Below are 115343 nucleotides of genomic sequence, written 5' to 3'. Positions count from 1 at the left end.
TTCGTCGATCAACGCGTCCTTGTCAGACCCGGGCAGCATCAGCTTGCGCGCCGTGGCGACCACCTTGTCCTGGTCGGCCATCGCGGCGTACGCGCTGTAGGCGGCGTACAGAGCACCGGTCGGTGAATGGGCGAAGCATCGACGGAAACCGTCGGCGTCGGTCTTCGTCGGGCCGTAAGCCGATGAACGCGGTACGACGATGCGGCTGGTCACCTCCCAGCCGTCCACCGCGGGCGGCTGCTGCGGAACCGATTGATCGCCCGCAGCGCGGTTGCAGCCGGTCGAGGCACCAGAGCGTCCGGCGACCGGTGTCGCGGGCGCAGCAGGCTCCACGGCGCGCGGCTCGGCCTGCACAGCGGCTTGCTGCTGGCCCGGCGTCGCGGCAGACCCAGAGGACCTCAGGCTGCCGAACAGCAGCACCGCGCCGCAGAGCAGGACCGCGCCGATGACGATGCTCGCCGCGATGAACCCACGGCCGAACGGTGACTGTTCCTCGCTGGTGTCGCTCATCTGACTCCCCGATCCGTCGGTGGACAACCTCACGGGAGAAGCCTGGCAAAAATCGCCCGACCGCCGCGGAAGTTATCCACAGGCCCTTCGCGAGGGGTCAGCTGCCGGGGCTGGTGTATTTCGGGAGCATCCGGACGAAGAAGGCGTAGCCGAGCGCGAAAACGGCGAGGCCGGCCAGCGGGGAGGCGGCGATCAGCCAGGTCGGGAGGGGTACGTCGGCGGCGCGGCCGAGGAGCAGGGCGCCGGGGAGGAAGGCGATGAAGGCCATCGGGAAGACGGTGCAGAAGCCGTAGAAAACGCCGCGCCCGAACATGGTCAGGGGATAGCCGGAGAACCGGGTGATCGAGTCGTCGGCGAAGATCCGGAGCGAGAAGGTCGAGGTGGCCAGGAAGGACAGGCCGCAGAAGAAGGTCTGGATCCCGGTCTCGACCAGACTGCCGCCGAGGACGGCGACGACGAGGTACGCGAGCTTCGCCGCGGTCCAGTCCACCGGCGCGTGCCAGCTGAAGATGACCAACGCACCGATTCCGAGGATCCCGTCGCCGAGCGACATCAACCGGAACTCGCGCGTGAGCAGCTGCAGGAACGGGCTGACCGGACGGAGCAGGTACCGGTCGAAGTCACCCTCGCGAACGATGAAGTCGGTCATCATCAGCGAGCCGAACGGTACGACGTAGAACGCATGCGAGGCGAGCCGCATCGAGAACACGAACGCGATCTCCGGAAACCCCCAGCCCGCGATCAGATCGAACTTCGCCAGCAGAACGCCGAGGAACAGCAACTGCGTCCCCTGGTAGGCCACGCCGCCCAGCAACGTGGTCCAGAAGTTCACCCGGTACTGCAGCTGTGCCCGCATCGCGGCGCGTTCGAGGATCACGTACTGCCGGAACCAGGACGGCGCCTGATCAGCATGGTCAGCCACCCTGGACCACCACCTTGTGCCGGGCCCGTGCCCAGACCGCCTGCAGGAGCAGGGTGAGCACGACCAGCCAGAGCAACTGCACCCCCACCAGAGCCACGGCTTCGGCACCACGGGTCTGGCCGAGGTAGATCGACACCGGCGTGTACACCTGGGCCTGGAACGGCAACCACTCGATCGACGCCCGCAGCCAGTCAGGCATGAACCACAGCGGAATCAGGGATCCGGACAGGAACGAGCTGCCGAACCGGTAGACGATCAGCGGCCCGCTGATCTCGAGCGTCCAGAAGGCGACCATCGACACGATCAGGTTGCACAACATCGCGATCATCGCTCCGGCCACCGTGGCGATCACCGCGAGCAGGAGCGCCGACAGGCCCGGTGGCAGCAGCAGCGCGCCGAGAAGCCCGGCGGCCGCGAGTCCGATCGCACCCAACGGGAGCCGGGCGAGCAGGACGCCGAGGTTCTGCCCGAGGGCCTGCCACATCAGACCGAGCGGCCGGGTCAGGTCGGTCGCGATCTGCCCGGTCCGGATCCGCATCGGCAGCGACGAGAACTGCCACGGCAGCAGCGCCGACTGCAGGCACACCGCGATCGCCGCGTAGGCGACCGCGGTCGTGCCGTCCACACCGTTCACCGGCGGACGTCCGGAGTACACGATCCGCCAGACGGCGATCGCGAGCACGACCTGGATGACGAGCGTCACCGCGCCGGTGAACAGGTCGCCGCGGTAGATCAGGACGGAGCGGGTCCCGGCGCGCGTCATGCCGCGGAACGCGCGGACCTGCTCGGCAGCAATCACGTCAGCAGGCCGTCGTACAGCTGGGCGATCACGTCGGTGAGCCGCGGGTCGACGATCGACAACTCGTCGACCTGGTACACCTGCGACGCCCGCGCGATCAGCTCCGGCGTGGCGATCTCCCGCGGGTCGAATCGCAGTACGACGCTGCGGTCCGGGTATGGCACGGTGCCGACCGCGCTGGTCCCGACCTCGGTCGCGAACGGCATGTCGGTGACCTGGCGGATGCTGCGCTCGGCGAGGGTCAGCACGAGGAAGCGGTGCGGCATGAAGCGTTCCTTCAGCCGCGACAGATCGCCGTCGTACAGGACGGTGCCGGAATCGATCACGATGATCCGCTGGCAGAGCCGCTCGACGTCCTCCATGTCGTGGGTGGTCAGGACGACCGTCGTGCCGTCGGTGCGGTTGGTCTCCGCGATGAACTCGGTCAGGCGGGCCTTCGCGACCACGTCCAGGCCGACGGTCGGCTCGTCGAGGAAGAGGATCGACGGCTCGTGCAGCATCGCCGCGACCAGATCGCCGCGCATCCGCTGGCCCAGCGACAGTGAGCGGACCGGTGTGTCGAGGAAGTCCTCCAGATCGAGCAGCTCGGTGAAGAGCCCGACGCGCTTGAGGTACGCCGACCGGTCGAGGTTGTAGAGATCCGCGAGTACTTCGAACGAGTCGCGCAGGGGAAGGTCGTACCAGAGCTGGGTGCGCTGGCCGAAGACCACGCCGATGTTGCGGGCGTTGCGGGCGCGGTCGAGGGACGGCTCCAGCCCGGCCACCCGGCAGACGCCGGACGTCGGGGTGAGGATCCCGGTGAGCATCTTGATCGTGGTCGACTTGCCGGCGCCGTTCGGGCCGAGGTACCCGACGAGCTCGCCCGGCTCGATCTCGAAGTTCACGCCGCTGACGGCCCGGGTGATGTCCCGCTTGGTGCTGAACAGCGCGCGGAGCCGTGGCAAGCGTCCGGGCAGGACGGCGGGCCGGCTGAATTCCTTGACCAGCTCGGCCGCTTGAATAGCCGGCATACGCACCCTCCCCAGCGAGCGGAACGGTCATCCTCTCACCGATCCACACCTGGCGCAGGTGAAAAACTCCGCGCTAGTCCAGATGGTCCGTTACGCTCAAGGGTCTTACGATTGCGGATCGATCTGTAGCCGATAGGTCACCCCGTGTAGCGAAGTGAACTGGTCAGCTAATAGAGTCCGCGCATGACCATCGCGCCTTCGCTTTGCTCGCCCCTAGCGCTCGCCGATGCAGAACCCACTCGCGCCGCCGAACCCTGGGAAAGCGACGTGCTGACGGCCTACGGGCTGCTGCGAGAAGCAGCAGCTGAGCTGGATCACCTGATGCGCCATTCTCTGAAGCGCAGTGGACTGCAAATGGCAATGTTCGAACTGTTGCTGCGGCTTGCCCGCAGCCACGGGGAGAAGCAGCGTTTGACCTCCCTTGCCCGGGAGTTGACCGTCACCACCGGCGGCATCACCCGGTTGGTGGACCGAGCCGAGAACCTCGGCCTGGTCCGCCGGGAGCCCTGTCCCGACGACGCCCGCGGCTCGTTCGCCGTCCTGACCGAGGAGGGGAAGCGGCGGTTGCGCGAAGCACTGCCGGACCACCTGCTCGAGATCGACAGCCTCTGGATGTCCCAGTTGGCCGACGAACGGGACCTCGTCCTCGGCAGGCTCCGCAGGGTCCGGGACAACGCCCGCCGCTGGCCCAACGGCCGTCCGGGGCTCGGGCCCATTACCCCTGACCGCATCTGAACAAGCATTACCCGCGACTAACGAATGGAGCGCCCGGCTGGTACCGGGCGCTTCGTCGCGCAATGGTTGAGAAGTGAAGCAACAAGCTGACCCAAAGGCCCTCGGCGGAACCAGGTGGCGCGGAGCCGTCGGCGGCGTACTCGCGGCTCTCGCCGGACTCGCTGTCGGCAGCGTGGCGGCCGGGATCCTCGGCACCCCGCAGACGCCGGTGGTGGCGATCGGGTCGGCGTTCATCGACCGGGTGCCGCCGTGGCTCAAGGACCTCGCGATCTCCTGGTTCGGCACCCACGACAAGACCGCGCTCCGGGGCGGCATCCTGATCGTCGTGGCGGCTCTCGCCGCGGTCGGCGGGATGCTCGCCGTACGGCGCTACTGGGCCGGCGCTCTGATCGTCGTCGGGCTGAGCGTCGTGGCGGTCGCCGCGGCCCTGACCCGCGCGGACTCCGGGCAGACCGGATTCCTGCCGTCGGCGCTCGCCGGGGTCACCGCGCTCATCATCCTGCGCCTGTTCAGCCAACGACTCGAACCACTCCTGGATCATCCCGACGACGGCGTCAGCCGCCGCGGGTTCCTGCAGCTGTCGGGCGGGGTCGCGCTCGGGTCGGCGGCGCTCGGTCTGCTCGGCAAGGTCGTCGGCGGGAACCGGGCCGCGGTCGCCGACGCCCGCAAGCAGCTCCAGCTTCCGCAGCCGCCGTCCCTCACCCCGCCGGCCGGCGTCCAGGCCGACGGCGCGGTGCCGTGGGCCACGCCGAACGACGAGTTCTACCGCATCGACACCGCACTCTCCGTGCCGCAGATCGTGCCCGCGGACTGGAAGTTGCGGATCCACGGCATGGTCGACCGCGAGATCACGCTGACGTTCGACGATCTGCTGAAGCGCGACGTCATGCACAAGTGGGTGACGCTCACGTGTGTCAGCAACGAGGTAGGCGGCGACCTGATCGGAAACGCCATGTGGTCCGGCGTACTGCTGAAGGATCTGCTCGAGGAGGCCGGACCGTCCAAGGACGCGGACGCGATCCAGTCGAGGTCGAAGGACGGGTTCACCGCCGGTACGCCGCTCCCGACGCTGCTCGACGACCGGCAGGCGATGCTCGCGTACGCGATGAACGGGCAGCCGCTGCCGGTCGAGCACGGGTTCCCGGTGCGCATCGTCGTACCCGGGCTGTACGGCTACGTGTCGGCGACGAAGTGGCTGGTCGACATCGAGGTGACGCGGTTCGACCAGTTCGAGGGGTACTGGACGCCGCGCGGGTGGTCGGAGCTCGGACCGATCAAGTTGTCGTCGCGGATCGACGTACCCGGCGGCAAGAAGCTGGACCCGGGGCCGGTGACGGTGGCCGGGGTGGCGTGGGACCAGCACGTCGGGGTGTCGAAGGTCGAGGTCCGCGTCGATGGTGGCCAATGGCAACAAGCGACGCTGGCGACGGACGCGTCGATCGACACCTGGCGACAGTGGCACTGGACCTGGGACGCGCCGCGCGGCAACCACGTCCTGCAGGTCCGGGCGACCGACGACAACGGCAACGCGCAGATCGAGTCCTCGGCGCCGCCGGCCCCGAACGGCTCGACCGGGCTGCACACCGTCAGCGTGAAGGTCGGCTGACCGCTTCCAGGACCATCGGCAGGAAGGTGTGCTCGAGCTCGCCGGCCGGGACCTTGCGCGGCTCGAGGAGACTCTGCGAGCGGGCACCTTCGTGCACGGCGATGACGAGGCGGACGAACTGCTCGGCCGGGACGCTCAAGGTGATGCCGCTGGTCTCGGTGATCTGCTCGACCAGCTTCGTCAGGCTGTCGCGGAACATCGCTCGTTGCGTGTTCAGCGCCCGCGCCGCCTCCGGGTCGCGGAGCGCGTGCAGTGTGAACTCGGTCGAGATCAAATGCCACTGCCGCCGGTCCGGCGCGGTCTCGTCGAGTAGGCCCAGCACGGCGTCCAGGAGGGTGCCGGGCTGATTCGCCAGCTCGGGGAGCAGCGCCTCGATCTGCTCGAGGATGCCGTCGGTCGTGGCCTGGAACAGCGCCAGGACCAACTCGTCCTTGGAGCCGAAGTTCGAGTAGAAGGCGCCGCGGGTGAAGCCGGCCCGCTCGCAGATGTCCTCGACCGACGCGCCGTGGAACCCACGCTCGGCGAACACCTCCAGCGCACCTTCGAGCAGGCGGGCCCGGGTGTTGGAGCGACGTCGCTTGGGCGTTTCCATACGGATAGGATACAGTTCTGGATTGAATACACAACCGTATTGAATCGGGGACGCAGGATGGAGCTCCAGGCCACCAGGATCAGCGTGCAGGGTCCGCACGCGACGATGCTGCACGCCACGTCGGTGTCGGTCGCAGATCATGAGGTGGTGCTCCTGACCGGGTATCCGGGCGCTGGGCACGTTGCGGTGTCTCTGGGGCTGTCCGGTCGCCTCAAGCCGGACACGGGGACGGTGCGGTTCGACGGTCTGGCTGACGCGACCGTACTTCGGCGCCGGGTCGCTGTGGTCGACACACCGGGCATTACCGAGCCTGACGACGCCCTGCCGGTCCAGACGGTTGTGGGTGAGGAGTTGGCGATAGCCGGCCGCAAGGCGGGGCGGAAGGCCGTTCTGAAGTGGCTGGACGAGCATGACGCCGCGGAGCATGCCGGCAAGCGGTTCGAGCACCTGCCCGTCGCCGTACGGACCAGACTGCTCGCGGAGCTCACCGTGGCGCGTCCCGACGTACAGGTGGTCATTCTGACCATGCCGGACCGACATGGTGGTGATCCGCACGGCTGGTACGAGCTGGGGCGCGGTTTGGCGGCGCAGGGGTACGGCGTGATCATCACCTGCGCTGACGCGTCGGCGCGGCTGCTGGATGTGAAGGCGGCGCAGCTGGGCGAGACAGACCAGCCGGACCCGGTGCAGGTCACTGCGGTGGCCCCGGTGGAGCCGGTTGTACCGATTGATGAAGTTGAGGAGACGGACGAGTGACCGCGCTGCGGATGGCCTTGAGTGAGTTGCGGCGTCTGACTGCTGGGCGGCTGCCCAAGCTGGCCGTGGTCGCGTTGCTGCTGGTCCCGGTGCTGTACGGCGGCCTGTACCTGTATGCGAACCACGATCCGTACGGCCGGTTGGACAAGATCCCGACCGCGGTCGTCGTCGAGGACGCAGGTACGACGCTGGCGACCGGCGAGAAGCTCAACGTCGGCCCGGAGGTCGCTGCGGAGCTGGTGAAGTCGAGGAGCTTCGGCTGGCACCAGGTGGACCGCGCGGACGCGACCTCTGGGGTCTCGGACGGGAAGTACGAGTTCGCGCTGGTGCTGCCGAAGTCGTTCTCGTCCGATCTCGCGTCGAGTGCGGAGTTCACGCCGCGGCAGGCGCAGCTGGAACTGCTGACCAATGACGCGAACAACTACATCGCGCACACGATCGCCAACCAGGTTGTTGCACAGGTGACGAAGACGGTGGCGTCACAGGTCAGCGAGACGGCGGCGTCGCAACTGCTGGCCGGGTACAACACCATTCACAAGGAGGTGAGCTCGGCCGCTGCTGGTGCTGCGCAGCTGCAGAGTGGGCTGACGTCTGCGGCCGCTGGGGTCGGGAAGTTGCAGACCGGTGCTACGCAGCTCAACACTGCGCAGAAGCAGCTGTCCGCTGGTGCGACTCAGCTGGCGACCGGTGCTACGCAGGCGTCGCAGGGTGCAACTTCGCTGGCCAATGGTGCATCCAAGCTGGACGGCGGCCTCGGCACGTTGCAGCGGAAGACGGCGTCGCTGCCGAAGCAGACGAAGACGTTGGCCGCCGGTGCGGATCAGGTTGCCGACGGCAACGAGAAGATCGCCGGCACCGGGCGGCAGGTTGCGACTGCGTCCAGCACGTTGGTCAAGGACCTTTCGACGTTCGACACCACCCTCGCTGCCCGGTTGAAGGCGCAGGGCTTCAGTCAGCACCAGATCCGCGAGGTCTTGCTGGAGACGGCCAAGCTGCGCGCTCCCGTCGTACGCGCGAACACCAAGATCCAGTCGACATCCAAGCAACTCAACCAGCTCGCTGCGGGCGCGCGGAAGGTGTCGAACGGCGCTGCGGCGCTGGCGGATGCGACACCGGCGTTGACGAAGGGGATCAGGACAGCGGCGGATGGGGCCGATCAGCTCAACAGTGGTGCTACTCGGCTGAAGACCGGGCTCGGCAGCCTGCAGACCGGGGCGCAGCAGCTCGCCGCTGGGGAGAAGCAGGCTGTGGTGGGCCAGGGGCAGCTGCTGACCGGCGTGAACGGTCTTGCGACCGGCGTGGGCCAGCTGAAGACGGGTGCCACGCAGCTGAACACCGGGCTGGCCAGCGGGGTCAAGCAGATCCCTAACCCGTCTGCGGACCAGCGCAAGGCGGTCGGCCAGACATTGGGCGCACCAGTCACCCTGCAGAACGTCTCGCAGGCCACGGCCGACAGCTACGGCGCCGGTCTGGCGCCGTTCTTCCTCAGTCTCGCGTGCTGGATCGGCGCGTACGTGCTGTTCCTGCTCGTCCGGCCGCTGTCACCGCGAGCGCTCGCGGCGCTGCAGTCGCCGTTCCGCGTCGCCCTCGGTGGTTGGTTGCCTCCGGCCCTTTTCGGCGCGATCCAGGCGACGCTGGTATTCGTCGCGGTGGTCCTCGGGCTGGGCATCCACGCCGCGCATCCCTGGTTGACGGTCGGCTTCCTGATCCTGACGTCGTTCACCTTCGTCGCGATCCTGCACGCGCTGTCGGCCTGGTTCGGCGCGGTGGGCAAGTTCCTCGGCCTGGTGCTGATGGTCGTCCAGCTGGTCAGCGCCGGCGGTACCTTCCCCTGGCAGACCATCCCGGCGCCGCTGTACTTCTTCCACCACACCCTCCCGATGAGCTACGCCATCGACGGCGTACGCCACCTCATGTACGGCGGTCCCGGCACATCCCTCGGCCGTGACCTCCTCGCGCTGGGAGCCTGGTTCGCCGTGGGGCTCGCCGCGTCATCCCTGGCGGCGCGAAAGCAACGCGTCTGGCCCGCCAAGAAACTCCAACCGGAACTGGTGCTTTAGGACATGGAAAACCTGGTTCGTACCGCGGGAGAACGCGAGGCCCTGGAGGCCTTCCTGGACTCACACCGCGAGGTCACCGCCGACAAACTCCGCGGCCTCTCCGAGGCGGACGCACGCCGCCGGCTGGTACCGTCCGCGACCACACCGATCGGCCTGGTCAAACACCTCACCGGCGTCGAACGCAACTGGTTCCACCACATCCTCGCCGGCCGCCCACGCGAGGAGATCCCCGGCGAGTCCCGCGGCGGCGACGAGAGCTGGCAGGTTGCCGACACCGAAACCGTCGATGCGATCCTCACCGCCTTCGAGGAGACCTGCGCCGAGTCCCGCCGAATCACCACCCACCTGTCGCCCGACCACCAGGTCCCCCACCCCGCCGGCGGCCGGGTCTCCCTCCGCTGGATCTACCTCCATCTGATCCGAGAACACGCCCGCCACAACGGCCACGCCGACATCCTCCGAGAACAAATCGACGGAACCACCGGCGCCTAACTTGCCGCAGGCAACGGCCTGCGGGCGTGGCGGGTCGCCAGAGGAGGCCCGCCTCTCGGCCGACTACATGTTTACGAAGGTGGCCGTGTCGGTGAGGAGTTTGTTGGTGGTGGGTTGGTCGAAGAAGGTGATGAGGGCTTCGTACGTGCCGGCTTCGGCGGCGGAGGGGTCTACCACGTAGCCGTAGTAGCCGTCGGTGTAGCCGATCACTCGGGTTATGGGGTGGGTGCTGTCGTGCTGGAGGCAGGCGCCGTGGACGGCAAAGAGTTCTACCGGGAGGTTGATCCAGCAGACGTCGCCCATGGTGACGGCGCTGACGGGGAGGTCGAGCGCTGGGGGAAGCGTGGCGGCGGCCATCAGGGCTTGGCCGCGGGCGCCGTCGAGGCGGGTCTGGGAGATGCGGCCGGAGGGGTCGTCGATGCCTGCCTCGGTGGTTCCGCGGGGTCCTGAGGCGGTCACCACCTTCTCGACGGCGCTGACGAGCTTCTCGGACTCGTCGGCCGGTGGGATGTTCCGGACGGGCAGGGTCAACGTCGTACGGCGGATGACGGGCGCGGACTGCGGCAGCTCCAGCCCGGGCGCGGCGAGCGCCTCCCGGACGCGCGACGCGAGCAACCCACCGAGCCGCGTGACCTCGCCTGCCCCCCGGCCCTGGCGGGTGAAGCGGGGGCTGACGTCCCCGGCGGCGCCTTGGAGGAAGCCGACGACCGCGGGGGCCAGCGCGGCGCGGGCGGCGCCGGGCCAGTCGGCGGAGTACTGCATGTTCTCGGGGCCGTACGTCGTCGGGTGGCAGGCGAAGTCCAGCAACACCGCCTCGAGCGAACCGGACCGCGAATGCAGCGCCAGGATGCCCGCCGTGTTGTCATGCGGTCCGTTGCGCCGATGCCGGTTGGTGCCGACGCCGATCACCTCGACCGAACGCCACGACGCCGTCACCGGCTGCCGCTCCAGCTGCGCCGAGCGCACCGAGGAGACCAGCGCGTCGACGAGATCCCGCTCCCGCGCGGCCGGAATGACCGGATGGATCTCGCCGGTCCACCCGGACGGTCCGGAGTGGGTGTGCGAGGCGGACACGACGACATGCGACGGCGGTATGCCGGCCGCGGCGCCGGCGGCGAGAGCGAGCTCGTGCGACAGCGCCGAGCCGGCCGCGATCGCGTCGAGCGTGAGCCACAGCACACCCGGGTCGTCCTCGGTCGACAGCCAGATCAGGGTGGCCCGCAGCGGGTCCGCCGTACCGGTGGAAACGCCCAGGCGAGCGGCGTACCCATCGAGTCGATGACCCGGCGGCGGGGTGACATCGAGGGACGTCGCGGCCAACAGGAGTTCGGTCACTTCAACGCTCCAGCTGTCATACCGGCACTGATCTGACGATGGAAGCCAAGATAAACGGCCAACACCGGAATTATCGAGATGGTCAGTCCGGCGAACAGTCCGGAGAAATCGCTGTGGTACCCCTGGGTCACCGCGATGTTAGCCAAGCCTTGGGTAACCAGGTACCGCTTCTCGTCGGTGTTCAGCACCAACGGCAGCAGGTACTCGTTCCACATCCCGAGGAACTGGAAGATCCCGATACTCACCAACCCGGGCCGCGCCAGCGGCAGCATGATCCGGAACAGCACACCCCAATGAGTACACCCGTCGACAAGCGCCGCCTCGGCCAGCTCCTTCGACTGCGTCCTGAAGAAAGCCGTCAGGAAGAACACCGAGAACGACATCCCGTGCGCCGCGTACACCAGGATCAGCCCGAGGTAGGAGTTCATCAGCCCGAGGTTCTGGACGACGAAGAACAACGGCACCAGCGCCAGGAACCCCGGAAACACCATTCCCGCCACGAACACGTAGTACAGCACCCGCGATCCCGGGAACTCGAACCGCGCGAGCACGTACGCGACCGCCGACGACAGCAGCAACGTCAGTACGACGCCGCCGCACACCACGATCACGCTGTTGAAGAAGTACGTGCCGATGTGCGACTCGTTCCACGCCCGGGAGAAGTTGTCCCACCGCCATCGCGACGGCAGGCTCCACGGGCTCGTGAAGATGTCCTGGTCGGACTTGAACGAGCTGAGCACCGCCCACAGCAGCGGGAACAGCACCATCGCGCCCCACACCAGCAGGAACCCCTGCGACACCCCGCCGAGCACCCGCGACCCGATCGCGACCCGGGCCGGCTCCGCGGACCGTACGGCGGAAGAGGTCAACGCAACCACAACGACCTCCTCAGTACTCGACCCGCTCGCGGCGGGTCAGCCGGAACGTCAGCAGCGTCAAAATCATGTTGATCAAGAACAGCGTGACCCCGATCGCGGATGCGTAACCGAACTTCCCGTACGTGAACGCGTTCGTGTACATGTACAGCGAGATGACCTGCGTCGCGTCGTCCGGCCCACCCGGTCCGACCGAAAGGATCTTCACCAGCGCGAACATGTCGAGCGCCCCGATCACCAGGAAGGCGAGCGCGGTCTGCACCGTGTTCCAGATCAACGGCAGCGTCACCCGCCAGAACGACTGCAGAGCGCCGGCACCGTCGAGCAGCGCCGCCTCGTACAGCTCCCGCGGGATCGCGGCCATCGCCGCCGTGAACAGGACGACGTAGAACCCGACACCGCCCCACACCACCACGGCCATGATCGAGCCCAGCGCCGTACGGCCGTCTCCCAGCCACAGGCGCGCCAGCCCGTCCAGCCCGACCGCGCGCAGGAACCCGTTCAGCAGCCCGTTCCGCGGCTCGAAGACGAACTGCCACAGCACGCCGACGATCGCGATCGACAGTACGCCGGGGAAGAAGTACACGACCTTGTAGATCCGCGACCCCGGTACGCCGCCCTGGTAGTTCAGCGCCGCCGAGAAGAACAGCGACAACGTGACGATGATGATCGGCAGCGACACCAGCAGGAACAGGTTGTGCCGCAGCGCTACCCAGAACACCGAGTCGTGGAACAGCGTCACGAAGTTCCCGAAGCCGATGTAGTGGTAGTCCGCGGACAGCCCCTCCCAGTTCGTGAACGCGATCGGGAAGGCCTGCACGTACGGCGACACCACGAACACCGCGTACACCAGGAGCGGGACCGCCAGCAGGCTGACGATGAACCGGTACTTGCCGTGGTGCATCAGACGTGGAACTTCTTGATCGACGGGTCCTTCGCGGTTTCGTCGGCGTACTTCTGCATCTGCTTGCTCCACCCGTCCGGCGTGAGCTCGCGGTTCATCAGCGCGGCCATCGCCTTGTCCGAGTTGTCGAGCAGCTTCTTGTACCAGAGCCGCCACGACCAGTCCGCGAACATGTTCGTCCCGGCCGCCTCGATCACCGCCTGCATCGACTTGTTCGCCGAGGACAGCTCGACGCCGTCGGTGGCGCCCTTCACGACGGTCAGCGACTTGGTCACCTTGGTGAAGTTCTGCATGCACTTCTTCGACACGATGATCCGCAGCAGCTCGAGCCCGCCCTGCGGGTTCTTCGCCTTGGCCGGCACGATCAGCGCGCCGCCGGGGCCACCGGTGACCGTCTCGTACGGCGCCTTGTCCGCCGCGGACATACCCGGCACCGGGACCATCGTCATCCCCAGGTCCTTCGGCGCGATGTCGCCGAGCTCGTTCTCGAGCCAGCCGCCGCACGGGATGAAGACCGCCTTGCCCTGCGCCCAGTACGTCTGCGACTGGGTGTGCGACAGCGCCTGCGAACCCTCCAGCAGGTAGCCCTTCGCGGCAAGCTCCTGGTAGCCCTCGGCGGCCGCGATCAGCGCGGGATCGCGCCACGCGTCCGGCTCGAGGTTGTCGACCTTCTTCCGCAGGTCCGGCCCTGCCGCCTTGTACGCCGTCATCAGCATCGGGTTGGTCAGGTACCCGGGGAACTTGCCCTGGTACGTCCACGGCGCGATCCCGGTCTTCTTGATCTCGGCGCAGAGCGCGAGCATCTCGTCCCAGTACTTCGGGTACGTCCAGCCGTGCTTGTCGAGCATCGGCTTGCTGTACCAGATGCCGCCGACTCCGAAGACGTACGGCATCTCGTACTTCACGCCGTCGTACCGTCCGGCCTCGGCGACGCCCGGGAGGAGTGTGTCGCGGACCTTCACGCCGGGCTGGTCGTAGGCGTCCATGTCGAGCAGCGCGCCGATGTCCATGACCTGCTTCTGCGCGGCCAGGGTGGCGCCGTCGAGGCCGACGTTCTCGATCAGGTCGGGCGGGTTGCCCTGGATGAACCGCGGTTGCAGCTGCTGCTGGAGTTGCTGGCCGCTGGTGAGCTTCACGTCCGCGTCCGGGAACTCCTTGCGGTACAGATCCAGCGGCATGGTGGTCCATTCCTTGCCGTAGCCGCCGTCGAAGTTGAAGAACTCCAGCGGCTTGGTGCCGTCCACAGAGCTCCCGGACGCCGCTGCGGTCTTGTCGGCGACCGGCTTCGCACACGAGGCGAGCGTGGCAACGGCGGAGCCGGCCAGGGCGGCACGGAGCAGGGTACGGCGGTCGACCTCGATCATGATGGGCGTCCTCTCATGGCGTTGGCCAGGGGGCCTCCCGGCCTGGACTGAGGAGCGCAGGGAGCGAAGCGACCGGAGCGACGAGGGAAGGCCGGGAGTTACAGCCCCCTGGCCCGCCGCGCCGGAGGCGTGGCATCCAGCACTGCTGCGTCATGGATACGCCTGGCGGACTGTCGTGCGGAAGGGGATTCGACCCCGGTCGACAAGATGGACTAGACCACTGGAGTGGGTCTATGCGGCCGGAATCGCGCCGGCCAGGCGGGCGGTGATGTCCATCGGATTCGTGATCGCGTGACCGACCACGACGGCGTACGCGCCCGCATCGCAGACGGCACGGACGTCTGCCGGCGTACGGATCCTGCCCTCGGCAACGATCGGGCAGTCCAGCTTGGCCGCGAGCTGCCGGACCAGTTCGACGTCAGGTCCGGTCGGCGTACGGCCATTGGTATAGCCCGACAGCGTGGTGGCGACGATCTCCGCGCCCGCTTCCCGGGCTGCGAGGCCGGCGTCGAGGCTGTCGACATCAGCCATCACGGGTACCCCGAGCTCGGCTCGGATCCGGGCGATCTGCTGCTCCAGCCGCTGCCCGTCGGGCCGCGGCCGGACGGTGCCGTCGAGCGCGACCAGGTCCGCTCCGGCAGCGACGACGCCCGCCGCGGACTCGTATGTCGGGGTGATGAAGACACCGGCCGGATCGCCGAGTTTGTGCAGCCCGATGATCGGCAGGTCGGTCACGGCGCGGATCGCGGCGATGTCCTCGGGTCCGTTGGCCCGGATCGCACCCGCCCCGCCCGCCTCGGCGGCCCGCGCCATCAACGCCATCGCGGCCGGTCCGTGGATCGGGTTCTCGGGGCCTGCCTGGCAGGACACCACGAGGGTGCCGGGGGCAATGGTTCTCATCGACGGTGCGTCACAATCAGGTCGGCGTACGTTCCGGCTGGTCCGGTGGCGAGGCGTTCGGCGCCGTCGAGCGAGTTGCCGGCCGCCGGGGTGAGCTGGGCGCGCGGCGGGAGAGCGTCGCGGACCGGGGCCAGCAGTTGCTCACCGGCGCCGTTGAAGAGCCCGCCGACGCAGGCGACCGGGACGGGTCCTTCGCCGGCCAGTTGCGCGACCGCGGCGCCGATCGTCTCGGCGATGTCCTCGGCGGCGCGGACGACGAGCTCGTGCGCGACCGGATCGCCTTCGGCCGCACATCGCAGTACCTCGGGAGCGAACCGGGCCACGTCGTCCACCAGGGTCGAGGAGCGGTAGAGCGTAACGGGGTCGAGCGCGGTGTCCGCGAGCTTGGTGACCGGACCGCGGCCGTCACGAGCACGTTGTACGGCGACGAGGCCGGCGCGGCCGATCGCGAACGCACTGCCGGCATCGCCGAACAGGTACCCGTGGCCGTCGAGCTTGCGCCAGGTGCCGTCGCGGTCGACCGCCAGACAGACCAGCCCGGTGCCGGCAGCAACCACCACGCCGTACCCCTCGAGCAAGGCGCCGGCGTGCGCCGTGACCATGTCCTGCGTCAGTCGGACCTCGTCGGCGTTCAGCAGCTCGCCGACATCCTGCGCGAACTTGCCGGCGGCACCAGGAGCCTGTGGATAACCCGTCAGACCGAGGGCAACGATCTCGACGCGTCCCGTCACCTCGGCCTCGGCTGCGGCGCTGCCGATCGCCTCGAGCATCCGCTGAAGCGCATCCGGTCCGTGCGTGTAGCCGGGTCCTTCGCCGGTGCGGCCGGACGGGAGAACACGGAGTCGCAGGGCGGACTGACCGCCGTCGATCGCAATGCGGGTCATGCGGTGATCCAGTGTGAGTAGTCCTGCCACGGAAGGTGCCAGCGGTTCACCTTGCGGGTACGGCGGTCCTGGCCGGCGGTGTCGTTCGCCACCAGGCGGACAGAGCCGAGCGTCTCGTCGTACATCACGGCGGGTGAGCCGGTGAAGTGCAGCGTACCTACAGGTTCCCACGGGGTGTGACCGCCGCGTACGTCGATCATCGAGCAGTGGTGGATGCGGCGATCGGCGCCGAGCACGTAGACCTCGATCGCGTCGGCGCCGGGGTTGAACGCGACGACCGGATCGTCGGCCGGCTCGAGGTCGCCGACCTGTCGCCAACGCCCTTGGCCGACGCGGTCGTCGAGGTAGGTGTGGTGCAGGTGGTTGTCGGCGCCACGGACGTAGATCTCGTAGGAGTTCGCGGGGTCGTTGCGGGCCCAGACCGGTTCGCCCGCGGCCAGCAGGTCCCCGAGGACAGCGCACACCCCGCCTTGGACGCGGATGATGCGTCCGTCCTCACGACGGTGGAAGGTAGGCGGCGCGGGTTCCCGCGCGAGGATGGATTCGAACTCTGCGCGGACAGCTGCGACCGGTCCGGGGTTGGCTCGTGGTTGCGGGAAGAAGGTGCCGCCTCGGAGGTACTGCATGGCCGCGATCAGGGTAGGGGCCACGGACCAGCCGGTTTCTACGCAGTACGGCCCCCAGCCGATGTCGGCGTTCGAGCCGTAGTACTCCCAGGCGTCGAAGTCGAAGGCGCGCTGCCAGGTGCCGTGGAGTTGTTCGTCCGCCGGGTCGTCGATCTGGATCCGGCCCAGGTAGTCGAGGACTCCGTGGGCGAGCTCCGCGAAGATCGGCTCGCCGGTGATCTGATGGACGATCGGCAGCGCCCACGCCGCGAACGGAGTGCCGTAGAGCTGGTCTGTCACCGGATCGCCGTTCGCCTGGAAGATCGACGCCTCGTCCACGCCGTACGCCTCGTTGCTCGGCGGGCACTTCCCGTCCCACTCCGCGAACCCGCCGTCCGGACCCTGGCGACTCTTCAGATACTCGGCGAGGGACAGCAATGTCTTCAAATACAGGGGTTTGCGCGTGTAGAAGTACCCGCCGGCGAGCGGCAGGAGGAACCGCCCGGCCTCACACGTGCGGCTCGTCTCCAACCGGGCCCGCGGGTGATGCGACGCCATGTGGTCCAGTCCGCGCTCGGCGATCTCGAGGTACGACGGTTCGCCCGTCACGCCGTACGCGTAGAGGTACGCGCACAGCGCAGAGCTCTGCCAGTGCGACGTGAGGTCGAGACCGTCCTCGATCGGGCTGCGGCCGAACTCGTCCCAGCCCTTCACCATCAGCGTCGACGGGGTGCGCCACGGGTCGACCTGGAGACCGAGCTCGGTGTTCGCGGTCCGGATCAGGGACTCGACGCCGCGCAGGCCGGGCTCGGTCTCGCCGGAGATCAGCGCGAACAGGGCGATCCAGCCGCCGTCGTCCGCGAACAGGTTGTTGGTCGCGGTCAGGTCGGTACGGGCCCCGCGTGGTTCGAACGCGCCGTACAGCGGGTTGCGGTCGGTGAGCTGCTCCTCCTCGACGACGTGGCGCATGAGGTTGGCGGCGATCGTCCGGCCGCGCGGGTCGCCGGCGAGGTCGGCGTACATCCGGAATGCGTGCGCCGTCTGCGTGTAGCAATCCCCGCGGGGCACCGGACGGAACGGCAGCTTCCCGTCGAACCCGACCTCGTTGGAGAACCCTTCGGCCACACCCTTCGAGCCGTCCGGCGCGTCGTAGAACATCCCGGCCCGGTCGAACCAGGAGATCCCTCGGTCAACCATCCTTCGGTAGCGCTCGGCGCGGGGTCCGACGGTGACGGTCGTGGTGTGATCGCCGACGGCGAACGTGTGTTCGCCGTCGGGCAGCACCGTTGGCCTGGACTCGTACCGTCCGGGTTGGGCTTCCAGCAACTGCAGGTCTGCGGTGGGTGGTTTGTCGGCTGACCGGACGACGAGCTTCACCGGCTCGCCCGAGGCGACCCACACGCGCGGCTCGGTGAAGAGCTCGATATCGGGCGGTGCGTCCGTCCGGGTGAGTTCCGCGACGATCAGCTCGATCAGGCGGGTCCAGCGGCGGGCAGGCTTGTAGCGGCCCTTCACGTGATGACTGAGTGCGGTGGTTGCGTAGAGCAAACGCCCGGCGCCGGCCGGGATGTCGAGGAGCGCGGGGAACGTGTGGTCCGGGGGACCGAAGACCGCCTTGTGCGTGCCTGCCACCGAGCCGTAGGTCAGCAGCTCGATCGCATCCGCCGGTTTGGCGACCTCCTGCGCGCGGGACAAGTGCTCGTCCAGGATGCTGAGCGGCTCCATCCCACCCAGTCCCTCGCGCGTGAAGATCCGCTCGATGTGCGCGTCCCGCACCTCGCCCGCGGGCAGGAACCCGTCGCCGAGCGCGAACTCGACGTACGCCGACCCGCCATCCCGCACGTACGACGCCAACCGGGTCGTGTCGATCCACGACGGCTCCGGATACCGCCCCGCGAGCACGATCACCGCGCGGTACGACGCGAGGTCGGCGGGCAGATCGTCGTACCGGTCGGCTTGCTCGAGGGCGGCGGCGAACGCGGCCGCCGGGCCCGGTGGACCGATCAGCGCGACAGACGATGCAGGCACCGGTTCACTGTTGCCGACGAATCGCGGCCGGTAAAGCACCCCGGGTAGACCACTCGCCATAGGGTCGACGGCTACGGGTGACTTCAACCGAGGGGTACTGGTACCAGACCGAGCCGCACGCGCCCTTCCCGACGCTGCCGGACAAGGACTACCTCGAGGTCGTCTAGTCCTCGATGTTCGACATGACGTGCTTGATACGGGTGTAGTCCTCGAGGCCGTACATCGACAGGTCCTTGCCGTAGCCGGAGTGCTTGAAGCCGCCGTGCGGCATCTCGGCGACGATCGGGATGTGGGTGTTGATCCACACGCAGCCGAAGTCGAGGCGGCGGCTCATCCGCATCGCGCGGGCGTGGTCGCGGGTGAACACGGACGACGCGAGGCCGTACTCGACGCCGTTCGCCCATCGCAGCGCCTCGTCCTCGTCGGTGAAACGCTGCACGGTGATGACGGGACCGAAGATCTCCTGCTGGATCGCGTCGTCGTTCTGCTGGAGACCTGACACGACGGTCGGCGCGTAGAAGTAGCCGCGCTCACCGACGATGGCGCCGCCGGTCCGGACGGCCGCGTGGTCGGGCAGGCCGCGGACGAACCCGTCGACCCGGTGCAACTGCGCCTCGTTGTTCAACGCGCCGTACGCCGCCTCCGGGTCGTCCGGCGCGCCGGTGTGCGTGTGGTTGGCCCGGTCGGTCAGCGCGTCGACGAAGTCGTCATGGATCCGCGGACCGGCCAGCACGCGCGTCGCCGCCGTACAGTCCTGACCAGCGTTGAAGTACCCGGCGTCCGCGATCGCCTGCGCCGCCTTCTCCAGGTCCGCGTCGTCGAAGACCACGACCGGCGCCTTGCCGCCCAGCTCGAGATGGGTCCGCTTCAGCTTCCGCGCCGCCGACGACGCGACCTCCATCCCGGCACGCACCGACCCGGTGATCGCGACCAGCTGCGGTACGTCGTGATCGACCAGCGCGCGCCCGGTGTCGCGATCGCCGCACACCACGTTGAGCACGCCCGGCGGCAGGAACTCCTGCGCCACCTCGGCCAGCAGCACCGTCGACATCGGCGTCGTGTCGCTCGGCTTGAGTACCACGGTGTTCCCGGCCGCGAGCGCCGGCGCGATCTTCCAGACCGCCATCATCAGCGGGTAGTTCCAGGGCGTCACCTGCCCGACCACGCCGATCGGCTCGCGCCGTACCCAGGACGTGTGGCCGACCATGTACTCACCCGCCGACCGCCCTTCCAGGAGGCGGGCCGCGCCCGCGAAGAACCGGAGCTGGTCGACGCACGGCGGGATCTCGTCGGTCACCGTGATCGCCAGCGGCTTGCCCGTATTGCGGCTCTCCACCGCGACGAACTCGTCCGCCCGCCGCTCCATCGCGTCCGCGATCCGCAGCAGCGCCAGCTGCCGCTCGGCCGGCGTCGTGTCCCGCCAGCTCTCGAACGCCCGCGCCGCCGCGTTCATCGCCTGGTCGACGTCCTCACGACCGGACAACGGCGCCCGCGCGTACGCCGTACCGGTGGCCGGCGCGATCACGTCGTACGTCGCGCCGCTGAGCGCACCCGCCGGCTTGCCGTCGACGATATTGGTGATGGTGTCCATGACGGTTCCTATCTGTTCGATTCGAACACGCACTCGCCCTCGATGTACGTCGCCCGCACCTGGGCTGCCGCAATCTCGTCCGGCAGACCGGTGAACGGGTCGCGGTCGAGGACGACCAGGTCCGCGAGCGCGCCCGGCTGGATCCGGCCGGTGTCGTCGGCGTGGTTCAGCCACGCGCTGGTTCTGGTGTACGCCGTGAGCGCGGTCGCGAGGTCGAGCGCCTGCTCGGGGAAGAACTGCTCGGCCGTGGACTCGTCGCGCCGGTTGACCGCGACGTGGATCGCGGCGAGCGGATCCGGGCTCGACACGGGCCAGTCCGACCCGGCGGCGAGTCGCGCGCCCGACCTGGCCAGCGCGCCGAACGGGTACTGCCACGCCGTCCGCTCCGGCCCGAGGTACGGCACGGTGAGGTCGACCATTTGCTGGTCGTACATCGCCCAGAGCGCCTGCATGTTCGCGGTCACGTTGAGCTGCGCGAAGCGTGCGATGTCGTCCGGATGGACCACCTGCAGGTGCGCGATGTGGTGCCGGCGATCGGTGTCGCCGTTGCGCTGCCGCGCCTGTTCGAACGCGTCGAGGGCTTCGCGGACGGCGCGGTCGCCGATCGCGTGCACGTGGACCTGGAACCCGGCCGCGTCGAGCCGGGTGATGCTGTCGCACAGCTCGACCGGATCGACGAACGACAGGCCGGCGTTCGCGGTACGGCAGCCGCAGCCGTCGAAGTACGGCTCGAGCATCCCGGCGGTGAAGTTCTCCGCGACACCGTCCTGCATGATCTTCACGGTCCCGGTCCGAAACCGGGAGTGGTCTACCGCGTTTCGGCGTACGACGAGGTCCGGGATCTGTTCGGCGCCGCGATCGCGCTGCCACCAGAGCGCGCCGTTGACGCGGGCGGTGAGGCGACCGGCGTTGGCGACCTCGAGGTACGCATCGGTCGCGTCGGGCATGTTCGCGTAGTCGCCGAGGATGGCGTCCTGCCAGCCGGTGACGCCGAGCGAGTGCAGGTACGCCTGTGCGTCTTCGAGCGCCGCGACGAGTTCGGCAGGCGTGGTCGGCGGGACGTGCCGCGCGACGAGGTCCATCGCGCCCTCGTGCAGGGTGCCCGTCGGGGTGCCGTCCGGTCCGCGTTCGATCCGGCCGTCGGGCGGGTCCGGCGTACTCCGGTCGATGCCGGCGTTTGCCAGTGCTTTCGAGTTGACCCAGGCGCCGTGGTGGTCGGCGTTCACGAGGAAGGCAGGCCTGTCGCCGGTGACTGCGTCGAGGTCGGTCGCTCGCGGTGCGGCGCCGGGGAAGTCGGGCTGGTGCCAGCCGCCGCCGAGGATCCAGGGGACGTCGGGATGCTGCGCGGCGTACCGCTGGATCGTCTCCTGGTACGCCGGGAGGCCGTGCGCCGGGGCGAGATCGCAGCGGCCGCGCTCGAGCCCGCCCTGCACCGGGTGGATGTGCGCGTCGACGAATCCGGGCAGCAGGAGCCCGCCCTGGAGATCGACGACCTGGGTCTTTGCCGTCCGCTCGCCGACCGCGATCCGGCCGTCGCGGACGCCGACGCTCAGCCCCGGTCGGTACGACGTCCCGTCGAAGACGGCGCCGTTCACGAACAAGGTGTCCACGAGGCTCCCTGCGGATTCCGCATTGGATGCGGTCTGAGACTGCTGACATCGACAGACTAACGGCTCTTGTGGAACGAAATCACTTGCTTGGATGCGCTTTTCCAGGCACGATGGCGGGACCGGCCAGCCTGGAGGAGAGGGAAGCCCTATGCCGTCCGAAACGCCCGACTTCGCCCACCTGCAGCAGTCGGCGCGAGACCACCTGTGGATGCATTTCACCCGGCTGTCGAGCTACCAGTCCGGCGAGGTGCCGGTGATCGTGCGCGGCGATGGTGTGTACATCTACGACGCTCGCGGCAAGCGATACCTGGACGGCCTCGCGGGCCTGTTCGTCAACCAGCTCGGTCACGGCCGGACGGAGCTCGCCGAGGCGGCTGCCAAGCAGGCGTCGGAGCTGGCGTTCTTCCCGCTGTGGTCGTACGCGCATCCCAAGTCGATCGAGCTGGCCGAGCGCGTCGCGTCGTACGCGCCCGGCGATCTGAACCGGGTGTTCTTCACCAGCGGCGGCGGCGAAGCGGTCGAGTCGGCGTGGAAGCTGGCCAAGCAGTACTTCAAGCTCACCGGCAAACCGGGCAAGCACAAGGTGATCAGCCGCGCGATCGCGTACCACGGTACGACGCAGGGGGCGCTGTCGATCACCGGACTGCCGGAGCTCAAGGAGCCGTTCGAGCCCCTCGTGCCGAGCACCTTCCGGGTGCCCAACACGAACATCTACCGCGCCCCGATCCACGGCGACGACCCGGAGGCCTTCGGCCGCTGGGCCGCCGACCAGATCGCGGTCGCGATCGAGAACGAAGGCGCGTCGACAGTCGCCGCCGTCTTCCTGGAACCGGTGCAGAACGCCGGTGGTTGCTTCCCGCCACCACCGGGGTACTTCGAACGCGTCCGCGAGATCTGCGACGAGTACGACGTACTGCTCGTCAGCGACGAGGTGATCTGCGCCTTCGGCCGGCTGGGCCACATGTTCGGAGCCGAGCGGTTCGGATACCAGCCGGACATCATTACGTGCGCGAAGGGCATCACGTCGGGCTACTCGCCGCTCGGCGCGATGATCGCGACGGACCGGCTGATCGAGCCGTTCCTGCACGGGGACACCACATTCGCCCATGGCTACACCTTCGGTGGCCATCCCGTTTCGGCCGCGGTCGCGCTGGCCAACCTGGACATCTTCGAGCGCGAAGGCATCAACGAGCACGTCCGGAGCCGGGAGGGGGACTTCCGGGCGACGCTCGAAAAGCTGCTCGACCTGCCCATGGTCGGCGACGTCCGCGGCGCGGGCTACTTCTACGGAATCGAGCTCGTCAAGGACAAGGCCACCAAGGAAACCTTCAACGACGAGGAATCCGAACGCCTACTCCGGGGCTTCCTCTCCAAGGCCCTCTTCGACGCCGGCCTCTACTGCCGAGCCGACGACCGAGGCGACCCCGTGATCCAACTCTCCCCACCCCTGATCTGCGACCAACCCCACTTCAACGAAATCGAGTCCATCCTCAGATCAGTCCTCAAAGAAGCCGAATCCCTCCTCTAGCCACCTCACGCCAGTCGCACCCTCAACCGAAATCCGTCGAGTCGTGGAGATTGGCCGCGCAAATCAGCCGATTCTCACGACTCGCGATGGGGAGCAACAGCCAATTGCCACGACTCGGCGGAGTCGCGGCGACGGCGTTCAGCATGGGCGGCCGAGGAAGGCGGCCAGGTGGTCGGCGGGGGATGCGGTCGGGGAAGGGGTGGTGGCGGGGCCGAAGATGGCTTCGCCGTCCGGGCCTCGGTAGGCGTCGACGATGTCCAGGTGGGCTTGGGTGAGGAGTTCGGCGGCCAGGTCGGGGTCCAGGTCGGTGGGGTGGTTGATGGCTCGGGCCAGGTCCCAGCCGTGGGTGAATTGGTCTCTGGTGAGCATGTTCAGGATGTCGGTGCCGGAGAACTCGCCGAACGGCAGCTGGATGGTCTGGTCCAGGACGCCGGGGGACTCGAAGGCTGCCAGTGCGATCTTGATGCTGTCGTCGTAGCCGGCCAGGAAGTCGCCGGACAGATGGTCCTCCTCGGTGTGCTCATATCCGCCGACGGCCGCCGCGCCCCAGCGGGCCGAGTTGATGAAGTGGTTGATCAGTGCGCGTACGTCCCACGACACACACGGGGTCCGGGCATCCAGGTGGTCCGCTTGCACTTCGGTCAGCACAGCGCGGGTGCTGGCGAAGGCTCGGCTCAGCTGCTGGGTCGCTGCAGAATCACTCTCCACCGTTCACATTCCTCTCTCGCAGTTGCCTTGTAGACCGGCGGCGATCGGAAAAGGAATCGGTGGGGCCGATCATCTGCCTCAGAAGTCGAAGCCCAGGCCGAGGCGGTCGAGGGTTCGGAGCCAGAGGTTTCGGTGGCCGGCGTGTTTGTCGGCTTGGTGCATGGACCAGCGGGTCAGGTGGATGCCGGCGGCGCGGAGGGGTTCGGGTGGGAAGGGGAGGGGGCGGTCACGGACCATCTGGAGGGTGGTGCGGGGAGTGGATTCGGCGTACAGGAGGTCGAGGATTACGTCGGCGCCGAAGCGGGTGGCAGCCACGCCCAGGCCGGTGTAGCCGAGGGCGTACGCCGTGTGGCCGGAGTGTGCCGTTCCGTAGAAGGCGCAGAATCTGGTGCTCGTGTCGATGACGCCGCCCCAGCGATGGGTGAAGTGCAGGCCCTCCAGTTGAGGGAACGTTTGGAAGAAGTGCCGGGCAAGCATCGTGTGGATGGAGTTCCGCTGCTCCAGGGACGGGTCGATGCGGCTGCCGAAGTAGTACAGCGGCAGGTAGCCGCCCCAGAGGATGCGGTTGTCCCGGGTGAGGCGGTAGTAGTGGAAGAGGTTGGAGGCGTCGCCGACACCCTGCCGGCGGTGCCAGCCGATCGACGCCATCTGTGCGGCAGACAGCGGCTCGGTGACCAGGACAAGGTCGTAGACCGGGACGGTGTAGAGCCGCAACCGGCGCAACAGCGAGGGGAAGGCGTTCGTCGCCAGTGCGATCCGGTCGGCTCGGACAGAACCGGTTGCCGTGTGCACCGACCTTGAGTGGAGCCGGGTGACAGCGCTGTGTTCATGGATGCGTACGCCGTGGTCGAGGCAGGCCTGTCGTAGTCCCCAAGCCAATCGCGCCGGCTCGACCAGCGCAGTACTGGAAGGGTCGAACAATGCGCCCAGGTAGGTCGGTGAGTTGACCTCTGCTCGTGCCGCTTCTTGATCCAGGAAGACAGCATCAGAGCGCTCAGCGGCTTCAGCAGATAACTCCTCGACGTGATGTGGAGCCGTGGCGACGGTGAGTTCGCCCGTGGCCTGCCAGTCGCAGTCGATGCCGTAGCGGGCGATCGTGGACTCGATCCCCTTCCAGTTCTCCAGCCCGAGGCGTTCCAGCGTAGAGATCTCCGACGGCCAGCGAGCCAGCCCGTTGGCGTATCCGTGGGTGAGGCTCGCGTCGCAGAAGCCGCCGTTGCGCCCGCTGGCAGCCGAGCCACAAAGGTCACCCTCGAGCAGTACGACGTCCAGCGACGGGTGCCGCTCCTTCGCCCGCAATGCCGTCCACAGACCCGTGTAGCCGCCCCCGACCACCGCGAGATCAGCCGTCAACGGCCCGAGCAAGGCAGGCAGCGGTTCCGGAGCCGACTTGTCCTCGAGCCAGAAGACTCGCGGTTCGGCCTCGGCGAGAGCTGCCAGTTTCATCGGGTACGCCGGCGTCGGGCCAGCTCACCACCCAGGACGAGGACGAGCGCCAGCAGGAACATCGCCGTACCGACGACGTTGATCTGCGGCGGGATGTCACGCTGCGCCGACCCCCACACGAACATCGGGAACGTCACCGTCGTGCCGGCGTTCAGGTTCGTGATGATGAAGTCGTCGAACGACAACGAGAAGCTCAGCAGCGCCGCGGCCAGGATGCCGGGGAACACCAACGGGAACGTGATCCGCCAGAACGTCTGCCACTCGTTGGCGTACAGATCCATCGCCGCCTGTTCCAGCCGCGAATCCATCCCGGTCAGTCGCGCCTTCACCGTCACGACCACGAACGACAGGCAGAACATCACGTGCGCGATCAGCACCGTCCAGAACCCGAGCTTGCCGCCGAAGCCGCTCGACACGAACAGAGCGAGCAGCGACGAGCCGAGCACGATCTCGGGCGAGGCCATCGGCAGGAAGATGAACAGGTTCGTGGCGGACCGCCCGCGGAACCGGTGCCGCACCATCGCGAAGGCCATCAACGTCCCGAGCGCCGTCGCGATCACCGTTGCCAGCAGCCCGATCCGCAACGACGTGCTGACCGCGTCGCACAGTCCGTACGGCCGGCACGGATGCTGCCAGTTCTGCCAGGTGAACCCGTCGAACGTGTACGACAGCTTGCTCTTCGGCTCGTTGAAGGACATCAGCATCACGACGACGATCGGCGCGAAGAGATAGAGCAGCACGAGCAGCGCAACGACCAGGATCAACCGCTGGCGGACCCACCGACCGACGCGCGTCATAGCAGCTCCTCCGTCCCGGCCCGCCGTACGTAGACCAGCACGAGCACGACGATGGCCGCCATCAACGTCACCGACAACGCCGCCGCCGTCGGATACGCGCCCGCCGAGAACAGTCGCTGGATGTCGTTGCCGATCATCCGCTGCCTCGGCGTACCCAGGAGTTGCGCGTTGATGTAGTCGCCGGCCGCCGGGATGAAGGTCAGCAGCGTGCCCGCGACCACGCCCGGCATCGACAACGGCAACGTCACCGTCCGGAACGTCGTGAACGGATTGGCGAACAGGTCACCACCCGCCTCGATCAGCCGTGGATCGATGCGCTCGAGCGACGCGTACAGCGGCAGCACCATGAACGGCAGGAAGTTGTACGTCAGGCCGGTCACCACCGCGGTCGTTGTCGCCAGCAACCGTCCGTCCGGGCCGAGGATGTGCAGCCACTTCAGGGCGTCGACGACGAACCCGTTGTCCGACAGCAGCAGCTTCCACGACAGCGTCCGGATCAGGAAGCTGGTGAAGAACGGCGCGATCACCAGTGCGAGCATCAGGTTCTTCCAGCGGCCGGCTTTCATCGCGATCGCGTACGCCAGCGGATACCCGAGCAGCAGACAGAACACCGTCGTCAGCAACGAGTACCACAACGACCGGCCGAAGGGCCGGGCATAGTCGGCCATCGTGTCGGCGAAGTTCTGGAAGTGCCAGGTCATCTTGAACCCGGACTCGATCGACCCGTTCGGGTCGTACAAGCTTGCCGCCAGCAACGAAACCAGCGGTACGACGAAGAACAGCAGCAGCCACAACCCGCCGGGCAGCAGCAACAGGTATCCCGTGAACCGCCGGCCGGAGCGCTCCACCTTCGCCGGCGGTGCGGCCGAAGCCGCCCCGAGCTGCCCGACCGCGCTCATCCGGCACCACCCGGATCGTCGATGTCCTCGACGCCGGCCCGGGCGTCCTGGTCGGCGTCGAGCACGAACGTGTGCGTCGGCAACCAGTGCAGGTCCACGGTCTCGCCGACGCCGAACGTGCCCCGCGCGCCGGTGTTCTGCTCGAAGATCGTCAGCTCCTGGTTCCACGGCAGCTTGACCAGGTACTGCGTGCTCACGCCGACGTAACTGACGTCCGTCACGACCGCGCCGCGCAACTGGTTCGACCCGTTGCTCTGCTCGGTCCCGGCCGCCGCGATGAACACCTTCTCGGGCCGGATCCCCATCCAGACATCGCCCTCGGTGACCCGGCAGCGGGGCAATGGCACGGTCACCTTGCGGCCGTGGACGTCGACCGTCACGTTCTCCTCGGCCTGTCCGATGATGGTGGCCCGGATCAGGTTCGACTGGCCGAGGAAGTTCGCCACGAAGGTCGTCGCGGGCAGGTCGTACAGCTCGGCCGGCGAACCCATCTGCTCGATCACGCCGCTGTTCATCACCGCGATGGTGTCGGCCATCGTCATGGCCTCTTCCTGGTCGTGGGTGACGTGCACGAACGTGATGCCGACCTCGGTCTGGATCCGCTTCAGCTCCAGCTGCATCTGCCGCCGCAGCTTCAGGTCCAGCGCGCCGAGCGGCTCGTCCAGCAGCAGCACCTGCGGCCGGTTGATCAGCGCCCGGGCCAGCGCGACCCGCTGCTGCTGACCGCCCGACAGCTGGGACGGCCGCCGTTTGCCGTACGTCGAGAGCTCGACCAGGCCGAGCATCTCCTCGACCTTCGGCTTGAAGTCCTTCACCCCGCGCCGCTTCAGCCCGAACGCGACATTCTCGAAGATGTCGAGGTGCGGGAACAGCGCATAGTTCTGGAAGACCGTGTTGACGGGCCGCTTGTACGGGCGCAGTCCGGTGATCTCCTGCTCGCCGAGCCGGATGCTGCCCGTGGTCGGCTCCTCGAGGCCGGCGATCATCCGCAGCGTCGTGGTCTTCCCGCAGCCGGACGGACCGAGCAGCGCGAAGAAGGACCCGGACGGGACCGTCAGGTCGAGGTTGTCGACCGCCCGCTGCCCGCTGAACTGCTTGCTGATTCCGTGGAGAACTAGGTCACTGGTCATGGGGCCTCCCGGCCTGGACTGAGGAGCGGAGGGAGCGCAGCGACCGGAGCGACGAGGGACGGCCGGGAGTTGCAGCCCCATGACCCGCTGCGCCGGAGGCGCGGCCATGACACGGTCATCTATCAGCCCCCGATCGCGAGGTTGAAGTCGGTTTCGTAGAGGGCTGCCTTGGCCGTGTCCAGCGGCATGAACGAGGCCGTCTTGGCCAGCGTGGCCTCGTCGGGGAAGATCAGCGGGTCGTCGACGACGTCTGGATCGACAGTCTCCATCGCCTTCTTGGCCCCTTGGACCGGGCAGATGTAGTTGACCCAGTCGGCCAGGGTCGCGGCCACTTCCGGCTCGTAGTAGTAGTTCATCAACGCCTCGGCGTTGATCTTGTGGGTCGCCTTGTTCGACACCAGCATGTTGTCCGACCACAGCATCAGGCCCTCTTCCGGCACCACGAACTTGATGTCGGGGTTGTCGGCCTGCATCGCGATCACGTCACCGGACCAGGCCTCGCAGGCGGCGATGTTGCCGGCGTTCAGGTCCTGTACGTAGTCGTTGCCGGTGAAGCGGCGGACCTGGCCGGAGCCGACGTACTCCTGGAGCTTGTCGAGCGCCTTGCTCCATTCGGCATCGTTGAATTTGCCCGGGTCGGCGCCGACCAGCTTGAGCATGAACGACATCGTGTCCGGCATCTCCGACAGGAGCGTGACGCGGCCCTTCAGGTCGCCGCGGCTGAGCAGGTCGGCCATGCTGCGGACCTCTTTGGTGACCTTGGCGTTGTACGCGATGCCGGTCAGGCCGCTCTGCCAGGGCACGCTGTAGTCGCGGTTCGGGTCCCAGCTGGGCGCCTTGAGCTGCTTCAGGAGCTGCTTGTCGACGTTCGGGATCTTGGCGTGGTCGAGCTTCTGCAGCCAGCCGAGCCCGACCATCCGGGCCGCCATCCAGTCGGTCAGTACGAAGATGTCCCGCCCGCAGGACTGGCAGCTGCCGAGCTGGTCGCGCACCTTGGCGTAGAACTCGGCGTTGTCGTTGACGTCGGCGGTATAGGTGACCGTGATCCCGGACTGCTTCTGGAAGTCCTCGAGCGTCGGCAGAACGGTCTTGCCGTTCACCTTCTCGTCGGACTCGTCCATGTAGCTCGGCCAGTTGGAGAAGTTCAGCGTTTTCTGTGCGGCAGACATATCGGTGCTGGTGCAGCTGTCCGCGCTCTGCTTGGCCGGCGGGATCCCGCAGCCCGCCAGCACCCCTCCGACCCCGAGCGCGGACAGCGACATCCCCTTCAGGACCGCGCGACGCCCCACGACGCGCTGGTGACGAGGACTCATGGAACCCCCTAGGAACCGTCTGTCGCGGGCGATACTGTCAAACCTTGGCGATCTGAACAAGGGATTCCGAAGCTAAACGGTCATTTCGCAACGAATTCCGCTTCCGTGACTTGCTGGCGGCCCGGACCCGGTGAAAAGATCCGGGGGTGGCAGTGCGAACGGGGAACCCCGACAAGAACCAGACCCTGCTGGACGACACCTCGAAGGCGATCATCGAGCAGCTGCAGGTCGACGGCCGGCGTTCGTACGCCGCGATCGGCAAGGCGGTCGGCCTGTCCGAGGCCGCCGTCCGGCAACGCGTGCAGCGACTGACCGAGGCCGGCGTGATGCAGGTGGTCGCGGTCACCGATCCGCTCGAGCTGGGGTTCGACCGGCAGGCGATGATCGGGATCAAGGCCGAGGGCGCGCTGGAGCCGATCGCCGACGAGCTGGCCAAGATGGACGAGGTCGAGTACGTCGTGGTGACGGCCGGCTCGTTCGACATCCTGGCCGAGGTGCTGTGCGAGAGCGACGAGCATCTGCTGCAGGTGCTGTCCGAGCGGGTCCGGCAGATCGAGGGCGTGAAGGCGACCGAGACGTTCGTCTACCTGAAGCTGGTGAAACAGACCTACTCGTGGGGTGTGCGCTGAACCTCTGGTCGGCTCCCGATCCGCTCCCGGAGCGCCCGCGGCCGGCGGGCGACCGGGACGCCGACGTGGTGATCGTCGGCGCCGGGTACACCGGGCTGTGGACGGCGTACTACCTGGCGAAAGCGGATCCGTCGCTGCGCATCGTCGTACTGGAGGCAGAGACCGCCGGCTTCGGGGCGTCGGGGCGGAACGGCGGCTGGTGCTCTGCGCTGTTCCCGGTGTCGTCGCGACGGTTGGCGGCGCTGCCGGGGTCGAGCCGGGAGGCGGCGATCGAGCTGCACCGGGCGATGCAGGCGAGCGTGAACGAGGTAGGCCTGGTGAGCGCGGCCGAGGGGATCGACTGCGACTACCACAAGGGCGGGACCGTGGTGCTGGCGCGGACGCGGGCGCAGCTCGCACGGGCGCGGACCGAGGTCGATGCGGCGACCGAGTGGGGACCGGGAGATCTGCGCTTCCTGACGCCGGACGAGGTCGCGGCGAAGGTACGGGCAACAAACGTGCTGGGGGCAACGTTCACGCCGCACTGCGCGGCGATCCACCCGGGGAAGCTGGTCCGCGGGCTGGCCGCGGTGGTCGAGCGGCTCGGGGTGACGATCCACGAGCGGACGCCGGTGAGCCGGATCCTGCCCGGGCGGGCGATGACGCCGTACGGCGTGGTGCGCGCGGACGTCGTCGTACGGGCGACCGAGGGGTTCACACCTGCGCTGGACGGTCAGTCGCGGGTCGTTGCGCCGGTGTATTCGTTGATGGTGGCAACGGAGCCGCTCGACCGGACGGTGTGGGACCGGATCGGGTTGGCGGATCGGCCGACGTTCAGCGATCACCGGCATCTGATCATCTACGGTCAGCGGACCGCGGACGGGCGGCTGGCCTTCGGCGGGCGCGGGGCGCCGTACCACTTCCGGTCGCGGATCAAGCCCGGGTTCGACGACGTACCGCGGGTGTTCAAGGGATTGCAGAAGACGCTGCGGGAGCTGTTCGACATCTCGCCCGAGTTCACGCATGCGTGGGGGGGTCCGTTGGGCGTGCCACGGGACTGGTGCGCGTCGGTCGGGCTGGAGCGCGGCGTCGCCTGGGCGGGTGGGTACGTCGGGGACGGCGTGAGTACGACGAACCTCGCGGGGCGCACGTTGCGGGACCTGATCCTCCAGCGGGACACCGCGTTGACGCGCCTGCCCTGGGTCGGGCACCGGTCGCGGGCGTGGGAGCCGGAACCGTTGCGCTGGCTGGGGATCAACGCGGGGTTGCGGGCGATGACGCTCGCGGATGTCGAGGAGCGGGTGACGCGGCGGGACAGCGTGATCGCGCGGCTGATGTCTCCGCTACTTGGTGGCTGAGACCGGCAGGCGGCCGGCCTCCATCAGCGGGACGCCGGTGAGCTCGATGCTCGGCCGGATCCAGTCGTTGAGGATCGGGTCCTCGGTGTCGAGGTGGCCCGAGAGCTCGGTGCGGCTGAGCTCGAAGACGTGGGCCGGGTTGCCGGTGAGGTCGACGACGGTCTGCATCAGCCGGCCGACCTGCTCCTCCCACAGCACGTCGACGAACTCGTGCCGGTCCGGGCGGATCAGCAGCAGGTCGACGTCGCTGTCCAGGTCACCGTCGCCGCGCGCGATCGCGCCGTACACACTCGCGTGCACCGGCGGGATCCGCCAGCTACTGATCTCGTCGGCGAGCTGGCTGATCAACGTACTGCGGAGGTCGGCCAGCTGCTCGACGATCGCGGCGACGAGGTGTTTGCGATTGAGGCGATAGAGCAACGAATTGCCGAGATCGTCGACGTGCACGAGCCCGGTCGCCGCCAGCCGCTGCAGGACGAGCCGCACGCCCGCGACGCTGCCCGATCCGGCCAGCTTGTGGATCTGCCGCCCGGACAGGCCTTCCTCGGCCCGCGCCAGGACCAGCAACACCGGGCCGTCCAGCGACGGGACGACTGTGCTGATCGGGCTTCTCAGATCCATGACCCGTACCACCCTAGTGATCACCCGACGGGTCAAGTAATCACCGTGACGCGTCAGAGACCCTTGGCGTTGGCACGAGGGCTCGGCGTGGTGGTGCGGAGCTCGGTCGTGAAGGCGTAGCGGTCGCCGCGGTAGACGGCCGACGTGTACTCGAAGACCCGGTCGCGGCTGTCGAAGCTGATGCCGTGCAGGGCGAGACAGGGCTGCGTGGTCGGGATGTCCAGCCAGCCGGCCGTCTTCGCGTCGGGCATGACGGGCTCGAGTCGCGACGTACCGCTGACGACGTCGATGCCGTACCGGCTGGTGAGGAGGTCGTAGAGGGAGCCGTTGAGGTCCTCGGCCTCCAGACCGGGCACGTACGACGCGGGCAGTGTGGTGCGCTCGACCACCATCGGATGGTCGTCCGCGCGCCGCAGCCGGGTGAACGCGATGATCGGATCGCCCACCGGGATCCGCAACCGTCGCGCCGCGGCCCGCTCGGCCTTCTGGTGCCGGAACTCGAGCATCGTGCTGCCGGGTCGCATCCCGCGCCGGCGGATGTCCTCGGAGAAGCCGATCATGCCGAGCCAGCGCGCCACCTTCGGCCGGGTCGTGTAGGTGCCGCTGCCGTGCCGCCGTACCAGCAGTTCCTCGATCACCAGCTCGTCGACGGCCCGCCGCAGCGTCATCCGCGCGACGTTCCACCGCGCCGCCAGTTCACGCTCGGGCGGCAGGGCGGCGCCCTCCGGCAGCGTGTCGATCAGACTCAGCAACAGCGCCCGGATCTCGGCGGCCTTCCCCGGCAGCGAACCATGCATTGGTCTTGCGTAACACCTGACTAGACCTCTTCGGAAGCCTTTTCATCAGCGTTGAAGTGAAACCGGCTAGACCACTCGCACCCCTCGTCGTTCGGCGGTTCGGCAAGAAGTAACCTCCCGGCCATGGTTAGCGGTGAACGAAGTGCGCTGGTGATCGGGGCCGGGATCGGTGGGCTGGCGGCGGCGGTCGGGTTGCGGCGGGTCGGATGGTCGGTCAGCGTGCTGGAGCGGGCGCCGATCATCGCCGAGGTCGGGGCGGGTCTGACGTTGTGGCCGAACGCGGTGAAGGCGCTCGCCGCGCTGGGTCTGGACGTCGCCGAGCGCAGCGTGCCGACGACCTCGCGCGGCAACATCCTGACTCCGCGTGGACGGTGGGTACGGCGGAAGCATCCGGACGACGTCGGCGTACTCGCGATCCATCGCGCCGACCTGCACGACGTACTGCGGACGGCGCTGCCGGAGTCCGCGCTGCACACCGACGCCGAGGTCACCGCGGTCTCGACCGACGGCACTCTGACCTGCTCGGGCGAGGAACTCCGGGCGGATCTCGTCATCGCGGCCGACGGGGTGAACAGCGTGGCCCGGCGGACGTTGTGGTCGAGGGACGCCGTGTTCCAGCACCGGACGGTATGGCGTGGCGTGACGCCACCCGGGTCGGTCTGGCCCGTGCAGGAGTCGCTGACGATGGGGCGTGGCGTCCAGTTCGGCGTACTGCCGTTGCCGGAGGAGCGCGTCTACTGGTTCCTCACCGCCAACGAGCCGAAGCCCAACACCCTGTACGCCGACGACCGGGCCGAGGCACTGCGCCGCGTCGGCGGCTGGCATCACCCGATCCCTGAGCTGATCGCCGCGACCCCCGAGGACCAGGTCCTCCACAACGACATGCTCGACATCGACCCGCTGCCGGCCTTCGTCAAAGACCACGTCGTACTCCTGGGCGACGCGGCCCACGCGATGACCCCCGACCTCGGCCAAGGCGCCTGCCAGGCCCTCGAAGACGCAGTAGTACTCGCTGCGACGGCCGACAATCTGGACCGCTACGACCAAGAACGCCGCGCCCGCGTCCTGCCGATGATGGCGGCCGCACGCGCGGGCGTCGTACGGAACTCCGACACCAGCCGGGCCAAGCACCTCGGCCTGCTGGCCGCGGCTCGGCTCCTCCCGCCGACGGCCTGGCGAAAAGCAACCGCGCAGTGGGCCGACTGGGAGGCTCCCGAGCCGGCGTGAGGGAAAACAAGCACGGTTGATTCTTTTTCGGGGGCGTGGGACGCTCGGGGCACGGTCCTCTGGTGAGGGAGTGCGGCGTGCAACTGGATGAAGTGCTGGCTGATCTCTGGGCCGAGAGTGCGGAGCTGGATCGGCTGGTGGGTGGGCTGGCCACGGACGAGTGGGCTACGCCGACGCCGGCCGAGGGCTGGACGATCGCGCATCAGATCGCGCACCTCGCCTGGACGGACGAGGCGACGCAGTTGGCCGCCACCGATCCCGAGGGTTTCAAGGCCTCGCTGCGCACGGCGGCGGCCAGCCCCACGACGTACGTCGACGACGGTGCGGCCGAGACTGCGGCGCTGCCCCCGGAGCAACTGCTGCCGTACTGGCGCGAGACTCGCGCGGAGGTTGCCGAGGCGCTGAAGAAGGTGCCGGCCGGAGAGAAGGTGCCCTGGTACGGCCCGCCGATGAGCCCGACCTCCATGGCGACCGCGCGGCTGATGGAGACCTGGGCGCACGGGCAGGACGTGTTCGACGCCCTCGGAGTACGACGGCAGCCGAGCAACCGTCTACGCCACGTCGCACATCTCGCCGTTCGCACGCGGGACTTCGCGTACGTGCTCAACGACCGCACGCCGCCGAGCGAGCAGTTCCGCGTCGAGTTGACCGGGCCGGACGGTGACGCATGGTCGTGGGGACCTGAGGATGCCGATCAGCGGGTGAGCGCGTCCGCGGTCGACTTCTGCCTGCTGGCGACCCAGCGGCGTCACCGCGAAGACCTTTTGGTGGAGGCCGAGGGAGCACAGGCCGAGGAATGGCTCGGGATCATCCAGGCCTTCGCCGGGCTACCTGGGAAGGGTCGTCGGCCGGGACAGTTCGCATGACCGAGCCGATCCGCATCGGGAACGCGTCCGGGTTCTACGGGGACCGGTTCAGTGCGGTGCAGGAGATGCTGACCGGTGGGCCGTTGGATGTGCTGACCGGGGATTACCTGGCCGAGCTGACGATGCTGATCCTCGGCCGCGATCGGCTGAAGGACCCGGCGCTGGGTTACGCGAGGACGTTCCTCAAGCAGCTCGAGACAGGGCTCGGGGAGGCCTTGGACCGGGGCGTGAAGATCGTCAGTGATGCGGGCGGGCTCAACCCGTCGGGGCTCGCGCAGGCGATCGGCGAGCTGGCGGAGCGGCTCGGACTGCACCCGAAGATCGCGTACGTCGAAGGCGACGACCTGCTGGACCGCGTCGACGAGCTCGGTCTCGGGAAGCCGATGACCGCCAACGCCTATCTGGGCGCCTGGGGTATCGCGGAGGCGTTGCAGGCCGGTGCCGATGTCGTCGTGACCGGCCGGGTGACCGATGCGTCCGTGATCGTCGGCCCGGCAGCGGCGCATCACGGCTGGAAGCGGACGCAGTACGACGAGCTGGCGGGTGCCGTCGTCGCGGGGCATGTGATCGAGTGCGGGTGCCAGGCGACCGGCGGGAACTACGCGTTCTTCAGCGAGATCCGCGACCTCGGCCGGCCCGGGTTCCCGATCGCGGAGATCCACGCCGACGGCAGCAGCGTGATCACCAAGCACGACAACACCAGCGGCGCGGTCACGATCGACACGGTCAAGGCGCAGCTGCTGTACGAGGTCGCCGGCGCCCGGTACGCCGGTCCGGACGTCACCGCCCGCCTCGACACGATCGAGCTGGACGCGGACGGCCCGGATCGCGTCAGGATCTCCGGCGTTCGCGGTGAAGCCCCGCCGCCGACGTACAAGGTCTCGCTGAACAGCGTCGGCGGGTTCCGCAACGAGGTCGACTTCGTGCTCACCGGGCTGCAGCTGGAGCAGAAGGCCGAGCTGGTCCAGCGGCAACTCGAGCAGGCCCTCCCGAAGCGGCCGGCCGAGCTCAAGTGGACGCTCGCCTGGACCGAGAAGCCGAACGCCGAATCGGAGGAGGAGGCCAGCGTCTTCCTCCGGTGCGCGGTGAAGGATCCCGATCCGAAGGTCGTCGGCCGCGCGTTCAGCAGCGCCGCGGTCGAGCTGGCGCTCGCGAGCTACCCGGGCTTCCATGTCACCGCGCCGCCCGGCGACGGTTCGCCGTACGGCGTGTTCCGGGCCGGGTACGTCGACATCCACGAGGTGGAGCACGTCGTCGTACTCCCGGACGGCACCCGCACCGTCATCGAGCCGGCTGCCGAGACCCAGCCACTGGCGCCCGTGGACGACATCGATGAGCCGATGCCCTTGCTGCAGTTGTCGAGCGGACCGCCGCGCACGCGGGAGGTGCCGCTCGGGCGGATCGCCGGCGCGCGCTCCGGCGACAAGGGCGGCGACGCGAACGTCGGCGTGTGGGCGCGGGACGAGAAGGCCTGGCGCTGGCTGGCGCACACACTCACTGTTGACCTCTTCCAGGGACTGCTTCCCGAGACCCAGCCGCTGGTCGTCACTCGGTACCTCCTCCCCAACCTGTGGGCGGTGAACTTCGTCGTCGAGGGTCTGCTCGGCGAAGGCGTCGCGGCCCAGGCGCGGTTCGATCCGCAGGCGAAGGCGGTCGGCGAGTGGCTGCGATCCCGGTACGTCGACGTACCGGAGGTCCTGCTGTGAGCGACTTCCGCGACTCGGTGCGTCGCTTCATGGACGCCGAGGTCCTCCCGCAGCTCGATCAGTGGGAGCGCGACGGGGAGCTTCCGCGAGACCTGCACAAGAAGGCCGGGGCGATCGGTCTGCTCGGTGTCGGGTTTCCGGAGTCGGTCGGTGGCGGCGGCGGTTCGTTGCTCGACGCGATCGATGTGGTCGAGGAGATGCACTACGCCGGTGGGTCCGGCGGCCTCGTCGCCTCGCTCCTGACCTGCGGAATCGCGCTGCCGCATATCGTTGCTGCGGGCAATCAGGAGCAGATCGAGCGATGGGTGCGGCCCACGTTGAACGGCGAGCTGATCGGTGCGCTGGCGATCACGGAGCCTGGTGGCGGGTCGGATGTGGCGTCGATTCGTACGACGGCTCGGCGTGAGGGCGATGTGTTCGTCGTCAACGGCGCGAAGACCTTCATCACGTCCGGGTGTCGTGCCGACTTCGTGACGACGGCTGTCCGCACCGACGGCGCGGGTGCGCATGGGATCAGCCTGCTGGTGATCGAGCAGGGGTTCGAGGTGTCGCGGCGGCTGGAGAAGATGGGGTGGCTGTGTTCCGACACCGCTGAGCTGTCCTTCACCGACGTGCGGGTTCCGGTGGGCAACCTCGTCGGAGCTCAGGGCTCTGGTTTTGTGCAGCTCGCCGTGAACTTCGTGGCTGAGCGCCTGACGTTGGCCGTGCAGGCGTACGCCGGGGCTCAGCGGGCATTGGATCTGACGGTCGAGTGGTGCCGCAACAGGGAGACGTTCGGTCGGCCGCTGATCTCGCGGCAGACCGTGCAGCACACGTTGACCGAGATGGCCCGGAGGATCGATGTGGCTCGGGTGTACGTGCGTTCGGTCGCTGAGCGGGCAGACCGAGGTGAGGACGTGATCGCCGAGACCTGCTTCGCGAAGAACACCGCGGTCGAGGCCGGGCAGTGGGTCTGCGATCAGGCGCTCCAGCTGCACGGCGGTCTCGGCTACATGCGGGAGGCCGAGGTCGAACGCCAGTACCGCGACCAGAAGATCCTCGCCATCGGCGGCGGCACCACCGAGATCCTGACCGGTCTCGCCTCGAAACGACTGGGGTTCACTGCATGAGTAACCGCGACGCGATGCTCGAGAAGCTGACCGCGCTCGACGCCGAGCACGCCAGGGCGCTGGCCGGCGGTGGCGAGAAGTACGTCGAGCGGCACCACAAGCGCGGCAAGCTGCTCGCCCGGGAGCGGATCGAGCTGCTCCTCGACCCGGACTCGTACTTCCTCGAGCTGTCGCCGCTGGCCGGCTGGGGATCAGACTTCACCGTCGGCGCGAGCCTGGTGACCGGGATCGGCGTCGTCGAGGGGGTCGAGTGCCTGATCACCGCGAACGACCCGACCGTCAAGGGCGGCGCGAGCAACCCGTGGACCCTGAAGAAGGCGCTGCGGTCGGACGAGATTGCGCGGGCGAACCGGCTGCCGGTGATCAGTCTGGTCGAGTCCGGCGGCGCGGATCTGCCGACGCAGAAGGAGATCTTCATCCCCGGCGGCGCGATGTTCCGCAACCTGACCCGGTTGTCGGCCGAGGGGATTCCGACGATCGCGCTGGTGTTCGGCAACTCGACCGCGGGCGGTGCGTACATCCCCGGCATGAGCGACTACGTGGTGATGGTCGACGGCGGCGCGAAGGTGTTCCTGGCCGGGCCGCCGCTGGTGAAGATGGCGACCGGCGAGGACGCCGACGACGAGTCGCTCGGCGGGGCGTCGATGCACGCGCGACAGTCCGGTCTCGCGGACTACTTCGCCGTGGACGAGCAGGACGCGATCCGGCTCGGGCGGCAGATCGTGTCCCGGTTGAACTGGCGCAAACAGGGCCCGGCGCCCGAACCGTCGTACGACGAGCCGTTGCACGACGCGGACGAGCTGCTCGACATCGTGCCGGGTGATCTGAAGATTCCGTTCGATCCGCGGGACGTGATCGCCCGGGTCGTGGACGGGTCGGTGTTCGACGAGTTCAAGCCGCTGTACGGGTCGTCGCTGGCGACCGGCTGGGCGACGGTGCACGGGTACCCGGTCGGCATCCTGGCGAATGCGCGCGGCGTGCTGTTCAGCGAGGAGTCGCAGAAGGCCGCGCAGTTCATCCAGTTGGCCAACCGCGCGAACACGCCGCTGATCTTCCTGCACAACACCACCGGCTACATGGTCGGGCAGGAGTACGAGCAGGGCGGGATCATCAAGCACGGCGCACAGATGATCAACGCGGTCTCGAACTCTCACGTGCCGCACATCTCGATCCTGATGGGCGCGTCGTACGGCGCCGGCCACTACGGGATGTGCGGACGGGCGTTCGATCCGCGCTTCCTGTTCGCGTGGCCGTCGGCGAAGTCGGCGGTGATGGGACCGCAGCAGCTCGCCGGGGTGCTGTCGATCGTCGCGCGCGCGGCATCGGAAGCGAAGGGGCAGCCGTACGACGAGAACGCCGACGCCCAGATGCGCGCGTACGTCGAGGGCCAGATCGAGGCGGAATCCCTGCCGATGTTCCTGTCCGGCCGGCTGTACGACGACGGCGTGATCGACCCCCGCGACACCAGAACGGTCCTCGGCATCTGCCTGTCCGCCATCCACTCAGCCCCGGTCGAAGGCACCTCGTCCTTCGGCGTTTTCCGGATGTGAGGCGCATGTTCACGACTGTGTTGGTGGCGAACCGGGGCGAGATCGCTCGGCGGATCCTCCGTACTGCGCGGTCCGCGGGGCTGTCGACGGTTGCGGTGTACTCGAGCGCGGATGCCCGGATGCCGTTCGTCGACGAGGCGGATGCGGCTGTTGAGCTGCCGGGGAACACTCCGGGTGAGACGTATCTGCGGACCGAGCTGATCGTCGAGGCGGCGCTGCGGGCCGGGGCGGACGCCGTACATCCGGGGTACGGGTTCCTGTCGGAGAACGCCGGGTTCGCGCAGGCCGTGATCGATGCGGGGCTGACGTGGATCGGGCCGCCGGTGGACGCCATCTCGTCGATGGGGTCGAAGATCGAGGCGAAGAAGCTGATGGCCGCGGCCGGAGTGCCGGTGCTGGCAGAGCTCACGCCGGCGGAGGTGTCCGCGGACGACCTGCCGGTGCTGGTGAAGGCGTCGGCCGGCGGTGGTGGGCGTGGGATGCGGGTGGTGTCGCATCTTGAAGACCTGGCGGCGGAGATCGATGCGGCGTCGGCGGAGGCGTTGTCGGCGTTCGGCGACGGGACCGTCTTCTGCGAGCGGTACCTGGCGGCCGGTCGGCACATCGAGGTGCAGATCATGGCCGACCAGCACGGCACGATCTGGGCGGTCGGCGAGCGGGAGTGCTCGATCCAGCGCCGCCACCAGAAGGTCGTCGAAGAGGCACCGTCGCCACTGGTCGAGCGGATCCCGTCCATGCGCGCGTCGCTCTTCGATGCAGCGCGGAAGGCAGCTGCCGCCATCGGTTACGTGGGGGCCGGAACGGTCGAGTTCCTCGCGGACGAGCAGGGGAACTTCTACTTCCTCGAGATGAACACACGCCTGCAGGTCGAACACCCGGTCACCGAGGAGACCACCGGCCTGGATCTGGTGGAGCTGCAGTTCGCGGTCGCGGCCGGCGAGCAGCTCCAACCGGATCCGCCACCCACCGTCGGCCATGCGATCGAGGTCCGTCTGTACGCCGAGGACCCGCTGAACGACTGGCAGCCGCAGACCGGCGTCCTCCATCGCTTCGAGGTTCCGCCTGGAGTGCGGGTGGACTCCGGGGTTGAGGACGGCGCGGAGGTTACGCCGTACTACGACGCGATGTTGGCGAAGGTGATTGCGGCTGGGCCCGACCGGACGACGGTTGCCCGGCAGTTGGCTGCCGTGCTGCGGCGAGCCGGGATTCACGGCATCGGGACCAACCGCGACCTGCTGGTGTGGATCCTGCGTCACCCCGCGTTTCTTGCGGGCGACACCGATACCGCGTTCTTCGACAAGCACGGGGTCGGCGCGGAGGTGGGCGACAGCGTGGTGCGGGCCTCGGCGCTGGCGGCTGCGCTGGCCGATGCGGCCGGTCGACACGCGCCGGTGCGGGTACCGAGCGGGTGGCGGAATCTGGCTTCGCAGCCGCAGCGCAAGAGTTATCGCGTCGGCGAGGTCGTGCACGAGATCGCCTACCGCATGACACGCGACGGCTTGGTTGCTGACGGCAACGTGCGACTGGTGGAAAGTGCGCCGGAGCGGGTCGTGCTGCAGGTTGACGGCGTTCGGCGGGTGTTCGACGTGGCGGCGTACGACGGGCTGGTTTGTGTGGACTCGTCGCTGGGGAGTGTCAGCCTTGCCCCGGTGGAGCGGTTCACGGATCCGGCGCGGCAGGTGGCTGCTGGGTCGTTGGTGGCGCCAATGCCGGGGACGGTGATCCGGATCGGCGTAGAGATCGGCGACACAGTTACCCAAGGGCAACCGCTGCTGTGGCTGGAGGCGATGAAGATGGAGCACACCATCGCGGCTCCGGTCGACGGGGTGGTCGGTGAGCTCAAGGTGGAAGCGGGACAGCAGGTCGAGGTCGGCGCCGTACTGGCCGTGGTTGGGGAGGACGCATGAATTTCGTCGAGTCCGATGAGCGTCGGGAGCTGCGGAAGGTCGTCAGTGAGCTCGGCAAGAAGTACGGCTACGGGTGGTTCAACCAGCAGGCGCGGTCCGGCGGGCACACGACCGAGCTGTGGCTGGAGGCCGGCAAGCTCGGGTTCCTCGGCGTCAACCTCCCCGAGCAGTACGGCGGCGGAGGCGGCGGGATGGCCGACCTGTCGATCGTGCTCGAGGAGCTCGGTGCGGCCGGCTGCCCCCTGCTGATGCTGGTCGTGTCGCCGTCGATCTGCGGCACCGTCATCTCCCGCTTCGGCACCGGCGAGCAGAAGCAGACCTGGCTGCCGGGCCTGGCCGACGGTACGACGATTATGGCGTTCGCGATCACCGAGCCCGACGCCGGCTCGAACTCGCACCAGATCACTACGACCGCCCGCCGTACCGACGACGGCTGGTCGCTGACCGGACGCAAGGTCTTCATCTCCGGCCTCGACGTGGCCAAGGCGATCCTGGTCGTCGGCCGGACCGAGGACGCACGAACGGGCAAGCTCAAGCCCGCGCTGTTCATCGTGCCGATCGACGCGCCGGGCGTGGAGTTCAAGCAGATCGAGATGGACCTGATCAGCCCGGACAAGCAGTACGCCTTGTTCCTGGACGACGTACAGCTGCCACGTGAAGCGCTCGTCGGCTCGGAGGACGCCGCGCTGATGCAGCTGTTCGCGGGGCTGAACCCCGAGCGGATCATGGCGTCGGCGTTCGCGATCGGGATCGCGCGGCACGCGCTCGACAAGGCCACGGCGTACGTCAAGGAGCGCCAGGTCTGGAAGGCGCCGATCGGCGCTCATCAGGGTCTCGCGCATCCGCTCGCGCAGATCAAGATCGAGCTCGAGCTGGCCCGCCTGATGATGCAGAAGGCCGCGGCGCTGTACGACGCGGGCGACGACATGGGCGCCGGTGAGGCCGCGAACATGGCCAAGTACGCCGCCGGCGAGGTCGCCGTCCGGGCCACCGATCAGGCCGTGCAATCGCTCGGCGGGAACGGTATGACTGTCGAATACGGCGTCGCATCGCTGGTCGCGGCGGCGCGAGCGACCCGGATCGCGCCGGTCAGCCGGGAGATGATCCTGAACTTCGTCGCACAACACAGCCTCGGACTGCCCAAGTCGTACTAGAAGGAGTGGGGCAATGATCATCACCAGCGAGTTCCCGCCGGTCGAGGTGCTCGACGTACCGATCCACGACGCCGTTCTCGGCAGAGCCCAGGAGTACGGCGACCGGCCGGCGATGATCGACGGAGTCACCGGCAAAGAGCTCAGCTACGCCCAACTGGACCACATGACCCGTCGGTTCGCGGCCGGGCTGGCCGAGCTCGGGATCCGGCACGGTGACGTGATCGCGCTCTACAGCCCGAACACGATCCTGTACCCGGTCGTGTTCTACGGCGCTACCCGTGCCGGCGCCACCGTGACGACGGTGAACGCGCTCTACACCGCGGACGAGCTGCACAAGCAGTTGATCGACTCGAAGGCGAAGTTGCTGGTGACGATCTCGCTCTTCCTGCCGGTCGCGACCGCGGCGGTCGAGGGTACGGACGTCTCGGAGATCTTCGTCTGCGACCAGGCCGAGGGGTACCGGTCGGTGCTGGAACTGGTCGCGTCCACGGCTCCGGAGCCGGTCGTAGCGATCGACCCGGTCGAGGACGTCGCCGTACTGCCGTACTCCAGCGGTACGACGGGCGCGGCCAAGGGCGTGATGCTGACGCACCGGAACATCGCGACCAACATCCACCAGGCCGAGTCGATGTTCGACATGGAGGACGGTGAGCGGATCATCGCGATCCTGCCGTTCTTCCACATCTACGGGCTGTCGGTGCTGATGAACCTGCCGCTCCGGCTCGGCGCGACGGTCGTCGTACTGCCGAAGTTCGATCTGCAGCAGTTCCTGACCACGCTGGAGAAGCACCGGATCACCCGCGCGTTCGTGGCACCGCCCGTCGTCCTGGCGCTGGCCAAGCACCCGGCGGTCGACGGGGTGGACCTGTCGCACCTGAAGTGGGTGACGTCGGCGGCCGCGCCGCTGGACGGTGAGCTGGCCGAGGCCTGCGCGAAGCGGCTCGGGCTGCACGCCGTACTCCAGGCGTACGGGATGACGGAGCTGTCACCGGGGACGCACGTCGTACCGCAGGACGACCCGGAGCCGCCGCCCGGTGCCGTGGGCAAGCTGTTCCCGTCGACCGAGATGCGGCTGGTCGGTGCCGATGGCAACGATGCGGACGAGGGCGAGATCTGGATCCGCGGGCCGCAGGTGATGAAGGGGTACCTCGGCCGGCCGGCCGATACCGACGCGACCGTCGACCCGGACGGCTGGCTGCACACCGGGGACATCGGGCGGGTGGACGCGCGTGGCTACCTGTTCGTCATCGACCGGGTCAAGGAGCTGATCAAGTACCACGGGTACCAGGTGCCGCCGGCCGAGCTCGAGGCGGTGCTGCTCACCGACGACCGGATCGCGGACGCGGCGGTGATCGGAGTCAATGCCGATGGCAACGAAGTGCCGAAGGCGTTCGTGGTGCCGATGCCGGGGGTGTCGCTGACCGAGGCAGACGTGATGGAGTACGTCGCCACGCGGGTGGCGCCGTACAAGAAGGTCCGGCAGGTGGAGTTCATCGACGCGGTGCCGAAGGCGGCGTCGGGGAAGATCCTGCGGCGGGAACTGCGTGCTCGCGAGGCCGCGCGTGAGTGAGGTGCTCAAGGCACCGCAACAGGACCGCTCGCGGGCGACGCGGCAGCGGTTGCTGGAGGCGGCGGTCGAGTCGCTGGCCGAGGTCGGGTACGCCGCGACGACGGTGAGTGTCGTGGCGACCCGGGCCGGGGTTTCGCGGGGGGCCGCGCAGCATCACTTCCCCACGCGGGCGGATCTGTTTGCGGCCGCGGTCGAGTACATGACCGAGGTGCGGTTGGCGGAGATTCGCGCGCAGGCCGCTGGACTGCCGAGTGGCGCCGGGCGGACCGAGGCGATCGTTGGGATGCTGGCGGACGTGTACACCGGGCCGTTGTTCCGGGCCGCGTTGCACCTGTGGGTGGCGGCGTCGACCGAGGACGCGCTGCGGCGGCAGATCGTGCGGCTGGAGTCGCATGTCGGGCGGCAGGCGCACCGGGCCTTGCTGGAGGTGCTGGAGGTGAACGAGCGGACGCCCGGGGTGAGGGAGACCGTGCAAGGGGTGCTGGACATGGCGCGCGGGCTCGGGCTGGCTGACCTGCTGACGGATGACAGTGCGCGACGGCGCGGGATCGTGCGCCAGTGGAGCCGGATCCTCGATCAGGCTCTGCGCGAGCCTGGCGTGTGACCGAACGCGCGCCGGAACGTGTCGATGAACGCACTGGCCGATGCCCAGCCGGTGCTGTGCGCCACCCGAGTCACCGACTCCCCCTCCGCAAGTAGCCTCAGCGCCTCGTGCAGCCTGAGCTGAGTCCGCCACTGCGGGAAGCTCATGCCCAGCTCGGCCCGGCTCAACCTGCTGAGAGTCCGCTCACTAGCCCCCACCTCCCGCCCCAACTCGGTCAACGTCCTCCCGTCCGCGGGCTCCGCCGTCAACAACTCGCACACAGCCAGCAGCCGGGGGTCCTGTGCCGTCGGCAGATAAGTAGGCCGCTCATGCGACCGCCGCAACTGATCCAGCAAGACCCCCAGCAACCGCCCTCGCTCCGCCGGATCGGCTCCGCCTGCTTCGGCCTCGGCAGAGGTGTAGGTGAGGATCAGTTCTCTGAGGAGTGGGCTGACTCCAAGGGCTGATGGGGTGTCCAACTTCAGTGGGTTTTGTTGCAGGCCGACTGTGTGGAGGGTGGTTTCGCCGTAGGCGCGGTGTTGGTGGAGGGTGCCGGCGGGGATCCAGATCGCCAGGGTGCCGGGGACGACCCACCTGCCGGCGTCGGTAGTGACGGACAGGACGCCGCGGCCGGCGTACACGATCTGGTGACGGTCGTGCCAGTGCGCCTCGATGCCGCCGCCGGCCTCGATCGGGCGGTGGCCGGTGGTCGCGGGACGTTGGCGGGTTTCCGGCATAGGTTGGCATTTTATCGGAAGCCGGACAACCCACCCGCGCCCGACGATCGAGTGGTGCGGAGACTTCGACCGATCGGACTGATGGCGACCGGCCACGCCTGCGTGGACGTCTACCAGGGCAGCGTGCCCGCGCTTGTGCCGTTCCTCGTCGCCGACCGCGGCCTCGGGTACGTCGCGGTGTCCGGCATCACCTTGGCGGCGACCCTGCTCTCCTCGGTCGTCCAGCCGGTGTTCGGCGTCCTCACCGACCGGCGCCCACTGACCTGGCTGATCCCGGTCGCGATGACCACCGCCGGCCTCGGCATCGCCCTCATCGGGGTCGGTCACACCTACCTGCTGAGCTGGCTCGCGGCCGCACTGTCCGGGCTCGGCGTCGCGGCGTACCACCCGGAGGCCGCGCGGATGGCCCGCGTCGTGAGCGGCGGCAGTCATGTCGGCATGAGCTGGTTCTCGGTCGGCGGGAACGTCGGCTTCGCCCTCGCGCCGGTCCTGGTCACCCCGATCATCGCGGCCGGCGGCCTCTCGCTGACCCCGGTGCTCGTCGTACCCGCGCTCTTCGGCGCTGCCATCACCTCCTGGGCGATCCGCTCCCGCGTCACCGACGCGGTCACCCGCGCCCGGGTCGCAGGCGCCGACGATTGGCGATCGTTCCTGCGGTTGTCGGCGATCATGATCTGCCGGTCGATCGTGTTCGTCGGCCTCGGCACCTTCATCGCGCTGTACGCCGGCCAGCGCGTCGGCGGCGGCACCACGACCGGCGGCCTCGCGCTCTTCATCCTCTTTGCCGCGGGCGCGCTCGGCACCTTGATCGGTGGCCGGCTCGCCACCCGGTACGGGCGCGTCCGCACACTGCGCACGTCGTACGCCGTCGCAGTACCCGCGATCGCCTGCCTGGTGTTCGTCCCCGGCCCGGCGTTCTTCGGATTCCTTGCGGTGACCGCGATCGCGATGTCGATCCCGTTCTCGCTACACGTGACGCTCGGGCAGGACTTCCTCCCGGGACGCGTCGGTACGGCGGGCGGGATGACCCTCGGGCTCGCCGTCAGCATCGGCGGCGTGGCCACCCCGGTCCTCGGCACGATCGCCGAACGGACGTCGCTGCAACTCGCACTGAGCACCTTGATCGCACTGGTGCTCTGCTGCAGCCTGATCGGCTACGCGATCCCGGAGCCGGTCAGCGACGGGCAGCGCGCTCAGCGATCCGGCGGTCGACCTTCGCCGCGAGCTCGTCCGGGGCGCATTCGGCCAGGTGATCGCGAACGAGCAGGTGGATGAACGCGTACTCACCCCGTCCGGTGCGGGCGAGCACGTAGCGGTCAGCGGCGTACCGGAGGAAGGCGCCACGGTGCCACGGCAGGTACCCGGTCCAGCGGAGCAGCGAGTCGTGGAGCAGTCGGGAAAGCGGTCCGGCCAGGACAGGTGGCCGGCGCCGCCAGGGCTTCGCGGCGACCGTGCCGACCAGCACGCCGACGACCGCTTCGAGTAGTGGCGACGCCAGGTCCGCTCCAAGGGCCACGGCCACGACGAATGCAGCCACCGCACCACCGGCGACCCACGGGTCCATCCGCCAGCCCTTGTCAGGTGTGGCGGGCAAGTGGTCGGTGGGCAGCGCCTTCACCATCCGGATGCCCTGCGCAACGAGCAGCCCGATCGCCACCCCGCTGGCGAAGGAGGTGGCGTCCCCGAGGCTCAGTGCGATCCAGCCAGCCGCTACAACCACAACCAGTCGCAGACCGAGCAGCAGGCGGCGCGAGTTGTCGTGGAAGATGACGAACTCGACGCCGTACGACGCTGCGATCACGATGGCCTCAACAGTGAGCGCAACCTTGGCAGTGAATAGTTCGACCAGACCCAACGCGGCCACTGTCACCAGGACGGTCACCGCTGTGCTTGGCAGCACCACCAGCGCGATGAGCAGTCCTCGGCGCCGCGTGGTCCCGTCGATCCGCTGCCACGGGTGCGGTCTGACGTGGACCAGCAGGAGGGTGGCTCCGGCAACGGCCAGCCCGGCGAGTGCGCCGTACTGCGCAATCATGACCAGCGTCGCGCCCACACTGAGCGCAGCGAACAGAGCCGGTAGACAGAGCGCATGCGTCAGGTAGTCCACTTCCGGCAGGGACAGTCCGAACCAGCCGGTGGTCGTCATCCACCGCGGTACGGCGGTGCGGTCGCCCGCACGGCTGCGGGTCCACCACGCCAGACACCACAGGCGCCGTACTGCGGTCTTGGAGTCGTACTGCCTCGCGGTCTTGCGGTTCCGGGCGAGGACCTCGCAGATGTAGGTGTCGAAGAGCTCACGCCGCTGGTCCGCGACTCCACCGGCGAGGACGTCCTGAGGCGCTCGGCCCCGGTACGCCAGGATCATCACGCTGAGCATCAGCGGCGAGTTGACCAGGTCCCAGAGCTCGTCGTCCTGCTCGATCGCTGCACGCGCACCGTCCAGCGCTGAGCCGACAGCGGCGAAGTAGTCGAGGACCTGTTGTCTCGTGAGCGGCCTGATGTGTACTGCGCCGTAGAGCTTGAGTTGGTCGGGCAGGCGCTCATAGTCGTGTGTGCGGCAGGTGACTGCGACCGGGCCGATCAGGTAGTTGCGACGAAGCTCTTCCAGGACCGGCGCGAGCTTGGCACGGTCAGGCTCGTTGATCTCGTCGAGACCGTCGAGCAGGAGCGCCAAACGACCGTTGCGCAACCAGGTGCGCCCGACGGGTGCAGGGATGCCGTAGCGGTCGCTGAGCTCGTACAGCAGCCAGCGGACGAAGCCGGCGAGCAGTGCGCTGTCGGCCGGGTCGTCGTCGCGGCGGTGGGGTGACTGCGCGGTCCAGCCGGCCAGATCGACCAGGACCGGTATCGGCAGGCTCTCGTCGGCGTGTGCTTGCTCAGAGAGGTTGCGGGCGAGCTCCAGCAGCAGTGTGGTCTTGCCGGCGCCGGGTGCGCCGAGGATGAGCATGGAGTCCTGGAGCTCGTCGAAGACGTTCGCGATGTCCGCCGCGTTCGGGACTCGCCTGGGCGCGCTGTCGAGCGGCTGCACAAGCAGGTCGTACGGACGCACCACCGCGTCCGGCTGCTCGTCCAGAGCCAGGGCGATGCGAGTCCGCGAGGCGAGCGAGCCGGCCCGGCGCTCGGTCAGGTAGCGGTCGATGCGCGCCAGGGCGTTCGGGCGGTTGCGGGGCTGGTCGGCGCTGCGGCTGGAGACGACCGGGAGCCGACGGCTGCGGACCTCGATGAGCGCGGTGACGATCGCCGCCGCCCACAGGACCCCGATCAGCGGCCACGCCAGGCCGACGTACGGCTCGAGGACAGCCGGCGCGGTCCCGCCGGTGCCGACGTTGATCGCGATCGGCAGCAGCACCAGCGTGAGCGAGACGGTCACCACGAGCACGACGGCTCGCACCAGGCCGTCCCTCATCCTCACCCCCGGGAGCGTAACGGTCCGTGAGCCCACCGACCCGGGCTGCGCGCGTCGTCCAGCAGGCGATCAGCGCGTGGGGAATTGTTGTCGGTTCACATACATTGACCAGCGTGAGCGAGCGCAGCGAGTGAACCAAACAGCACGGCGACGCCGGTCATTGTGGGTTCCGAGCGAGGCGGGGGACCGGCGATGACTACACAGCGGATCGACCGGGCGAGCGTGGGGCTTCGCTCGGAGCGAGGGCCGATCCTGCTGGCGGTGATGCTGAGCGTCGGGCTGGTCGCGATCGACGCGACGATCCTGGCGACCGCCGTACCGTCGGTCGTCGACGACCTCGGCGGGTTCACGCAGTTCCCCTGGTTGTTCTCGATCTACCTGCTCGCGCAGGCGGTGTCGGTGCCGATCTACGGCAAGCTCGCCGACCAGCGCGGGCGGAAGCCGATCATGCTGCTCGGGGTCGGGCTGTTCCTGCTCGGCTCGGTGCTCTGCGGCTTCGCGTGGAGCATGCCGGCCCTGATCGCCTTCCGGCTGGTCCAGGGGCTCGGCGCGGGGGCGATCCAGCCGATCGGGATGACGATCGTCGGCGACATCTACACGGTCGCGGAGCGCGCCAAGGTGCAGGGCTACATCGCCAGCGTCTGGGGCATCTCGTCGTTCGTCGGGCCGACGCTGGGCGGCGTGTTCTCGGACTACATCTCCTGGCGGTGGATCTTCTTCGTGAACATCCCGCTCGGGATGGCGGCCGCCTGGGTGCTGGTCCGCCGGTTCCAGGAGAAGGTCGCGGACAAGACCAGCCACCAGATCGACTACGCCGGCGGGATCCTGCTCGCGGTCGGCGGTTCGCTGCTGTTGCTCGGGCTGCTCGAGGGCGGCGTGATGTGGGACTGGGACTCGACGGCGAGCATCGTGATCCTGGCGGCGGCGGTCACGCTGCTGACGACGTTCGTCCTGGTCGAGCGCCGTGCCGCCGAGCCGATCCTGCCGCTGTGGGTGCTCGGGCAGCGGGTGCTCAACTCGGCGAACTCGGCCGCCTTGCTGATCGGGTTGCTGATGATCGGGCTGTCGACGTACGTCCCGCTGTTCGCGCAGAGTGTGCTCGGTACGTCGGCTCTCGTCGCCGGATTCACGCTGGCCGCGATGACGCTGGGCTGGCCGATCGCCGCGTCGTTCGCCGGGCGCATCTATCTGCGGGTCGGATTCCGCACCACGATGCTGATGGGCTCGATCATCGTCGTCCTCGGGGCCGGGCTGCTGCTCACCGTCGGAGCCGGCAGCTCGGTACTCCACCTGGCCGCGGCGTGCTTCGTGATCGGCGTGGGCCTGGGCTTCTCCGCGTCACCTTCGGTCGTGGCCGCACAGTCCTCGGTGGACTGGCGGACGCGCGGCGTGGTGACCGGCGCCAACATGTTCTCCCGCTCGGTCGGCAGCGCGGTCGGCGTGGCCGTCTTCGGCGCCGTGGCCAACGGTGTGGTGGCCGCGCGTCTCGGCGGCGACCACGAGGACCTCGAGAAGCTGCCGAGCAGCGTACTCGCCCCTGCGATCCACGACGTCTACTACGGCGCCGCGATCGCCGCCGTACTCCTCGTCGCCGCCGTAGCCTTCATGCCCAACCGCATCACCGAACGCCCGCTCTCGAACGCCTGACCCACCAGCTGCCGCTAAATCGTTCGAGGCGCCACGGCGGCTGTCCTAGGTTGGGTGCATGCGTGCGGTCGACTGTGTGGGTGCACTGATCCGGGACGAGCAGCATCGCGTCTATCTGCAGCGGCGTACGGAACAGCGGCGGTTGCTGCCTGGGATCTGGGACATCGTCGGCGGGCATCTGGAGCCAGCTGAGACGCCGGAGCAGGCGCTGGCGCGGGAGGTCGAGGAGGAGACGGGCTGGAAGGTCCGCGACATCCTCTGGACCGTCGCGGACTGGGAATGGGAGTGGGAGGGCCGCGTGCGGCGGGAGGTCGACTACCTCGTCACCGTCGATGGAGACCTGAGCCGACCGCGTCTGGAAGCCGGCAAGCACGACGCGTCCGCGTGGGCCGGCCCGGACGACCTGGACCTGTTGATGGTGAACCGGACCGACGGCGACCGCCGACTCCGTGACCTGGTCGCACATGCCGTCCGGACCAGGTACACCGAACGCCTCCGGCTGGAGCCGATCACCGGACCCAACGGTGTCCTGCCCGGACATGCAGCGGACCTCGCGGAGGTGTTCGCTGATCCGTGGGTGGCCCGCTGGTACGACGCCCACTGGTCGGAGGACGATGCTGCCGCCCAGGTCGCGAGGATCCAGGCGGGCTGGGAGCGCGACTCCGCAGGCAAGTGGATCGCGTACGAGCTGACCGGAGAGTTGGCCGGTCGGGGCGGGCTGTCGCGGATCCCGGCCGACTCACCGACAGCCGCGGCCATCGCGGGGCTGGTCGGACCGGAGTGGGCGGCAGACCGTCTTGAGCTCGGCTGGGCGTTGAAGGAGTCGGCGCGCGGACGCGGACTGGCGGGCGAGATCGGCCGCGCCGGACTGGACTTCGCCTTCAGCACGCTCGGCGCCCAGGCCGTGATCGCCCTGACCGAGCGCGTCAACACGGCGTCCCAGGCGGTCATGAAGCGCCTCGGGATGCGGTACGCCGGTGAGATCCTCGCGGAAGGCTGGCCCGAAGGTTCACCCGACGTCCAGCCTGATGCGCCGTTCGCCGTCTACGTCGCCGACCGATCGGTGCGGCGGCAGGAGGTGGACGACGTACTGGCCGCCGCGATCCGGTGGGCGGAGGGCCGGCCCGACGTCCGCGGGCTGGCGATGGTCGGATCGTGGGCGCGTGATGCGGCCCGGATGACGTCGGACGTCGACCTCGTCCTGCTGACCGACGTACCGGAGAAGTATCTGGCGGACGACGACTGGCTGAAGGCCTTCGGCGCCGTCTCCGTCGTACGCCGGCAGCAGTGGGGACCGTACTTGACCGAGGTCCGGATCGCGCGGGCGTCCGGCCTCGAGATCGAGCTGGGCGTCACGGCCACGGCCTGGGCGAACGTCGACCCGGTCGACGCAGGCACCCGGCGCGTGGTCAGCGACGGGATGCGGATCCTGCACGACCCGGAAGGGATCTACGCCGACCTGCAGCGCGCCTGCCGCGGACCCGAAGCGGACATGTAGCGGTCCAGCGCGGTCACGAACCGGCCCAGCAGGTCCGCGAACACGTTTCGTTCGTCGTCCGTCCAGTCATCCATCGCCGCCACGAACCAGGTTGGTACGACGGCCGCCGGCTCGCAGACGATCGCGGTCGCACTGTCGCCCTTCCTCAGCGACAGTGCGACCGAGCCCGCCGCAGTGACGAATCCGTTGGTCGAGCGCAGATGGCTGACCGGCGACGAGCTGACCGAGGCCGGCGAGCGCACGCTGGCGGCACTGGACACCAAGGTCCAGGCGCAGCGGCGGAAGATCACCACCGGCATCAGCGACGAGGAGTACCTGCCACCGTCGACGTGCTCAGGCGGCTGCCCCGCAACCTCGGCTAGGGGCTCCGAGTGTGACCGCCCAGGCGCGGCGGTCACACTCGGAGCCGGCCACCTCAGGGGGAGGCTCCCGGTGAGGTGACGGGGGCCTCCGGTGTCCTACCGCCCAGGACACTCGGCCCTGCCTGGCCCGAGGTGTCGGCCAGGAGGTGGTTGGAACGGCTGGGCGGCGGCGATACAGGGACTCAACCGCCAAGCCCAGCCGGGTTTCGGGAGGGCGGTGCGGTCCGGGGCTGAGGAGTGCTCCGGACCGCACCTCGGGTTTCGTCCGGGAGCTGAGGAGTGCCCCGGACCTTCCGTGTGCTGCCCCTGAGCGTGAGGAGACCCCAGGGCGCAGCGGACCGGGTCTGAGGAGGACCCGGACGCCTCAAGGTGGTGCGGCTACTACGGGTGTTTCAGTCGGTGGAGTCGAGCGGGCCGAGCAGGTCGTTGGTGACCTTCAGGCCGGCGAAACGGCGCCGCATTGCCTGCTCGTAACGGGACGCCAGCGGCGCCTCCGCGACGTACTGCGCGATCACGTGCTCGCCGAACCAGACGCGAACTCTGCGCCGGTGCTGTCTCGACGTCACTTCCGCGATGCTCACTACCTCTCACCCCGTAACTCTCAGGCCTTGCAACCAGTTGGACTTACTGGTTGTCATGGCAGTAATGGTGCACGAGCCCACCGTGACCGCTCTAGGACCTGAACCGGACCTTTGCCGGACCTCTTCCGGTCCTCTGACGGACATCTGGGGGACAGCACCTTGTCGTGGGGCATGAGTCGAGACAACGTCTGTACTGACGTGAACGGGAGGAACGATGGCGGGTAGGTACGCGCCAAAGACGGTCCTGGCGCACCTGATCCAGCGCCGGAACCAGACCTACTCCGAGATCGTCGCCGAGTTCGTCGAGCTGGGTGGAACCATCACCGAGCGGCACCTGCGTCGGCTCGCATCGGGCGAGCGCGCAGGGACCACTCCTCAGACCCGGCGCACCCTGCAACGCATGTTCGGCAAGCCGGTCGAGGAGCTCCTCGCGCCGTATGTGCCCGAACAGGCCGCCCAGGTGGTGCCGGCACCTGCCGCGAGTGGACGGATCACGACAGGTAACGAGATGGAGGTTCTCGACATGGCTGCCAGCCGCGCGAGGGCATTTGCCCTCGCGGCCCAGTCCGGCCTCGGAAGCGAGGCCATGGAACAGGTGTACGACGACGTGCGCCATGCCGCCCAGGCGTACCCACAGCGCCCACTGCCGGAGATCCTCGGCCAACTGGTCGAGACGCAGGACCTGGTGTTCGGCCTGCTGGAGAGCCGCCAGCGCCCGGAGAACCACCGACAGCTGTACTTCCTGGCCGGCGTCACCGGCGGCCTGCTCGCCAAGGCCTCCCACGACCTCGGCAACCCCCACGCCGCCCTGACCCAGGCGCGGACCGCGTTCATGTGCGCGGACAACGCCGACCACCACGGCCTGCGCGCCTGGGTGCGGGGCCTGCAGTCCCTGGTCTCCTACTGGGCCGGCAACCCACACGACTCGGTGCGGTACGCGCAGCTCGGCGCCGGATACGCCGAGCAGGCCAACAGCACCACCAGCGTCTGGCTGCCGGTCAGCGAGGCCCGCGCCTGGGCCGCGCTCGGCAACCCCGAGGCCACCCGGGCCGCGCTCGAGCGGGCCGAAGAGGCGTGGAACTCGGTCCACAACGACGACCTGGACGACATGGGCGGCCTGTGCACGTTCGGCCGCAACCGCCAGCTGTACTACGCCGCCGACGCCCTCGCCCAGCTGCCCGGTGAGGTCGAGCAGGCGCAGCGGTACTCCAGCCAGGCCGTCGACGCGTACACCGACCAGAACCACCCGGAGTGGGCCTTCGGCGACGCCGCCGGCAGCCACGCGGCGATGGCGATCACCCGGATCGCGAGTGGTGAGCTGGACGGCGCAGCGGATGCGCTGGCACCGGTGCTGACGCTGCCGACCGAGCGCCGGATCAACGGCGTGGTGCACTCGGCCCGCCGGGTCCACCAGGCGCTGCGGCAGTCCGGGCGAGCCGACGACGCCCGGGAGCTGCAGGAGGAGATCGAGACCTTTACCCGGACCCCGATGCAGACGTACCCCCGGTAGCCTGCGCGAATGGACCCGCTCAGCGGCGAGCTGACCACACTGCGTGAATTCCGGACCACCGATCTCGACGACTACCTGGCCATCGCGGGTGACGATCGTGTCACCACGTGGATGGCGTTCGACAGCTACGACCGGGCGAAGGCCGAGCAGAATCTGGCCGGCATCGTCCAGCGGTCCGCCCAGCAGGACCGCCCCGATTACATGCTCGCCGTCACCCGTCCGGACGACGACCATGTGATCGGGTTCGCGCGGATCGCACCCAGCGGCGCCTGGGGCGCCAAGCTCGGCTACGCGATCGGCGCGGACCACTGGGGGCGCGGCTACGCGACGGACGCCGCCCGGGTGCTGCTCCGGTTCGCCTTCACCGACCTCGGACGGCACCGGGTGACCGCCGCGATCGGCCCGGAGAACGAAGCCTCGATCGCGGTGGTGAAGCGCCTCGGCTTCACCTACGAGGGCCACTTGCGCGACCACGTCTTCACCAACGGCGGCTGGCGCGACTCCCTGCTCTACTCCCTCCTCCAAGGCGAGTACTCACCGCGGGGTTGACCTCGTTCGTCAGTGGGCTTGGCGTGGTGGGGAGACTGGTCGCATGGCTGTGTTGAACCCACTGCGGGACGGTCTGGCCCGGATGATCCTGACGAAGGTTGCCGGACCGGACCCGCATGCTGAGCGCGACCGGGTGCACAACACGGCCGGGCCGCGCTGGTTCGCGCCGGACCGGCCGATCCGCCGGGTGCACGGCGACGCCTCGATGTTCGCCGGCGGTCTGCGGGCGCTTCTGCTGCAGTCCCTGCACCCGCTGGCCATGGCGGCGGTAGCGGCCCACTCCGGCTACCGCGGCGATCCATGGGGCCGCCTGCGGCGTACCAGCTACTTCCTCGCCATCACGACGTACGGCGCGATCCCGGCGGCTGAGGAGGCGATCGAGCACGTCAAGGCCGTGCACGAGCGGGTCCGCGGCACCAGCCCGGACGGGGTGAAGTACCGGGCGTCCGACCCGCACCTGCTCAAGTGGGTGCACGTGGCCGAGGTGGACAGCTTCCTCGCCGCCCACCAGCGGTACGGCGCCCATCCGCTCGACGCCGCCGAGCAGGACCTGTACGTCGAGGACGCCGCTCTCGTGGCCCGCAAGCTAGGCGTGATCGACCCGCCGACGACGGTGGCCGAGCTGCGGCAGCTGCTGAGGGAGTACCAGCCCGAGCTACGCGGTACGACGGAGGCTCGGCAGGCGGCCCGGTTCATGCTGGTGCACCCGCCCGTCCCGTGGGCAGCCCGCCCGGCGTACGGCGTACTCACGGCTGCTGCGGTCGGGCTGCTCCCCTGGTGGACCAGACTGCCGCTCCGGCTCCCGTACGTCCCGCTGGCCGAGCAGACCGTCGTACGAGCCGCGGGAGACGGCCTCACCAGAACCATCCGCTGGGCTCTCGCGTCACCAACACTGTCAGAAAGCGGCGCAGAGGTATGACGCGCCGGCGAGGTTGTCTGGGCTTCCTGCGCCGTAGCGAGCAGGTGCTCGGCGGAGTGCAGCGCAAGGCGGAGGGCGAGGCACGGAGTGGGGTTCTCCGTGCCTCGCCCTCCAACGCGGCGCTGTGCCCGCCGAGCGCCGCGCAGTAGGCGCAGGAAGTCCAGACATCCTCTAGGTTGTTCTCGTGCCGCTGCGTCCTCATCGTCCTCTTCCCCTGGCTACGCCGGCGGGAGTTGAGGTGCTGACCAGGATTCTGACTCAGGGGCCGATCCCGCGGGTGGAGATCGCGCGCCGGACGGGGCTGTCGCAGGCGGCGGTGACGAAGGCGGTCGCGCCGCTGATCGACTCCGGGTTCGTGACCGACCAGGCGGCCGCTCCGGTCGAGGGCGACAGTCAGCTCGGTATCGGGCGGCCTGTGAGCCCGCTGACCGTCGTACCGAGCAGCGTCTCGGTGATCGGGGTGAAGATCACGCCCACGAGCCTGATCGGCGTGACGACGGACTTCACCGCGGGCATCCTGAACATCCGGCACGAAGAGCTCGACGACACTGCCCCCGAGGTGGTGATCGACCGCCTCGCCGCCCACGTGAAGGCGCTCATCGGCTCACTGAAGTCCGGTACGGCGGTGGCTGGTCCGCTCGCCGGTATCGGCATCGCCGTATCGGGTGACGTCGACGCCGCCCACGGCGTGGTGCGGGACTCGCCGCTGATGGGCTGGCGCGGCGTACCGGTCGCGGAGCTGCTTGGCGAGCGGGTGCGCGTGCCGATCGTGGTGTCGAACGACGTACGCGCGCTGACCGTGGCCGAGCACTGGTTCGGCGTCGGGGTGAACGCGGACTCGTTCGCAGTGGTGACGATCGGCTCCGGCATCGGGTGCGGGCTCTACATCAACGGCGAGGTCGTGTCCGGCGCATACGGCGTCTCGGGCGAGCTCGGCCACCTACCGCTGGCCCCCGGCGACCTGGTTTGCACCTGCGGCCGGCGGGGCTGCGTGGAGACGGTCGCGTCGTCGGACGCGATCCTGGCCCGCACCCGCGAGACGACCGGGCGCGCGGACCTGGACCTGCCCGGCGCGGTCAAGCTGGCGCACGAGGGCAACCAGCAGGCCCGCGAGGCGTTCGACCGGGCCGGCGAGGTGATCGGCTCCGCGCTGGCCGCGATGGTGAACCTGGTCGGCCCCGAGCTGGTGGTGATCGCCGGCGAGGGCGTCGCGGAGTACGACCTCTACGAGGAGCGGATGCGGCGCGCCTTCGCCGAGCACGCCTTCGGCGCCGCGGGCGACTGCCGTCTCATGCTCCGCTCCCACACGTTCGACGACTGGGCCCGCGGCGCGGCCGCCACCGTGATCCGCTCGTACGTCCGCGGCGAACCGCCTCTCCACCGCTGACGCCCTCCGTCCATTTCAGCGGTGAACCTCTGAGCTTGCCCCTTCCCCCCTCGCATGCGGGGGGAGAAGGGTGCAACCGCAAGGTGAACCTCTCAAATGGCCCCGTGGGTCAGCTGCGGGCGGCGGCGAGGATCTTGCGCCAGACCTTCTTGTACGACTCGAGGCCGTCGCCGGCCAGCGGGCCGGTGGGGCCGGCGGTGATGGAGACGCGCTCGGGGATGGTGCCCCAGACCGGGATGCCCTCCTGCGCGTACTGCTGCATGGCCTCCTGGTACGACCGGGTGTACGTGCGCGCCGAGCAGATCACCAGGCCGGCCGGCACACCGTCCGGGACCAGCTCCATCACGGCCTTCACCCGTGGTGTCTCGACGCCGCCGACGCGGGTCGGGATGATGACGATCCGGGCCCGCTCGAGCGCCTTGTTCAGCAGGCGTTCGTGCGACGGCGGCATGTCGACGATGCCGATGCCTTCCGGCGGCACCTTGTCCAGCGCCTTGTTCAGCAGGCGCTCGGTCGGCGCCTCCGCGATCTCGATCCGGTTGAGTTGTTCGTCCTCGGACTCCGCGATCCAGTCCGCCGCGCTGCCCTGCGGATCGGCGTCGATCAGAGTGGATGTGCGACGGTTGGAAGATGCCAGCGCGGCCAAATACACCGACGTGGTTGTCTTCCCGACCCCGCCCTTCAGTGCAGCTGTCACGATGATCATGAACAGAACTTACCCGGTTTTGTCCGATTTCCGGCGTGTCATCGGCGTTGCCTTCGCACATCGTGATAGTTGCCCCCGGCCCGTGTGAACAAGCTCAAGCCCGCTTCAGCCCAGAATCCTTTCGCCGACCCACCGCCTCTTACTCCCGAATCGCATCGATGAAGGAGACCCGGATGAACCTCACCATGACCATCGCAGCCGTCGTCGTGATGCTGCTGCTCGGCACCTGCAGTGTCGTCGTGCTGCGCCGGAGGAACCGTGGCTGACCTCGACGAGCAGCTGATCAGCGCTGCCCGGGAGGGCGACCTGAACGCCCTCACCACGCTGGTCGCCGACTCCCACCCGACGGTACGGCGGTTCGCCCACAGCCTGTGCAGCACACCGGAGGACGCCGAAGACGCCGCGCAGGAGGCGCTGATCATCCTGTACCGGAAGATCGGCATGCTCCGTGCGACCAGCGCGCTGACGTCGTGGATGTTCCGCATCGTCCGGAACGAGTGCCTGCGCCGCGCCCGCCTACTGTTGCGTGAGCACCGCATCGTCCCCGAGACCACCGCGCCGTCCGCGGAGGACGACGTACTGCGCCGGCTGGAGGCGCAGGCTGTCGCGGCTGCGATCGCCGACCTGCCGCAGGACCAGCGCAGTGTCCTCATCCTCCGGGACGTCCAGGGCTACAGCGGTCCGATGGTCGCCAGAGCCCTGGGCCTCAGCGTCGCGGCGATGAAGTCGCGATTGCATCGGGCCAGGACCACCGTGCGGGAGAGCTTGGGGGCACCGTCATGAGCTTCGCCAGCAGCTCGGTGCCCCGGCATCTCGTTCGTGGCGTCCTCGGCTTCGGCAGCCTGGGCGCAGCGGTTGCCCTGGTGCCGGTCGTCGGCCTGATCAGCTTGCTGCTCCTGCCGCTCGGCTTCGTCGCGCTCCGCGGCTGTCCCACCTGCTGGGTGATCGGTCTGATCGAAACAGTGTCCCGTGGACGGCTCCAACGGGACTGTTCCGACGGCCAGTGCCGGATTACTTCCCCAGCCAGCCGTTGACCTTCGACTGGTTCTGGTCGACCCACTTCTGCGCGGCCTGGTCCGGGGTCATCTTGTCGACGGCGATCATCCGGGCCACGGCGTTCTGGTCCTCGTTCGTCCACTTGAAGTTCTTGACCAGGTCGTACGCCGGGCTGCCGGAGTCGGCGAACTTCTTCGAGACGATCTTGTCCAGGTCGTACGGCGGGTAGTCGCAGGCGACCTTCGCCGGGTCGGCGTCGCAACCGGCCTTGTACGCAGGCAGGTTGATCTTGACCAGCTTGACCTCGTTGAAGAACCACTGCGGCTCGTAGAAGTATGCGAGCAGCGGCTTCTTGTTCTTCTCCGCGTCCCGGAACGCCTGGATCAGCGCGGTCTCGCTGCCGCTCTGCACGACCTTGTAGTTCAGCGCCAGATTCTTCACCAGCGCCTCGTCGTTCGTCACGTACGAGGGGTCGCCGTCGAGCAGCTGCCCCTTGCCGCCGGACTCCGACGTCTTGAACAGCGCGGCGTACTTGTTCAGGTTCTTCCAGTCGGTGATGTCCGGGTACTTCGCGGCCATCCACGGCGGCACGTACCAGCCGATGATGCCTTTGACCCCGGTGGATCCGGCCTCGACGGCGACCTTGTCGCCGGTGATGTACTTCTTCTTCAGGTCCTCGTGGCCCCAGTTCTCCAGGTTCACGTCGACCTCGCCGGTGGAGAAGCCCTGCCAGGCGATCTCCTCCTTCAGGTTCTTCTCCACCACCTTGCAGCCGAGGTCCTTGGTCGCCACGTAGGACACCACGGCGGCGTTCGCCTCGTACCCGACCCAGGGGCTCACGGTCAGGTTGAACGTGCCGCAGTCCTTCCCCGCGGCGGCCGGCTTGTCCTCCCCGACCTTCTGGCCACCGCACCCGGCCAGGGCCAGCGCCACCGCCGTCAGCACACCGGCGTACCGGAGCTTGTTCACCGCTTGTCTCCTCTTGTTGTGAAATTCTCGGTACGGCGAGCCGCCGCCTGGGTGATGCGGTCGAGCATGACGCCCAGCAGGACGATAGCCAGCCCGGCGGCCAGCCCCTTGCCGTACAACTCGCTCTGCGCGAAGCCGGCGGCCACGTCGTAGCCCAGCGCACCCGCGCCGACCAGTCCGCCGACGACGACCATCGACAGCACGTAGATCAGGCCCTGGTTGACCGCGAGCGTGATCGCCCGCCGCGCCACCGGAAGCTGCACCTTGCTGATCACCTGCCAGCTGCTCGACCCGACCGAGTTCGCCGCCTCCACCGTCGCGACCGGCACCGCCCTGATGCCATCAGCAACGATCTTCGTGGTCACCGGCACGGCGAACACCACCGCGGCCGCGATCGCGGTGAACCGGCTGGTGCCGAACAACGCCAGGAACGGCACCAGGTACACGAACGGCGGCATCGTCTGCCCCGCGTCCAGCACCGGCCGGATCCAGGTGTCGACCCGTCTGTTGCGCCCGGCCCATACTCCGAGCGCCAGTCCGACGGCGACGACCACGACGGTCGCGAGCAGCGTCGACGCCAGCGTGACCATACTGTCGTGCCACACCCCGGTCGCCACCAGCAGGCCCAGGCACACCGCCGCCGGTACGGCCCCTCGCCAGCCGCCCAGCACAAGGGCCAGCGCGACGACGACCACGGTCACGAGCCACCACGGCGATCCCGTCAGCAGTCCCTCGAGCGGGTTCAGCAGGCCGTTCGTGACCGCGTCGCGCACACCGTAGGTGAATCCGCCGAAGACGTTCTGGATCCAGTCGGTCACGTCCGAGGCGATGATCGCGATCCGCGATCCGATGTTCACCTGCGACGGGAAGTCGGCCGCCCAGACGTAGGTCCGCGAGAACCACACCGCGACGAGCACACCCACCGCTCCGCCGGCGAGCAGCAGCCGGCGCCGGCGGTTCGCCGTACGCCAAGGACGGTCTCCGGCCGCGGTCGTGACCCGGTCGAGCACGATCGCGATCACCACGATCGCCAGGCCGGCGTTGAACGCGACACCGACGTCGAGCGTCTGCAGCGCCTTCAGCACAGTCTGACCGAGACCGGGCGCATCGATCAGCGCGGCCACCGTCACCATCGAGAGCGCCGCCATGATCGTCTGGTTGATGCCGACGACAACGGTCGACCGTGACATCGGCAGCAGCACCTTGGTCAGCGTCTGCCCGCGGGTCGACCCGAGCGAACGCGCGGCTTCCACGCTCTCCGGCGGCACCGAGCGGATCGCGTGCGCGGTCAGCCGGACCGCGGGCGGTGCGGCGTAGATCAGGGTGGCGATCGTCGCCGCGGCCGGTCCGATCGCGAAGAACAGCGTCAGCGGCGCGAGGTACACGAACGTAGGAAGCGTCTGCATCAGGTCGAGCACCAGCGTCGCGACCTTGAACGCGCGGTCGGACAACCCGGCCCAGATGCCGAGCGGGATCGCGACCAGCAGCGACAGCAGCACGGCCGCGATCGTCAGGGAGAGCGTGTCCATGCTCTCCTGCCACAACCCCTGCAGCCCGACGAAGGCAAGCCCGGCAGCGGTCAGTACGGCGACCTTCCAGTTGCCGAAGGCCCAGGCGCAGTACGCCGAGATCGCGACCACGCCGAGCCAGCCGATCACCGGGACCGGACGGTCGAACGACGGCTGGGAGATGAGGTTCTCCAGCAGGACGACGAAGTGGTCGACGGCGATCCGGATCGCGTCGAAGAAGACGTTGCCCTGGCTGACGTCGTCGCGGTGCTCGGTCAGCCAGCGGTGCAGCGCGGTCGTCTCCTGACCACCGAGGACGAGCGTGTCGATCCCGCGGAGAACGAAGTACGCCGCGACCCAGGCGACGATCAGCACGCCGACGACGACGCTCCGCCGAGGTCGGCGTACCTCGACTTCCACGTTGCTGGTGATCGCGGCCATCAGGCGTCCGCGACGACAGCGAGGATCTCCTCGTCGCCGATCACACCGAGCAGCGTGCCGCCGTCGACGACCTTGACCGGGCGGTCGGACTCGAGCACGAGCCGGGTCGCCTCGCGGACCAACACATCCGGGCCGAGCTCCGGTCCGTCGAGCGGCTCGTCCGGCCGCGGGTCGCGGACGATCCAGCGGAGCGTGAGCACGTCGGCCCGCGGTACGTCGCGGACGAACTGGCGCACGTAGTCGTCGGCGGGCGCACCGACCAGCTCGTCGCCGGTGCCGAGCTGGACCGCGGCGCCGTCACGCATCAGCAGGATCCGGTCGCCGAGCTTGAGCGCCTCGGACAGGTCGTGCGTGATGAACACCATCGTCTTGCCGACCTCGCGGTGCAGCCGCACCACCTCGGTCTGCATCTCGCGCCGGATCAGCGGGTCGAGCGCGGAGAACGGCTCGTCGAAGAGCAGTACGTCGGGGTCGTTGGCGAGCGCCCGGGCCAGGCCGACGCGCTGCTGCATGCCGCCGGACAGCTGCTCGGGGTACAGGTGCTCGTTGCCGGCCAGGCCGACGAGATCGATCACCTCCTGCGCCCGCCGGCGCCGGTCCGGCTTGCTCTCGCCGCGGATCTCCAGCCCGTACGAGACGTTGTCGATCACCTTGCGGTGCGGCAGCAGCCCGAAGTGCTGGAAGACCATCGAGAACTTGCTCCGCCGCAGCGCCCGCAGCCGCTTCTCGTCGGCCGCCCGCAGGTCCTCACCCTCGAAGACCAGACGGCCGGCGGTCGGCTCGATCAAACGCGTGAGGCAGCGGACCAGGGTCGACTTGCCCGACCCGGACAAGCCCATCACGACGAACACCTCACCCGGCGCGACGTCGAAGCTGAGGTCGCGCACGGCCGCCGTACAGCCGGTCTTCGCGTACAGCGCGGCGCGGTCGAGCGCGGCGAGGTCGGGGCGGCGGGGGACGCGCTGCGCCTTGGGGCCGAACACTTTCCACAGGTTCTGGACGGACAGCAGGGCGTCGGAATCCTGGATGTCGGGGTACTCGAGCTGAGCGGTCACAGGTAAACCCTCGCATCCCCGCCGGCAGACACAGCGTGAACCGGGACTCTACCCAACAGCAAGGCCCCCGACTCACGTCAGGGCTGGTACGGCGGCGCCTCGCCCCAGCCCCAGTGCGGTACGGGCGCCTGCGGCGGCGGGGTCGCTCCCGGCTGGGAATTGGCGAGGGCGATCCGGGTGCCCCACTCGATGTACGCGACGAAGGCCGACCGGAACTCGGGGTCGTCGGGGAGACCGGCCGGATCGGCGCTCTGGGCGATCAGCCCGGCCCAGCGAGAGCGCTGCTCCTCGGTCAGTCCGAGGTTGAGGTGATGGGCGAGCATCGCGGGGTAGCCGCCGAGCTCGTCGGTGTAGCGGCTGGGGCCGCGGAAGACCTCGCCCAGCCAGATCGCCACGTGCTCGCGGTGCTTGTCGCTCATGTGCGCGAAGACCGGCGCGAGGATCGGGTCCTCGAGCACCTTGTCGTAGAACACCTCGGTCAGCCGGCGCAGCGCATCCTGTCCACCGGCCCAGTCGTACAACGTCGGAGTAGTCACGTAATTATGTAATCACGCGAGGAGGGCATCGGCGACCGCTTTGAGCTCGGCCTCGATCCGGGTGTCGCCGTCCTCGGTGAACCAGAGCACGTTCTGCAGGATCCGGCCCGCCGTCCACCCGAGCGCACGGTCCCGGTCGATGCCGGTCACCTCGAGCATCAGGTCGAACCGGTCGCGGATCGCCTGCGAGAGGTCGCCGGTCGCGACCAGGTCGTCCCACCGGTTCCACACGGCCGGCATCAGCTCGAATCCCGGGTCACCGGCCAGCGGCTTCGGGTCGATCACCAGCCACGGCTGCCGCTTCGCAGCCATCACGTTGTAGTAATGCAGGTCCCAGTGCAGCAGGCGGTCACCTGGCTCCGGCAGCAGCTCGGTCATCTGCGCGACGAATCGCCAGGTCAACGCCTGTTCGGCCGGATCCGCGAGCATCGGGATCACCCGCGGCGCATCCTCGATCATCCCGGCCGCGATGTCGGAGAGGCGCCGTACGCCGGGCGGGGCGGGCACGACCATCAGGTGGGTCAGTACCTCGGCGAGGATCTGGGTCGCCTCCATCGCGTCGGGCAGGTCGTCGAGGGTGCGCGGCTCGAGGCGTTCGAGCAGGAGGGTCGAGGTCTCCGGGTCGTCCTCGTACACCTCGACCACGTCGGCGTGGTTCCAGGTCCGGAGCGCCAGCGCCTCGCTCTCGCTCTCGTCGTTGACCGACTGCAGCTTGAGCATCGCCTCGGTCCCGTCCCGCCGTACGACGGGCACGATCAACGACGCCTCGCCGCTCATGACGTCGCCCGACACGGTCAGCTGCCATTCGTCGACGTACCGGTCGAGGGCCGCCGGGAGACCGGCCAGCCACTCGGGAGACTTCTCGCTGTGGTTCCGGATGAGTTTGGCAGGAATCTCGATCACCCTCGGCACAGTAGGTCGTCGCGGCGAGATGTGCTTGGGTTTTCCTGTGGAGAGCAGGCATCGGCGGGTACAGCGGCTGGTCGCAGTCATCTATTTGGGGATTCCGGTCCTGCTGCTCGTGGCGGTGGGGTTGATCGCGGCGAGCGGGTCGGCGGCGGCGTGGATCGGGTGCGTCGTACCGCTGGCGATGCTGGTGTTCGGCTTCGTGCTGCGACGGCGGCATCGGTACCAGCCGCGGTGGTGGCTCTCTGTCGCCGGGGTGTACGGCGGTCTCGCGGGTCTGATGGTGACGCTGTTCCCGCTCGCGGTCGGAGTCTGGTGGCCGGCGATCCTCGCCTTGCCCGGCCTGATCGTCGGGATCGTCGTCGGTCTGGTGCTGGCCCGCGCGGCCGACCGGGCGCTGCTCGTCCCGTTCGTCCCGGAGCTTGCCGGTACGCCGTACGAACTCGTCTTCCGCCTGCGGGGCATCCCGCTCGCCGCCGTCCGGGTCGGCGCGGACTCGGTCACCATCCAGTCGCACCCGATCCCGCGCTCGGAGCAGCAGTTCCGCACCTACCCGCTGACCGGGATCACCGGCACCTACGAGTTCTCGCTCTCCGGCGCCGAGCGGCTCAAGTTCCCGATCGCCGTCACCCACGCGGTCGCCAGCCAGGGGCCGGCCGTCATCCTGCAGGCGAACGGCGAGGACTGGGTCCTCCCGACCAACCAGTCCGCCACCCTCATCGACGTACTCACCGAGCGCCGCGAGGGCTAGGCAGCCGGGCAGCCCGGTGCCACGCTGCTGATATGTGGGGGCGCAGGGTTGTGGCGACGCTGCTGGCGTCGGTTGTCGTGGGCGCAGGGGTCACCGGGGCGCAGGCCGCGGTGGATCCGCTGCTGACGGTGTCAGGAGTCACGGCGGACCGGTCGGCGGTCGCGGTGTCCGGGCTCAACACGGTCGCGGTGCAGCTGCAGATCATCGGGAAGTACAACTCGACCGATCCGCTCAACGCGAAGATCCCCCTGGTGGTCTTCCTCAAGCGGATCAGCGGATCCGGACCGCAGAAAGATCTGATCTCCACCGACCTCGCACTCAAGCCGGGAACCACCGTGCAGAACGGGGTGTGGGCCGGGCCCGTACTGGTGCCGTCCACCGCCAACGGGACCTACAAGGTGTACGGCGTCATCACCGGACCGTTCATCGCCTGGCAGTTCGGCGGGACTCCGCCGGACCCGACTCCCGTCGACGGGCCGACCATCACGGTGACCGGCCTCCATCAGCCGAAGATCACCGCCAAGGTGACACCGCCGATCGTGCCGTTCGGACCGGGCTTCACGATCACCTGGGCGATCATCGACTCGGCGACCGGTAAGGCCTACGGCACCCGGATCAAAGCGCTGCTCGGCCTCGACAACCAGTGCGCCGAGGACGCCGGCGGGATCGACGCTCTGTCGACGACCGCGGGACTGATCACGCACAACTACCCGGACTCGGCGGCCGACCCGCTCAACTGTCTCCGGATCCGAAGTACGCCGGGCGACATCGCCGGACTGGGTCTGTTCGTCGTGCGGCCCGGCGTGGTGTCAGCGACGCCGGCCAAGGCAGCAGCGCCGGTCGGCACGATCGTCGGTGTCAACGGCAACGTGCTGGGTCCGGCGGGATTCTGCCCGGTCGTCCTGCAGCGGCTGTACGGCGCCACCCAATGGCGCGGCGTCAGTACTGCGAAGACCCGGCAGAGCGGACGGTTCACGGTGTCCGCGCAACCGGCGTACAAGGGACTGATCCCGTACCGCGTCTACCTGCCGACGTGCGGGCGCTTCCTGAGCGGTATCAGCCGGGTCTTCTACATCCGCGGGCTCTAGCTGCGTTCCTGCTTGGCGGTCTCGGCCTTCTCGGCCTGCCAGCCGTCCTCGTTCTTGCCGAGGCGCCAGTAGCCGGACAGGGAGACGCGGTCGCGGGCGAGGCCGCGTTCCTGGTACAGGTTCTTGCGGATGCGGAACACGAAGCCGGCCTCACCGTGCACGAACACGTGCGGCGTGCCGGCTGGGAAGTCCAGCGCCTCCACGGCCGCGACCAGACCGTCGCCACGCTCGCCGGACGCGGTCGAGCGGTGGAACCAACGGATGTCGACATCACCCGAGCCGCTGAACTTCTGCTCCTCGGATTCGTCGCCCACCTCGATCAGGACCGTTGCCCGCGCCCCGGTCGGCAACTGCTCGACCGCGGAACCGATCGCCGGCAGCGCGCTCTCGTCACCGACGAGCAGGTGCCAGTCGGCCGCCTCGTCCGGCGTGTACGCACCGCCCGGACCGTTGAACCACAGCACGTCACCCGCCAGCGCCGCAGCGGCCCAGGGACCCGCGACGCCCTCGTCGCCGTGGTGGACGAAGTCGATGGTGAGCTCGCGCGAGGCCTCGTCCCAGCTGCGGACGGTGTAGGTCCGCATCGTCGGCCACTGCTCGGCCGGGTACGTCTCGCGTACGACGCCCAGGTCCAGCGGCTCGGGGTACTCGACGCCGTCCTTGCAGAACAGCAGCTTCACGTAGTGATCGCTGAAGCCGTTGTCGGCGAAGTCGTCGGAGGTGAGCACGACCCGGATCATGTGCGGGGTGATCCGCTCGGTCCGTTGGACGACGGCGCGCTTGCAGACGCGGTTACGGCGGGGTGCAGGGCTGGTCACGCGACCACAGTCCTCTCGGGCGGATAAGTTAGGGCTACCTAAGTAAGCCTAACCCACCCGCCCCAAGGACTCAGGTGCCCCGGATGTAGAAGGCCTTGCTGAAGGACGCGATCGAGCTGCAGGCCGGGACGTAGGACCGATAGGGGATGGACCCCTTGTACGCCGGCTGCGCGTTCACCGTGTACCGCCCGGAGGAACGCACCGCTCCCGTGCTGACGCTTCGCCACTGCGTGGCGCCGTACAGCCGCTGCAGGTAGACCTTGCAGCCGGCCTGCACCGTGTAGACCGAACCGTTGACGGGGACCAGGGTCCCGACCGGTGCGCTGGTCCGCGACGGCACCGCGGTGACCGTCGGCTTGGTGATCGGTCGCGCCACGAAGAGTCCGAGTCCGCCGACCGAGGACGGGTTGCCGGGCAGCAGCAGGCAGTTCACGGCGTTGGAGTCCGCGGCCGTGTACGACTTCGTCACGGTGCCATCGACGCCGGTGAGGTTGGTGTAGCCCGGACCGAAGTACTCGGCGCAGATGTTGTCGATCCCGAGCACCACGCGCAGGCGGCTGCCGTACGGCCTGCCGGTCTGCGCGTCGACGATCGCCCACTTGATCGAGTACGGCGTGTTGTACGGGACCAGCTTCGGCGACACGGACGCGGTGATCTTCGGCTGATGCGTACCGATGACGGCGAGCGCCGGACCGGCGTACGGCGTCGGGGTCGTCATGCTGCCGCTGCCCGGGAGGAAGGGGCCGGTGATCACGCCGGTCACCTTGAAGGTGCCGTTCGCGGTCGACGGGACCAGGAGCGGACCGGTCCAGGTGCCGGTGGTCTGGTTGCGGACCAGGTTCGTGGAGAACAGGGTCTTCTCCTGGCCGGCACCACCGGTCCGCTCGAGGATCACGTTCACCGGGATCTTGGCATCGCCCGGTTCGCTGGAGTCGTACGCGCCCTTGACCGTCACCGCCACCGACGCCGTGTTCAGTCCGCTGACGGCAACGGTGCTCTGGCCCAGCGTCACCGAGGTGATGTGGAGATTCGGGTCGGGGTCGGCCTGTGCCGCCCCTGGGAAGGCGGCAACCGCCAGAGGCGCCGCCAGCAGCACGGCGATCCATCGTCCAATTCTCATGATCACGTCCCTTGGATGGTGAAGCTCTTGCTGACACCGGCGACGAACGGCTCACACGCCGGGACGTACACGCGGTACGGAATCAGGCCCTTGTACGACGGTTGCGCGTTGACCGTGAACCGGCCGGACTGCCGGACCTTGGCAGAGCTGACCGCCCGCCACTGCGTCCGGCCGTACAGCCGCTGCAACTGGACCGGGCACGAGCCGGTCATGTGCGCCACCGAACCATTGACCGGGACAATGGTTCCGACCCGCACACTCGTCTTCGACGGCACTGCCGCCACCGCCGTCGGTCGCGCCGGGAACAGCCACTGCCCGACGATGTAGTACGGGTCCGCGTAGATGTGTGCGCAGTTCAGCGCGCCCGCGTCGTCAGCGGTGTAGGACTTGGTGATGACGCCGTTCGTGCCGGTCCTGTAGAGCGGGCTGCCGCCCTCGGCGCACGGTACGTCGACGCCGAGGCCGATCGGGATCCGGCTGCCGTACGGCTTCCCGGTCGCCGTGTTCGTGACTGCCCAGGTGATCGAGTACGGCTTCCCGAACGGCACCACCCGCGGGTTGGCCGCCGCGGTGATCTTCGGCAGGTTCGTGCCCTTCACCGTGATCGTCTGGCCCGAGTACGGCGTCGGGTCGACCGGCGTACCGGGGTCGGGCCCGCCGTATGGACCGGTCATCACGCCGGTGACCTTGAACGTGCCGTTCGCGGTCGAGGCGACGTTGAGCCGGCCGGTCCAGGTGCCGTTCTGGAGCGTCCCGGCGGTCCGCTTCAGGTCGGCCGAGACGATGTCGTTGCGCGTCCCGGTACCGCCGGTGCGTTCGAGGACCACGTTCAGGACGAGGTTCTGGTCGCCGGGCTCGGTGGAGTCGTAGCCGCCCTTGACGGTCACGTTGATCGGGTACGTGTTCAGGCCGGACACCGCGACCGACGTACGGTCCAGGGCGACCTGGGTGATCGTCAGGTTGGGGTCCGGATCGGCCTGCGCAGCGGTCTGCGCCGCGCCGAGGAACAGCCCCGCCAGGGGTACTGTCGCCAGCGCCGCCACCACTGGTCTCATTCGCATGCACTGAGCGTGACAGTGGTCCAGCCGGCATCCAAGCATTTCACCGTAGGAGTGCGCGATCGGGCCGCTGTGTGTAGACCGGTTGCCCGCAGCCCTGGTTCAACTGCCGGGGGCCGACTGTTAACCGCCAGGTCACGTACCGACCGTGTCGGAGTCGGCTACGGTCCCCACGCTGGTCCAATGAGCCAGGTCTTCGGAACGGTCCGGCACCCGGCATCCGTCGTCACGCGCACCGACCGGCTCGGCAACACCGTCTCGCTCGGCGACGTCCTGCCGGAGAGCAAGGCGATCCTGTTCACCGGGCCGCCCGGGATGGGCAAGACCTCAGAGCTGGACCGGGCGGAGGATCTGGCGGAGCGCAACGGCTGGACCGCGATCCGGATGACCGCCTCGGGGAACATGCCACTGGAGCACCAGCTCACCGGCGCGGTCCGGGCGAGTCTCGACGACCTGCGCGCCCGGTTCAGGCGCGGCCCGGTACGCAAGCTGGGCAAGACGGTCCGCGACCTGACCCAGAGCGGCCGCAACACCCGGCTCGGCGTCGAGGGCAGGCTCGGCGGCGGCATCCTCCCGGTCGAGCTGGTCGGCAAGTCGGAGAAGGACACGACGGCGCACGACAACCTCGGTACGACGCTGAACGACTTCGCCGACGAGCTCGGCAGGCTGACCGCGATCGACGACAAGCCGATCCTGCTGCTGGTGGACAACATCGACCAGGCCTCGGAGGCGGACCGGGCCGGGCTGAACGAGCTGGCCATCCACATCGAGGAACTGAACCGGCCGGTCTGGCTGGTCGCGGCCGGTGGGGCGATGTCGACGAGCGCGTTGATGAACGCGTCCCGGCGGATGTCCGGGATCGCTACCACGATCAGCAACCAGTTCGACATTCGCGAGCTGGGACCGCTGTCCGACGCGCAGGTCTGGCCGGCCCTGACGGAGCCGCTCGACAGGGCCGGCATCCCGTACGAGTACGCCGCCGTCGATCGGCTGGTCACGGCGGCGAACGGCGACCCCACACGGCTGCGGCAGCTCAGCGAGGCTGCGGTCGCACACCGGGACCCGGACGCCGGGATCACGGTCGGCTGCGCGCAGGCCGCGACGGCCCGGATCAACGCCGACGCGGCCGTGCTGTACCAGAGCGTGTGGGACCAGAAGCGCACCAGCCACGCGCAGAAGGACCTGCTCGCACACGTCGCGGCCCAGGGGCCGAACGGTCTGTACATGCCGGACGAGACCCAGGCCGCCGGTCCGGGGCGTTGGCAGGAGATCGACCAGGCTCGTCAGGAGCTGGTCGCGCGTGGCCTGCTGCGCGAGCACAGCGGCCACGTCGTCACGATCCCGGACAAGGGCCTCCAGGACTGGGTCAACGACTACCTCGGGCAGACACCCGTCGCGGCGGCGCCGCCGACGATCGGCCAGGCCCTGTCGCGGGACGAGGCGGCACTCGCGCCGGCCCACCCGATCGGTGAACGCGCGCTGGTCAACCAGGTGTTCGGTGCGGGAGGCGAGCTGGTCCACCGGGTCGAGCGATCGGACGAGCAAGGCCGGCCGATCTCGCTCGAGGACCGCCCCCCGAAGGGCACCTCGGTGCTGTTCACCGGGCCGCCCGGGATGGGCACGAGTCAGGAGCTGAACCGCACGAAGGCGATGGCCGACGCGGAGGGCTGGATCGCGATCCGGCTGGACGCGTCGCGGCGCGAGTCGCTGGAGGCGCGGGTGATCCGCGCCGTCCAGGGCGAGCTCGGCACGATCAAGGAACGGTTCCCGGCCGGCCAGGTGAAGGAGCTGAAGCAGCTGCTGAACCGGATGGCGATCCGGACCAAGAACTCGATGAACACCGCGCAGGTCCGGATCGGCATCGCACCCGGCCCGAAGATCGGCTTCCACACCGCCTGGGAGGGCGTCACCAAGGACTCCGTCGGCACGACGCTGAACGAGGTCGCGGAGCACCTCGGCAAGATGGCCATGCCGACCCGGCAGCCGATCCTGCTGATGGTCGACAACCTGGACGCCGCGTCGAAGAACGACCTGGTCGCGCTGACCGAGCTCTCGGCGCACCTGCAGCGGGTACGGCAGCCGATGTTCCTGATCGCGGCCGGCGGCGAGGAGGCGACCAGCCGGTTGCTCGAGGCATCGGGCGGGCACAGCGGCATGGAGACCAAGCAGGCCGGCAAGTTCGACGTACGGCGGCTGACGCCGCTGAGCGAGAACGAGCTGCGGCCGGCGTTGACCGTCCCGCTCGACGCGGCCCGGGTCCGGTACGAGCCGGCGGCGGTCGACAGCCTGGTCACCGCGGCCAACGGCAATCCGAGCCGGCTGCGAACCCTGGCCGCAGCGGCTCTCGAGCTCTCCGAGCCGGGTTCGGGCATCACCGCCGAGGTGGCCGCGACCGCGACCGCCCGGTTGAACGCGCAGTCGCGAGCTCTGTACGACGCCGCCTGGTACAACTGCACGCCCACCGAGAAGGAACTGCTGGCGAAGACCGCGGCGCACGGTTCGCACGGGATGCAGACCCCGTCCCGGTCCGAGGCCGCCGGACCCGATCGCTGGGACCTGGACAGCGCCGCGCAGAAGCTGGTCTCCCGCGGGCTGCTGACCCGGACCGGGCACCAGATCCGGGTTGCCGACCCCGGCTTCCAGGACTGGGTGCAGACGCGCCTGGGCGTCAGCGCCGCGCAGGCCGGCCTCGCCCGCCCGGTCGCCGGACAGGCACAGCTCGGCTCGGCCGGCGCCCGGCCCGCCCACGGTCAGGGCGGGCCCAGGCGCGAGGACCTGCAGGCGAAGCGCTAGCTAGTTCGGCCAGATGGAGCTGATCCACTCCGGGTGGTCGATGAACGGGTTCCGGTTGTGCTGGAACTGGCTGTAGATGACCTCGTTGCGGTTCTTCTCGAAGGCGTCCGGCGGGTCGGCCGCCGCCCAGGCCTTCAGCACCGACAGCTTGCCGATGTACGGCGCGGTGCCGTTGCCGACCGAGTTGTTCACCTCGAGGTTCGGGAAGCCGTCGTCGCCCTCGTAGCGGACCGCCATGTAGAAGATCATCCGGGCCACATCGCCACGGGCCGCCGCGCGCGGGGCGAACGAGTCCGAGTCCGCCGTACAGCCGGAGCACTGGGCGACCGCCGTACCGCCGTTGTCGAAGTCGAGGTTGCCGCGGGCCGAGTTCACCGAGACGTCCTCGGGGCGGAGGTGGTGTACGTCGGTGCCCGGGCCGGTCGCCGTACCGAAGTCGCCGTGGGACTTGGCCCAGACGTGCTCACGGTTCCAGTCGTCGACGCCGCCACCCTCGCTGCTCTTCGCGATCGAGCGGCCGGAGTAGATCTCGATGACGTTGTTGCTGTTGTTCGGGTCCTGGTCGGTGACCTCGAGCGCGTCCCAGACCTGGTCGTAGGTGAGCTTGGTCTGGCTCGAGATGATCGTGTGCAGCGCGGCCTTCAGCGCGGCGCCGGTCTTGCCCTCCGCGCCGGCGTAGTAGTCACCAGGGTCGCCGGGATCCGACGAGCCACCGCCTCCGGTGAAGGCGGTCGCGTTCTTCAGGCCGGGGTGCGAGAAGTACGCCGCGAGCGTGCCGGTGACCGTGATCTGCTTGCCGAGCAGGCCGGGGTTGCTCTGCAGCCCGTACGACGCGCGGAACGCGGCCGGGATCTGGACGTAGAGCATGGCCGACGTACTCGTCTGGGCGGCCGAATCGGCGAGCGCCAGCGCGTAGTCGTTCGGGAAGTTGCTGCGGACAACGGTGCTGGTCGCCGTCGGCTGACCGACCACGTACCCGCTGACGGACGCCGTCGAGTTGTCCTGGCGTCCGATCGCGGTCGCGACGGTGATCGTGGTGGCGGCGTTCGACGGCGTGATGCCGAAGCCCAGCAGTGCGAGAACGGCGGTGACGAGCAGCGCCGGACGGAACAATCGGGACACGGCAACTCCCAGGGGCGGGTGGGGACCGGACCTTCACAGGTTGCCCGCCCGGGCCCCGCCGCGAAACCTCCCAGCACCTGAAACCTGCCCGGCCATCCGGCGAACCGCGGGCCACGGATCAGGGTCAGCGCAGCTGGATCGCCCCGATCGGGTGGGTGTCGACGACCGGCTCGGTCGACTTCCCCGGAGCCGGCAGGTCCTCGTAGAGCTGATAGGCACCGGTCGGCAACGGTCCGCCCGCACAGGACCGGATGTCCATCGGCGCGTCGACGACGTTGGACTGGCCCGGATGCAGCTCAACCGGCTCGGCCGCCGTGCTGATCGTGGCGCGACCGACCATCCGGCCGTTCCCGACGACGGCGATCCACTTCGGCGGGAGGCCCGCGATGAGCGGGTGCGGCAGTCCGCCCTGGTACAGGTACTTCGACCGCACCACTGCGGTCCAGCCGGTGGCGGTCCGGCTGATGCTCTGCTGGGTCAGGGTCACGACTGCGACCAGGTCCTTCTTCCCGCCCGGCGTCGGAGCCGGGAACGCCACGCCGCATTCGTACGGCGCGGTCGGCATTGCCACCGCCGTCGACGCAATGGCGACCGGAGGCCTGGCCGGAGCCACGGTGTGGCCCGGAATGGCGGCGTACGCACCGATCGCGACCGCCGTCGCCGCGGCCAGACCGGTTGCCGCGGTGAGCGCCGTTCGAACGCGGCGCCGGCGGCGGATCCGAAGCAGGAGGTCGTGCTCCGCGAACTCCACAGCACCGGTACCGGCCAGCTCCTGGAGCAAAGTCGTCACGTCAGTCATTTGATCGTCTCCTCGGGTACGGCGAGCCGCTCGGCAAGCTTCGCCCGCGCATCGGCCAGATAGCGTTTGACGGTGCCCTCGGCGCAGGCGAGCTGCTCCGCGATCTCCGGCACCGTGAGGTCCTCGTAGTACCGAAGCACCACGCAGGCACGCAGCCGGGGCGACAGCGTGGCCAGTGCCTGCCGGACGTCGCTGGCAGGCCCGGGATCGTCGTGATGCTCGACCGGCTGGACGAGCAGGTGCCGCTTCGCTCGCCAGAGCCCGGCCCGCCGCGCGCCGTCGACGTACTGGTTCAGCATCGCCCGGCGCACGTAGCTCTCCAGCTGGGTGACGTCACCGCCGACCCGCAGCCGGCTGAAGACCCGCAGCAGCGCGTCCTGCAGCAGATCGGCCGCGGCCGCCGACTCTCCCGTCAGGAGATAGCCGTACGCCCGCAGCGACGCGCCCCGGGCAGCGAGAAGGTCCTGGAACGCTCGTTCCCAGTCGGCCATGGCACCCGTTCCGTCGATTGCACTTGTCAGCCATCAAGACGAACGAGGAGCGCGAAGCGTTGTGAACGAGATTTGAGCCGGTGGGGCGGTGAACGGGTGAGTGCCGTTCATCGCCCCACCTGGGTGGATGGGCCCCCATCAGGCCGTGACTGTCCGCCACAGCCTGCTCTGCCCACCCACCAGCGAGGTACTACTGGCGGGCAGCACCTCACCGACGGAGGTGGCGTGGTGCGGACGCCGCTTACGGACGGTACTCAGTCCAGTACCCATTGTCCATGACTCAGCGAATGCATCTCAACTACTGAGCGAGTCGCGTCACGATCTCTCCCGCCACCGCCGCGTCCACGGCTCCGATCCCGGTCAGATCGGCCACCGAGCGCCGGTCCCGGTCCACCCCGTCCCGCAGGACCGCGCCCACCGCCAGGTCCACATCCGCCCCGACCACGCCGGCCCGGACCGCGTTCCCGAAGTCCCCGTGGTCGAGACACTGCGCGTGGTCGTCGGTCGCGACCAGCGCGCCGGCCAACACCTCCACCGGCAACTCGCCCTTGCCGGGCATGTCCGTGCCGATACCGGTCACATGGACGGCGCCCGCAAACAACTCCCGAGGCAACGGCTGCCGCGCAGCAGTGGTGGCGATCACGCAAGCTCCGCCGGCACGCGCCGCGTCAGTCTCCAGCCCCAGGGCGTCGAACTTCGCCCGCAATTGCTCCACGGCATCCGGCCTACGCCCCCAGACGCTCACACGTGTCAACGTCCGTAGCTGCCGCAACCAGAGCACCTGCAGGAACGCCTGCTCCCCAGTGCCGAGAACCACCACCTCATCCACACCAGCAGGTGTCATCGCATCGGTGATCAGCGCCCCGGAGGCCGCAGTACGCCAAGCCGTCAGCATCCCCTCGTCCACCAGCACCGCGGCCGGAGACCCGTCCCTCGCCGACACCGCCAGCATCACCCCGTTGTTGGACCCACCAATGGAGCTGGCCGTCTTCACCGCAAAGTACGGCGACCCGACCACATACCCGGCCTTCACATGACAATCCCCGCCCGGGAAGTCCAGCACCATCGGCGCCGGTACCACGGTCCGCCCCTCCGCGTGCGCCACCAGCGCCGCCCGCACCGCCCCGAACACCACGTCGTACGTCGCCACCCTGGCGAGCTCGTCAAGCTCGACGACCCTCATCGCTTCGCCAGCCAGTCCGCCCAGACCTCGAGCGCCTCCGCGGGACCCGACCGCCCGATGCCGACGCGGAACCGGTCTGCCGGCGTCGCGGTCAGCTCCGACGAGTAGATGCTCGACGGCAGCAGGAGCACCCCGGCCTGCTCGACGAGCTCCGTGCACATCACCTCGACCCCGTCCGGACCGAGGTAGCGCGGATAAGCCACGCACCCGCCGTCCGGAGCCCGGAACTCGAACAGCTCGGGGTACTGATCGAAGAAGCCGGTGAACAACGGCAGATTGGCCGCGATGATCCCGCGGTTGCGCTCCAGGATCCGGTCCCGGGCGCGGAGTGCGATCAGCGCAAGGACCTCGCCAGGGCCCGAGTTGCAGATCGTCGTGTAGTGCTTCGCCCGCTCCAGCCGGTCCAGCACGGACCGGTCCCGGCACGCGACCCAGCCGATCCGCAGCCCGGGCAGGCCGTAAGCCTTGGACATCACGTTGAGCGAGATCGCCGTGCGGGACAGGTCCGTTGCCTGAGGCAAGGGGTTGGCCTCGAGCCCGCGGTACACCTCGTCGGAGAAGAGGATGATCCCGCGTTCGTCACACAACCGCGTAAGCCTGGCCCAGGCGTCCGGCGACGGCAGCGCGCCGGTCGGGTTGTTCGGGAAGTTGACGGACACCATGCGCGTGTTGGGACGAAGAGCGGACTCCACCGCGTCCACGTCGAAGGTCCAGCCGGCATCGGCTCGCAGTGACACCCCGGTCACGTCACAGACGGACAGCGGGACGGTTTCTGCTGCCTGGTAGTTGGGGGTCAGGACGATGGCGTGGTCCGTCGGCTCGAGCAGCGTGCGCATCGCGAGGTAGATCGCCTCCTCGGCACCCGCGAAGCACAGGATGTCGTCGGCGCCGGCGGCGTCGTACGTGGCGGCGATCGCCTCCCGCAGTACCGGCAACCCCCGCGTCTGCGTGTAGCCGAGCGTCAGCGAGTCCCAGCGTTCGCGGCCGTCGTCGTCGGCCATGGCGAGCAGATCGGCCATCGGCAGGGTCTGGGCGTCGGACGCGGTCAGGTGGTAGCGGGCGCTGAACTCCCAGCGGGCGAAATAGGTCTCCAGGCGGAAATCAGGCAGGGTCGGCATGCGGTTCCTTCCGGGCTTGGCCGAGCAGCTGGTAGAGCGCCGAGCGGGAGATCCGCAGCGCGCGGGCCACGGCCGGCACCGACCGGCGCTGGCTGAGCACCCCGGCCGCATCGAGCCGGCTCAGCAGCTCGAGCCGGTCCGCCTTCTCCAGCCGCTCGACCGGTAGGCCGCGCTCGCGCACGTACGCCGCGACGAGCTCGTTCAGCTTCTCCGACCAGTCGTGCTCGAACAGCACTCGCGGCTGCCCGGCCACCGGCGCCGCGAACGCGGCCAGCAACCGGCTCGCCTCCTCGAACGCGGTCCGGTCCACGTTCACGCACAGCACGTACGCCGGCTGCCCGTCGTCGTCGCGGATCACCGCGCTGACGCTCGAGAGCCGCCGCCCGTCCGAGAGCGTCTTCGGGTAGGGCCCGTAGACCCCGTCCGCGCTCGCGGCCAGCTCGTCCAGCTCACCGAGCAGCGACGGATCACCCGGCTCGCGTCCGGACAGCGGGTTCCAGATCGCAGCGATCTCGTCCGTCGCCGGGTGGTGCAGCACGACCTCCGCGTGCGGCGACAGCAATCGCGCCAGGGCGTCGCCGATCGGCGCTAGCGTCTCAACCTTCACACCTGGACACTAAGTCCAGTCTGGACATTCTGTCTACACAAGAACCTGCCCGTCGACTCGAAGCGAGGGCTTTCCCATTGGCACTACTCAGCCACGACACTTCCATGCCATCACGGACGGACTGAGCACCCGTCACTTTCCGGTCAGACGCCAGCGGAACTCGCCGCCCCTCATCGGGTTGGTGGGGCGGGTTTGCGAACAGCGCAGCGCCCACCGCCCTGGAGAGAAGAATGATCATGAGCTTGACCGACTACGCCGGGGTCGCCGGCCTGATCGCCGCGGCCGCAGTTGCTGTCTGGATGCTGCGCAACCACCGAACCGTCGCGCCCACCGCGCGGGTCGCCAGACACCGCGGGGCGCCTAGCCTGCGGTTGCCGCGACCGACCCATCCGGAGCGCGCTTCTTCGCGCGGTAGTAGGTAAGGCCTCCGAAGGCGTACATCGACAGGCCCAACGCGGCCATCAGCACGATCACGACCCACTGCCACAGTCCGGTCAGGTAGAGCGCCAGGAACCAGGACCGTGTACTGCCGTTGCTGGTCAGCTTGAAGATCGCCGGAACGACGGCCTGTGGGAACAGCGGGATCGCCGCGAACCCGAGGCACATACCCGCAGCGGTCCGCTTCCACTTGGGCAGCGCGTCGAACCCTGCGGTCTTCCTGGCCTGCTCCGCGGGCGATCGGCCGTGCCTGAGCAGCGTGAGGAGCTCAGGGCCACGTCGATCGAGACGCCGGATCGCCAGGCGGCCGAAGTACCACCAAGCAAGCACTCCGGACAGTACGCCGGTCGGCACGCCCCACCACTCGGCGTTGAGCGCCACGATGAGAGCCGGGGCTGACGTCGTCGCGACGAGCACGAGCATCACGTAGACGATGCCCATCGTCTCGCCTTCGTTCTCACCTGAGTTCAGCGGGTTGCCCGACCGTTTATGCGCGTCAGTCGTCGGCACGGCGGCGTACACCGAACTGGCCACGACCAGACCGGCCGCACCACCCAGCAGTGCGGGCAGGACACTCAGCACCAGCGGCCAGGCGCTCGCGTAGCCGGACCACCACGTCAGCAACAGGGTGATCACCAGCGTGATCGGACCGAAGACCAACAGGAAGGCTCGCTGCCGGGCGCGTACGTCCGGCCCGCTCGCGCCGGGGGTCATCAGCGTGGACCAGAACGCCGTACCGTCCGCGCCGTACAGGTTGGCGGACATCGCAGCGGCCATCACGATCGCAGCGGGACCGGCCCACGGCAGCATCGCCGTCCACCCGATCGCCAGCGGCATCGTGCAGAAGAACAGCCCGTAGCTGATGGCGAACACGGCCTTGTGCCCGTAGAGCAGGTCCCTGGTCCACGAGCGCAACTCCTTGGCAGCTGCACCATTCTGCGGATTGGTCCCGCTCAGCGGCCGGCGTACCTTGCCGCCAGTCCTCGACGCAGTTGTCCGACGCACCAGCAGCGCTGACCACGCCAGGAGCATCAGCGCACCCAGCACCACCAGTCCGCCCAGTGCCGCAAGCACTCTGAGCCAGTCGCCGCGTCCGGCCGCTTCGACGGCCACCAGACCCCAGCCGGACGGTGCGATCCGCGCCGCCGTGGCCATCGTGCCCTGCACGTCGGTCGACACGAACGCCACGATCAGCGCCCATCCCTGCGCAGTGAACGCCAGGATGAACGCGTTGACGAGCGCCGCGATCACCGCACCGGCCCGCACCTGCAGCAGTACGCCGTACACCGCGACGGCAAGCCGGGACGCCAGGACGAAGCAGAAGAGCTGAAGCAGCAGCGCAGGCACGGCGACCAGAGCCGCAGCGACATTCGCGCCTGCGATCACCAAGCTGAGCAGGGCGATCAGGCTGATGACCGGCGCCACACCGGCCAGCGCGGCCACCAGCAGTCCGGTGGAGAGCGTGCGCGGCGGCAGCGGCACCATCGTGAAGTACTCCGGCTTGAGCGTCTCGTCGCCGCCACCCGTGAACAGCGGACCGACCACCCAGCCGAGCATCCAGATCGCAAGCACCACGACCAGTACGTCGCCGTCGCCCTTCGCCGCGACCCAGATCGTGCCACCAGCGAGCACCAGGCCGACGAACCCGCCGGTGACGATCCAGGTCAGCCGGAGCTGGTCCTTGAGCGCGTGCCGGAACGCGGCCAGCCGCATCCGGACCAGCGTGTGCGAGGTGCTGTATGTCAGTGCGAGAGCCACGTCAGCCCCTCGGCGCCGCGCGTCGACGCACCGACCAGCGTCACGAACGCATCCTCCAGGCTGCCGCCGGCCTGCACCTCCGAAATGGTGCCTGCGGCAACCACTTTGCCGTCCGCGACCACCGCGACGCGGTCACACAACTGCTCCACGAGGGCCATCACGTGGCTCGACATCACCACCGAGCCGCCGCCGGCGATGAACCGGTGCAGGATCGTCCGGATCGTTGCCGCCGACACCGGGTCGACCGCCTCGAACGGCTCGTCCAGCACCAGCAGTCGCGGCGCGTGCAACAGCGCGACCGCGAGGCCGAGCTTCTTCCGCATACCTGTCGAGTACCCGATCACTTGCTTGTCGTCCTCGTGATCGAGCTCGAAGACGCCCAGCAGCTCAGCCGTACGCGCCTTGACCTCGGCCTCGGGCAGGCCACGCAGCAGGCCCAAGTACGTCAGGACCTCCCGCCCGGTCAGCCGCTCCGGCATCGCCAGCCCGTCCGGCAGCACACCGACCAGAGCCTTGGCCTTCGTCGGCTCGTGCCACACATCCACGCCGAAGATCCGGGCCGTACCGCCGTCCGGCCGCAGCAGCCCGACCGCCATCGACAGCGACGTGGTCTTGCCGGCACCGTTCGGCCCGAGCATCCCGAAGAACGACCCGGCGGGCACGCTCAGACTCAGATCGTCGACCGCCCGCTGATCCCCGAACACCTTGGTCAGCCCGTCCAACTCGAGTGCTTGCTCCACGTCAGACTCCAGTCGCTCGCTCGAACAGGTCCGCCAGCTCTTCGCCGTACGCCGTGAGGTCCAGGTCCGGCGTGATCATCGGAGGCACGGCGTCGATCGCCGACCGGATCGAGATCGCCATCACCCGGGTGTCGAACTCCCGGAACTCGCCGGTGCGCTGGCCCCAGTGCAGAACCTTCTGCACGTCCTCGACCGCCTTGCCGCCCTGCGCGGCGTACACGCCCTGGTCGGCCCGGATGATGTCCAGCAGCGCCTTGATCCCGTCCGGGTGCAGCCGCATGAACTCGAGGTTGCTGGTGATCAGCGCCCGCAGCCCCAACGCTGCCGTCGGCTGGCTGACGATCAGCGGCTCCATCAACTCCACCGCGCTCCGCGCCACCTCGCCCACCACGGCGTCGATCAGCCCCGCCTTGTTGCCGAAGTGGTACGAGATCACGCCCACACTCACCCGCGCCCGCTCGGCGATCCGCGCCATGGACGCCTTGGCCACCCCCGCCTCGGCAATCACCTCGACCGCACACCGGGCCAACTGCTCCCGCCGCGCCAGCTCGATGAAGGTCCGATTTCCTGAACGCATATTCAAAACCTAACACGCACCTTCAGACAAGGTCATCCGAAAGGACGAAATAGGCCCGGGCAACGCAAAAGTCCCGGTCGAGTCGACCGGGACTTTGTTTGTGCGCGAGGGGGGAGTTGAACCCCCACGCCCTTTCGGGCACACGGACCTGAACCGTGCGCGTCTGCCTATTCCGCCACCCGCGCGCAGTCGCCGGATGGTACTCCCGGCGACGAGAAGGAACAGTAGCACGGGTTCTACCGGTGCTTCACATTGCGGGTTCGGTCGAACCTCCCGATACGATCGATCGTCGTACCCGGTGTGTCCGCCTCGACCGGTGGACGATCTTTGGCGTACCGACCGTGGAGGAGGAGGCGTGCGACCGCTACAGCGCTTCGAGCGACGTCTGGAAGGCATTGTGAGCGGTGTCTTCGCGCGCGCTTTCAAGGGTGACGTCGAGCCGATCGAACTCGCGGCGGCACTCAAGCGTGAGATCGACAACACCGCGCGGATCCTGTCCCGGGACCGGCGGCTGGTGCCGAACCACTTCACCGTCGAGCTCGGTCCGGACGACTTCGAGCGGCTGAACGCGTACGGCCGGACCCTCAACCACGAACTGGCCAACGAACTGCGGGACCACGCCGACATCCAGCGGTACACGTTTTCCGGGCCGATCGACATCGAGCTGGTCCAGCAGGACGACCTCCCGACCGGTAAGTTCCGGGTGGTCAGTGAGACGGTCGGGACGCCGCAACGCCGCCCGGCCGCTTACCAGCAGCCCGAGCCCCAGCCCTACCAGCAGGAGCCCTACGTGCCGCCCGAGCCGGTAAGCCCGCCGCAGCCCCAGTACCAGCCGCAGCCGTCGCCGCGGCGCGGCCACCCGCAGGTGATGCTCGAGGTGAACGGGCGTCGCCGCCCGGTCAACCCGCCCGGCGTCGTCCTCGGCCGCGGCACCGACGCGGACATCCAGATCAACGACCCGGGCGTGTCCCGGCGGCACGCCGAGATCCGGCTGATGCCGGAAGGCCCCGGTGGCATCCGCGTCGTGCTGGTCGATCTCGGCTCCACCAACGGCACCCTGGTGAACGGCCGCCGCAGCACCGAGGCCGAGCTGGTCGACGGTTCGACCGTCCGGATCGGCAACACGACCATGACGCTGCGTCTCGCGGACGAGCCGATGGCCCAGCCGCCCAGCAGCGGGTGGTGACCGCAAGTCCATGTCGGAACTGACCCTGACCCTGATCAAACTGGGGTTCCTGGCCCTGTTGTGGATGTTCGTCCTCGCGGTGCTGTCCGTGATCAGGTCCGACCTGTTCGGCGCGAAGGTAGACAGCCGGGCGGCGGCAGCCGTCGTACCGCAGGCCTCCCGGACGCCGAAGCCCGCCAAGCCGGCCAAGAAGCGCAAGGGCCTGCCCGCGTCGGTGACGATCGCGGACGGGCCGCAGGCCGGTGTCGGCGCCTCGCTGGCCGAGGAGCCGGTGATCATCGGCCGCGGGTCGGACTGCCAGATCCGGCTGGACGACGACTACTCCTCCACCCGGCACGCCCGGCTGTTCCTCTCCGAGGGCCAGTGGTGGGTCGAGGATCTGGGCTCCACCAACGGCACGTATCTTGACGGCCAGCGGGTGACCCGCCCGGTCCCGGCCGAGATCGGCGGTTCGATCCGGATCGGCCGGACGACGCTGAACATCGCGAAGTAGGCCTGCCTCGATGACCCTGTCGCTCGACTACGCCACACTGTCCGACGTCGGACGGGTGCGCCGCAACAACGAGGATTCGGCGTACGCCGGTCCGCACCTCCTGCTGCTCGCGGACGGAATGGGCGGCGCGGCCGCCGGCGAGGTGGCCAGCGCGGCGGCGGTCCAGGTGATCCGGCGGCTGGACACCGCCGAGATCGGCGGCGAGGACATGATCGAGGCGCTGGCCGGCGCCGTCCACCGGGCCAACGAGCGGCTGTCGGAGCTGGTCGAGGAGGACCCCGAGCGCGAGGGCATGGGCTCGACCGTCACGGCGCTGATGTTCGACGGCAAGCAGCTCGGCCTGGCACACCTGGGCGACTCCCGCGCGTACCGGATGCGGGACGGCCGGCTGTACCAGCTGAGCCACGACCACACCTTCGTGCAGTCGCTGGTCGACGAGGGCCGGATCTCCCAGGAGGAGGCCTTCAGCCACCCGCACCGCAACCTGATCCTGCGGGTGCTCGACGGCCGCCCGGACTCCGATCCGGACCTGGAGATCCTCGAGGTGCAGGCCGGCGACCGGCTGATGCTCTGCAGCGACGGCCTCCCGGACTACGTGAGCGACGAGGTGATCGCCGCCTCGATGGCTTCCGGTACGCCGGACTCCGTCGTCGTCGAGCTGATCACGCACGCACTCGAGGCGGGCTCGAACGACAACGTCACCTGTGTGGTCGCGGACGTCGTCGAGACCGACCCCGCGAGCGGCACACAGCCACAGCTGGTCGGCGCGGCCGCCGAGCTCGCCCAGGGCAGCACCGGCCGCGGCGAGCCGACGGCCGCCGTCCGCACCGGTGGCGGCGAGGGCCACGGCGGCGGTGGCCACGGCACAGCGCTCGACCCGGAGGAGCTGCGGTACGCGCCGCGTCCGCCGAAGCGGTTCCCGTGGCTGCGGCGGATCGCCGTACTCGTGGTGATCCTCGGGCTGATCGGCGGCGGCGCCTGGTTCGCCTACAGCTGGACCCAGAAGCAGTACTTCGTCGGCACCGACGGCGACTACGTCGCGATCTTCAAGGGCGTCGAGGCGGATCTTCCGGGGCTGACGCTGTCGAAGGTGTACGAGCGGCAGCCGCTGCAGGTCGACAAGCTCCCGACGTACAGCCGCGAGCAGGTGGAGGGCAACATCCAGGCCGACAACCTGGCCGGTGCCCGGTCGATCGTCGCGGAGCTGCAGCAGACCGCTGCCGAGTGCGCCGCCAAGACCAAACCGACTCCCACCCCCACGCCGAAGCCGAGCACGCCGGTCTCGACTCCGCCCGCGTCGAAGCCGCCGGTCTCCAAGCCGCCGGTCACGGCTCCGGTCTCGACGACTCCGACCAGCCCGAGCAGTACGGCGACGCCCGGCAGTCCGGACGACTGCGACGGAGTCCGATGAGCTACGCCTCCACCTCCGTCATCCAGATCATTCCGCGCACCAGGCGCGGGGTGGAACTGCTGCTGCTCGTGATCGCGATCGGCGTCTCGGTCGGCGCCTACGTGAACATCGGCATCACGGTCCAGAACGAAGTCCCCGCCAGCACCGGGTACTACGCCGCCGGCATCAGCCTGCTCGCCCTGATCGCCCACTTCGCGCTGCGCTACCGAGCGCCGTACGCCGACCCTGTGCTGCTGCCCTGCGCCGTGCTGCTGAACGGTCTCGGCGTCGCGATGATCCACCGGATCGACCTCGGCCTGGCGCTGGTCGCCGAGGCGAGGGGCGCCACGCCGAAATCCCCAGCGGCGCCGCAGCAGATCACCTGGACCGCCGTCGGCATCGTGCTGTTCCTGGTCGTCATCCTTGTGATCAGAGATCACCGCCGGCTGCAGGCGCTCACCTATACCGCCGGCCTGGCCGGTCTGGTGCTCCTGGTCCTGCCGCTGATCCCGGGCCTCGGCGTGAACCTGAACGGCGCCCGGATCTGGATCCGGCTGGCCGGCATGTCGTTCCAGCCCGGTGAGTTCGCGAAGATCTGCCTGGTCGTGTTCTTCGCCGGCTACCTGGTGGTCAAACGCGATGTGCTGACGCTGGCCGGGCACCGGTTCCTCGGGCTCGACCTGCCGCGGGCCCGCGACCTCGGCCCGATCGGCATCGCCTGGGCGGTCAGCCTGGGCGTGCTCGTGTTCGAGAGCGACCTGGGCTCGTCGCTGTTGTTCTTCGGCCTGTTCCTGTTCCTGCTGTACGTGTCCACCGAGCGGGCCGGCTGGCTGATCATCGGTGGTCTGCTGTTCATCGGCGGCGCGTACTTCGCGTACGCGACGTTCGGCCACGTGCACCGCCGCGTCACGGACTGGCTGGACCCGTGGGCGATCGACGGCGGCCAGGTGAAGCTCGGGCTGATGGGTCAGGCCTGGGGCGGCATCCTCGGCCGCGGCCTTGGCCAGGGCCACCCGGAGGCCACTCTCTACGCGCAGAGCGACATGATCATCTCCTCGTTCGCCGAGGAGCTCGGCCTGACCGGGCTGATCGCGATCCTGCTCGTGTACACCCTCATCATCGAGCGCGGCCTGCGGACCGCGCTCGGCTGCCGGGACATCTTCGGCAAGCTGATCGCCACCGGTCTGGCGATGTCGTTCGCGCTGCAGGTGTTCGTGATCGTCGGCGGGGTGACCGGGCTGATCCCGCTGACCGGTCTGGCCACGCCGTTCATGGCCCTCGGCGGTACGTCGCTGGTCGCGAACTGGGCGATCATCGCGCTGCTGCTCCGCATCAGCGACCAGGCCCGGCGGCCGCAGACCCCGGCCGCTCCCGTGTCCGACGAAACGATCGCGATGGCGGTGCAGAAGCAGTGAACTCGGCGATCCGACGACTGGCCGTGGCGGCCATCATCCTGATGCTCGCGCTGATGGCGAACTCGACGTACCTGCAGGCGTTCCGGGCGAACGAGATCAACGGCCGCAACGACAACAACCGGGTCCGCGACTCGCAGTTCTCGGTGAACCGCGGCCCGATCCTGATCGGCAGTACGCCGGTCGCGCAGAGCAAACCGTCCAACGACCGGTTCAAGTACCAGCGCACGTACCCGTCCGGGCCGGTGTACGCGCCGGTGACCGGCTTCTACTCGTACCGGTTCGGCCGCGGCGGGATCGAGCTGACGATGAACTCCGAGCTGAACGGCTCGGACCCGTCGATGGCGTTCCGCCGGATCATCGACGTGATCAGCAACCGCCCGCAGCAGGGCGGCAGCGTCACGCTGACGCTGAACGCGGCGGCGCAGCAGGCGGCGTACAAGGGTCTGGGCTCCAAGACCGGCGCGGTGGTGGCGATCGAGCCGAAGACCGGCAAGATCCTGGCGATGGCGACCACGCCGTCGTACGACCCGAACCGGCTCGCCTCGCACGACAGCGCGAAGGTCGATGCCGCCTGGAAGAGCCTGAACGAGGACAAGGACCGGCCGCTGTCGAACCGCGCGGCCCAGGAGCTGTACCCGCCGGGCTCGACGTTCAAGTTGGTCACCGCGGCCGCCGCGCTGTCCAGCGGCAAGTTCACGCCGGAGACGAAGGTGAACTCGCCGGCCGAACTGCCGTTGCCGCAGACGACCGTCCCGCTGGTGAACGAGGACGGCAAGAACTGCGGCGGCAGCAACAACGCCACCCTGACGATCGCGCTGCGGTACTCCTGCAACACGGCCTACGGCAGCGTCGGTCTGACGCTCGGGGCGGACGCGCTGCGCGAGCAGGCCGCCAAGTTCGGCTTCGGCGCGCGGCCGCTGGCCGAGCTGCCGAGCGTGGCCACCAGCCAGTTCCCCGGCGACCCGAACGAGCCGCAGACCGCGCAGTCCGCGATCGGCCAGTTCGACGTCCGGGCCACGCCGCTGCAGATGGCGATGGTCGCGGCCGGGATCGCGAACAAGGGCGAGGTGATGAAGCCGTACCTCGTGCAGAACGTGAAGACCCCGGACCTGAAGACGGTCTCGGAGACCAAGCCGGAGTCGCTGCACCAGGCGGTCACCCCGGAGGTCGCCGCGCAGCTGACCGCGATGATGGTCGACGTCGTCAACAACGGCACCGGCAAGCCGGGCCAGATCAGCGGCGTGCAGGTGGCCGGCAAGACCGGTACGGCGCAGACCGCGAAGGACCGCCCGCCGTTCGCCTGGTTCACCGCGTTCGCGCCGGCCGACGACCCGAAGATCGCCGTGGCGGTGCTGATCGAGAAGGCCGACATCGCCCGCGACGACATCGCCGGCGGCAAGCTGGCCGCCCCGATCGCCAAGTCGGTGATGGAGGCGGTGCTGGGCCAATGAGCACGATACGGAATGATGCCGTCACGGCGCGTCTTTCCAACGGGGATCCACGTGTGGCGGCCGCTACCGTGGGCAAGTTGAGTGTGTTTTTGTGTCTCACAGACAGGGTTGGAAGGCTGAGGTCATGACATCGCAGGCACGTCTCGTCGGCGGCCGATACGAAGAAGGCGAACCGCTCGGCCGCGGCGGCATGGCCGAGGTCCGCAGGGGTGTGGACAACCGGCTCGGCCGGTCGGTCGCGATCAAGCGGCTGCGGGTCGATCTGGCCAGCGACGCCACCTTCCAGGCCAGATTCCGCCGGGAGGCCCAGTCGGCCGCCTCGCTGAACCACCCGACCATCGTGTCGGTCTACGACACCGGCGAGGAGCCCGACCCGAACGGCTCGGGCGTCACCATCCCGTACATCGTGATGGAGCTGGTGACCGGCAAGACGCTGCGGGACCTGATCCGCGAGGGCCGCAAGATCATGCCGGAGCGGGCGCTGGAGATCACCTCCGGTGTGCTCGAGGCGCTCGACTACAGCCACCGGGCCGGCATCGTGCACCGCGACATCAAGCCCGGAAACGTGATGCTGACCCCGCAGGGCCAGGTCAAGGTGATGGACTTCGGCATCGCCCGCGCGGTCGCCGACACGTCCTCGACGATGACCCAGACCGCGGCCGTGATCGGCACCGCGCAGTACCTGTCCCCGGAGCAGGCCCGCGGCGAGACCGTCGACGCCCGCTCCGACCTGTACTCGACCGGCTGCCTGCTGTACGAACTGCTCACCGGGCGCCCGCCGTTCGTCGGCGAGTCGCCCGTCTCGGTGGCCTACCAGCACGTCCGGGAGCAGCCGCTGCCGCCGTCGTCGTTCGACCCGGACATCCCGCCGGAGGTCGACGCCGTCGTCCTCAAGGCGCTGGCGAAGAACCGCGAGGAGCGGTACCAGAGCGCGTCCGAGATGCGGGCCGACATCCACCGGGTGCTGGCCGGCCAGCAGGTGACCGCACCGATGGCGGCCGTCGCCGAGACCCGCGCGATGGCGCCCACCACGGTCGCGGCGGCTGCCACGCAGACCTACCGCCAGACCGCGGGGAACGACATCCTCCCGCCGGGCGGCGACGAGCTGGACGAGGACGACGACGGCCGGTCGCGGCGCAACCGCGGCCTGGCGTATTTCCTGCTCGGTCTGGCGATCGTGGCGATCGCGGTCGGCGCCTACGCGCTGTTCACCAACCTGGGCAAGGACGACAACGCCGGTGGCGGGGCGACCAACACCCCGGTGGCGAAGGTCGCCGTGCCGGACGTCAGCGGCAAGTCGGTGGCCGACGCGACCGCGCTGCTGACCGACAAGGGTCTGCGGTTCGCGCAGGGACCGTCGGAGACCAGCGACACTGTCGGCCGCGGCTCCGCGATCCGGCAGACCCCGGAGCCGGGGACCGAGGCCGAGCAGGGTTCGACGGTCACCGTGGTGTTCTCGTCCGGGCGGAGCGCGTTCCCGGTGCCGGACGTGATCGGCAAGTCGGAGTCCTCGGCCCGCAGGGCGATCGAAGGCACGGCCGCGAACTTCAAGGTCAAGGACAAGGCGGTCGAGCAGGACAGCGACCAGAAGAAGGGCATCGTCCTCGCCGTCAGCCCGGACCCGGGCGGTCAGTACCCGTCGGGTCAGGAGTTCACGCTGACCATCTCCAGCGGCAAGACCGACGTCGACGTGCCGAACGTCGTCACCCAGTCGTACGACGACGCGAAGCTGACGCTGGAGCAGGCCGGCTTCCGGGTCGGGTACGTGTTCGGCAACGACCCGAACGCCGCTGACGGCCAGGTGCTCCAGCAGTCCCTGAAGGCCAACAGCAAGGCGCCGAAGGGATCGCTGATCACGCTGACGGTCAACAAGCTCGACGAGCCGAGCTCCCCGCCGCCGAGCCAGCCGACGGACACGCCGAGCACACCGACCACGCCGGGCATCACGATCGGCGGATGAGACAACGGAACCCCCGGAGCGACTGCTCCGGGGGTTCTGTCGTTTACGAGGTCAGCTGACGACCGGGGCGAGACCGACGGAGCGCGCGACCGCGTCCTGGTCGCCGCAGATCGCGAGCCAGTTGGCGAGCATCCGGTGACCGCCCTCGGTCAGCACCGACTCCGGGTGGAACTGCACACCTTCCACCGGGAGATCGCGGTGCCGGGCCGCCATGATCACGCCGGCCTCGGTCCGGGCTGTCACCTGCAGCTCGTCCGGTACGGAGTCCTCCGCGATGGCGAGCGAGTGGTACCGGGTCGCGGTGAACGGCGAGGGGAGCCCGGAGAGTACGCCGGCGCCCTCGTGGAACACCTGGCTGGTCTTCCCGTGCAGCAGCTCGTCCGCCCGGCCGACGACACCGCCGTACGCGACGCCGATCGCCTGGAGACCGAGGCAGACCCCGAAGATCGGGACCTCGCCGCCCTTCTCGCTGACGATGTCCACGCAGGCGCCGGCCTCTTCCGGCGTACCGGGACCGGGGGAGAGCAGGACGCCGTCGTACTCACCGACCTGGTCCGGGGTGACCTCGTCGTTGCGCAGCACGGTGGTGTCGGCCTGCAGTTGCTGCAGGTACTGCACCAGGTTGTAGACGAAGGAGTCGTAGTTGTCGACGACAAGGATCCGCGGCATGCCGACCATTATCGCCCGGTGACGGTCGGACTCGCCGAGGGCGTCCGTTCGTAGCCGGGAACGGTCGCGCTCTGCAGGTCCAGGGTGCCTTCGTAGGCCGGCATCGACATCGAGGACTCGCTCTTCACGTCGTACCCGAGCTGGAACTTCACCACGTAGTCCTGCAGGTTCTCGATGTACTGCGAGTCGTCGAGCGCCTTCTGCAGCTTCCGCCGGTCACCGATCGCGCTGATCGTGTACGGCGGCAGGTAGGGGACGCCGTGCAGTACGACGGAGTTGCCGACGCACTTGACGCCGGTGGTGGAGACGACGCGCTGGTTCTGGATCGTCATCGCCTCGGCGCCGCCGGCCCACAACGCGTTCACCACGGCCTGGATGTCCTGCTGGTGGATGACCAGCCAGTTCTCGTCGACGTCCGGGTTCTCCTTGACGACCTCGGGCGGAGCGTCGCGGAGCGTCACCGTCAGCCCCGGGCCGACGACCGGGCGGGTGCCGACCTGCTCGGACAGGTCCTCGAACTGCTTGGCCAGCGTCGGGTCGATCGATCCCTGCTGCGCCTGCAGCGCCTCGATGTCGTGGGTCAGCGCGGCGTGCTGCCGGACCAGCGTGGCGCTGCGGCGACTCTGTTCCTCCACCAGGCCCGCGAGCGTAGTGTTGCGACTGGGCCGTAGGTCCGTGCCACGAGCGTTGGTGGCACTGGTCGCGAACAGCAGACCGGCGCACAGCAGCGCCAATGGCGCCCCCACGCGCCACAGCGAAATCCGCCTCAACCTACGCACCCGTGATCTCCACATTGCTCTCTGCACTACGCTAACCCGGACCGGACCCGCACAGGTCGTAGCGGTCAGCTTATGCGTCCGTCCTTACAAGGAGTTCAGTCGTGCCCGAGTCGAGCAGTCGCAACAAGAAGAAGACCGAGAAGGTCAAGGTCGAGAAGACGCCGAAGAGGCCGCGTACCACGAGCCGGGTGTGGGTCGCGCCGCTGATGCTGTTCTGCTGGCTGCTCGGTCTCGCCTGGCTGGTCGTCTTCTACGTGGCCGGCCAGGACATCCCGGTGATGAAGGACCTCGGCAACTGGAACCTGCTGATCGGCATGGGCCTGATCGCGGTCGGCTTCGTCGTCTCCACCCAGTGGGTCTGACGGAGTTATCCACACCCGTATCCCCAGTTGTGCACACCGATTCGGGCGAGTTGTCCCCAAGCTGACCGTTGGTTCTCCACCAAATCCGCCCCGAACTGCCTCAAATCTGTGGATAACTCAGGTTTGACTGGATGAGTTTCCACACTGTTCACGTCGGCAGCGGCCGGTTGTCCACGACCTTCTTCATCACGATGGTGGAGGTCATCCGCTGGACACCCGGCAGCCGCGCCAGCCGCTCGTCCCGGAGCCGCTGGAACGTCGCGATGTCCGCGGTCGCCACCCGGACGAAGTAGTCCGGCTCGCCGAACAGCCGCTCCGCGTGGACCACTTCCGGGATCTCCGCCAGCCCGGCCTCGAAGCCGGCGACCGACTCCTCCCGGTCCATCGTCACCGCCAGGAGCACCTCGAACCCGTGCCCGATCGCGCCGGGATCGACGACGGCGCGGTACCCGGAGATCACGCCTCCGCGCTCGAGCTCCCGCAACCGACGATGACACGGCGCCGCACTCAAACCGATCCGCTGGGCCAATTCGGTGACCGTCAGCCGACCCTCCGCCTGCAGCACCGCAAGGATCTTGCGATCAATCGCATCCACGGCACAGATTCTATCCCTACGGGATCCAGCAGAGCATGAATTGGCACGATAAGTTCGTCGATTCAGCAGTAATCTTGCGCCATGCTCGACCTTCTGCCTATCGGAGCGGCCTGCTTCGGCATCCCGCAGTACCTTCCGCAGATCCTCAAACTCCGCCGGACCGGTGACACGGCCGGAGTCTCCTGGTCGTGGGCGACGCTCACGAGCATCAACAACGCGGCCTGGTTCTGCTACTTCATGGCTTCCGGCTACTGGACGGCGAGCCTGCCGTCGACCGCCGCGAGCACGCTGGCCGGGACCGTCTCGGTGATGCTGGTACGCCGGGGCGCCCTGAACCGGCGCGCCATCGGATGGATCTGCGGGTGGGCCGGCCTGCTCGCGCTCGCCGCCGTCGTCGGCGGCCGGGTCGGCCTGGGCATCCTCCTCGCCGCCGCCTCGATCGTCCAGGTCACGCCTTCGCTGTGGACGGCGTACCGCACCCGACGGCCGACCGGCATCTCCGCCGGCACCTGGACGCTGGTCATCGGCGAGCTCAGCTGCTGGCTGCTCTTCGGCCTGTGGAAAACCGATCCCCGCCTGATCACCCTCGGCACCACCGGCGTCCTGGCCGGCCTCCTGATGCTCAACCGAGCCCACCAGGCGAACCGGCTGCCACCCGTCGCGATCGACACCATCGACCCGGCGACGTCGCAGGCGTAGCGTCGAAAACGCGACCTGGGGGAGACCGGGGAGGTCGCAGCATGTTCGTACAGGTCATCCAGGGGCAGGTCACCGACGCCGAGCAGGCGCACGCCGCGATGGATCGGTGGATGGAGGAGCTCGCGCCTGAGGCATCCGGCTGGTTGGGGACCACTGCCGGCGTCACCGCGGACGGACGATTCATCGCGCTGGCCCGCTTCGAGTCCGCAGACGCCGCGCGGCGCAACAGCGAGTCGCCCGCACAGGACAAGTGGTGGCACGAGTTCTCTTCGTTCCTCAGCGACGGCGCCACCTTCCACGACACCGAGGAGGTGTCCGTCGGTCTGGTCGGTGATCCGGCCGCGGCAGGATTCGTCCAGATCCTTCGCGGTCGTGCCACGGACCCCGAGCGCGTGCGCAGCCTGATGGACCAGGACCCGAGCGAATGGGCGAGCTTCCGGCCCGACCTCCTCGGCAGCGTGTTCTCCCTGTACGACGACGGCGGCTTCACCTCGGCGTTCTACTTCACCTCCGAGGCGGAGGCGCGCGAGGGCGAGCGAAAAGAGCCGCCGGCGGAGCTGAAGGCAGAGGTCGACGAGCTGAATGCGCTGGACGCCGAGCCGCCGGAGTACTTCGACCTCACCGAGCCCTGGCTGTACTCGCCTGCATCTACGTAGAGATATATGTAGACATGTGCGTAGCCTTCTGCGTATAGTTCTACGTAGGAGGAGACAGCGATGCCTAACAAGACGATCTACGTGTCCGACGACGACCTGCCGCTGTACAAGAAGGCGCAGGAGCTCGCCGGGAACCTGTCCTCGGCGATCTCGATCGCGCTGCGCAAGTACGTCGAGATGGAAGAGGGCCGGCTCGAGGGGTACGACGAGATCACCGTGCGGGTGGGCCGGGGCACCGGCCGCAAGCAGCGGTTCTCCGGCGTACTGCTCGCGGAGGGCGGCCGGTCGAGCAGCACCGGGTACGAGGCCTTCAAGGTCTACCGGAGCCGGACCGGCAAGTTCGTCCTGCACGCCGATCGCCGCAGCCAGTTCACCGTCAGCGGCGACGACGAGCGCTACCTGTCCGGCTGGCGCTCCTGGATCGGCAACTGGAGCAGCGACCAGTCCTGGAGCATGGCGCAGGGCGAGGCCACGCTCGACATCGTCGACACGGTCGAGGAGCTCCGCGAGCTGATCCCGGAAGACCTCTACGAACTGGTCGAAGAAGCCGCGAACCAACCGGCAGTCGAGGACCTCGACATCTAACCCCGAGACAAAGTACAAAGCACGGCGCCTTCGGCGCCGGGAATAGGTGCGAGCGCGGCGCCTTCAGCGTCGGGAGCGGGGCGCGCTGATTTCACCACCGGCGGCCTGACCGGTCGCGGGGCGGACGAGCGCGCCTGAAACGACCACCAACCACCTGGGTGGGTACCCCCTGCCCTGAAACCTGTGAGGAACACTCATGTCAGCAGCGATCGACGTCGCCGGACTGCGCAAGTCCTACGGCGAGAAACTCGTGCTCGACGGCATCGACCTGAACGTTGCCGAAGGCACCATCTTTTCCCTGCTCGGCCCGAACGGCGCCGGCAAGACCACCGCGGTGCAGATCCTGTCCACCCTCGTCACCGCCGACGCCGGCGACATCCGGGTGGCCGGCCACGACCTGCACCAGAACCCCGAGGCGGTCCGCGCCGCGATCGGCGTCACCGGCCAGTTCTCCGCCGTCGACGGCCTGATGACCGGCCGGGAGAACCTGATCCTGATGGCCGACCTGTACCACCTGGGCAAGCAGGAGGCCCGGCACCGGGCAGACGAGCTGCTCGAGCAGTTCGACCTGGTGGAGGCCGGCAAGAAGCTGGCCATGACGTACTCCGGCGGCATGAAACGCCGGCTCGATCTGGCCATGACGCTGGTCGGCCGCCCGCGGATCATCTTCCTGGACGAGCCGACGACCGGCCTCGACCCGCGCAGCCGGCACAGCATGTGGACGATGATCCGCGAACTGGTCGCCGGCGGCGTCACTGTCCTGCTCACCACGCAGTACCTCGACGAGGCCGACGAGCTGGCCGACCGGATCGCCGTCCTCGACCACGGGCTGCTGGTCGCCCAAGGTACGCCGGAGGAGCTCAAGCGGCTCGCACCAGGCGGGCACATCCGGCTGCGGTTCACCTCACCGGACGCGTTCGCGCTGGCCGGGCAGGTGCTGCCGACCGCCGTACCGAATCACGAGTCGCTGGTCCTGCAGGTGCCGAACGACGGCAGCGTGCACGCGCTGCGCGCCCTGCTGGCCCGGATCGACGACGCCTCGCTCGAGGTCGACGAGCTGACTGTCCACACCCCCGACCTGGATGACGTGTTCTTCGCCGTCACCGGTCAGCCCACAGAGAAGGTGGCCGCGCAATGAGTTACGCACTGCAAGACACCGGAACCATGCTCCGCCGCAACCTGCGGCACGCCCAGCGGTACCCGGGCCTGTCCCTCGGCGCCCTCGGGATGCCGGTCATCATGATCCTGCTGTTCGGCCTGATCTTCGGCAACACGTTCTCGAACGGCCTCGGCGGCGGGGGCGGACGAGGCGAGTACATCAACTTCCTCACCCCGGGCATCCTGCTGATGTCGATCGCCTCCGGCACGATGTCGCCCGCGGTCGCGGTCTGCACGGACATGACCGAAGGGATCGTGGCCAGGTTCCGCACGATGGCGATCTTCCGGCCGGCCGTGCTGACCGGGCACGTACTCGGCAACGTGATCCTGACGATCGCGAGCCTGGGCCTGGTCGTCGGCTTCGCGGTCCTGATCGGGTTCCGCCCGAACGCGTCGGTCGGCGAGTGGTTCCTGGCGGCCGGGTTGCTGATCGCGGTGACCGTCGCCCTGACCTGGTTCGCGATCGCCCTCGGGCTGACCAGCAAGACGCCGGAGAGCGCGAGCAACATCGTGCTGCCGATCGCCCTGTTGTTGCCGTTCCTCAGCAACACCTTCATCCCGCTGGACGCGATGCCGAGCGGTATCCGGTGGTTCGCGGAGTACCAGCCGTTCACTCCGATCATCGATACCTTGCGGCACCTGCTGCTGGGTACGCCGATGGACAGCGGCGACGGCTGGCTGGCCCTGGCCTGGTGCGTGGCGATCGCGATCGTCGGCTTCTTCTGGGCGCAGAAGAGCTATAACAAGGGGACTGTGGCCTAGGACGGTGCGCCCATCAGGTTCGCGCGGGTGCGGACGTGGGCCGGGACGAGCAGGTCGCAGTCAGGATTGTTCTCCGGTTCGCCGGCGACGACGTGGAGCGGGATCACACCGGTCCAGTAGGGCAGGTCGAGGTCTTCCTCGTCGTCGTTGGCGGGGCCGGAGCGGGTCTTCACCGAGGCTTCGGTGAGCGAGAGCGCGAGGACCGACGTCTTGGCCAGCTCCTTGCGGTTCGGCGGGCGTACGGCGGTCGACCGGCCGGGGACGAGGTGGTCGACGATCCGGTTCAGACCGTGCAGCTTCTCGTCCGGGTCGGTGATCAGCCGCGGTACGCCGAAGATGACAGCAGAGCGGTAGTTCACCGAGTGGTGGAAGGCGGACCGCGCCAGCACCAGGCCGTCGGTGTGCGTGATGGTGACGCAGATGGTCTGCTCTGGCGCCGCGACCACGCTGCGCGCGGCGACCGAGCCGTGCAGGTACAGCGTCCCGTCCGGCCCGCGGTCCAGATCCACGCCGTACGCCGTCGGCAGTACGAGCGGATCGCCGTCGACCACGACGCCCAGATGACAGAACATCCCGTCGAGCAGTACGTCGTACAACTCCTCCCGATCGATGGCCGCACGCTCCTTCGAGCGGCGGAGTTGTGTCCGGGCGGTCGGCTGCATTGGACTGGTCATGTGATCAGAGTGCTGGTGAAGTGGCATGCTGGCACGGTCCATTCCCGTTCGAATCAGGTAGTCCATTCGTGGAGAGCTCGCTCCCGCTGACCATCGACCGCACTGCGGGGCTCCCGCTGCACCTGCAGCTGGCGGAGCAGGTCCGGGCTGCCGTGCTGGACGGCAGGCTCCAGGCCGGTCACCGGCTCCCGTCCACGCGGGACCTCGCCCGGGACCTGTCGGTCTCCCGGTCCGTCACCCAGGCGGCGTACGACCAGCTGCACGCGGAGGGCTGGATCGAGGGCCGGACCGGCGCCGGCACGTTCGTCACGGACGTGGTCCCGCTGCAGCCCGCCGTACGGCGCCGCACCCCACACCCACCGAACCCCGGCGCCAAGCTGCTGACGCTCCGCCCCGGCATCCCGTACATCGCCCCGACGCCCGACCCCGGCTGGCGCCGCGCCTGGCGTGAGGTGTCCGCGCAATCCCCACCCGGCGGGTACGACGACGCGGCCGGACTGCCTGCGCTTCGGGCAGCGCTCGCCGATCACGTCGCCCGGGTCCGCGGTATCGCCTGTGGACCGGAGAACGTGCTCGTGACCAACGGGACCATCCACGGCCTGCGCCTGCTGCTCACCGTCACCCGCCGGCCAGGCGACCGGATCGCGATCGAGGATCCCGGCTACCTCAACGCGGTCGTCGCCGCCCGCGACCACCGGCTCGAGATCGTCGACATCCCGGTCGACGAGGACGGCCTGCAGGTCGGCGCGCTGCCCGACGACGCGGCCACGGTCTACGTCACGCCGTCCCACCAGTACCCGCTCGGCGGCCGGCTACCTGTTGCCCGGCGCAACGAACTGATCCGCTGGGCGCGCCGGACCGGCTCGCTGCTGATCGAGGACGACTACGACAGCGAGTTCCGGTACGACGTCGCGCCGCTGCCCGCGCTGGCCCAGCTGGATCTGGAGCGCGTCATCCACCTCGGCACGCTGTCGAAGACGATCAGCCCCGCGCTCCGCCTCGGCTGGCTGGTCGCGTCCGAGGAGACGGTCGATCGCCTCGCCGCGTTCCGGGCCAACTCCGGCGACTGGCCCGGCTGGCCGATGCAGGCCGCCATGCTGGCTATGCTCCGCGACGGCTACCTCGACCAGGCCGTACGGCGCGGGCGCCGGCTGTACGCGGACCGGCGTACCCACACGGTCGCGGCCCTGTCGCCGTACGGGCAGGTCATCGGCCAGGACGCCGGTCTGCACATCACGTTGCTGCTCCCCGACGGCGCCGACGACCTCCGCCTCGCCGCCGAGGCCCGCGAGGCGGGGGTCGTGATCGCGCCGCTCTCGGAGTACCGGCGTACGGTGCCAGGACCGCCAGGGCTGGTGATCGGCTACGCGACTCCGTCGACGTCCGATCTGCACCGCGCCCTGACGATTCTGACCGAGGTCCTCAGTCGCCGTTGAGCTGGTCGCCCGGGGCGTAGACGGTCCAGCGGAAATAGACCGGGTCGGCATAGGTGCCGTTCGCAACCTTGCCCAGGCTGTTGATCACGGTCGCCGTTCCGTTGGCGTGGCCAACGGCGTAGAGGTTGGCCGTCCGGGCGTCCTTGTCGATGCCGATCAGGAGCGTGCCGTACTTGCCGCACCTCCCGGCGATCAGGGTCTCGAAGCCCTGCCAGGTGCTGGTCCGGACCTGCTTCACGATCGGCTTCATCGGCGACGCGATCGGGATCCGGATGGTGTACAGCGCACCGCCGCGGGTGTTCGCGAGGAACGTGTCGTACGTCCGGGTCTTGCTGATCAGAACCATCGACTTGACCGAGGCGAAGCCGGTCGCCGAACCGGCACTGCGCCAGCCGCTCCCGATCAGGTTCCAGCGCAGCAGCGTGCCGTCGCTGCGTAGTCCGTACGCGATGCGGTGGTAATAGGAGGTGGTCCCCGGCTCCTCGGCGTACTCGGCGACCTCCAACGCCGTGTAGCTCGACCAGCCGCCACCGATGCGGACGTGGGCGTCCCCGCCCTCGTTGAAGTTGTAGGACCGGTAGTAGAGGCTGTCGCCCTCCACGACGTAGCCGGAGCGGTCCACGCCCCCGGTGCTCGGCTCGCTGACGAAGGTGGTGCTGAGGCGAACCTGTCCCGGCTTGAAGACACCGGCGGTGCTGCCCGGCGCGCCTGTCGTCGGCGGCGTCCCGGCCATGACCGTGGCGCCGGTGTGAGCGCCGGCCGCGGTGACCGATCCCACGACCTGCCCACAGGCGGCGGTCGCGCTCTGCGTACCGGCACCGGTGGCGTGTGCCGACGGCGCCAACACGGCACCACTCAATGCCACGGCGCCGGCCAGTGCCGCGGCAAACTTTCTGCGGTTCAAAACTCCTCCAAGTCCTTACTCGCCGTTGAGCGAGTCGATGTCAGGTGTTCCACCCCAGCGGAAGTAGACCGGCGCCTTGTAGGTCGGGCCGGACGAGCTGAGCTGGTTGATGACGGTTGCAGTACCGTTGGCGCGGCCAACGGCGTACCAGTGAGCGGTCCTGGTGTCCTTGTCGATGCCGACGAGCAGCGTGCCGTAGTTGCCGCACTTGCTCGCAAGCAGTTTCTCGAAGCCCTGCCACGTCTTGGTGCGCACCGGCTTCACGATCGGCTTCAACGATCCCGAGGTCGGAACGTGGATGGTGTACAGCGCGCCGCCGCGGGTGTTCGCGAGGAACGTGTCGTACGTCGCCGTCTTGCTGATCAGTGCCATCGACTTCACCGCCGCGAACCCCGGCGCCGATCCGGTACCGCGCCACGTGTTGCCGATGACGGACCAGCGGAACAGCGTCCCGTCGCTGCGCAGTCCGTACGCCGTCGTACGCGCGGTTGTCTGCGAGACCTCCAACGCGGTGAAGTTCGACCAGCCACCGCCGATCCGCTGCGTCACGTTCGGCAGGCCGGGCACCAGCTCGTTCATCGTGTCGATCGAGTAGACGCGGTAGTACAAGGAGTCGCCCTGCACCACCCAGCCCTGGTTCGTGGCGCCGAGGTTGGACGCGTCGCTGGTGAACGTCGTACCGAGTCGGACTGCTCCCGGCGCGAAGACGCCGAAGATCGGTCCGGGCAGCCCGACGTTGCGCGCCGGGTAGCCCACTGTGATCCCGCCGTTGTCCTGTGCTCCACTGTCGAGCACCGACCCCGGCACGAGCGAACAGGCCGCGGTGGCCGCCGACCCGGCGGCGTACGCCGATGGCACGAATGCCGCCGCCGTCAGCGCGACAGCCCCCGCCAAGCCCGACACAACAGTGCGTCGCATAACGATCCCTCCCGGAACTGGTCCTTGCACAGATCCAGATGCGGGCGGGACCGGAAAGGTTAGGGATCGAGCGGATTCTGTCCGAGCGGTGGTTGTACGACGGGTTTGTCGCCGTCCCAGGTCAGGTGGGACAACCACATGGTGCGGCCCTTGGGGTCGGTGCCTACCTGGGCCGGGTTCCAGGCGTGGTAGACGAACCAGTTGCCGAGGACCATGTTGTGGCCGGGGCCGGCGGCGTCGGGGGAGCTCGACAGGATGGGGTCACCGGACTTGGTGCACGGGCCGGTCGGGGAGTCGCACAGCGCGTGGCCGACGGCGTACGTCGCCTTGTCGAAGGCGTTGCCCGAGTAGAAGAGGTGGAACTTCCCGTTCCGCTCGACCATGTACGGCGCCTCGACCAGGTTGCCCTCCCACGGCAGGTCCTGCTTGATCATCCGGTGCACGGGACCGATCAGCGTGAGCCCGTCGTCGGACAGCTCGGACACGTAGATCCAGGTGTCCACGCCGATCGCGTTGCCGTCGTTCTTCCAGTACAGCCAGCGCCGGCCGGTCGAGTCCTGGAACGGCGACGCGTCGATCGAGCCGCCCTCGTCGGCCTGACTGACGAACGGTCGTGGCGATTTGTCGACATATGGACCTGTAGGTGTGGACGCCACCGCGACGCCGACGGCCTGCACACCGGCCGCGGTGTCGCGCGACGTGTAGTACATGACGTAGCGGTCGGCCGCATGTACGGCGACCTCCGGCGCCCACACCCGTCCCGGCGAGGTCCAATCCGGCACCGACGGCAGCGCGTCACCAACGGGCTCCCACGACACCAGGTCACGCGACGTCAACGTCTGCACGTTACCCAGCGGCCCGTTGGTCGCGAAGGCGTAATACTCGTTGCCCACCACAACGACCTGAGGATCCGCGAAGCTGCCGTCGTACACCGGATTGGTAAACATCTACTTGCTCTCGTAGAACTTCAGGTAGTCGAAGGTTGCGACCGGGGGTGGGTTGGCGCCGGTGAACTCGCCGTGGGCGAACAGGCCGACGCGGGCGGCGGCCGGGAGGACCCAGGATGCGCCCCAGGTCCAGTTCTTCCCGTCGACCGACGTGCCGGCCCGGTACACGTGCTCGCCGGCGGCGTTCTCGTGGTACGCGATCCGCATCCACATCGTCGGTGCGGTCCGGCCGATCGCGGCCGCGCCGTACGACGTGGCGCCGTCCGACGGCCGCGCGACCAACTCGCGCCCGTACTCCGTCTGCCGGGTCTTCCAGATCGCGACGTCGCCGAGCCGCGCGAAGTCGTCGTCGTTCAGGTAGACGATCATCCCCGCCTGCTGGTAGTTGCGTACGTCGTCGATGCCGGTGTCCAGATGCAGCTTGGTCTCCGCGATCCAGCTCTTCCCGGCGGGCGTGGCGTGCAGCAGCAGACCGGCGTTGTTCCCGCTGCCGACCATGTCCGCGTTCTCCAACGGCCAGCTCAGGTTGCCGTCGGCAACGGTGGCGTTGTCGTCCTGGCGTACCCACGACCAGTCCGCCCCGAGCGCCCCGTTGAAGTCGTCACCAGCCAGGAGCTTGCCGGTGTGCGGCACCGCAGCGAGTTTCGTGACAGGCTTGGCAACGGGCCGGACGGTCAGGTTGTCGACCTCGGCCGACCCTGCCCATCGCACCGGCGCGGCACCCAACTTCAGCCCGGGCACACTGAGTTGCGCCTCGCCGTAAACATCTCCTAGGCCGGCGTCATTCAGGCGTGCCGTCACGGATGAGCCCGAGACCTGCACCGACAGCTTGTTCCACTGGGTGCGGTCGAAGTCGGCCGGCAAGTTCACCGATGTCGTACGGCGCCCGACGGCCACTGTCAGACGATTGCCCACGACAGTCGCCACCACCTGATTGCCCAGGACTGTGGTGAAGGAGGTGCCGAGCTTGACGTCCGCTTCCACGCGGAGGGAGCCGCCGGGCGCGGAGGCGCGAGTCCGGGCCACACCGTGGATGGACGCGGTCGGACCGCCGACGGTGTCGCCGGCGTTGGCTGTCGCACCCAACAGACCTCCGGCCGGATCGGTGGAGTCGATGCCCAGGGACGAGCCGGTGGTTGGCGCGGAAACCGGGCCCTCGGACGGGCCGAGGCCGGCGCGCGTGCGGGGCCAGCCGTCGATCCAGTCGATCTGGTCGATCAGCATCGGTCGCCGGTTGACCCCGAACGGGGAGGTCAGCCACGGCGTACCGCGGTCGATCGCGTGGTAGACGATGTGGTCCTGGCCGGCCGCGTCGGTGATGAACGCGTGGTGGCCGGGGCCGATCCACTTGTTCCCGTTCTGCGTGATGACCGTGGTGCCGCCTACCCGGGAGTCGGTGAGCTTGGCGCCGTCCGCGTCCACGAACGGGCCGCGTGGCGAGCGCGACCGGCCGGCGAAGACGGAGTACCCGGTGGTGGGGCCGGCGCAGCAGTTCATGGACGAGCCCATGAAGTAGTACCAGCCGTTGCGGTAGACGACGTACGAACCTTCGTAGCGGTCGCCGATCGTGACCTGTGTCGGGGCGCCGACCGCGTGCATGCCGTCGGGGGAGAGTTCGGTGACGGAGATGCCGCCGTTGAAGCCGCCGTAGTACAGGTACCGCTTGCCGTCGGCGGCGGTCAGCTCGGCCGGGTCGATGGTGCCGAGATAGCCGCCGTTGCCGTCGGGTCGCGGCGCCACGACCGGGCCGTCGCTCGCGGTCCACGGTCCGGCAGGCGTCGGGGCGGTGGCCACGCCGATGGCGGGATCACCACCCGCGTTGGCGGTGGTGTCGGTGACGGTGAAGTACATGACGTAGCGGCCGCCGAAGTACCGGATGTCCGGAGCCCAGAAGAACGAGCCGGGCGCGGCCCAGGCGGGTTTGGTCTGGTCGCTGAAGACGGTGCCGAGGTACTCCCAGGAGCTGAAGTCCTTGGTCCGGGCCATGTGCATCAGGCCGAACGGGCCGTTCGCGACCAGCGGGTCGGAGGTGGCGTACGCGTACCAGTAGCCGTCGCGACCCTGCATGATCGACGGGTCGGCGAAGGTGTCGGCGAAGCTCGAGGTGACGGGGTTGGTGGTGGTCACGACCGGCGCCGCGGTGGCGGCCGATGTACCGGCCGCTGCGGCGACGACAGCAAGTGCTGCGGCGAGCAATCGTTTCGAAGGCACAGGGCGGTCCCTTCAACTTGTACGGATCAAATGCCACGAAGCGGGCGGCAACGTGGCGGTGCAGACACCGTCGACGATCGCGGTGCCATCCACGGTCCGGGGCGTGACCCGGTCCGGTTGGTCCGCGGTGTTCACCGCGGACCGGTCATCGTCGTACAGAGCCAGGTGCTGGACCAGTCGTCCGGTCACCGGGATCTCCAGGTCGATCTTGTCGGTCTCACTCCGGTTCACCACGAAGATCGCGGTCTCACCGGTGCTCTCGTCGTACGTCGCTGTGCTCCACAGCGCCGGGATCCTGCCGAAGGCGGCGGTGTCGATCTCCGGTCCGCCGTCGATCGCCGTCTGCAGCACGGTCGGACCCGCGTACCGCGCGGTCAGCGCGAAGGGATGGAAGATGGTCTGCCGCCAGGCGCGGCCGCCGGGCTCGGTGCGGATCGGGGCGATCACGTTGACCAGTTGCGCGAGGCAAGCAATCTTCACGCGGTCGGCGTGGCGGAGCAGCGTGATGAGAAGGCTCCCCACCACGACTGCGGCGTCGACGGTGTAGCTGTCCTCGATCAGCGGGCCGACCTCACGGATGCCGAGGCCGAGCTCGCCCGGGAAGTGCTGCTGGTACCAGACGTTCCACTCGTCGAACGACAGCGTCAGCTGCTTGTCGCTGCGCTTGAGCGCCTTCACGTGGTCGGCGGTCGCGATGACGGAGGAGATCATCCGGTCCATCTCCTCGGCCGCGGCCAGGAAGCTCGCCTGATCGCCATCGCGCGGTTCGTAGTACGCGTGCAGGCTGATGTGGTCGACGAGGTCGTAGGTGCGCTCGAGGACGATGCGTTCCCATTCGCCGAACGTCGGCATGCCGGCGTTGCTCGAACCGCAGGCGACCAGCTCGAGGCCGGGCTCGACCCGGCGCATCGCGTTCGCGGTCTCCTCGGCGAGCCGGCCGTACTCCTCGGCGGTCTTGTGGCCGATCTGCCACGGGCCGTCCATCTCGTTGCCCAGGCACCAGATCCGGATGTCGTGCGGCTTCGGGCTGCCGTTCGCGATCCGGCGGTCGCTGAGCGCGGTGCCGGCCGGGAGGTTGCAGTACTGCAGCAGGTCGACGGCCTCGCGGATCCCGCGGGTCCCCAGATTCACCGCCCAGATCGGCTGTACGTCGGCCTTGCGCGACCAGGCGACGAACTCGTCGGTGCCGAACTGGTTCGGCTCGATCGCCCGCCAGGCCAGATCGAGCCGCCGGGGTCGCTGCTCCTTGGGCCCGACCCCGTCCTCCCAGTCGTAGTTCGAGACGAAGTTCCCGCCCGGGTAGCGGACCGCGGTGACGCCGAGCTCCCGCACCAGCTCGAGCACGTCCGCGCGAAACCCGTCCGCGTCGGCACTCGGATGCCCCGGCTCGTAGATCCCCGTGTAGACGCACCGCCCCATGTGCTCGACGAACGATCCGAACAAACGCCGGTCAAGCGGGCCGACGACGAAAGCAGGGTCCACCACAAGCCGAGCAGACACGACTTCAGCCTCCCCAGAGTCGTTTACAACGTTTAACGTGGTTGTCTACAACGATTGACAATCGCTGTAAAGAGTTCGGCGATGGCAGACTCGGGCGACAGGCGGGTGACTGGAGGATCTCCGATGGCGACCAGGCTGAGTGACGTGGCCGCGCGGGCCGGCGTTTCGGTCAAGACCGTGTCGAACGTGATCAACGACTACCCGCACATCACCGCGCGGACCCGGGCCAAGGTCGAGGCCGCGATCGCCGCCCTGGACTACCGGCCGAACGTCAGCGCCCGCTCGCTGCGCAAGGGCCGCTCGGATTTCATCGCGCTGGCCATTCCGGAGATGGCCTCGCCGTACTTCGCCGAGCTCGGTGCCGAGATCAGCCGGGCCGCGAAGCGCCGCGGGATCACCGTGCTGATCGACCAGACCGAGGGCGAAGCCGCGGCCGAGAAGCTGGTCCTGGACGGGATGCGCGGGCAACTGATCGACGGCATCATCTTCTCCCCGATCACCACCGTGCCGGCCAAGCTGACTGTCGCGGACGCCGGGAAGCCGCTGGTCCTGCTCGGCGAGCGACCGGCCGGCGGCCAGTTCGACCGGGTCGCGGTCGACTCGGTGCAGGCGTCGTGCGACGCCACCACGCATCTGATCTCGCTCGGACGACGTCGGATCGCGGCCATCGGCGTCGGCGGGACGAGCACCGGAGCGGTCCGGCGGAAGGGATACCGGAAGGCGCTCAAGGCGGCCGGGCTGCCGCACGACCCGGCGCTCGAGCTCGCCGGCACGGGATACCACCGGGAGGACGGCGCCGCGTCGATGCGCGAACTGCTGGCGCTTCGCGAGCCGCCCGACGCGGTCTTCTGCTTCAACGACCTGCTCGCCCTCGGCGCGCTGCGAACGCTGGCCGACGCCGGGCTGCGGGTCCCGGCGGACGTTGCCGTGGTGGGCTTCGACGACATCGAGGACGGCCGGTACCACTCGCCGGCGCTGACCACGATCTCGCCGGACAAGGAGTGGCTGGCCGACAACGCGGTCGCCCTGCTCCTCGACCGGATCGCCGGGAACGGCGAGGCCGCCCACCGCGACCTCACCGTCCCGTACACCCTGCAGATCCGCGCATCGACTGCCGGTTAGCGCTCCGGGAAGCCGGCGAGCTGTTTGGCCATGCCCTCCTGCGTCCTGCCGAGGCGACCCGCGAACCTGAGTACTGCGTTGCGCACCGGGCGGATCGGCCGGGGAACGTTGGCCAACCTCGTCAGGCGGTGCGCCAGCCCGATCACCCGGACTGCCTCCGCGCGACTCGTCGTGGCGTAGGCGTCGAGACCGGACTCGTCACCCGCCAGCGCCTTCGACAGTGCATCCGACAGGGTCACCGCGTCGCGGAGGCCCAGGTTCATGCCCTGGCCGCCGGCCGGGCTGTGCGTGTGGGCCGCGTCGCCGGCGAGCAGCACGCGTCCGGACCGGTACTCGTCCGCGACCCGCTCGTGGATCCGGAAGCGCGAGCCCCAGACCACCTCGGTGACCTTCGGGTGGGACTTCCTCGGACCGCGGTCGTCCACCAGGTGCTGCGCGAACGCCAGGTCGGGGTGCTCGGGCGCGTCGTGCACCTCGGCGACCAACCGGAAGCTTCCGTCCGGCAAGGGCGCGACCACGAGCAGTCCGGCTGCCGCGAAGTACAGCCCGACCTCATCGGTCGGCAGGCCGCTTTCGACGCGGATGTCGACGAGGCTCAACGACAGCTCCAGCGTGTTGCCGGGCATCCGCAGCCCGGCCAGCTCGCGGATCGTGCTGTGCATGCCGTCGGCCGCGACGACGTACTTCGCCTGGATCACGTCGCCGTTGTCGAGCGTGACCTCGGCGCCGTCCGGGGTCTGGACCAGCCCGGTCGCGGCGTACGGGCGCAGGACCGTGCCGCCGAGCTCCTCGAGCCGGTCGAGCAGGACCTGCTCGGTGACCGGCTGCGGGATCATCGTCACGAACGGATAGTCGGTCTTCAGGTCTTCGAAGCCGACCGGGATCAGCTTGCGGTCGCCGGCCCGGATCGAGAAGTCCTCCAGCTCCAGCCCGCGCTCGACGAGCTGCTTGGTCACACCGAGCGGCTCCAGCACCTCAAGCGTCCGCGGGTGGATCACGCACGCCCGGGAAGTGTTCGTGCCCTCGGCCTGCTTGTCGATCACCACCACGTCGCGCCCGTGCAGCCGCAGACCGGCCGCCACCGCAAGCCCGACCGGACCCGCACCCACTACTACGACCTCTGCATTCCGCGGAGTCATCGTCGCTCCTTTCCCGAGCCCCTCACCCCGCTTGAAGTGAGGGATTTTCTGTTTTATCAACGCTTGTTGACTTTTACCGTAGAACCGCTCTCTGTAAAAGTCAACAACCGTTGGCATATGCTGAGGGGATGGCGGAGAAGAAGTCGGACCGGACCCGGGCGTCGATCCTGGCCGCGGCGCGGGAGCGGTTCGGCGCGGACGGGTACGAGCGGGCCACGATCCGGGCGATCGCGGCCGACGCGGCGATCGACCCGGCGATGGTGATGCGGTACTACGGCAGCAAGGAGAAGCTGTTCGCCGCGGCAGCGGAGTTCGACGTACGGCTGCCAGATCTGAGCGACGTACCGCGGGAGCGGGCGGGCGAGGTGCTGGTGCGCCATCTGGTCGAGCGTTGGGAGGAGGACGACACGCTACGCGTGCTGCTGCGCACCGCGGTGACCAACGAGACGTCGGCCGAGCGGATGCGGCAGGTGTTCATCGCGCAACTCGCTCCCACGATCCAACGGGCCGGCGTGGATCAGCCGGCGGTCCGAGCGGGACTGATCTCCACGCAGGCGCTTGGCTTCGCGCTGTGCCGCTACATCCTCGAGCTCAAGCCGATCGTGGACATGTCCATCGACGAGGTCATCGGGTGGCTCGGCCCGACCATCACGCGCTACTTGACCGCGCCGTCGCCCAGCCAGGCGTGAACCGCGGGCAGCGTCTCGGCGAGCGACGGCAGGTGCGGGTGCCACTTGAGCTCCCACTCCAGTGAGAGCGGGTAGTCGGTCCCGGCGAGGGTCTGCAGCAGCTCCTGGATCGGGAAGTCGCCCGCGTCGATGGCCACCGGGCGGTAGTCCTGCTGCGAGTCGGCCTGCTTGAACTGGACGACATCGACCCAGGGCTTCAACAGGGCGAAGGACTCGGCCAGCGTCTCGCCGTGCGACCAGGTGTGCGAGCTGTCCCAGATCGCCTTGACGTTGTGGCCAGGGACGTTGGTGTCGAGGAGCGCGCAGAGAGCGGCGACCTGCCGGGCGGTCGAGTGCGAGTCGTGCGTCTCCAGGAGGATCGGCACCTCCCGCGGTGCGGTCGTCACCCGGTCGAGGGCGCGGATCTCGCCTGCGCTGGGAGAGTCCGTCGTACCGGTGTCATCGGCTGGATCGTCACCGGGGAAGACGCGCACGCCGCGGGCGCCGAGGTCCCCGGCCAGCTCGAGATGGGCTTCGAGCGGCTGCTCCTCGACCGCGCAGAGCTTCACATAGCTGCTGACCGCGAAGATCTCCAGACCGGCATCCTCGATCCGCGTGCGCAGCTCACGCCGCTGCGCACCGGTCAGGCCGGTGTGGGTGAACTCGTCCGGCGCGGCCCGCAGTTCCAGACCGGCGAACTTGTTGCCCTGGGCAAGCGTCAGGACATCGTCGAGCGGAGCTCCGGGACAACCGAGGGTGGCGAAACCTAGACGCATACAGCTATTTGATCAGACCCAGCGGCCGCGGCGCGGCTGGGTCCGCGGGGCGGTCGGCTGCTCGGGGTCGGCCGGCTGCTCCTCGTACGCGTACGGCGACTGCTGCTGGTACTCGGTCTGCTCCGGCTCCGGCGAGTACTGCGAACCGTACGACTCCGAGGCGTAGTTCGGGCTGTAGGTCTCGTACGACTCCGTGCTCGTGTACTCCGAGCCGGTGTTGCTGTTGTAGGCGTCGTACTCGTAGTTGCTCGAGCTGTAGCTGGTGCTGCCGTACTCCGAGCCGGTGTTGTTGCTGTACGGCGAGTAGTCCGAGCTGTACGACGTCTCGTAGCTCGTGTACTCCTCGTTGTTCGACGAGTAGGTCGGCTCGGGGCCGTACGACGGGACCGGTGGGAGCGGCTTCGACGGCGTCAGGAAGTCGTCCGGCTCCTGGTAGGCCTGGTTGCTCGGGGCCGGCTCGTAGTACCCGGAGGACGCCGACACGTGCGACGACGGCTGCGAGTGCTCCGACTGGCCGTAGACGCTGTGGTCGGAGTACGCCGAGTAGGTGTGCTCGGACTCCGCCGCGTGGGTGGAGTGGTTGTCGACGGCCGGCTGGATCGCCGAGGGGCTGTCGACCGCGACCCGAGCGGCCCGGCGTCCGGCGCGCGCAACTGGCGCGGGCTCAGGCTCGGGTGCGGTCTGCGCCTCCACTGTGGAGGACGTGTAGTCGGTCTCGTACGAGTACGGCTCGGAGTAGCGCGCCGCCCACGGCTCCTCCGGCTGCTGCGGCTCCGGCTGGTACGCGTACGGGTCCGGCTGGACGACGGTCATCGGCGCGGCCTCGTCGAGCCAGCTGCTCGTCGTGCTCGTCGTGCCGAGCGCGTCGTCGGTGCTGCGGTAGTCGCTCCAGGACGACGCCGACTCGAACGTCGTCTCGGCGGCCGGCTTCTCGTCCCGCCAGGACTCGATCGGGCTGAACTGCTCGGTCGCGGGACCGGCGTTGTCGTCCTGCCAGCTCTCCGCCACCGGAGCGAACGGGCTCCACTTCGGCGACTCTTCGATCACCGGATCACCGGCGAACGCGGCCGGTGCGGCGGCGCCGTCACCCGGGAAGCCCTGCGGCTCGGCCGGGGCCGGAGCGAACGGGCTCGGGGCCTGCGCTGCGGCCGGTGCGAACGGGCTGCCTGCCGGCGCCTGGGGACCGCCGGCCATCTGCAGCTGCGGTTGCGGCTCGCGGATCAGACCCATCGAGGGCGACGCGGCGATCGGCTCGGAGATCGCGGGCTGCTCGTCGGTGTCGTCGTTCGCGTACGACGGGACCTGGGTCACCTCGTACGACGGGACGGCGCTCAGCTTCGGCGCCTGGTCCCACCACGGCAGCCACGTGCGGGTGGTCTGCATGTGGTTGATCTTGCGGATCACCATCGTCGCGGCGACCGCCGACACCGCGGTCAGTACGAGCGACGCCGTACCGGCCAGGGCGATCCCGCGGAGCGAACCGACGGTCGCTTCCATCCACATCAGGAACCGGCGGACCACCACGTCGAACGCGAGAGCGCCGATCCAGGCCACCCACCACACCGACGTGAGGGGCGGAGTCCTGAACCGGCGCAGGTCGTCGGTGTAGACGGGCGTCTTCGGATCGCTGGCGAGCCAGACGTCGTCGACGATCTGCTTGGGGTACCAGAGGTTCGGTCCGGGGCAGAACCAGCTCGCCAGCACCCAGCCATGGCTGCGGCGGTGGTCGGCCTGGCAGAACACCTCGGAGTTGACCCGGGCCCGCCAGAGCCAGATGACGAAGACGACCGCGGCGGCGACCGAGATGATCACGTTCGGGATCGCGGTGACCTTGGCGATGGCGTCGGCGCGGTTGAGATCCGCGTCGTCGACGTTCGGCATGCCGCCGAGGTAGCGGTGGACGACGGAGTACGTGTTCCAGTCCGACCAGGTGGACAGCAGATGAGTGACCGTTGACGCCCCCAGCAGTCCGATGGCGATCTTCCCGACCGTCCCGACCTGCTGGAACTCCTCAGCCGCGTGCGGCTGCCACTCTTCCTCGTCCTCGACAGCAGTCAATAATGCCTGCGGGTGGCTCACGTCTCGCGTCCCTCGCGTCGCTGGAACTCCGTCGTCTGTTCGGCGCTTCGGCCAGGTCCTGCCCCCGCATGACCGAGCCACATTGATACCACGAAGTAGGTACGCCAAGGGAGTCGGCCCCAGCACGGAGGGTGTCGACTTAACGTGTTCTTTTCGTACGCCCATCACCATTGGTAACGAGGCATTGGACGGCGCGTGACGGTATCGATACTTTTCCCACCCCACCGCCCCGGTGAGGTTGGTTTACCGCGCAGGAGGTTGGTAGCCGTTGCGCGGTGTCCCGACCGACCACCACGGCACCCACGGACGCATGCTCTGGAGCTCGTCGATCCGCTGGATCAGGATCACCGCGAGGACGGCCGCGCCGGTGGTGAACAGCGCCGAGACGGAGGACAGTATGACGTTCGTGCGCAGGTCTCCCAGCTGCGACGCGCCGGCGAGAACGCCTCTTTGCACGATGTTTCCGGTGACCAGTCCGATCACCCAGGTCAGCCACCAGGCCCAGACGAGCTGGGTGCCCGGGATCTCCTTGAGCGAAGCAGTGTGCGGATCGGTCCGCGGATCGCTGGCGGCGACGATGTCGTCGACGACCTGCTTGGGGTACCAGAGGTTCACCACCGGGACGAGCCAGCAGCCGAGCACCCAGCCGCGGGTGAGGCGGTGCTCGCCGCGGCAGAACATCTCGGCGTTCCACCGGACCCGCCAGAGCCAGACGATGAACACCACGGCGGCCGCGAACAACGCGAGCGCGGAGATAATGCCGAGCGAGCCGGAGATCAGGTCGGCCTGGTCGAGTTTGTCCGGGTCGGCGCCGTACACCTTGAGCGTGCGGTACGAGAACCAGTCCGACCATGCGGTCGCCCATGCGGTGACCGTGACCAGTCCGATCAGGATCGACGCGCCCACACCCATCGGCCGCTCGGAACTGAACCACCGGTCCAGCGGTACCTGTGACGCCCGGCTCGGCATGGATCACACATAGCACAACACCGCGTGACCGGGCGAGAACATCCGGTCGTCATCGGTCGGTGGCGCATTTCCGCGAGAAAGTGTCGGTGGCCGGCGGGAGGATGGTGACATGCGCTGGTCCGTGATCGATTCGCCCATCGGCGATCTGACCCTGGCGGTCGACGACACCGGGCTGTGCCGGCTGCACTTCGGCGCGGCCGACCGTCCGGTCGAGACCGACCCGTTGCTGACCGAGGCCGCCGAGCAGCTGAAGGCGTACTTCGCCGGCGAGCTCCAGGAGTTCACGCTGCCGCTGTCCGTCCGCGGCGGCTCCGAGTTCGAACGCGCGGTCTGGACCCAGCTGACCCGGATCCCGTACGGCGAGATGCAGACCTACGGCGACGTCGCGAAGATCGTCGGCGATGTGGGCGCGGCCCGGGCCGTCGGCACTGCCTGCAACCGCAACCCGATCGCGATCGTCATGCCCTGCCACCGGGTCGTCGGCGCGGGCGGCAAGATGGTCGGCTTCGGCGGCGGCATCCCGACCAAGCGGCACCTGCTCGAGCTCGAGGCGCGCGTCACGCTCGAGACACTCTGGACCTGACCGCCAGACCTGACGAAGATCTGACACTCGATCGGGGTCGATCGGGGCGCGGTGACAGCGCCGGGGCACTACCGTTTGAAGCGAGTGATTCAGGCGTCCTCCCACCTGCCCTGGAAGACATACAAATGAACAATGACCGCACCACTGACCACCTCCACCCCGACCTCAGTGCCCTGATGGACAAGAGCGCCGAGGAATGGTCGGCCCCCGAGATCCAGGACGCCGCCCGCGCGGCGCTCAAGACGCACGCACCCGACCGCGAGCCGATGACCTGGATCAGGCGCTTCAAGGTCGTTCCCTGGTTGCACCGCAACGACGCGGTCTGCCTCAGCTGCGGCGGCACCTACCCGTGCATCACCCATCGGTACGCCACCCAGTTGCTGTCCGCCGGCCGCTACACGATCACCAAGCCCGACGCGGAGCCACAGCCGAACTGACCGCAGAAGCATCCGCGGACAAACGAAGGTCCCGCACCCTGCTGGGTGCGGGACCTTCGCCGTTGCGGTGACGTCAGGAGTCGGTGGGCTTGGACTCGCTGGAGCCCGTCGACTTCCTGGTGGTGGTCTTCTTCGCGGCGCCGTTCGACGCGGCCTTCACGTCGTCCTTGGCCTCTTCTGCCTTGGTCTCCGGCTTGGCCTCGGCCTTGGGAGCATCCTGCTTCGGGGCTTGCGGCTTGGCGTCGGTCTTGCCGTTCGGCGTCTCCGTCTTGCCGTTCGCCGACGTCGCGGAGGACGTTGACGATGTGGACGACGCCGACGACGACGCTGCCGTGTCGGCCGGGCGGGACGTCGCCGAACCGGCCGGGGCGGAGCTGTAGTCGCGGCCACTGGTCGGCGTGGACTGCCAGGCCGGCTCCGGCGGGGTCAGCAGCTTCTTCACCGCTGCCGCGGCGAGCGCGCCGAACCCGAGGAACAGCATCACGTTGCGGAGCTTGTGGCTCTTCTTCGGCACCTCGAGCTCGCCCTTCAGCGCGGCCTTGGTGGCCTTGCCTCGGCGGGCGGTCTCCTCGACGACGGGCTCTGCGGCCGCGGCGAGGGTCGCCAAGGCGGCGGTCACCTTCGGCAGTAGGTCGTCGTTGAGCCGCTCACGGGCCTTCTCGGCCGCGTGCTCGGTGGCGGGGCCGACCTTGGCGAGCGCGTCGTCGAGCGCCGGACCTGCCTTCTCGACCGCCTGGTGCGCCAGGTGCGCGCCCCGCTCGACGGCCTTCTCGGCGTACGGCGACACCTTCTCCCGTGCGGTGCCCACGGCGGGTCCGAGGTGGTCACGGACCTGACCCACAGTGGGTCCGAGGTGCTCACGGACCTGACCCACGGCCGGTCCGAGCTTCTCCGACGCCGACTCGGCGAGTGGCCGGACCCGGTCCTTCGCGACCTCGACCCGGCCCTTGGACTTCCTCAAACCCACGGTTCCCTCCTCGGTGCCATCCGCCCCAGCGGACAGCTCTCCCGCCCATCGGCGACATGGGCTCTTTCCGGTTACGTCTCTGGACAAATCCGGCTGCATCTGCATCGTACGACGTCCAGACCTGATTACCCGGTGCCCCTACCCCACGGTCTCCACACATATCCGCCCCAAGCCCCATCCGCTTCTGCCCGTCTCAGGGGCCAACCCCTCGGATTGCCGGTTGCGGACCGAGAATCTGCTTCCGCAACCGGCGATCTCGGGGGTTGACCCCTCAGACGGCCACGTCGGGCTGCGGGCGGTTGGGCAGGGTACGGCGGGGGGTCCGCGGCTGGTCGATAGCGTTCTTCTTGATCCCGCATGACAGGATCGAGGGCGTAAGCCGTTATCCGACTAGGAGTGACTCCCGTGGCCGAAGAGCTGTACGCAACCCTGCAGACGAACAAGGGCGACGTCGTCATCAGGTTGTTCCCGAACCACGCGCCGGCGACGGTGAGCAACTTCGTCGGCCTGGCCGACGGCAGCAAGGAGTGGACCGACCCGGAGACCGGGCAGCCCACCAACAAGCCGTTCTACGACGGCCTCACCTTCCACCGGGTGATCGACGGATTCATGATCCAGGGCGGTTGCCCGCTCGGCACCGGCACCGGCACGCCGGGGTACCAGTTCGACGACGAGATCCACCCGGAGCTCCAGTTCGACCGTCCGTACCTGCTCGCGATGGCCAACGCCGGCATCCAGTTCGGCCACGGCACGAACGGCTCGCAGTTCTTCGTCACCGTGGTGCCGACCCCGCACCTGAACCGCAAGCACACGATCTTCGGTGAGGTCGCCGACGACGAGTCGAAGAAGGTCGTCGACGCGATCGCCACCGCCGACACCGCGCCGGGCGACCGGCCGCGCGAGCCGATCGTCATCAACAAGGTCGTCGTCGAGCGCAAGAACGCCTGACTGAATCTTCCCGCGGGGCCGGCACGCCACCGGCCCCCGCCTCCCACGAAGGACGCACCCGCGTGACCGACACCGTCTGCTACCGGCACCCGGATCGGCCCGCCGGGGTGCGCTGCCAGCGCTGTGACCGGCCGATCTGCCCGTCCTGCATGAACAGCGCCGCCGTCGGCTTCCAGTGCCCGAACTGCTTCAACGAGGGGATCCGCTCGGTTCCGCGGACCCGGACCTCCCTCGGCGGCCTCCAGCGCGCCAACCACCAGATCGTCACGTACACGATCCTGGCGCTCAACGTGCTGGTGTTCATCGCCGTACACGTCGGCAGCCCGCGGATCCTGCAGGACCTGGTGATGGTGCCGGTGCTGACCGAGAGCGAGCCGTGGCGGCTGCTCACGTCGGCCTTCACCCACGTGCAGATCTTCCACATCTTCTCGAACCTGTTCATGCTCTGGCAGCTCGGTCCGCCGCTGGAGCAGATGCTCGGCCGGCTCCGGTTCACGATCCTGTACGTGCTGTCCGCGCTCGGCGGCAGCATCGCGGTCTGGCTGCTCGCGGCCCCGGGCTCGGCCACCCTCGGCGCATCCGGCGCGGTCCTCGGCCTGGTCGGCGCCCTCCTGGTGATCAGCCGCGCCCGCGGGCTCGATATCACCTGGATCATCATGTACGTCGGAGTCACCGCCGTACTGTCCTTCGTCATCCCCAACGTCTCCTGGCAAGGCCACCTCGGCGGCTTCATCGTCGGTGCGGCGCTCGCCTGGATCTTCCTCCAACTCTCCAATCACAAGCGCCGCAACAGACAAGCCGCTTAAACGGCCTAGCCCACAATTTTGGCTCAGTTGGATCAAAGCAGATGACAAGCGGGAGCAACTACTCGTCTAATCAGGTGACGTCCCGACGGGGGACCGACTGGTTAGGACATCTGGATATGAGCCCACGTGCGGTGGACAAGCGAGCGCGGCCTGGGAACGAGCGGCATCCGGTCGGCCGGGCGGCGGAAGCGCCGAGCTGGATCAGTTCGCTCGATGCGGCCGAGCATGAAACTCCCAGGTCGGCCAAGGAGCGTCGGGCGGCTGAAAAGGCGATTGCCACCCGCTCGCGCTGAACGAGGGTCGATTCCGCGCGGTTGGTGGAATCATGGACGGTATGAACGCCATGTCGACAGGACCGTTGACGGTCACGATGATGGCGGTCGCCGGCGGGTCGGCGTGGCTGGTGGTCGGCCGCCCGAAACGCCCTTGAGCGAGTCGCGGCCGAGCGCGCCGGCGTTGTCGGCCGATCGGCTGAGCAAGCGTTTCGGCGATCGCGTCGCCTTCGAGGACGTCTCGTTCGAGATCGGGTACGGCGAGGTCTTCGGATTCCTCGGCCCGAACGGCGCCGGCAAGACCACGACCGTGCGCACGCTGGGCACCCTCCTCACGCCGACCTCCGGCTCGGCCACCGTCGCCGGACTCCCACTCACGCCGGACAACGGCGTGGAGATCCGCCGGCAGATCTCGATCATGCCGGAGTCACCCGGGCTGTACCTCCGCCTGACCGTCCTCGAGAACTTGCGCTGCTTCGCCGACCTGTACGAGGTGCCCGCAGCCTCCGAGCGCATCGACCAGGTACTGCGCGCCGTACGCCTCACTGATCGGACCAACGATGCCTGCGGGGCCTTGTCGAAGGGCCTTCGGCAACGCGTCGCACTGGCCCGCGCGCTGCTCAACGATCCTCGGGTCCTCTTCCTGGACGAGCCGACCTCCGGACTCGATCCAGTTGCCGCCCGCGAGGTCCACGACCTGATCGACGAACTCCGGCAGCGTGGCGTCACGATCTTCCTCACCACCCACCGCCTCGACGAGGCCGAACGCCTCTGCGACCGCGTCGCCATCCTCAACACCACCTTGCGCACCATCGGCCGACCCGACCAGTTGCGCGACCAGCTCTTCGCCCGCACTCTCACCGTCCGAACCGCGGTCCCGCTCACCGCACCCGACCACGTCTTCGGAAGCGTCACCGGTGTCAGCAGTTGGCACGAGGACACCCCATCCACCTACGTGCTGACCGTGGCCGATCCGGAGCTGACAGCGCCGGATGTCACGCGGGCGCTGGTGCAGGCCGACGCCGACGTCTTGTCGATCAGCCCGTCGCACCATTCGCTCGAAGACGTCTACCTGGAGCTCGTCGACGTACCGGCAGGGCAGTCATGACAGTCAACCCCAGACTGGTCCGCGCCATCGTCACCAAGGAACTGCGCGAGTTCCGGCGGAACCGGTCCATGGTCGTTGGGATGGCCATCA

General features: G+C 68.8%; 109 protein-coding genes and 1 tRNA gene (2 of these 110 cut by a window edge). 51 read left to right on the top strand and 59 right to left on the bottom strand.

The features are described 5' to 3' along the window. From ACIA58_RS07380 to ACIA58_RS07365, 4 genes are all read right to left on the bottom strand, one after another. On the bottom strand, positions 1-510 hold the 5' portion of the coding sequence (locus ACIA58_RS07380; RefSeq protein ID WP_396402725.1) for a hypothetical protein. It extends 255 nt beyond the left edge of the window; only the first 510 of its 765 coding nucleotides appear in the window; its start codon is at positions 508-510; its stop codon lies beyond the left edge, outside the window. 97 nt (positions 511-607) lie between these two features. Continuing rightward, on the bottom strand, positions 608-1432 hold the full coding sequence (locus ACIA58_RS07375; RefSeq protein WP_396402724.1) for an ABC transporter permease: 825 nt from the start codon (positions 1430-1432) through the stop codon (positions 608-610). Beyond that, the gene (locus tag ACIA58_RS07370) at positions 1425-2231 is read right to left on the bottom strand and encodes an ABC transporter permease (protein ID WP_396402723.1); all 807 of its coding nucleotides are present in this window, start codon (positions 2229-2231) and stop codon (positions 1425-1427) included. Before ACIA58_RS07370 ends, ACIA58_RS07375 begins: the two co-directional genes overlap by 8 nt. Beyond that, positions 2228-3241, bottom strand: a complete 1014-nt coding sequence (locus ACIA58_RS07365; protein WP_396402722.1) for an ATP-binding cassette domain-containing protein — start codon at positions 3239-3241, stop codon at positions 2228-2230. The genes ACIA58_RS07370 and ACIA58_RS07365 overlap by 4 nt, the downstream gene beginning before the upstream one ends. Positions 3242-3424: 183 nt before the next feature. Between ACIA58_RS07365 and ACIA58_RS07360 the strand changes: the two genes are divergently transcribed. Both ACIA58_RS07360 and ACIA58_RS07355 read left to right on the top strand, forming a co-directional pair. After that, a complete protein-coding gene (locus ACIA58_RS07360; RefSeq protein WP_233714825.1) occupies positions 3425-3976 on the top strand; it encodes a MarR family winged helix-turn-helix transcriptional regulator in 552 nt (183 codons plus the stop codon). A 73-nt stretch (positions 3977-4049) separates the two neighbouring features. Beyond that, positions 4050-5582 (top strand): molybdopterin-dependent oxidoreductase, encoded by a 1533-nt coding sequence (locus ACIA58_RS07355; RefSeq protein ID WP_396402721.1) that lies wholly within the window; start codon positions 4050-4052, stop codon positions 5580-5582. Here the strand turns inward: ACIA58_RS07355 and ACIA58_RS07350 are convergent. Next, entirely contained in the window at positions 5563-6174 is a 612-nt protein-coding gene (locus ACIA58_RS07350; protein ID WP_396402720.1) for a TetR/AcrR family transcriptional regulator, read from the bottom strand. The genes ACIA58_RS07355 and ACIA58_RS07350 overlap by 20 nt on opposite strands. A 57-nt stretch (positions 6175-6231) precedes the next feature. On the opposite strand from ACIA58_RS07350, the gene ACIA58_RS07345 reads away from it, so the two are divergent. From ACIA58_RS07345 to ACIA58_RS07335, 3 genes are read left to right on the top strand one after another with little or no spacing between them, the layout of a single operon-like run. After that, the gene (locus tag ACIA58_RS07345; RefSeq protein WP_396402719.1) at positions 6232-6930 is read left to right on the top strand and encodes a hypothetical protein; all 699 of its coding nucleotides are present in this window, start codon (positions 6232-6234) and stop codon (positions 6928-6930) included. Further along, complete coding sequence (locus ACIA58_RS07340; RefSeq protein ID WP_396402718.1) at positions 6927-8990, top strand: YhgE/Pip domain-containing protein; 2064 nt, start codon at positions 6927-6929, stop codon at positions 8988-8990. Before ACIA58_RS07345 ends, ACIA58_RS07340 begins: the two co-directional genes overlap by 4 nt. A 3-nt stretch (positions 8991-8993) precedes the next feature. Further along, positions 8994-9482 (top strand): DinB family protein, encoded by a 489-nt coding sequence (locus ACIA58_RS07335; RefSeq protein ID WP_396402717.1) that lies wholly within the window; start codon positions 8994-8996, stop codon positions 9480-9482. A gap of 63 nt (positions 9483-9545) precedes the next feature. Here ACIA58_RS07335 and ACIA58_RS07330 read toward each other — a convergent pair whose 3' ends face one another. From ACIA58_RS07330 to ACIA58_RS07290, 9 genes are all read right to left on the bottom strand, one after another. After that, the gene (locus ACIA58_RS07330; RefSeq protein ID WP_396402716.1) at positions 9546-10817 is read right to left on the bottom strand and encodes a hypothetical protein; all 1272 of its coding nucleotides are present in this window, start codon (positions 10815-10817) and stop codon (positions 9546-9548) included. Then, entirely contained in the window at positions 10814-11695 is an 882-nt protein-coding gene (locus ACIA58_RS07325; protein ID WP_396402715.1) for a carbohydrate ABC transporter permease, read from the bottom strand. Before ACIA58_RS07325 ends, ACIA58_RS07330 begins: the two co-directional genes overlap by 4 nt. 10 nt (positions 11696-11705) lie before the next feature. Then, positions 11706-12596, bottom strand: coding sequence for a carbohydrate ABC transporter permease (locus ACIA58_RS07320; RefSeq protein ID WP_396402714.1), 891 nt, complete (start codon positions 12594-12596; stop codon positions 11706-11708). Then, positions 12596-13960: an N-acetylglucosamine/diacetylchitobiose ABC transporter substrate-binding protein gene (ngcE, locus tag ACIA58_RS07315; protein WP_396402713.1), complete on the bottom strand. Its 1365-nt coding sequence runs from the start codon at positions 13958-13960 to the stop codon at positions 12596-12598. The genes ACIA58_RS07320 and ngcE overlap by 1 nt, the downstream gene beginning before the upstream one ends. A gap of 231 nt (positions 13961-14191) precedes the next feature. After that, positions 14192-14860, bottom strand: a complete 669-nt coding sequence (locus ACIA58_RS07310; RefSeq protein ID WP_396402712.1) for an N-acetylmannosamine-6-phosphate 2-epimerase — start codon at positions 14858-14860, stop codon at positions 14192-14194. Further along, a complete protein-coding gene (locus ACIA58_RS07305; RefSeq protein WP_396402711.1) occupies positions 14857-15744 on the bottom strand; it encodes an N-acetylglucosamine kinase in 888 nt (295 codons plus the stop codon). The genes ACIA58_RS07310 and ACIA58_RS07305 overlap by 4 nt, the downstream gene beginning before the upstream one ends. After that, complete coding sequence (locus ACIA58_RS07300; protein ID WP_396402710.1) at positions 15741-18377, bottom strand: hypothetical protein; 2637 nt, start codon at positions 18375-18377, stop codon at positions 15741-15743. The genes ACIA58_RS07305 and ACIA58_RS07300 overlap by 4 nt, the downstream gene beginning before the upstream one ends. A 163-nt stretch (positions 18378-18540) precedes the next feature. Then, the gene (locus tag ACIA58_RS07295; protein WP_396402709.1) at positions 18541-19968 is read right to left on the bottom strand and encodes a gamma-aminobutyraldehyde dehydrogenase; all 1428 of its coding nucleotides are present in this window, start codon (positions 19966-19968) and stop codon (positions 18541-18543) included. 8 nt (positions 19969-19976) lie between these two features. Beyond that, on the bottom strand, positions 19977-21578 hold the full coding sequence (locus ACIA58_RS07290; protein ID WP_396402708.1) for an amidohydrolase: 1602 nt from the start codon (positions 21576-21578) through the stop codon (positions 19977-19979). 148 nt (positions 21579-21726) lie between these two features. Here ACIA58_RS07290 and ACIA58_RS07285 point away from each other — a divergent pair, with 148 nt between their 5' ends. Then, complete coding sequence (locus ACIA58_RS07285) at positions 21727-23106, top strand: aspartate aminotransferase family protein (protein WP_396402707.1); 1380 nt, start codon at positions 21727-21729, stop codon at positions 23104-23106. Between the two features lie 138 nt (positions 23107-23244). Here the strand turns inward: ACIA58_RS07285 and ACIA58_RS07280 are convergent, their stop codons facing one another. The 6 genes from ACIA58_RS07280 to ACIA58_RS07255 form a co-directional block, all read right to left on the bottom strand. Next, on the bottom strand, positions 23245-23814 hold the full coding sequence (locus ACIA58_RS07280) for a TIGR03086 family metal-binding protein (protein ID WP_396402706.1): 570 nt from the start codon (positions 23812-23814) through the stop codon (positions 23245-23247). A 78-nt stretch (positions 23815-23892) separates the two neighbouring features. After that, positions 23893-25260 carry an NAD(P)/FAD-dependent oxidoreductase gene (locus ACIA58_RS07275; RefSeq protein WP_396402705.1) on the bottom strand — a complete coding sequence of 456 codons (1368 nt, stop codon included), beginning with the start codon at positions 25258-25260 and terminating at the stop codon, positions 23893-23895. Next, the gene (locus tag ACIA58_RS07270; protein WP_396402704.1) at positions 25257-26057 is read right to left on the bottom strand and encodes an ABC transporter permease; all 801 of its coding nucleotides are present in this window, start codon (positions 26055-26057) and stop codon (positions 25257-25259) included. The genes ACIA58_RS07275 and ACIA58_RS07270 overlap by 4 nt, the downstream gene beginning before the upstream one ends. Further along, on the bottom strand, positions 26054-26956 hold the full coding sequence (locus ACIA58_RS07265; protein WP_396402703.1) for an ABC transporter permease: 903 nt from the start codon (positions 26954-26956) through the stop codon (positions 26054-26056). The genes ACIA58_RS07270 and ACIA58_RS07265 overlap by 4 nt, the downstream gene beginning before the upstream one ends. Next, complete coding sequence (locus ACIA58_RS07260) at positions 26953-28086, bottom strand: ABC transporter ATP-binding protein (protein WP_396402702.1); 1134 nt, start codon at positions 28084-28086, stop codon at positions 26953-26955. The genes ACIA58_RS07265 and ACIA58_RS07260 overlap by 4 nt, the downstream gene beginning before the upstream one ends. A gap of 122 nt (positions 28087-28208) precedes the next feature. Beyond that, complete coding sequence (locus ACIA58_RS07255; RefSeq protein WP_396402701.1) at positions 28209-29399, bottom strand: spermidine/putrescine ABC transporter substrate-binding protein; 1191 nt, start codon at positions 29397-29399, stop codon at positions 28209-28211. Positions 29400-29587: 188 nt separating this feature from the next. Between ACIA58_RS07255 and ACIA58_RS07250 the strand changes: the two genes are divergently transcribed. Together ACIA58_RS07250 and ACIA58_RS07245 are read left to right on the top strand one after the other, a co-directional pair. Next, on the top strand, positions 29588-30028 hold the full coding sequence (locus ACIA58_RS07250) for an Lrp/AsnC family transcriptional regulator (protein WP_396403319.1): 441 nt from the start codon (positions 29588-29590) through the stop codon (positions 30026-30028). After that, positions 30013-31365, top strand: coding sequence for an NAD(P)/FAD-dependent oxidoreductase (locus ACIA58_RS07245; RefSeq protein ID WP_396402700.1), 1353 nt, complete (start codon positions 30013-30015; stop codon positions 31363-31365). Before ACIA58_RS07250 ends, ACIA58_RS07245 begins: the two co-directional genes overlap by 16 nt. Here ACIA58_RS07245 and ACIA58_RS07240 read toward each other — a convergent pair. Beyond that, positions 31351-31986, bottom strand: a complete 636-nt coding sequence (locus tag ACIA58_RS07240) for a hypothetical protein (protein WP_396402699.1) — start codon at positions 31984-31986, stop codon at positions 31351-31353. The two genes, ACIA58_RS07245 and ACIA58_RS07240, sit on opposite strands and share 15 nt — an antisense overlap. 53 nt (positions 31987-32039) lie before the next feature. Continuing rightward, positions 32040-32783: a GntR family transcriptional regulator gene (locus tag ACIA58_RS07235; RefSeq protein WP_396402698.1), complete on the bottom strand. Its 744-nt coding sequence runs from the start codon at positions 32781-32783 to the stop codon at positions 32040-32042. Between the two features lie 123 nt (positions 32784-32906). Here ACIA58_RS07235 and ACIA58_RS07230 point away from each other — a divergent pair, with 123 nt between their 5' ends. The 9 genes from ACIA58_RS07230 (at position 32907) to ACIA58_RS07190 (ending at position 44476) form a co-directional block, all read left to right on the top strand. Then, positions 32907-34010: an FAD-dependent monooxygenase gene (locus ACIA58_RS07230; RefSeq protein ID WP_396402697.1), complete on the top strand. Its 1104-nt coding sequence runs from the start codon at positions 32907-32909 to the stop codon at positions 34008-34010. A 77-nt stretch (positions 34011-34087) separates the two neighbouring features. Beyond that, positions 34088-34876: a TIGR03084 family metal-binding protein gene (locus ACIA58_RS07225; protein ID WP_396402696.1), complete on the top strand. Its 789-nt coding sequence runs from the start codon at positions 34088-34090 to the stop codon at positions 34874-34876. Continuing rightward, positions 34873-36582: an acyclic terpene utilization AtuA family protein gene (locus tag ACIA58_RS07220; protein WP_396402695.1), complete on the top strand. Its 1710-nt coding sequence runs from the start codon at positions 34873-34875 to the stop codon at positions 36580-36582. The genes ACIA58_RS07225 and ACIA58_RS07220 overlap by 4 nt, the downstream gene beginning before the upstream one ends. After that, positions 36579-37691, top strand: a complete 1113-nt coding sequence (locus tag ACIA58_RS07215; protein ID WP_396402694.1) for an acyl-CoA dehydrogenase family protein — start codon at positions 36579-36581, stop codon at positions 37689-37691. Before ACIA58_RS07220 ends, ACIA58_RS07215 begins: the two co-directional genes overlap by 4 nt. Beyond that, positions 37688-39241 (top strand): acyl-CoA carboxylase subunit beta, encoded by a 1554-nt coding sequence (locus ACIA58_RS07210; RefSeq protein WP_396402693.1) that lies wholly within the window; start codon positions 37688-37690, stop codon positions 39239-39241. Before ACIA58_RS07215 ends, ACIA58_RS07210 begins: the two co-directional genes overlap by 4 nt. A gap of 5 nt (positions 39242-39246) precedes the next feature. After that, positions 39247-41148 carry an acetyl/propionyl/methylcrotonyl-CoA carboxylase subunit alpha gene (locus tag ACIA58_RS07205; RefSeq protein ID WP_396402692.1) on the top strand — a complete coding sequence of 634 codons (1902 nt, stop codon included), beginning with the start codon at positions 39247-39249 and terminating at the stop codon, positions 41146-41148. Continuing rightward, positions 41145-42302 carry an acyl-CoA dehydrogenase family protein gene (locus tag ACIA58_RS07200; RefSeq protein ID WP_396402691.1) on the top strand — a complete coding sequence of 386 codons (1158 nt, stop codon included), beginning with the start codon at positions 41145-41147 and terminating at the stop codon, positions 42300-42302. The genes ACIA58_RS07205 and ACIA58_RS07200 overlap by 4 nt, the downstream gene beginning before the upstream one ends. 13 nt (positions 42303-42315) lie before the next feature. Beyond that, positions 42316-43872 carry an AMP-binding protein gene (locus tag ACIA58_RS07195; RefSeq protein ID WP_396402690.1) on the top strand — a complete coding sequence of 519 codons (1557 nt, stop codon included), beginning with the start codon at positions 42316-42318 and terminating at the stop codon, positions 43870-43872. After that, positions 43865-44476, top strand: coding sequence for a TetR/AcrR family transcriptional regulator (locus ACIA58_RS07190; protein WP_396402689.1), 612 nt, complete (start codon positions 43865-43867; stop codon positions 44474-44476). The genes ACIA58_RS07195 and ACIA58_RS07190 overlap by 8 nt, the downstream gene beginning before the upstream one ends. Here ACIA58_RS07190 and ACIA58_RS07185 read toward each other — a convergent pair. Beyond that, positions 44449-45192: an AraC family transcriptional regulator gene (locus tag ACIA58_RS07185; RefSeq protein ID WP_396402688.1), complete on the bottom strand. Its 744-nt coding sequence runs from the start codon at positions 45190-45192 to the stop codon at positions 44449-44451. The genes ACIA58_RS07190 and ACIA58_RS07185 overlap by 28 nt on opposite strands. A gap of 54 nt (positions 45193-45246) precedes the next feature. Between ACIA58_RS07185 and ACIA58_RS07180 the strand changes: the two genes are divergently transcribed. Further along, positions 45247-46467, top strand: coding sequence for an MFS transporter (locus ACIA58_RS07180; protein WP_396402687.1), 1221 nt, complete (start codon positions 45247-45249; stop codon positions 46465-46467). Here the strand turns inward: ACIA58_RS07180 and ACIA58_RS07175 are convergent. Next, entirely contained in the window at positions 46367-48598 is a 2232-nt protein-coding gene (locus tag ACIA58_RS07175; RefSeq protein WP_396403318.1) for an NACHT domain-containing protein, read from the bottom strand. The two genes, ACIA58_RS07180 and ACIA58_RS07175, sit on opposite strands and share 101 nt — an antisense overlap. Before the next feature lie 192 nt (positions 48599-48790). Between ACIA58_RS07175 and ACIA58_RS07170 the strand changes: the two genes are divergently transcribed. Together ACIA58_RS07170 and ACIA58_RS07165 are read left to right on the top strand one after the other, a co-directional pair. Further along, a complete protein-coding gene (locus ACIA58_RS07170) occupies positions 48791-50245 on the top strand; it encodes an MDR family MFS transporter (protein ID WP_396402686.1) in 1455 nt (484 codons plus the stop codon). 58 nt (positions 50246-50303) lie between these two features. Beyond that, on the top strand, positions 50304-51743 hold the full coding sequence (locus ACIA58_RS07165; protein ID WP_396402685.1) for a GNAT family N-acetyltransferase: 1440 nt from the start codon (positions 50304-50306) through the stop codon (positions 51741-51743). Here the strand turns inward: ACIA58_RS07165 and ACIA58_RS07160 are convergent. Both ACIA58_RS07160 and ACIA58_RS07155 read right to left on the bottom strand, forming a co-directional pair. Then, positions 51695-52042 (bottom strand): hypothetical protein, encoded by a 348-nt coding sequence (locus tag ACIA58_RS07160; RefSeq protein WP_396402684.1) that lies wholly within the window; start codon positions 52040-52042, stop codon positions 51695-51697. The genes ACIA58_RS07165 and ACIA58_RS07160 overlap by 49 nt on opposite strands. A gap of 455 nt (positions 52043-52497) precedes the next feature. Continuing rightward, positions 52498-52686, bottom strand: a complete 189-nt coding sequence (locus ACIA58_RS07155) for a hypothetical protein (protein ID WP_396403339.1) — start codon at positions 52684-52686, stop codon at positions 52498-52500. A gap of 214 nt (positions 52687-52900) precedes the next feature. Here ACIA58_RS07155 and ACIA58_RS07150 point away from each other — a divergent pair, with 214 nt between their 5' ends. The 5 genes from ACIA58_RS07150 (at position 52901) to ACIA58_RS07130 (ending at position 57051) form a co-directional block, all read left to right on the top strand. Then, positions 52901-54196 (top strand): XRE family transcriptional regulator, encoded by a 1296-nt coding sequence (locus ACIA58_RS07150; protein WP_396402683.1) that lies wholly within the window; start codon positions 52901-52903, stop codon positions 54194-54196. Positions 54197-54205: 9 nt separating this feature from the next. Beyond that, positions 54206-54745: a GNAT family N-acetyltransferase gene (locus tag ACIA58_RS07145; protein WP_396402682.1), complete on the top strand. Its 540-nt coding sequence runs from the start codon at positions 54206-54208 to the stop codon at positions 54743-54745. Between the two features lie 43 nt (positions 54746-54788). After that, positions 54789-55664 (top strand): oxygenase MpaB family protein, encoded by an 876-nt coding sequence (locus ACIA58_RS07140; protein ID WP_396402681.1) that lies wholly within the window; start codon positions 54789-54791, stop codon positions 55662-55664. Then, the gene (locus tag ACIA58_RS07135) at positions 55661-55813 is read left to right on the top strand and encodes a hypothetical protein (protein ID WP_396402680.1); all 153 of its coding nucleotides are present in this window, start codon (positions 55661-55663) and stop codon (positions 55811-55813) included. Before ACIA58_RS07140 ends, ACIA58_RS07135 begins: the two co-directional genes overlap by 4 nt. A gap of 89 nt (positions 55814-55902) precedes the next feature. Then, positions 55903-57051 carry an ROK family protein gene (locus ACIA58_RS07130; RefSeq protein WP_396402679.1) on the top strand — a complete coding sequence of 383 codons (1149 nt, stop codon included), beginning with the start codon at positions 55903-55905 and terminating at the stop codon, positions 57049-57051. A gap of 109 nt (positions 57052-57160) precedes the next feature. On the opposite strand, the gene ACIA58_RS07125 is transcribed toward ACIA58_RS07130, so the two are convergent. Further along, entirely contained in the window at positions 57161-57757 is a 597-nt protein-coding gene (locus ACIA58_RS07125) for a ParA family protein (RefSeq protein ID WP_396402678.1), read from the bottom strand. 258 nt (positions 57758-58015) lie between these two features. Here ACIA58_RS07125 and ACIA58_RS07120 point away from each other — a divergent pair, with 258 nt between their 5' ends. Further along, positions 58016-58540, top strand: a complete 525-nt coding sequence (locus ACIA58_RS07120; protein ID WP_396402677.1) for an RNA polymerase sigma factor — start codon at positions 58016-58018, stop codon at positions 58538-58540. Next, complete coding sequence (locus tag ACIA58_RS07115) at positions 58537-58791, top strand: hypothetical protein (protein WP_396402676.1); 255 nt, start codon at positions 58537-58539, stop codon at positions 58789-58791. Before ACIA58_RS07120 ends, ACIA58_RS07115 begins: the two co-directional genes overlap by 4 nt. On the opposite strand, the gene ACIA58_RS07110 is transcribed toward ACIA58_RS07115, so the two are convergent. The 5 genes from ACIA58_RS07110 to ACIA58_RS07090 all read right to left on the bottom strand — a co-directional run bounded on the left by ACIA58_RS07110 (position 58769) and on the right by ACIA58_RS07090 (position 64165). Further along, the gene (locus ACIA58_RS07110; RefSeq protein ID WP_396402675.1) at positions 58769-59722 is read right to left on the bottom strand and encodes an ABC transporter substrate-binding protein; all 954 of its coding nucleotides are present in this window, start codon (positions 59720-59722) and stop codon (positions 58769-58771) included. The genes ACIA58_RS07115 and ACIA58_RS07110 overlap by 23 nt on opposite strands. Continuing rightward, a complete protein-coding gene (locus ACIA58_RS07105; RefSeq protein WP_396402674.1) occupies positions 59719-61671 on the bottom strand; it encodes an ABC transporter permease subunit in 1953 nt (650 codons plus the stop codon). Before ACIA58_RS07105 ends, ACIA58_RS07110 begins: the two co-directional genes overlap by 4 nt. Further along, a complete protein-coding gene (locus ACIA58_RS07100; RefSeq protein ID WP_396402673.1) occupies positions 61671-62726 on the bottom strand; it encodes a glycine betaine/L-proline ABC transporter ATP-binding protein in 1056 nt (351 codons plus the stop codon). The genes ACIA58_RS07105 and ACIA58_RS07100 overlap by 1 nt, the downstream gene beginning before the upstream one ends. A 77-nt stretch (positions 62727-62803) precedes the next feature. Further along, positions 62804-63262, bottom strand: a complete 459-nt coding sequence (locus ACIA58_RS07095) for a group II truncated hemoglobin (RefSeq protein WP_396402672.1) — start codon at positions 63260-63262, stop codon at positions 62804-62806. A 12-nt stretch (positions 63263-63274) separates the two neighbouring features. Then, a complete protein-coding gene (locus ACIA58_RS07090; RefSeq protein WP_396402671.1) occupies positions 63275-64165 on the bottom strand; it encodes an aminoglycoside phosphotransferase family protein in 891 nt (296 codons plus the stop codon). A gap of 46 nt (positions 64166-64211) precedes the next feature. Here ACIA58_RS07090 and ACIA58_RS07085 point away from each other — a divergent pair, with 46 nt between their 5' ends. Next, complete coding sequence (locus ACIA58_RS07085; RefSeq protein WP_396402670.1) at positions 64212-64919, top strand: hypothetical protein; 708 nt, start codon at positions 64212-64214, stop codon at positions 64917-64919. 32 nt (positions 64920-64951) lie between these two features. Beyond that, positions 64952-66007 (top strand): hypothetical protein, encoded by a 1056-nt coding sequence (locus ACIA58_RS07080; protein WP_396402669.1) that lies wholly within the window; start codon positions 64952-64954, stop codon positions 66005-66007. On the opposite strand, the gene ACIA58_RS07075 is transcribed toward ACIA58_RS07080, so the two are convergent. From ACIA58_RS07075 to ACIA58_RS07065, 3 genes are all read right to left on the bottom strand, one after another. After that, entirely contained in the window at positions 66004-66825 is an 822-nt protein-coding gene (locus tag ACIA58_RS07075; protein WP_396402668.1) for a siderophore-interacting protein, read from the bottom strand. The two genes, ACIA58_RS07080 and ACIA58_RS07075, sit on opposite strands and share 4 nt — an antisense overlap. Before the next feature lie 70 nt (positions 66826-66895). Then, on the bottom strand, positions 66896-67945 hold the full coding sequence (locus tag ACIA58_RS07070; protein ID WP_396402667.1) for a hypothetical protein: 1050 nt from the start codon (positions 67943-67945) through the stop codon (positions 66896-66898). Positions 67946-67947: 2 nt separating this feature from the next. Continuing rightward, complete coding sequence (locus tag ACIA58_RS07065) at positions 67948-69006, bottom strand: hypothetical protein (protein WP_396402666.1); 1059 nt, start codon at positions 69004-69006, stop codon at positions 67948-67950. Between the two features lie 180 nt (positions 69007-69186). Here ACIA58_RS07065 and ACIA58_RS07060 point away from each other — a divergent pair, with 180 nt between their 5' ends. Further along, positions 69187-71796 (top strand): ATP-binding protein, encoded by a 2610-nt coding sequence (locus ACIA58_RS07060; protein WP_396402665.1) that lies wholly within the window; start codon positions 69187-69189, stop codon positions 71794-71796. On the opposite strand, the gene ACIA58_RS07055 is transcribed toward ACIA58_RS07060, so the two are convergent. The 10 genes from ACIA58_RS07055 to ACIA58_RS07010 form a co-directional block, all read right to left on the bottom strand. Continuing rightward, positions 71797-72918, bottom strand: a complete 1122-nt coding sequence (locus ACIA58_RS07055; protein ID WP_396402664.1) for an endonuclease — start codon at positions 72916-72918, stop codon at positions 71797-71799. It abuts the gene before it with no gap. Positions 72919-73042: 124 nt separating this feature from the next. Next, positions 73043-73717, bottom strand: coding sequence for a hypothetical protein (locus ACIA58_RS07050; protein ID WP_396402663.1), 675 nt, complete (start codon positions 73715-73717; stop codon positions 73043-73045). Further along, complete coding sequence (locus ACIA58_RS07045; protein WP_396402662.1) at positions 73714-74208, bottom strand: sigma-70 family RNA polymerase sigma factor; 495 nt, start codon at positions 74206-74208, stop codon at positions 73714-73716. Before ACIA58_RS07045 ends, ACIA58_RS07050 begins: the two co-directional genes overlap by 4 nt. Before the next feature lie 298 nt (positions 74209-74506). Further along, positions 74507-75391 (bottom strand): ornithine cyclodeaminase family protein, encoded by an 885-nt coding sequence (locus ACIA58_RS07040; protein WP_396402661.1) that lies wholly within the window; start codon positions 75389-75391, stop codon positions 74507-74509. Then, positions 75388-76509 (bottom strand): aminotransferase class I/II-fold pyridoxal phosphate-dependent enzyme, encoded by a 1122-nt coding sequence (locus ACIA58_RS07035; RefSeq protein WP_396402660.1) that lies wholly within the window; start codon positions 76507-76509, stop codon positions 75388-75390. The genes ACIA58_RS07040 and ACIA58_RS07035 overlap by 4 nt, the downstream gene beginning before the upstream one ends. Beyond that, entirely contained in the window at positions 76493-77116 is a 624-nt protein-coding gene (locus tag ACIA58_RS07030; RefSeq protein ID WP_396402659.1) for a transcriptional regulator, read from the bottom strand. The genes ACIA58_RS07035 and ACIA58_RS07030 overlap by 17 nt, the downstream gene beginning before the upstream one ends. 360 nt (positions 77117-77476) lie before the next feature. Continuing rightward, positions 77477-79312 carry a hypothetical protein gene (locus ACIA58_RS07025; protein ID WP_396402658.1) on the bottom strand — a complete coding sequence of 612 codons (1836 nt, stop codon included), beginning with the start codon at positions 79310-79312 and terminating at the stop codon, positions 77477-77479. After that, positions 79297-80052, bottom strand: coding sequence for an ABC transporter ATP-binding protein (locus tag ACIA58_RS07020; RefSeq protein WP_396402657.1), 756 nt, complete (start codon positions 80050-80052; stop codon positions 79297-79299). Before ACIA58_RS07020 ends, ACIA58_RS07025 begins: the two co-directional genes overlap by 16 nt. Position 80053: 1 nt before the next feature. Then, a complete protein-coding gene (locus ACIA58_RS07015) occupies positions 80054-80629 on the bottom strand; it encodes a TetR/AcrR family transcriptional regulator (protein ID WP_396402656.1) in 576 nt (191 codons plus the stop codon). A gap of 101 nt (positions 80630-80730) precedes the next feature. Then, positions 80731-80814: transfer RNA gene (locus ACIA58_RS07010), tRNA-Leu, on the bottom strand. Between the two features lie 170 nt (positions 80815-80984). On the opposite strand from ACIA58_RS07010, the gene ACIA58_RS07005 reads away from it, so the two are divergent. The 6 genes from ACIA58_RS07005 to pknB all read left to right on the top strand — a co-directional run bounded on the left by ACIA58_RS07005 (position 80985) and on the right by pknB (position 88524). Beyond that, on the top strand, positions 80985-81815 hold the full coding sequence (locus ACIA58_RS07005; RefSeq protein WP_396402655.1) for an FhaA domain-containing protein: 831 nt from the start codon (positions 80985-80987) through the stop codon (positions 81813-81815). Between the two features lie 10 nt (positions 81816-81825). Next, complete coding sequence (locus tag ACIA58_RS07000; protein WP_396402654.1) at positions 81826-82308, top strand: FHA domain-containing protein; 483 nt, start codon at positions 81826-81828, stop codon at positions 82306-82308. Positions 82309-82318: 10 nt separating this feature from the next. Then, on the top strand, positions 82319-83719 hold the full coding sequence (locus ACIA58_RS06995) for a PP2C family protein-serine/threonine phosphatase (protein WP_396402653.1): 1401 nt from the start codon (positions 82319-82321) through the stop codon (positions 83717-83719). Further along, a complete protein-coding gene (locus ACIA58_RS06990; protein WP_396403317.1) occupies positions 83716-85113 on the top strand; it encodes an FtsW/RodA/SpoVE family cell cycle protein in 1398 nt (465 codons plus the stop codon). Before ACIA58_RS06995 ends, ACIA58_RS06990 begins: the two co-directional genes overlap by 4 nt. Next, positions 85110-86564, top strand: a complete 1455-nt coding sequence (locus ACIA58_RS06985; protein WP_396402652.1) for a peptidoglycan D,D-transpeptidase FtsI family protein — start codon at positions 85110-85112, stop codon at positions 86562-86564. The genes ACIA58_RS06990 and ACIA58_RS06985 overlap by 4 nt, the downstream gene beginning before the upstream one ends. 124 nt (positions 86565-86688) lie before the next feature. Next, the gene (gene pknB / locus ACIA58_RS06980; protein ID WP_396402651.1) at positions 86689-88524 is read left to right on the top strand and encodes a Stk1 family PASTA domain-containing Ser/Thr kinase; all 1836 of its coding nucleotides are present in this window, start codon (positions 86689-86691) and stop codon (positions 88522-88524) included. A gap of 51 nt (positions 88525-88575) precedes the next feature. Here the strand turns inward: pknB and ACIA58_RS06975 are convergent, their stop codons facing one another. After that, entirely contained in the window at positions 88576-89193 is a 618-nt protein-coding gene (locus ACIA58_RS06975) for an aminodeoxychorismate/anthranilate synthase component II (protein ID WP_396402650.1), read from the bottom strand. A gap of 8 nt (positions 89194-89201) precedes the next feature. Continuing rightward, the gene (locus ACIA58_RS06970; protein WP_396402649.1) at positions 89202-89939 is read right to left on the bottom strand and encodes a DUF881 domain-containing protein; all 738 of its coding nucleotides are present in this window, start codon (positions 89937-89939) and stop codon (positions 89202-89204) included. Between the two features lie 134 nt (positions 89940-90073). On the opposite strand from ACIA58_RS06970, the gene ACIA58_RS06965 reads away from it, so the two are divergent. Continuing rightward, positions 90074-90334 carry a cell division protein CrgA gene (locus tag ACIA58_RS06965; protein ID WP_130445510.1) on the top strand — a complete coding sequence of 87 codons (261 nt, stop codon included), beginning with the start codon at positions 90074-90076 and terminating at the stop codon, positions 90332-90334. A gap of 148 nt (positions 90335-90482) precedes the next feature. On the opposite strand, the gene ACIA58_RS06960 is transcribed toward ACIA58_RS06965, so the two are convergent. Beyond that, a complete protein-coding gene (locus tag ACIA58_RS06960; RefSeq protein ID WP_396402648.1) occupies positions 90483-90929 on the bottom strand; it encodes an Lrp/AsnC family transcriptional regulator in 447 nt (148 codons plus the stop codon). An 81-nt stretch (positions 90930-91010) separates the two neighbouring features. Between ACIA58_RS06960 and ACIA58_RS06955 the strand changes: the two genes are divergently transcribed. The 5 genes from ACIA58_RS06955 to ACIA58_RS06935 all read left to right on the top strand — a co-directional run bounded on the left by ACIA58_RS06955 (position 91011) and on the right by ACIA58_RS06935 (position 94789). Continuing rightward, complete coding sequence (locus ACIA58_RS06955; RefSeq protein ID WP_396402647.1) at positions 91011-91628, top strand: PQ-loop domain-containing transporter; 618 nt, start codon at positions 91011-91013, stop codon at positions 91626-91628. 41 nt (positions 91629-91669) lie between these two features. After that, positions 91670-92284 (top strand): hypothetical protein, encoded by a 615-nt coding sequence (locus tag ACIA58_RS06950; RefSeq protein WP_396402646.1) that lies wholly within the window; start codon positions 91670-91672, stop codon positions 92282-92284. Between the two features lie 60 nt (positions 92285-92344). After that, complete coding sequence (locus ACIA58_RS06945) at positions 92345-92869, top strand: EXLDI protein (protein WP_396402645.1); 525 nt, start codon at positions 92345-92347, stop codon at positions 92867-92869. 196 nt (positions 92870-93065) lie between these two features. Then, a complete protein-coding gene (locus ACIA58_RS06940; RefSeq protein ID WP_396402644.1) occupies positions 93066-94007 on the top strand; it encodes an ATP-binding cassette domain-containing protein in 942 nt (313 codons plus the stop codon). Then, positions 94004-94789 carry an ABC transporter permease gene (locus tag ACIA58_RS06935; protein ID WP_396402643.1) on the top strand — a complete coding sequence of 262 codons (786 nt, stop codon included), beginning with the start codon at positions 94004-94006 and terminating at the stop codon, positions 94787-94789. The genes ACIA58_RS06940 and ACIA58_RS06935 overlap by 4 nt, the downstream gene beginning before the upstream one ends. Here the strand turns inward: ACIA58_RS06935 and ACIA58_RS06930 are convergent. Continuing rightward, positions 94786-95463, bottom strand: coding sequence for a pyridoxamine 5'-phosphate oxidase family protein (locus ACIA58_RS06930; protein WP_396402642.1), 678 nt, complete (start codon positions 95461-95463; stop codon positions 94786-94788). The two genes, ACIA58_RS06935 and ACIA58_RS06930, sit on opposite strands and share 4 nt — an antisense overlap. A gap of 68 nt (positions 95464-95531) precedes the next feature. Between ACIA58_RS06930 and ACIA58_RS06925 the strand changes: the two genes are divergently transcribed. Next, positions 95532-96899 (top strand): PLP-dependent aminotransferase family protein, encoded by a 1368-nt coding sequence (locus ACIA58_RS06925; protein ID WP_396402641.1) that lies wholly within the window; start codon positions 95532-95534, stop codon positions 96897-96899. Here ACIA58_RS06925 and ACIA58_RS06920 read toward each other — a convergent pair. Genes ACIA58_RS06920 through ACIA58_RS06900 form a run of 5 tightly spaced genes read right to left on the bottom strand, consistent with a single transcriptional unit; the run spans position 96886 to position 103379 of the window. Beyond that, the gene (locus ACIA58_RS06920; RefSeq protein WP_396402640.1) at positions 96886-97803 is read right to left on the bottom strand and encodes a hypothetical protein; all 918 of its coding nucleotides are present in this window, start codon (positions 97801-97803) and stop codon (positions 96886-96888) included. The two genes, ACIA58_RS06925 and ACIA58_RS06920, sit on opposite strands and share 14 nt — an antisense overlap. A 15-nt stretch (positions 97804-97818) precedes the next feature. Continuing rightward, complete coding sequence (locus ACIA58_RS06915) at positions 97819-98721, bottom strand: hypothetical protein (protein ID WP_396402639.1); 903 nt, start codon at positions 98719-98721, stop codon at positions 97819-97821. Positions 98722-98780: 59 nt separating this feature from the next. Further along, complete coding sequence (locus tag ACIA58_RS06910; RefSeq protein ID WP_396402638.1) at positions 98781-99668, bottom strand: glycoside hydrolase family 43 protein; 888 nt, start codon at positions 99666-99668, stop codon at positions 98781-98783. Further along, positions 99669-101879 carry a family 43 glycosylhydrolase gene (locus tag ACIA58_RS06905; protein ID WP_396402637.1) on the bottom strand — a complete coding sequence of 737 codons (2211 nt, stop codon included), beginning with the start codon at positions 101877-101879 and terminating at the stop codon, positions 99669-99671. It abuts the gene before it with no gap. A gap of 12 nt (positions 101880-101891) precedes the next feature. Then, positions 101892-103379 (bottom strand): alpha-N-arabinofuranosidase, encoded by a 1488-nt coding sequence (locus ACIA58_RS06900; protein WP_396402636.1) that lies wholly within the window; start codon positions 103377-103379, stop codon positions 101892-101894. 123 nt (positions 103380-103502) lie between these two features. Between ACIA58_RS06900 and ACIA58_RS06895 the strand changes: the two genes are divergently transcribed. Further along, positions 103503-104501 (top strand): LacI family DNA-binding transcriptional regulator, encoded by a 999-nt coding sequence (locus ACIA58_RS06895; RefSeq protein WP_396402635.1) that lies wholly within the window; start codon positions 103503-103505, stop codon positions 104499-104501. On the opposite strand, the gene ACIA58_RS06890 is transcribed toward ACIA58_RS06895, so the two are convergent. After that, complete coding sequence (locus ACIA58_RS06890; RefSeq protein WP_396402634.1) at positions 104498-105640, bottom strand: FAD-dependent oxidoreductase; 1143 nt, start codon at positions 105638-105640, stop codon at positions 104498-104500. The two genes, ACIA58_RS06895 and ACIA58_RS06890, sit on opposite strands and share 4 nt — an antisense overlap. Before the next feature lie 128 nt (positions 105641-105768). Between ACIA58_RS06890 and ACIA58_RS06885 the strand changes: the two genes are divergently transcribed. Beyond that, positions 105769-106329, top strand: coding sequence for a TetR family transcriptional regulator (locus ACIA58_RS06885; protein ID WP_396402633.1), 561 nt, complete (start codon positions 105769-105771; stop codon positions 106327-106329). Here the strand turns inward: ACIA58_RS06885 and ACIA58_RS06880 are convergent. The 3 genes from ACIA58_RS06880 to ACIA58_RS06870 all read right to left on the bottom strand — a co-directional run bounded on the left by ACIA58_RS06880 (position 106296) and on the right by ACIA58_RS06870 (position 110132). Then, positions 106296-107084, bottom strand: coding sequence for a sugar phosphate isomerase/epimerase family protein (locus ACIA58_RS06880; protein WP_396402632.1), 789 nt, complete (start codon positions 107082-107084; stop codon positions 106296-106298). The genes ACIA58_RS06885 and ACIA58_RS06880 overlap by 34 nt on opposite strands. A 12-nt stretch (positions 107085-107096) precedes the next feature. Continuing rightward, positions 107097-109163: a DUF4328 domain-containing protein gene (locus ACIA58_RS06875; protein WP_396402631.1), complete on the bottom strand. Its 2067-nt coding sequence runs from the start codon at positions 109161-109163 to the stop codon at positions 107097-107099. A 243-nt stretch (positions 109164-109406) separates the two neighbouring features. Next, entirely contained in the window at positions 109407-110132 is a 726-nt protein-coding gene (locus tag ACIA58_RS06870; protein ID WP_396402630.1) for a DUF4328 domain-containing protein, read from the bottom strand. 109 nt (positions 110133-110241) lie between these two features. On the opposite strand from ACIA58_RS06870, the gene ACIA58_RS06865 reads away from it, so the two are divergent. Both ACIA58_RS06865 and ACIA58_RS06860 read left to right on the top strand, forming a co-directional pair. After that, complete coding sequence (locus ACIA58_RS06865) at positions 110242-110715, top strand: methylated-DNA--[protein]-cysteine S-methyltransferase (protein WP_396402629.1); 474 nt, start codon at positions 110242-110244, stop codon at positions 110713-110715. A gap of 125 nt (positions 110716-110840) precedes the next feature. Further along, entirely contained in the window at positions 110841-111152 is a 312-nt protein-coding gene (locus ACIA58_RS06860; protein ID WP_396402628.1) for a hypothetical protein, read from the top strand. Between the two features lie 73 nt (positions 111153-111225). On the opposite strand, the gene ACIA58_RS06855 is transcribed toward ACIA58_RS06860, so the two are convergent. Next, complete coding sequence (locus ACIA58_RS06855; RefSeq protein ID WP_396402627.1) at positions 111226-112119, bottom strand: hypothetical protein; 894 nt, start codon at positions 112117-112119, stop codon at positions 111226-111228. Between the two features lie 405 nt (positions 112120-112524). Here ACIA58_RS06855 and ACIA58_RS06850 point away from each other — a divergent pair, with 405 nt between their 5' ends. From ACIA58_RS06850 to ACIA58_RS06835, 4 genes are all read left to right on the top strand, one after another. After that, on the top strand, positions 112525-113067 hold the full coding sequence (locus ACIA58_RS06850) for a peptidylprolyl isomerase (RefSeq protein WP_396402626.1): 543 nt from the start codon (positions 112525-112527) through the stop codon (positions 113065-113067). A gap of 62 nt (positions 113068-113129) precedes the next feature. Further along, a complete protein-coding gene (locus ACIA58_RS06845) occupies positions 113130-113873 on the top strand; it encodes a rhomboid family intramembrane serine protease (RefSeq protein WP_396402625.1) in 744 nt (247 codons plus the stop codon). Positions 113874-114299: 426 nt separating this feature from the next. Beyond that, a complete protein-coding gene (locus ACIA58_RS06840) occupies positions 114300-115253 on the top strand; it encodes an ABC transporter ATP-binding protein (protein ID WP_396402624.1) in 954 nt (317 codons plus the stop codon). Then, positions 115250-115343: the beginning of an ABC transporter permease gene (locus tag ACIA58_RS06835; RefSeq protein ID WP_396402623.1), read on the top strand. 632 nt of this gene lie beyond the right edge of the window; 94 of the gene's 726 nt are visible here — the first part of the coding sequence; its start codon is at positions 115250-115252; its stop codon lies off the right edge, out of view. Before ACIA58_RS06840 ends, ACIA58_RS06835 begins: the two co-directional genes overlap by 4 nt.

It is taken from the genome of Kribbella sp. NPDC051586 (genome assembly GCF_044453965.1).
Lineage (GTDB): Bacteria > Actinomycetota > Actinomycetes > Propionibacteriales > Kribbellaceae > Kribbella.
This window is presented reverse-complemented; position numbering and strand designations above follow the sequence as displayed.

Coding starts and splice junctions, on each gene's coding strand:
- ACIA58_RS07295 (WP_396402709.1), bottom strand. CDS start 19,968: ATGGACACCATCACCAATATCGTCGACGGCAAGCCGGCGGGTGCGCTC.
- ACIA58_RS07210 (WP_396402693.1), top strand. CDS start 37,688: ATGAGTAACCGCGACGCGATGCTCGAGAAGCTGACCGCGCTCGACGCC.
- ACIA58_RS07000 (WP_396402654.1), top strand. CDS start 81,826: ATGTCGGAACTGACCCTGACCCTGATCAAACTGGGGTTCCTGGCCCTG.
- ACIA58_RS06935 (WP_396402643.1), top strand. CDS start 94,004: ATGAGTTACGCACTGCAAGACACCGGAACCATGCTCCGCCGCAACCTG.
- ACIA58_RS06860 (WP_396402628.1), top strand. CDS start 110,841: ATGAACAATGACCGCACCACTGACCACCTCCACCCCGACCTCAGTGCC.
- ACIA58_RS07275 (WP_396402705.1), bottom strand. CDS start 25,260: ATGAAACTGGCAGCTCTCGCCGAGGCCGAACCGCGAGTCTTCTGGCTC.
- ACIA58_RS06995 (WP_396402653.1), top strand. CDS start 82,319: ATGACCCTGTCGCTCGACTACGCCACACTGTCCGACGTCGGACGGGTG.
- ACIA58_RS07140 (WP_396402681.1), top strand. CDS start 54,789: ATGGCTGTGTTGAACCCACTGCGGGACGGTCTGGCCCGGATGATCCTG.
- ACIA58_RS06950 (WP_396402646.1), top strand. CDS start 91,670: ATGTTCGTACAGGTCATCCAGGGGCAGGTCACCGACGCCGAGCAGGCG.
- ACIA58_RS07310 (WP_396402712.1), bottom strand. CDS start 14,860: ATGAGAACCATTGCCCCCGGCACCCTCGTGGTGTCCTGCCAGGCAGGC.
- ACIA58_RS07220 (WP_396402695.1), top strand. CDS start 34,873: ATGACCGAGCCGATCCGCATCGGGAACGCGTCCGGGTTCTACGGGGAC.
- ACIA58_RS07365 (WP_396402722.1), bottom strand. CDS start 3,241: ATGCCGGCTATTCAAGCGGCCGAGCTGGTCAAGGAATTCAGCCGGCCC.
- ACIA58_RS07065 (WP_396402666.1), bottom strand. CDS start 69,006: ATGCGAATGAGACCAGTGGTGGCGGCGCTGGCGACAGTACCCCTGGCG.
- ACIA58_RS07080 (WP_396402669.1), top strand. CDS start 64,952: ATGTGGGGGCGCAGGGTTGTGGCGACGCTGCTGGCGTCGGTTGTCGTG.
- ACIA58_RS06890 (WP_396402634.1), bottom strand. CDS start 105,640: ATGACTCCGCGGAATGCAGAGGTCGTAGTAGTGGGTGCGGGTCCGGTC.
- ACIA58_RS07105 (WP_396402674.1), bottom strand. CDS start 61,671: ATGGCCGCGATCACCAGCAACGTGGAAGTCGAGGTACGCCGACCTCGG.
- ACIA58_RS07200 (WP_396402691.1), top strand. CDS start 41,145: ATGAATTTCGTCGAGTCCGATGAGCGTCGGGAGCTGCGGAAGGTCGTC.
- ACIA58_RS07320 (WP_396402714.1), bottom strand. CDS start 12,596: ATGCACCACGGCAAGTACCGGTTCATCGTCAGCCTGCTGGCGGTCCCG.
- ACIA58_RS06930 (WP_396402642.1), bottom strand. CDS start 95,463: ATGACCAGTCCAATGCAGCCGACCGCCCGGACACAACTCCGCCGCTCG.
- ACIA58_RS07255 (WP_396402701.1), bottom strand. CDS start 29,399: ATGAGTCCTCGTCACCAGCGCGTCGTGGGGCGTCGCGCGGTCCTGAAG.
- ACIA58_RS07270 (WP_396402704.1), bottom strand. CDS start 26,057: ATGACGCGCGTCGGTCGGTGGGTCCGCCAGCGGTTGATCCTGGTCGTT.
- ACIA58_RS07145 (WP_396402682.1), top strand. CDS start 54,206: ATGGACCCGCTCAGCGGCGAGCTGACCACACTGCGTGAATTCCGGACC.
- ACIA58_RS06945 (WP_396402645.1), top strand. CDS start 92,345: ATGCCTAACAAGACGATCTACGTGTCCGACGACGACCTGCCGCTGTAC.
- ACIA58_RS07035 (WP_396402660.1), bottom strand. CDS start 76,509: ATGCCGACCCTGCCTGATTTCCGCCTGGAGACCTATTTCGCCCGCTGG.
- ACIA58_RS07060 (WP_396402665.1), top strand. CDS start 69,187: ATGAGCCAGGTCTTCGGAACGGTCCGGCACCCGGCATCCGTCGTCACG.
- ACIA58_RS06865 (WP_396402629.1), top strand. CDS start 110,242: ATGCGCTGGTCCGTGATCGATTCGCCCATCGGCGATCTGACCCTGGCG.
- ACIA58_RS07165 (WP_396402685.1), top strand. CDS start 50,304: ATGCGTGCGGTCGACTGTGTGGGTGCACTGATCCGGGACGAGCAGCAT.
- ACIA58_RS07305 (WP_396402711.1), bottom strand. CDS start 15,744: ATGACCCGCATTGCGATCGACGGCGGTCAGTCCGCCCTGCGACTCCGT.
- ACIA58_RS06910 (WP_396402638.1), bottom strand. CDS start 99,668: ATGTTTACCAATCCGGTGTACGACGGCAGCTTCGCGGATCCTCAGGTC.
- ACIA58_RS07175 (WP_396403318.1), bottom strand. CDS start 48,598: ATGAGGGACGGCCTGGTGCGAGCCGTCGTGCTCGTGGTGACCGTCTCG.
- ACIA58_RS07285 (WP_396402707.1), top strand. CDS start 21,727: ATGCCGTCCGAAACGCCCGACTTCGCCCACCTGCAGCAGTCGGCGCGA.
- ACIA58_RS07125 (WP_396402678.1), bottom strand. CDS start 57,757: ATGATCATCGTGACAGCTGCACTGAAGGGCGGGGTCGGGAAGACAACC.
- ACIA58_RS07040 (WP_396402661.1), bottom strand. CDS start 75,391: ATGAGGGTCGTCGAGCTTGACGAGCTCGCCAGGGTGGCGACGTACGAC.
- ACIA58_RS07240 (WP_396402699.1), bottom strand. CDS start 31,986: ATGGATCTGAGAAGCCCGATCAGCACAGTCGTCCCGTCGCTGGACGGC.
- pknB (WP_396402651.1), top strand. CDS start 86,689: ATGACATCGCAGGCACGTCTCGTCGGCGGCCGATACGAAGAAGGCGAA.
- ACIA58_RS06955 (WP_396402647.1), top strand. CDS start 91,011: ATGCTCGACCTTCTGCCTATCGGAGCGGCCTGCTTCGGCATCCCGCAG.
- ACIA58_RS07150 (WP_396402683.1), top strand. CDS start 52,901: ATGGCGGGTAGGTACGCGCCAAAGACGGTCCTGGCGCACCTGATCCAG.
- ACIA58_RS07195 (WP_396402690.1), top strand. CDS start 42,316: ATGATCATCACCAGCGAGTTCCCGCCGGTCGAGGTGCTCGACGTACCG.
- ACIA58_RS07045 (WP_396402662.1), bottom strand. CDS start 74,208: ATGGCCGACTGGGAACGAGCGTTCCAGGACCTTCTCGCTGCCCGGGGC.
- ACIA58_RS06915 (WP_396402639.1), bottom strand. CDS start 98,721: ATGCGACGCACTGTTGTGTCGGGCTTGGCGGGGGCTGTCGCGCTGACG.
- ACIA58_RS07235 (WP_396402698.1), bottom strand. CDS start 32,783: ATGCATGGTTCGCTGCCGGGGAAGGCCGCCGAGATCCGGGCGCTGTTG.
- ACIA58_RS06990 (WP_396403317.1), top strand. CDS start 83,716: ATGAGCTACGCCTCCACCTCCGTCATCCAGATCATTCCGCGCACCAGG.
- ACIA58_RS06880 (WP_396402632.1), bottom strand. CDS start 107,084: ATGCGTCTAGGTTTCGCCACCCTCGGTTGTCCCGGAGCTCCGCTCGAC.
- ngcE (WP_396402713.1), bottom strand. CDS start 13,960: ATGATCGAGGTCGACCGCCGTACCCTGCTCCGTGCCGCCCTGGCCGGC.
- ACIA58_RS07265 (WP_396402703.1), bottom strand. CDS start 26,956: ATGAGCGCGGTCGGGCAGCTCGGGGCGGCTTCGGCCGCACCGCCGGCG.
- ACIA58_RS07050 (WP_396402663.1), bottom strand. CDS start 73,717: ATGACTGACGTGACGACTTTGCTCCAGGAGCTGGCCGGTACCGGTGCT.
- ACIA58_RS07115 (WP_396402676.1), top strand. CDS start 58,537: ATGAGCTTCGCCAGCAGCTCGGTGCCCCGGCATCTCGTTCGTGGCGTC.
- ACIA58_RS07345 (WP_396402719.1), top strand. CDS start 6,232: ATGGAGCTCCAGGCCACCAGGATCAGCGTGCAGGGTCCGCACGCGACG.
- ACIA58_RS07070 (WP_396402667.1), bottom strand. CDS start 67,945: ATGAGAATTGGACGATGGATCGCCGTGCTGCTGGCGGCGCCTCTGGCG.
- ACIA58_RS07170 (WP_396402686.1), top strand. CDS start 48,791: ATGACTACACAGCGGATCGACCGGGCGAGCGTGGGGCTTCGCTCGGAG.
- ACIA58_RS07015 (WP_396402656.1), bottom strand. CDS start 80,629: ATGCGTTCAGGAAATCGGACCTTCATCGAGCTGGCGCGGCGGGAGCAG.
- ACIA58_RS06940 (WP_396402644.1), top strand. CDS start 93,066: ATGTCAGCAGCGATCGACGTCGCCGGACTGCGCAAGTCCTACGGCGAG.
- ACIA58_RS07135 (WP_396402680.1), top strand. CDS start 55,661: ATGACGCGCCGGCGAGGTTGTCTGGGCTTCCTGCGCCGTAGCGAGCAG.
- ACIA58_RS06975 (WP_396402650.1), bottom strand. CDS start 89,193: ATGCCGCGGATCCTTGTCGTCGACAACTACGACTCCTTCGTCTACAAC.
- ACIA58_RS07205 (WP_396402692.1), top strand. CDS start 39,247: ATGTTCACGACTGTGTTGGTGGCGAACCGGGGCGAGATCGCTCGGCGG.
- ACIA58_RS07230 (WP_396402697.1), top strand. CDS start 32,907: ATGGTTAGCGGTGAACGAAGTGCGCTGGTGATCGGGGCCGGGATCGGT.
- ACIA58_RS07160 (WP_396402684.1), bottom strand. CDS start 52,042: ATGCCGGTGGTGATCTTCCGCCGCTGCGCCTGGACCTTGGTGTCCAGT.
- ACIA58_RS07335 (WP_396402717.1), top strand. CDS start 8,994: ATGGAAAACCTGGTTCGTACCGCGGGAGAACGCGAGGCCCTGGAGGCC.
- ACIA58_RS06870 (WP_396402630.1), bottom strand. CDS start 110,132: ATGCCGAGCCGGGCGTCACAGGTACCGCTGGACCGGTGGTTCAGTTCC.
- ACIA58_RS07185 (WP_396402688.1), bottom strand. CDS start 45,192: ATGCCGGAAACCCGCCAACGTCCCGCGACCACCGGCCACCGCCCGATC.
- ACIA58_RS07350 (WP_396402720.1), bottom strand. CDS start 6,174: ATGGAAACGCCCAAGCGACGTCGCTCCAACACCCGGGCCCGCCTGCTC.
- ACIA58_RS06895 (WP_396402635.1), top strand. CDS start 103,503: ATGGCGACCAGGCTGAGTGACGTGGCCGCGCGGGCCGGCGTTTCGGTC.
- ACIA58_RS07260 (WP_396402702.1), bottom strand. CDS start 28,086: ATGACCAGTGACCTAGTTCTCCACGGAATCAGCAAGCAGTTCAGCGGG.
- ACIA58_RS07360 (WP_233714825.1), top strand. CDS start 3,425: ATGACCATCGCGCCTTCGCTTTGCTCGCCCCTAGCGCTCGCCGATGCA.
- ACIA58_RS06885 (WP_396402633.1), top strand. CDS start 105,769: ATGGCGGAGAAGAAGTCGGACCGGACCCGGGCGTCGATCCTGGCCGCG.